This window comes from Paenibacillus sp. JCM 10914, assembly GCF_001315105.1.
Classification (GTDB): domain Bacteria; phylum Bacillota; class Bacilli; order Paenibacillales; family Paenibacillaceae; genus Paenibacillus_AQ.
This window is the reverse complement of sequence record NZ_BAZR01000001.1, coordinates 288,356-403,698: the sequence shown is the minus strand read 5'-3', so window position 1 is coordinate 403,698 and position 115,343 is coordinate 288,356. Positions and strand designations below refer to the sequence as shown.

The window sequence follows — 115,343 nt, the reverse complement described above, 5'->3', positions numbered from 1 at the left end:
ATGAAGTCATATCATAAACCGAACTCGAACCCGGTAAATCGCCGAACTTTGCCGGATCACCGGTCACGGCCAGCACATGGTCGATACCAAGGGCATCAAAGCCCATCATATGCGACTGCGTACCGATAATATTGCGGTCTCGACAGGCGATATGGATCAAAGGCCTCAGCCCCGTGCGCGCCTGAACCAGATGGCCAAGCGCCATGTTGCTCATCCGGGTCACGGCGAGCGAGTTGTCGGCCAATGTCAACGCATCCGCCCCTGCTTTTTTCAGTGCTTCGGCGCCTTTCATGAACTTCCTTATATCCAGATCACGAGGAGGGTCCAGTTCAACGATTACCGTATGGCGCTCCTTGACGGTATCCACCAAAGTAGGTTCGCTCCCTGATGCGGAATGGTGAGGATCGTCATGAACACGTTCTTGAATCACGATCCGACGGGCTTCCTCCGGCTCAATAACTGGAAGCGCGGAGGGGATAAATCCGGCTAGTGCAGCTGATATTTCTGCAATATGCTCTGGAGTTGTTCCGCAGCATCCGCCAATAATTCTCGCCCCACGTTCCGCAAACGCAAGCGCCGTCTCGCCAAAATACTTCGGACTCGCTCCATACCGATACTCCCCATCGACATAATCGGCAATCCCGGCATTCGGATAGACCGAAGCAGGGAGATTCATGACGCCATTTAACGTCTCGAGCGCACGCATAATACCGTTAGGACCTGTCCGACAGTTAAAGCCGATCACGTCAGCACCCTCTTGATCCAATATGCGGTAGGCGTCCGGCATCGTAAATCCGTCCAATGTCCGTGCAACATCCTCTACGGCGAACTGACAAATAACAGGCAGGTCGCTATATTTACGAACTTGCGCCAACGCCAACTGAATCTCTTCAACATCGTAGAAAGTCTCCAGCAGAATGCCGTCAACGCCTTCGGACAGCAGCACCGTTATCTGTTCTTCGAAATACCGCTTCAGTTCATTCGTTGAGATATTACTTCTTCTACCTGCCCGAATGGAACCTACAGCACCTACGATGTATCCTTGTTCTCCGGCAGCTGCGCGTGCAATTCTCACGCCTGCTCGGTTAATCTCCTCTACCTTGCTCTCCAGGCCATACTTCGATAGTTTATCAAAATTAGCAGAGAAGGTGTTGGTCTCTAACAACCGTGCCCCCGCTTCGATATATTGGCGGTGTACGTTACCCACAACTTCCGGTGAGGTCAAATTCAATTCTTCATATGAGATTCCTACGGGAAAGCCTTTCTGATATAGATAAGTACCCATCGCGCCGTCACCGACCAGTACTTCATTCCCCAATATCTGACGCAGATTCGGTTTCATCGCGTTGTCCCTCCACCCGACGTTTATTTTCAATAAATGTATCACAAAACCTTCATAAAGATAAAGGGACAAAGAGGGTGTCCCAAAAGTTCTTAGATCTTGCGAGATGCCCTTCTTGCTGTTTGAAGACGTAAAAAAACCGTTCTTTGGTAAAATGGAGGTGCGACCCAAACCATTTACGAAAAGAACGGTTTAACCTGTACATTTAATATAGCATAGACCAACTTCATCCTGCTTCGAGGTTTGACGAAAGTGAACCTCGAGGTCGGGTGGTTCTCACTCACCCACAATTTGCTCAAGAAGGCTGCTATAGATGACGGCCTCTTTGTCACCGTTTGTGCCCTAGGACGATCTCAGGAATCACAAGCAGAAGTATGTTCCCCGATTTGTGGATTATTACAGATTGCCTTTGTAGACCATTTCGGCTGGTCCTGTCATATACACATGATTGTCATTCTCGTCCCACTCGATAAACAGATCGCCGCCCTTGAGCGAGATCCATGCATTACGATCGGTAGAACCATTCAATACGGAGGACACGAGCGTTGCACATGCGCCCGTTCCGCAAGCGAGCGTTGGACCCGCTCCACGTTCCCACACCCGCATATCCACTTGATCCCTCGTGTTCACTGTAGCGAATTCTACATTAATCTTCCTTGGGAATAGTGGATGAACTTCCAGTTTAGGCCCCCATACGCCAAGATCAAAATTCACAGCATCGTCCACATAGATCACGCAATGTGGATTTCCCATGGACACAGCCGTGAAACGAAACTCGCGTCCGTCCACTTCAATGGGATGGTCTACCACCGGGTTAAGGTCCACCGTCGTCGGAACTTGTAATCCGTTCAGCACCGGTTCCCCCATATCGACGCGAACACTGCTAACTTGACTGTCTTGCACGGTAAGGCCAACCCTCTGCACACCTGCACCGATCGTTTCAATCGTAATCTCCTCACGGTCGATATGACCATGATCGTACACGTATTTCGCGACGCACCGAATCGCGTTACCGCATTGCTCGGCCTCGGAGCCGTCAGAGTTCATAATACGCATCATGAAATCCGCCTGTTCGGAAGGCAGAATATATACAAGACCGTCTGCCCCGATACCGAAGAAGCGATTACACAACTTCACGGCTAATTCGGAAGCATCGTTCGGAAGCTCTTGCTTGCCATACACGACAACAAAGTCGTTGCCAAGGCCGTGCATTTTCGTAAATTCCATAGTAAAAACCCATCTCCTCTACTATTGCTGCAATCGAGCATAGCATATCGTAGAAAAGATGGGCCAGCCATTCATTTTACGCTGAAATATTTGCACTCTTCGTCATCATGCTGCGGCGGTTACGGTTCCGTCTGCCGCCCCACACACTGCCCGCTCCCATCAGGAACGTTGGGATGCCGGCAGCCACAAGCGTAAGCGCCCATTCCTTCAACCCGAGCGGTACAGTCTTAAAGATCGGCTGCAGCGCTTCAATGTACATAACCCCCAGCATCAGAAGCACCGAGGATAATACGGCGAGTACAAGCGCCTTGTTCTGCAGCGGGTTGCGGTGAAAAATCGAACGCGAGCTCCGGCAATCAAACACATGGATCAGCTGTGCCATAACCAAGGTAGCAAATGCAACCGACTGCGCCTTCGCCAGTTGTCCGGGATCATTCGGCGCAATGCGCAGCGTGAGCCAGAACGCACCGAGTGTGCATAAGCCGATCAGAATGCCGCGGCTGATGATTTTCCAGCCTAACCGTCTGGCGAATATATTCTCTTTGGCTCCCCGCGGCTTGTGTTCCATCAAATCCTTCTCTGGCTGATCCACGCCGAGCGCCATGGCCGGCAAGCCATCCGTCACCAGATTGACCCACAGGATCTGGATCGGCACGAGCGGTAACGGCAATCCGAGCATCATCGCGAAGAACATCGTCAGGATCTCGCCCACATTCGAGGCGAGCAAATAGCGAATGAACTTGCGGATATTCTCATAGATGCTCCGCCCCTCTTCAATCGCCGCCACAATCGTGGAGAAATTATCATCACTGAGTATAAGGGATGACGCTTCCTTTGTTACATCCGTACCGGTAATGCCCATGGCTATCCCAATATCCGAAGCTTTAATGGCCGGCGCATCATTGACGCCATCTCCGGTCATCGCCACAACATGGCCCTTACGCTGCCAGGATTTGACGATCCGAAGCTTATGCTCCGGGGATACGCGCGCATATACATAAACCGACTCCACCTTGGCGTCGAGCTCCTTGTCGTCCATCCGGGACAATTCCTGGCCTGACATCGACAGACCGTTTCTTGGCATGATGCCGAGCTGGGAAGCGATCGCTTCCGCGGTTGTCCGGTGGTCCCCGGTGATCATGACTGTCTTGATGCCCGCACGGCGGCACGTGACGATGGCATCCCGCACTTCGCGCCGCGGCGGATCGATCATTCCCGCCAACCCGACAAAGATCAGCTGGCTCTCTGCCTCCTGCTCGGTCTCCGGCTTATCGTACGATCGGAGATCGCGATAGGCAAGTCCGAGAACGCGTAGCGCTTCCTTCGCCATGCCTTCATTGGCGGCCAGCACCTTCTGTCGCAGCGTCCCGGTAAGCGGAACGACATTGCTTCCCACAAAATATACGTACACGCATCCAGCAGCACGTCGGGTGCTCCCTTCGTGCAAAGGAGGCGTCCGCCTTGATGGTTAACAATAACCGACATCAGCTTCCGTTCGGAATCGAAGGGGAATTCTTTATCCCGCTGGTACATTGCATCCAGCTACTTCGATTCAAGCCCATTTTGGAAGATAGCGTGAGCAGGGCACCTTCTGTTGGGTCTCCTTTCAGCTCCCAGCCTGCCGCAGACTGCTCCTCCTTGCCTTTTCGCTTATTACGCATCTCGGCTTGCGTATTCTCATAGATCTCTGCATTGTTACAGAGTCCGCTAATTTGCAGTAGCCTCCGCAGTTCCTGATCCGATCTCAGCTCTATTGGCTTTCCGCGGTGCAGGATTTGTCCGGTCGGCTCATACCCTTGTCCCGTCACCTCGAGCGACCGACCGCCAAGCCACACCTGTGTCACCGTCATTTTATTCTGAGTCAATGTGCCTGTCTTATCGGAACAGATCACCGAGGCGCAACCGAGCGTTTCCACGGAAGGCAGCTTACGTACGATCGCTTTACGCTTGATCATCCGTTGCACCCCTAGAGCGAGCGCAATCGTAACAATGGCCGGCAGCCCCTCCGGAATAGCAGCTACCGCAAGACTGACACCCGCAAGGAACATAGCAGGTGCAGGCTGTCCATGAAGTATGCCTGCTACCACCACCAAGATCGTTAGGCCCAGCGACATGGCGATCAGAATTTTGCCTAACTGCTCCAGCCGATGCTGAAGCGGTGTCTCCTGCGATTCGGTATTTTGAATAAGGTCGGCGATTTTGCCCATTTCCGTGTCCATGCCCGTCTGAATAACGACACCCTTAGCGCTGCCTCGGGCAACCATCGTGCCCATAAATCCGATGTTCTTGCGATCACCTAGCGGTACATCCGCCTCCGCGATCGGTTCAGCATGCTTATTGACAGGCAGAGACTCTCCCGTCAGCGCCGATTCCTCAACGCTGCAGCTATTAATCTCCAACCAGCGTACGTCCGCTGGAATGCGGTCCCCGCTCTCAACCAGTATGACATCGCCTGGAACAAGTTCTTTGGCTGCAATCTGCACAACCTTGCCGTCCCGCAACACTTTGGAAGTAGGCGCTGACAACTGCTTCAAAGCCCGCAAGGAACGTTCCGCCCGGAATTCCTGAACGAAGCCGAGTATACCGTTAATGAGTATGATCGCGATGATGGTCACAGCATCCAAATACTCGCCAAGCAGACCGGATACCAAGGTGGCACCAAGCAGCACCAACACCATAAAATCCTTAAACTGATTCAAGAACAGAACAAATGGAGAAATTTTAACGCCTTCGGAGAGCTCGTTGTAGCCGCTCGTTTTTCGCCTCTCTGCGGCTTCCCCTTCCGTGAGGCCCTGCTCCGGACGAAGATGCAGCACCTGCTGCAATTCATCCGTATCCATCTGGTGCCATTGCTTTTGTTCCATGCTTCCCTTCCCTCCCGGTTGTATTGCAAGATCCGGCGGATGACAGCTTTTCCACCCTTTCTAAAGTAAATGTATTCGGACAGGTTCTGAATTATCACAGAAGGGCGCTTAAGTTTTTGGCGGAAGTATGGCATCATAGAGGAGAACGATAGGAAGGGTAATTGACAGATAGGAGAATGAATCATGGCACTAGACGGCATCGTAACCCGTGCGATCGTGCATGAGCTTCAATCATGCAAGGGTGCACGCATCAATAAAATATATCAGCCCGGGGATCGGGACATTGTCCTGCACATTCGAACCCAGCAAGGGAACGCCAAGCTGCTGCTGTCCGCAAACCCTACATATCCGCGGGTGCATCTTACGCAGGAGACGTTTGTAAACCCGGCCGAGGCCCCGATGTTCTGCATGATCTTGCGCAAGCACTGCGAGAGCGGCATCATTGAGGACATCCAGCAAGTCGGGATGGAGCGGATGATTCAGCTGACGATTAGGCAGCGGGATGAACTCGGCGATATCTCCTCCAAGAAAATCATCATTGAGCTAATGGGCAGGCATAGCAACATCATTCTGCTGGATCCAGAGGCCGGCACCATCCTCGACGGCATCAATCATGTAACGCCAGCCATTAGCAGCTACCGGGTTGTTATGCCCGGTTTCCAATACACCGAGCCGCCTGAACAGCACAAGCTTAATCCGCTGGAGACGACGCAAGAAACGTTTCGGGAAGCCTGCTTGCTCAGCGAGGAATCGGGGGTATCCTGGCTGGTTAGTGCATTTAGCGGACTCAGTCCGTTAATCGCGCAGGAGATCGTGCACCGGGCTCAAGCCGTTCATAATGAAGAGAAGGATTGCGGCAGCCTCTGGACGGCGTTTGACTCTATTATGGCAATGGTTCGCCAGCATCGTTATGAACCGGTCTCGGGCCTTAATAGCAAGGGCAAATCCGTCTTCTCTGTCATTCCCTTAACGATGGTAGAGGAAGAAACCCGAAGCTATGAAACCGTCAGCCAATGCATGGAGGATTACTACGGGGATAAAGCGCAGCGAGATGCAGTTAAGCAGAAGGTGAGCGACCTGCTTCGTTTTCTACAGAATGAGCGCGCCAAGAACATCAAGAAACTCGACAAGCTGCATGAAGATTTGGAAGAAGCCGGCGATGCAGACCGTTACCGGATATCCGGTGAGCTGCTGTTCGCTTCGCTGCACATGATCCAGAAAGGCGACAAGGAAGCGAAGCTCATTAACTTCTACGATGAAGAGCAAGCAGAGGTCGCCATATCGCTTGATCCGCTTCTAACGCCGTCGGATAATGCACAGCGCTATTTCAAAAAATATAACAAATACAAGAACAGTTTAACTATCATTAACGAGCAACTGATCAAGACCCGCGAAGAAATTCAATATTTGGAGAGCCTATTACAGCAGTTAGCACATGCCTCCCTGAATGATATTGATGAAATCCGGGATGAGCTCATTCAACAAGGGTATCTTCGGGATCGCAGCCGCAAGGTGAAGAAGAAGAAAAAGAACGACAAACCGACGCTGCATGTCTACACTTCATCTGAAGGCATCGAACTGTATGTGGGCAAGAACAATCTGCAGAACGAATACGTAACCAACCGACTCGCTGCTAGCAACGATACCTGGCTGCACACGAAGGACATTCCGGGGTCGCATGTGGTAATTCGTAGCAACGAGTATGGGGACAGCACCCTGCAAGAGGCCGCGCAGCTGGCGGCATACTATAGTCAGGCCAAAGAATCCAGCAGCGTGCCTGTGGATTACACCCTGATCCGGCATGTTCGCAAGCCGAATGGCGCGAAACCCGGATTTGTCATCTACGATAATCAGAAGACGTTGTTCGTCACGCCGAACGAACAACAGATTAAATCCATGCCAAACACGGTTAAAAATAACCGCAACAGTTAACTACACAAAGAGGGCGTAAGACAAGAGTGAACTCTTGCCTTACGCCCTCTATTACATGAAGTCACTCCTCAATTGAGGCCGCTCTCGCTGATTTCAGTTGAGCGAGTACATTCATTGGCAACTGCTTGCTGCCAATATCCCCGTGAAAAACTTGTCCTTGTCTGACGCCATGATAATCCGATCCGGCCGTCACGATCAGGTCGTATTCCTCCGCCATGGCTAAATATCGTGCTGCGTCTGTCGTATCATGATCCGAATGGTACACTTCAATCCCCTTCACCGCTGCTTCGGCAATGATCTCCCGCACGAGTGCGTCATCACCATATAAGCCAGGATGAGCGAGCACCGGTACCCCGCCTGCGGCGACAATCCACTCGCACGCTTCCCGGGGATGAATTCGCGGCTGCGGAGCGTAGGCCACCGCTCCTTGTGCCAAATATCGGTCGAATGCATCACGCATCGTGCTCGCATAACCTTTACGGACCAGTGCATCCGCGATATGCGGGCGGCCAATACTCTCATCTGGCTCAAGCGATCGCCCTAAGCCGCCGATCACCTCATCCATCGTCAGCTCTAATCCGAGCGCACGAAGTTTGTCCAGAATTTTCTCATTCCTGACATCTCGTGTAAGGCGGAGTTCAGCAAGCCGTGCGAGAAAGTCAGGGTCCAGGTAATCCACATAATAACCGAGAATATGAATATCCTTGCCGCTTGCCATCGTGCTGATTTCAACCCCCGGCACGACAACCACATTCCAGCGCCTCCCTGCCTCCAGAGCTTCGGCTATTCCAGCTACCGTATCGTGATCCGTAATAGCAATCGCACCCAATCCCCGGGCCTGCGCGAGCTCGACATTCTCTGTTGGAGTGTTCATTCCATCTGAAGCCTGCGTATGGGTATGCAGATCACACCCGCCTTGATCATCTGTCAGACGCATTGCTTTCACCACCTTTAACCATTTGGTCCATTAATCATTATTTCTTTTGTTCACGTAAGTAGGATAAGAACGTGCTTGCCGACATCGGTAACCGCGCGGAGCGTAATTGAATAGAGTAGAAATTCCGTTTGAAAGAAGCATCCGCAATATCAATCATCTTGACCAGGCCAAGCGCGGTTTCATGTTTGACTGTCGAAGTGGAGAGCATCGTGATGCCAAGTCCCTCCTCCACTGCGGATTTGACTGCACCGGTACTTCCTAATTCCATCACGGTTTGTATGCTTGCAGGATCAACCCCCCGTTGTAGCAGAACATCCTCCATTACCTGGCGCGTGCCTGATCCCTTCTCTCGCAGTACGAATGGATACGTGAGGACATCTTCGAGCACAATTGGATCTGTTCGCTCAGCCAGCGGGTGCCCGGCTGGAACGATCAGCTTCAGCTCGTCCTCCATCACAGCGTCCAATACCATATCAGGATGCTCGACCGGAGCCTCAATCAATCCGAAATTAAGCTGATAACTCGCAATTTCTTCAAGAATTTGCGTTGTATTTATCACTTTGAGCATGATAGAGATATCCGGGTATTCCCGCCCGAACGGGCCCAGCAGACGCGGCAGCACATATTCACCGATCGTCAGACTCGCGCCAAGCTGCAATCGGCCCAACAGCATGTTCGAGAACGCGGCCATCGCTGCATCCGTCTCCCGCGAGAGTTCCAGGCTCCGTCTGGCAAAAGGCAACAGCGTTCTTCCCGCTTCAGACAGCTCCATCCGTTTGGTCGAGCGGATGAGCAGTTTGGTCCCGAAATACTCCTCCAGCGCCTGCACCTGCATCGTAACTGCCGGTTGGCTCATATGCAGCGACTGAGCCGCCGAAGAGAAACTCCCCCGCTCCGCAACGGTATAAAAAATATGTAGTTGGTGAAAGTTCATGACGGATCGCTCCTCTCGCTGTCTTCTGCCTCGTATCATTCATTGTAACGGATAACCGGATGAAGTGTACACAAAAAGGACATCCGCGCTTACGCTCGCATGCCGAAACAATCCTAACTGATTAAGGCTCTTATCTATGTTATTTACGTTTACGGCTGTTCTTAATGAGCGTCATTCGCCGTGAATGACGAAGCCACGAGTAATAAGACTTCAGATCACGAAGTTCGATCGTCTCCGACATCCGTCCGAGAAAGGTGACGATAATCATGCGGTGCAGCGGATTGCCAATTAGATCACGCTCATGCTCAAGCTCAGCGAACTCCGCCACGACAACCAGATCATCATCGATTAAATATACGTCCTGCTCATTGCGATAATAGGGTACGATCCGGCTCTGCTTCAGACATTCCCACATCCACGTACCAATCTCCTCGTGGGAGGTGTTGCTGTCCTCAACTCGATCCGTATATCGGCTCTTCGCATGATTGGTTATAACGACGTCGGCTACTTTTTTATCATTCAAGGTAATATAAAACGGCTCATAGGTGCTCCACCGCTCTGTCCCTTTATCGCGCATGGATTATCACTCTCCACCAAACGGGTCTTTGTATCTATGTATATATACCCAACATATTACATCATTCCACTAGGATTCACAAGATTGAAACATCTTTATTTGTGAATAATTACCGAAATATTAGAAGAATCGCTAGTTGTATCCTTGCCGTTCAGGTAGGAAACTGATGAAATGATGCTAATTGTAACATAGACAACACCCACATTTGTTACAGTTTATTAAACCAAATACTTTTTTATTCCAATGCGCGCAGAATCATTCCTTATTTTTTTCATCATCAAAAAAACGGCCCTTAGGCCGCTTTTCCGTGTTGTATTAACAAGTGTACCCGATCTGCTCTGCCATACGGTTATGGCCCGTAAAACTTCGCTTTATCCGGCCCTTTGCTGCTGTACTCCGTCTTAATCTCATTCCGGTAGGAGCGTTCGATTTTGCGAACGTATGATAATCTCCGGATGTTCTTCATGGTCTCTTCTGCCCGATCAGCATTCACGTACATCACAGCGTAGTGCATGCGGCGTGAAATATAATGAAGGCTGCCGTACTTCTCCAAGTTCCTTGCTGCCTTCACGTCGCTGACCCATATAATAAAACCGGTACGTTCAGCTAACATCTTGAGCTCCCCGCCTCACTTTCATCTACTCTCTATATTAGCCAAGAACATATTAACCGCAGCCGCACGCTCCGCCGCTGCCACAGCCCTTCTTCGGCATCGGGTCGTTGCTTGGGACCTTGATCGTCTCAGAGACCGAGAAGGCAATTCTCTCGGACATCGAATGCAACAGATCATCCAGATTCTTCTCAGCCTGCTTAAAGCGGGCGACTGGCTCGAGCAGTTCCAATTCTGCTTCCACCTTGCTCACTTCATCCTGTGCGGAATGATAGTTCGGATGGAAGTGTCCGAATCGCTGAGTCTCCTCGAACAGTTCCTTCTTGGTATCAAGCAGGCGGACCAGACCCTGTACAGCTGCATCCCGCTCAACGGCCTGCTTCCAATATAGATAATCCGCCACTTCGACGGAAGCATTAATCATGTCGCCTATCTCATAGGCATAGGTGAGCACCTCGGCCATATCGACCGTGTTTAATTCCGATACGCTCATGAACTCATCCCGTTTCTCTATTAGATTGGACCACTGTATCTATAGTGGCCTTATCCCATCATAGCATAACCAACGTCTCTTAAGAAGGGGGGAATTCATACGCTTTCAAGAAGGAATAATGAGCCGCATTTCCTTCCACTCCCCATCTTGTAATTGAACAATGACTCCTTCTTTATCCGAATCCTGCTCATAGATCACCCCCGTTATGGCCCATGGATGACGCACAAGCTGATGTGGTACAAATTCCATTCGGTTCCCATCTACACAGATTTCCAGTTTCGCTGAGATGTTCAGAGCCTCCTCCATCATTTGCTTGGCAGTGGAGCTATGATAACTACGCCAATCCCGTACCCACATCAAGGGGAGATGATCGAGTGGAGGCAGTACATCATTTCGTTCTGGCAGCGTTTCGTCCAGCTCATACTGCAGCTCGTGCTGCCCGCGGATGCCATTTATCATAACTCTGTTGATTGAACCACTCGAAGCAGCCGTAAACCCGCCATAAATGCTCTGATTGCCTTCAAACAAGTTAGCTAGCCTACTATCTTCTCTGTTATCTTGGATGGACAAGCTCTCATTCTCGGCGCTCCAGAATCGCAGTGCCGTCATTACATTGTCAGGTATGCCCGATGACGTCTGTTTCTGAAGAAACGGCACGATACATTCCGACTCGATCCCGATCGCTGCTGCCTGCCAGATCGAATCTCTTGTCAGACGATACACGGTCATCCAGTCATCCGTGACCCGTTCGGTGAACAGCGCCGTAGTAAATTTTATTTTCATGGGTACCTCCGGCGGTAACAACAGTTCAAAATCGGGTTGAACATACAAAGTTCCTCCCGCTTCAGTGCAACGTTCTTCATGCGGTTCCGATTGCAGCAAGCGACCAGGTTCCACCCGCCAACGCACGAATAAATTGCCCCCAGCATTCCTCCCGATGTCCATATAACCGCAACCTGCCATGAAACACAGCCAAGGCATAATATCTCCGTTCGATAATAGCGTCGGAGCCGTGACAGCACCCACTCCATCATCATGCCTGCTTCCCATCAACATGAATTCGGCCGCATACCAATGCCCTCGGTTCAAGGAGGCATCACATAAACGCCAGGTAAAGTGCTGGTACGCCGGCAAGCTTGGTACAAAGCGCTCCATCATCATGTTGAAGATTAGACGGTCCGTAGCTTCTCGCGTCAACTCTAACCATGCCTCCACAGAAGCTGAATTCAAGCTGAGTTTAGCTCTACTCACCGATATCAGACCAAAATAGAACAACGCATCCAGAATCACCGCCACTTGTGCCGGATAAGCATCCTGATGCACGTATTGAAGATCAAGTTGTTCGGCATCCACTTGAGATAACGCTATGATTTCCGCCAGCCGCTGAATATGCCTCTTATGCAGTACCCCTTTACTAGTAACAGCTACCTCATGCTTGATAACATATACAAGCACATTGAACATATCTACTGAAATACCGCAGGTTCCTTCCTGACTGAGTTCTACATTCGCGGAAGGGGAAGCCGGGGCTATGTAACCACCGAAAGCTCTATAGAGAGCTTTCCGTTTAGCGAACGGGACAAAATACAAGCGTTCACCCCAGCCCTGCTTCATGGCTTGAATGTAGCCCTGTTCTCGCAATGACAAGAAAGCCAGTTGAATGTCCATGCCGCTCATTCGCTCAACCGTAAGCATTCGCAGCTTACCTTCATCAAAGCTTTGACCAGCGAAGATTTCCCAGATGCGGCGAAGTACACGACGTTCATGAAGTGGAAGCTGATCGATCGCGCAACCCCCATTCGAATCGAGAACCATGTATCAAGGCACCTCCTTAAACAAACCATGGCTCCGGCGTCCAATCCCATGCCCAAACGCATGTACACCTTCCAACAGGCCATGCTGCTCGCTGACCGTTACGGAATGGTATTCATACCCTTGCTCAATCAGAAATAATTGTCTTCGAAGGGCAAACATCTCCTCCCGGCTGTCCGCGGATACCAGAGTGTAGAAAAAGGCTCGATTATGCCCCTGCTTAGGACGGAGGAGACGCCCGAGTCGCTGGGCTTCTTCCTGGCGGGAGCATAGCTCCCCGATAGTTCTATTGCTACGGAAGCATCAGGCAAGTCCACGGCGAAATTCGCAACTTTGGATACGACGAGCCTGCGCACATCGCCTCTGCGGAATGCGGCATACAGCTCTTGTCGCTGCTCCTGCGTTGTCTGTCCGGTAATGAGCGGCGCTTGCAGACGCTCTGCAATCAAATGCAGCTGATCCAGGTATTGCCCGATAATCAGCGTTTGGGCCTCGTGATGATGCTGGATCAACCGACAGGCGGCGTCAAGCTTCAAGGGATTCTCAGCAGCGAGCCGATACTGCTCGCGTTTACTGGCGGCAATGCTCGCATTCTTCACCTGCTCGGGCAACGGAACCTTGATCTCGGCACATGCCACTTCCGCAATCCATCCGGTCTCCTCCAGCCGCTTCCAAGGCATTTCATATCGCTTAGGCCCGATCAGCGAGAATACATCATGCTCCCGCCCGTCCTCCCGGACGAGCGTCGCTGTAAGTCCAAGACGACGCGTCGCCTGGATATCCGCAGTTGCCCGAAACACGGGCGCAGGAAGCAGATGAACTTCGTCGTAAATAATCAGACCCCAGCGCCGCTCGTTGAACAATTTCATATGAAGCTGCTCGTCATCCTTCCCCTTACGATGAGTCAGAATTTGATAGGTGGCTACGGTGACCGGACGCACCATCTTACGCTGGCCGGAATACTCTCCGATGTCATCAGACGTTAATGAAGTCCTGCTCTGCAGTTCCCTTGACCACTGCCGAACGGACGTTGTATTCGAAGTCAGAATCAAGGTCTCACACTTTAATTCAAGCATAGCCGCCAAACCAATGATCGTCTTTCCCGCTCCACAGGGAAGCACCAGCACTCCGTTGCCGCCTTCACCGTCAACGTCTTTGAAAGATTCGACGGCGCTACGCTGGTAATCCCTCAGTTGGAACGACTCATTTTCACGCCAGTGCATGTCCAGATATTGACCATCTTGATAACCGGCACGGTCAAGTACAGGATAACCGAGCCTTGTCAGCTCTTGCTTTATTTCCCCGCGTCGCTCAGCGGGCACTTGTGCGGCTTGCAACGAAATGAACTCCATCCCCAGGCTCCCTAATGCCACAGCATGTCGGGACTTCAACTCCTGAATCAACGTTTCATGATCGCTATACAAGACCAGCCAACGCTCTCGGGTGGGATGGGGTAAGAGTGACAATTGGCCATACCTGCCCATCAGTTGACGAATATCATCCAGAACGGTCGCAGGAACATCAAAGCGAGACAGTGACTGCAGGCTTGTCGCTACCTCTGCCGGGCTCATGCCTGCTGCTGCTGCGTTCCATAACGACAACGGGGTGATACGATATGTATGAAATGACGAAGGACTTTTGATTAGATCGGCATAACCAGCAAGTGCATCGCGCGCGGCTTCATAATCGGCATGACAGGTTTCAAGCAGCACGGTGCGGTCCCGCTGGACGATACACGGTTTGTTATGCATCTGAGCTTCCTCCTGGTGATTAATAGACAAAAGGAAGCCCAGATCCAAGTGTTCCGGATCCGAACTTCCCCTATAATGATTAGAATTGCCCATTCATTCCATTTCCATTCAGTTACTCGCCATTCTGATAGCTGGCGACCATTTCGATCAGCAGCTTCACGCCATGCAGCATCGCATCCTCATCAAAGTCAAACATCGGATGATGATGCGGATAGATCGCCTCTTTCTCAGGATTGCCCGCACCGACAAACATGAAACAGCCGGGGATCTCCCGCAAATAATATGCAAAGTCCTCCGCCGGCATTAATTTGGGAGACAGCACGACCTGGTCAGCGGCAAATACCTTTGGAGCCGTCCGGAAGAAGCGGGCGGTCTCATCCCCGTCATTCACCACAGCTGGGTAACCTGACAGGTAACGTACTGAGGCCTCGGTAGCATACGTCTCCGCCACCGTTCTCGCCATCCGTTCGATCCGCTCGCGAATCAAAACGCGCGTGTGTTCGTCGAAGGTGCGTACCGTTCCCGTGAGGCGGCAGGACGATGCGATAACATTCTGCGCCGTCCCCGCTTGAATCGTTCCCACTGTAACGACGGCGGGCTGGAGCGGATCAACCGTGCGGCTGACGATGGTCTGCAACTGCATCACCAGCGCGGCCCCCGCCACGAGCGCATCTGCCGTTACGTGCGGCATGCCGCCGTGCCCACCGCGGCCGGTAATATCAATAAAGAATTCATCTGTTGCCGCCATCAGCGGACCGGGAGCGCTGGCTGCCGTGCCAAGCGGCAATGGTGTCCACAGATGAAGGCCATAGACCACGTCAGCTCCCGCAAGTGCCCCATCCTTAATCATCTCGATGGCGCCGCCGGGGCATAACTCCTCGGCTGGCTGGAACATAAAACGAATCTCGCCTTGGATCTCCTCTCCGAAGGTGCTGTAATATGCCGCCGCACCCAGCAGGATAGACGCATGACCATCATGACCGCAGGCGTGCATTACGCCTGGAACACTTGATTTGTATTCGCAGCTCTTTCCGTCATCAATCGGTAGAGCATCCATATCCGAACGGAGCACCACCGTTTTTCCAGGTTTCTCCCCTTTCAGAACACCGATAACGCCATAGCCCCCCACGCCGGTCTTCACTTCCATTCCGAGTTCCCGCAATCGCTCGGCTATAAATGCCGAAGTCTCCTTCTCTTGAAAGGATAGCTCCGGATGAGTATGTAAATGACGACGCCACTTTACCATTTGTGGAAACCACTGTTCCCAAAAAACTTCCTTCATCAAGTTGCATCATCCTCCCCGCCTGTTTACGGCTCAATCAATCGCAAGAAAGTTATACAGTCTGCTCAGCAATAACCCGTGTCCAACCATCGCATCTACCGGGTCACCTTCTTTGATCTTGCGATATACGTCCCTCAGCGGAACCCACACGGCAGTTACATCTTCGTCTTGATCTTGCTTGCTGCCGACCGGTTCACCGGATAGCTTGATCTCATCTGTAAAATAAAAGTTCACGCGTCGGTTGGCGAGCGAGGCCATCGGGTAGGCATTTCCCATAAAATGCAGATCCCTGCACAGTAATCCCGTTTCCTCTTCCAGTTCCCGCCGCACAGCCTCCGTACTGCCCTCGCCTGGCTTGATCGTTCCACCAGGAAGCTCCCAAGTAATTTCGTCCACTGCCTCCCTATGCTGATTCACCAGCAGTAAACACCCTTTATGGACGGCGATAACCGCCGCAGATTCCGGGATATGATCGATCACGACGATATCCTTCTGCCGGTTCTCTTCCACAGCGTAATAATCGGTTAGGTAGACAATACGATTCACTGCACACACCTGCTTTCCCATTTGAAATAGAGGCCATATGAATATATAACCACTTGAATGGAAAGCGTACATGTCACAGCGTTTTCATCTGCTTTTATTCTAACAGAAAAGTGGAATGTCTGTCGTTACCAAAATGTCAGCAAGGAAGCGCCGAGCACGCTAGCGGTACAGGCTTGCACAAGTTCCTGAAACATACTATCATATTATAGAACTTTGCTAGGAATATTAAGGGGGTTTAAGACCACATGATTTTTGAAAATACAGGCCTTGATGGATTACACAGTGAGTTAGCTTACCTTGACGAATGTGCGGAGAAAGTCGGTTTCATTCGTTGGCAGTGGGAATATTACCGCGCTACATATGATTTGAAGATCGAAGATAAAAAAAATCAAGAAGAATACTTCCTGCGCTTTAACACACGTGCCGTTGAAGGAAAGCTTGAGAAACCCGACACGATCTTGAAGATCGAAGCGGTATATCTTGGCAAAGCCACCTTCCCGCACGGTCTTGAATACGAGTCCATGGCCCCTCAACCGGTTATGAACATCGCGACCAAGAAGCTGCAAGAGCTTAAAGCTTTGCTGGAAGCGTAAGGGACCGACATTATGAATACGACCAAACCTCAGCCGAAGAGAGGGACGCCAGACTTCCAACTGCTCATCCTTACCTTGCTGCTCGTAGGATTCGGACTGATTATGGTGTTCAGTTCCAGTTCCAGCTTGGCCGTTTTCAGTTACAATGACGCGTTATATTTTACGAAGCGACAGGCCGCCTTTGCCGTATTAGGCACGATCGTGATGTTTGTCGCCATGAACATCAACTACAAGAAATACCGCCAGCTCTTTATACCCGTGTTCTTTCTGACACTGCTGCTGCTCGTACTTGTCGTCGTTGTCGGCAAGACCACCAACGGCGCCGTGAGTTGGTTTCATCTCGGCTCGCTCGGCATCCAGCCCACGGAGCTGGCCAAGATCGCGACCATCGTGTACCTCGCGGCGCTAATTACCAAAAAAGGGGAACGAATCCGGCAATGGAAAGGCGGCTTCTTCCCCGTACTCATTATTGTGGGGATGGTGGCAGGCCTGATCATGCTTCAGCCCGATCTGGCTCATGCTTCATCCTCGTCGCTACCAGCGGCCTGCTGATCTATGCCGGTGGCGCGAACCTGAAGCATATCCTAGCTTCAATCTCGCTGGTAGTGCTAGGATTAGCGCTCACCTTAGGTGTAGGGTCGCTGTTTAATTCAGGTGCAGGCGATAATCCGGAACAAGCTTCCAAGGATTATAAGATGGGACGGATCGAAGCATTCCTGGATCCGTTTCATGACGAGTCCGACACGAGTTACAATCTCATTCAATCACTCATTGCGATCGGACAAGGCGGTGTAACCGGCGCGGGTTACGGCGAGAGCGTGCAGAAGCTGCATTACCTCCCCAACCCGTATAACGATTTCATCTTCTCGGTGATCGGTGAGGAGTTTGGCTTTGTTGGAACCGCCATATTCTTACTCATTTATTTATATTTCATATTACGGGGAATTATCGTATCGCTCCGTTGCTCTGATCCCTTCGGCACTTTGACCGGTGTAGGGATTATGGGGTTAGTCGCTATTCAGGCGTTTATCAACATCGGGGGCGTCACCAACACGATTCCGATTACGGGAGTCACACTGCCCTTCATCAGTTACGGCGGTTCGTCACTGCTGGTCATGATGCTCAGCATGGGAATCGTACTCAGCATTTCGAGGGACAGTACCCGGCCGCTGAAAGAGGAGAAGGTAAAATCCGTAATAAAAAAAGACTACCGGGCGACCGTGTAGTCTTTTTTCTGTAGTTTTTCAACATGTGCGGGGTTATCCCCAATCTCTTTCCTATTTGGCGCGAAGCGGTATATCGTCGAATTCGTCGTCTTTAAACGCTACGCCCTCGACCTTCACGTTGACCTCTACCACACGCAGGCCCGTCATGCTCTCTACAGCCTCGCGTACGTTCTGTTGAAGCATGCGGCACACTTCATGTATCGGGGTCTCATACAGGACGATGATCCGCAGATCCACCGCAGCCTCAAGCTGCCCTACTTCGACTGTAACACCCTTCTGCACGTTCTTACCGCTGAGTCTCTTGGCCCAGCCCTCGGACAGTCCACCGGACATTGCTGCGATACCTGGGGTTTCCAAGGCAGCCAATCCGGCAATTTTCGAGACGACATCATCCGATATTCGAATTAAACCGTTATCCAGTTGAAGTTGTTCCGTCATGCCATTTCCTCCTTCACCTCATTATCCGTTATTGTAAATCCTAACGGGCATAAAAAGCAAATGCTCCCTCTTAAAAAACGGATAATTTTTCAAATTATTTGGGTATATTGTAAAAAGAGTTACGATTATCGTCGTTTTCGCTCGGATGGAAACGAACGAATACATAGACCAAAGGACGGATACACGTTATGAAATGGTTGAACCCCGCGCTGCTTATCCTTACTTTTGCACTAAGTGCTATCGGACATTGGGCAGGCTGGAACTATACACTGCAGTTTATCCTCTCTTCAATTTCAGTCATCTTTGTCGCCGGTTTTCTCGGACGAGCTACCGAAAGCGTTGCGCATTTTGCGGGCCAACGACTCGGCGGATTCCTTAACGCGACCTTCGGCAACGCGGCCGAACTAATCATTGCCATCCTCCTGATTCGAGAAGGACTATATGATATGGTAAAAGCGAGCATCACGGGCTCCATCATCGGCAACCTGCTGCTCGTGCTTGGCTTAAGCTTGTTTGCGGGAGGGCTTAAATTCAAGGTGCAGAAATACAACATGACCCTAGCAGGCCTCAACGGCTCTCTGATGACACTCGCCATCATAGCCTTGTTCATTCCGGCCGTATTCCTGAACACGCATTCGATCACGGAAGGCGAGACCAAAACACTGAGCCTGATCGTAGCCGCTATCCTGATTATCAGCTACATCGCATGGCTTCTCTTCTCCATGATTACGCACAAGGAGTATTTGGCTGACGTCAGCGATGATCATGATCAGGATGCCCTCGCGCACGAACATGGCCCTATCTGGTCTAAGCAGCGCTCGATCCTCTATCTGGTCGTAGCTACGGTCATGGTGGCATTCGTCAGTGAATGGCTGGTTGGGGTGCTTGAGCCGATCAGTCACGAGTACGGTCTGAGCGAATTGTTCATCGGGGCGTTTCTCGTCGCGATCATCGGCAATGCCGCTGAACACAGTGCAGCTATCATGCTTGCTATGAAAAATAAGATCGGCGCCGCTGTCGAAATCGCCGTTGGCAGCAGCCTGCAGATCGCCTTGTTCGTTGCGCCAGTGCTGGTGTTCATCAGCTTCTTTCTCGGCAATACGATGGATCTCGTATTTACGACACTTGAGCTTGTTGCGATCGGGGTAGCCATCTTCATTGCCCGCTCCGTGACGCAGGACGGGGCCTCCAATTGGTATGAAGGGCTGCTGCTCATTGCCGTTTACGTAATACTTGGCGTTTCTTTTTTCCTTGTGTAATCGAAAATTCGATACATCTGCAGACCAAAAAGACGCATGCCGCCGTAGCGACATGCGTCTCTCTATGTATGCGCCTGTATCAAGTACAGGCTACTCGGATTGATTCATGGCTTCGTACAGGACAGCGAGATTGCGCTCAAGCTTACTGACCATCTGCTTTCCCGTACTTTCCGGAAGGAGACCGGCTCGAACCGCGAAATCGACCTCTTTAGAGAAACCGTACATTTGGGTATCCAGCACTTCCTCATAGAGAGGGCAATAACGGGTAGCCAGATTCTCCATCTGTACTTCAATAAGCTTTAGGATTTTATCTGCATCTTCATGTAGAAGACTGATCGCTTTAAGATTCAGCTGTTCCTGTAAATCAGATGAAGTCATGATCTTCCCCCCTATGTCAAAATCACAGCACAGTTTACTATCTCTAATATTAGTCGAAAACGCTTCTCAATACAAGGACCTGCGTTAAATAGACACCTTCTATATGAAAAAACACCCTACCATAAATGGAAGGGTGTTCTCTGGCACCTGTTATTCAGCCACGACGTTAACATTCAAGCCATGTTTGGCGAATACGTCGATCATTGCTTGCTTAGCTTCATCTGCGTCAGGTCCGTGCACATGGAGTTCATAACTTTGACTGCTTACCAGTGTTGTGAACAGACCCAAGATGCTCTTCACATCAATGTACTTATTCTCAGCCTGCAACACGATGGAAGAAGAGAACTGGCCTGCGGTTTGCGAAATTTCTACGATAGCTTGATTGTTACTCGACATACGAATCCCTCCGTCACTTTAGGATCTGAACAAATGCTCATCATTGCTCCTTCATGATACATTGAATCCGTTTTCTTATGCAACAATTTTTCCAATCTATTTAAGATTTTCCGGATTTAAATCCGCCAGTTCAGGAATGACAAAAATCCCGTCCTTGCGAATCAGACGATCGTCGAAGTAAATCTCGCCACCGCCGTACTCCGGACGCTGAATTAGCACCAAATCCCAATGGATGGAAGAACGGTTGCCATTATCTGTTACATCATATGCTTGACCCGGTGTAAAATGCAGGCTTCCCGCGATTTTCTCATCAAAGAGAATATCCTTCATTGGAGTCAAAATATACGGATTGAAGCCGATTGCGAATTCACCGATATATCTGGCCCCTTCATCCGCATCCAGAATTTCGTTCAGACGCTTCGTATCACTTCCCGTAGCTTCTACAATTTTTCCGTTCTCGAAACGGAACTTGATATTTTCAAAGGTTACGCCATTATATAGAGTCGGCGTATTGTATGAAATTGTGCCGTTTACGGAATCACGGACAGGTGCCGTATATACTTCGCCGTCAGGAATGTTTTTCTGACCTGAACATTTCTCTGCCCCAATATTTTTAATGGAGAAGCTTAGGTCCGTTCCCGGCCCAACGATGCGAACTTTATCGGTCTTTCTCATCAACTCAGCCAGCGGGTCTTGCGCGCGGTCCATTTTGGAATAATCGAGGTTACATACATCAAAATAGAAATCCTCAAAAGCCTCCGTGCTCGTATTCGCTAGCTGGGCCATGCTGGCGTTTGGATAACGCAGCACTACCCATTTCGTCCGCTTCACTCGCTCTTCGCTATGTACGGGATGGGAATAGAGGGAGTTGTAGAGCTTCATATTCTCTTCCGGCACGTCGGCCAGATCGTTAACGTTCTCACCCGCGCGAATGCCAATATAGCAATCCATCTGCTTCATGCGGCTAAGATCAAGCTCGGCCCACAACTCAAGCTGCTCTTTATTCGCATTCTTCAACATGGCACGCTGCACCGTGCGGTCGGTCAATTGAACGAAAGGACGTCCGCCTTTGTCGGCTACCTCCTCGATAATAGCATTCAGCAAGTCACGCTCCGATCCGATCATCTCGATCAGGACATTCTCACCTGGCTGCATATCTACGGAATAATTCACGAGATTCTCAGCCAATTTTTGAACCCGGGGATCACGCATTGTGTCTTGTCCTCCTTATGATGACTGTTCCTGAATAGAAATTGAACAGCGGTAAATTTATAGATTATTGTAGCACGCAATGTCGCTGTCGTCAGCGCTACTTTCGAAAAAAACAGGTTCGCACTATAAATCGCCAAACGTCACGTCGGACACCAGCGTCTCCGTTCTAGACTTCCCAGACTCATCGACGTAGGCAAGTTTACGTTCCATGGTAAGCCTCGACGGAAGCTGCGTATGTTTGTCGATCGTTAAATGACAGATTGTAGCAGCTTCTATATCGTCCAGCATTTGTCTCATTTCCTTCTCATCACGTGACCATATACTCTTTAATCGCTCGCGAACCAGCGGATCATCGCTGTATAATGGATCCCCCTTACGATCAATACGTGCTGCAAGCAACTTCATTTGTTCATCCAGTCCCGCATATGTCATCTTGGCCGCTGCCTCTTGGGATAACTCGATTCGAAGCATTGTCGTTCCACGAGCCGCTCCCAGTTCCCGGGTTACGGTCTTCTCTGACTCTCCAATGTATTCCAGCAGTTCGAGTGGATTCAACTTCCTCATCCACATTCCATCGGCGTCTCGATCAGCAGAATGCTCCATCGTCCCTCTTCTCGCTTTAAGGACACCGAAGTTACATCGGCGTTCTCCTGATTTGGCTCATTCTTCGAACCTTGATTCAGCATCGATGGCTTGCTTCGAGATGTTAAGGTCAGGTCGGTATGATGCATCAAGCTGCCCTTGTAAGCAAGACTCTGCAGATACGGACCATTCGGATCGTTTCGGATCGCTGCCTCCCCTTGAAACGTAAAGTTATCAACGCCCGATAGTCCTGCCAACGCCCGGTTAAAAGCCTCTTCGCCGGACAGACCATCCTGCATAGCGCAGCCAGTCATCCACCATATCATCCATAAGATTGCGCTCAGTCGCAGCAATACGCTGCCCCAATTCGTCATCCTGATCATCCCCTTGTTCGTCTTTCCCTTTAGGCTTACAAGCGGCCATCCACATTATGCAGACAACAGAAAAAACTCTGCAGCATCACCAACTGCAGAGCTCTAATCGACACTTATCTCGACTTCTTCTTTCTCTACGACAATTCGATTCCGGCCGCCGTTCTTAGCCTCATACAGAGCCATATCGGCCCGATAGAACAAAGATTCGACGCTGATCTTGTCGTTGGTCCAATTCCATTCGGAAATCCCGCAGGAGACCGTCACCCTCGGATCCGTCTCTTCCGCTACACGGCAGCGAATCCGTTCGGCTACTTGCAACGCCTGCTGAATACCAAGGCTAGGCAGATAAACCGCCAGTTCCTCCCCACCCCAGCGAGCCGGAATATCACTATGCCTAATCGTGGATTTGACGATATTGCTGACCTGCTTCAATATTTTATCGCCACGTTGATGACCAAAGGTATCATTCACCAATTTGAACTCATCGATATCAACTACAATTAATGATCCACAGAAATCACGGCTCTGACATTCATGAATGACTTCATCCAGATAATGTCTGGCGTACAGTTCAGTTAGCATATCCCGATTCGCCATCCGCCTGACCTCAGCGTGGAGAAAGGCGTTGCCTATAGCAAGGCCAATATGGCCGGTTAGCGCCTGGAGCAATCGATAGCTGTCATAAGAGAAATAATGGCGACTGCTATGAGTGAGCAGTATCACTCCTCGAACTTCACCGTTAACCATGAGCGGCGTCGCTATCATCGAGCTCGATCCGGTCGTGTCCATCAACTTGGACTCGGCCGGCCGCTCTTCTTGATAATCCGACAGGATCATAGGTTCCTTCGAATGATAGACAAGTCCACCCAAGCCATAGTCTTTCTCAAACACTTCCTTGGCAAGCCATTCAGCGTTGCACGATACCACTTCCAGTCCACCAAGTTCATCATTGTATATCAAAATACAGCAATAATCCGCTGCCAGGATCTTGAGTAACTCATGATTAGCGAACTGAAAAATCTCGGCCAGATGCAAGCTCTTGTTCAGCCGTTGCGTAAGCTCGTTAATCATCCGAAGCTCATGTATCATTAGATTGGATTGCTCGTACAATTTGGCATTCTCAAAAGCCGTGCCTGCCGCATCCGCCATCATCCCGAGCAGTTCCAGATCCATCTCCGGCAATTCCGACTGATCTACCTGGACATGCAGTACACCGTATACCCCTTGTTTGCCGCCCATCGGGATGCCAATCTCCACAATCGCTGGCGGACCGTCATGCGGCCGGATGGTCAATACCCCTTCCATGAATGTACGGACGTATACGTCCTCCTGCCAATGATGAAGCAAGAGAGGGCGAACCAAAGGATGACTGCTCTCATGATCCTGCGACATGAACAGTTCCACTTTGGCTTTAGGGTACAGGGCCAGAACGCTATCGATCGCTTCGTTCAAGACACTGTCTACATTAATCTGCACATGCATCCGCTTCACGTATTGAAACAGAATAGAGCGCCTGTGAACTTCACGCTCCGCTTGAGCATGAATCTTCTGTAAATCTTCTATGAATATGTATTCGAACCTTTGATAGAAGCAGGCGCGAAACTGCTGGGCGCACGACTCTGTCATGATCAAAGCATGCTCGCCATCCATCTGCCCAATAGAAAGGCTTATTAAGCGGGTAAACATTCCACTGCCTGTACGATTAAAAATCGGGTAAGAGCAGATGGCTCTCCCATCAGGTAGATTCATAGAGGCTTCCCAATCTGCGGGGCTTCCCATATCACCTTCAAGCAAGAGGGCTTCGCGACGGGACGTAAGAAGTTCCTTAATCTCGGAGGATCCTGTCAGCCATTCACCATCATGCGAAAGCAGCGCCCAGACAAATTGCCGGAGTGCGCGGCTTTGATCGCCCCCGTTCAACCACACCGAATAACTCTCTTCTATTAGAGGCTGGAGATAAGGGAAATCATGGGACGTAATGTCCAGGCCCATAAGCCACGTACGAGATCCGTTCCCAGGAACTGGCCCGGCATCTTGGAACATGACGGCAGAACCGGGAGAGCTTTCAAGCACTTTCCGTTGTTCTTCTGACATATCGGGCGCTCCTTTGCACCATAATGGAAGGCCTAACTACAGTCACTGGCGCTGTTTAGGTATGTCTGGATGATCGGTATGTAGATAAATGAGACTAGTTATTTTATATCTTATCTTACTCTGTTCTACCCATTTTTGCATCAGAAATTATGCATTTTTCACAATATTTTTAGGTCCATGGTCCTATCGACAAAATTAGACAAAAAGTACTAAAAAATTTAAGATAACCATATCCAAGGTTAAACTTGACTTTGTATCATTAATTCATATAATATTTATTGTTGAATAAGAATGCAATGCATTCGTTAAATTTGGGCGGAATCGTTGTGTCACCCTCACGTTATTTGTTACTGACAGGACAGCGGCTGAACTTTCCTGACAGAATCTTGCGGGCTATCCGATCAAGAATGCGACAAATACGGCGCAAATAGAGGCCTCCAGAAATTTTAATTAAAAAGGAGTCTATATAACAATGGCACGTTACACCGGTCCTAAATTTAAATTAAGCCGTCGTCTGGGAATCTCCCTGAGCGGTACAGGTAAAGAACTTGCAAAGCGCCCTTTCCCTCCAGGTCAGCATGGTGCTAACCAACGGAGAAAGATCAGCAACTACGGTATGCAGCTTCAAGAGAAGCAAAAGCTGCGTCTGATGTACGGCTTGGGCGAGAAGCAATTCCGCACGCTCTTCAACAAAGCTACGAACATGAAAGGTATCGCTGGTGAAAACTTCATGTTCCTGCTTGAGAGCCGTTTGGACAACCTCGTATATCGTCTTGGTCTGAGCAACTCCCGTGCAGGTGCACGTCAATTGGTTGCACACGGTCATGTGACAGTTAACGGCAAGAAAGTCGACATCGCTTCCTACTCTGTTAGCATCGGTGATGTAATCGGTCTTCGTGAAAGAAGTCGTGGCTTGTCTTCCATCAAGGAAGCTTTGGCTAACCGTGTTCATCTTCCAGCTTACGTTGAGTTTGACGAGACTGCAATGGAAGGTAAGTATATCCGTCTTCCAGAACGTTCCGAGCTTTCTCAAGATATCGACGAGAAGCAAATCGTCGAATTCTACAACCGTTAAGATTGACACCAAACCTCAAAAACCTGAAGGCTACCAGCCTTCAGGTTTTTTTATTACTTAAACATCGTGCGTGTGCCCCGAAGAAAGCCTTAATCGCGCAAACTTACGTTTCCCCATTTGAATGATGTCACCAGTCTGAGGAGTCATGTCGCTATCGATTTCGATTATTTTTTCTCCATTCCACCTTACTGCGTTCTGCTGGATGCTCCGTCTAGCCTCTGCGTTAGAGGCGGCGAAACCCAGCAGCGTCAGGAGCTTGATGATTTGAATCTTGCCGTTCTCCAATTCTTCGCCAGGGAGAATGAAATCCTTGATATCGCCCGGAAGGGTGCGCTGCTGAAATACCGTGACAAAATGCTGCTGCGCTGCATCTGCAGCCTCCAGTCCGTGATACATACGAGTCAAGGTATGAGCCAGTCTCATTTTGGCGTCGCGAGGATGGATGCGTCCTTGGATAAGCCCGTCTTTCAACTCTACGCACTCGTGATCCGCCATATCCGTCGCAAGTTCCAAATATTTCAACATGAGCTCGTCAGGCACTGACATCGCTTTGCCATAAATGTTGTTAGGCTCCTCATCGATCCCGATGTAGTTGCCCAGGCTTTTACTCATCTTTTGTACGCCGTCCAATCCTTCAATCAGCGGCATCGTCATGATCACCTGAGCTGCTTTGCCATATTCCTTTTGCAGCGTCCTCCCCATTAACAAGTTGAATTTCTGATCAGTCCCGCCAAGCTCAACGTCGGTGTTAAGCGCAACCGAATCCATACCCTGCATCAACGGATAGAAGAACTCGTGAATGCTGATCGGAAGCCCCCCATGATAGCGTTTTGTGAAATCATCGCGCTCCAGCATCCGGGCCACCGTCACTTTGGCAGACAGATGAATCACCTCCGCAAATGTCATCGGCGCGAGCATTCCGAGTTAAAATACACTTCGGTCTTCTCAGGATCCAGCAACTTGTAGATTTGTCGCTTATACGTCTGCGCATTATGCTTCACGTCCTCTTCCGACAACTGCTTGCGCGTCTCAGACTTACCTGTCGGGTCTCCAATTCGGCCGGTAAAGTCACCGATGATAAGCTGCACGCGATGTCCCAATTCCTGGAACTGACGCAACTTCTGCAGCACGACGGTATGACCAACATGTAGATCGGGTGCCGTTGGATCCAGCCCAAGCTTCACGCCAAGCGGCTTGCCGGACACGACTGCATTCATGACCTTCTGCTTCAATTCGTCTGCGGGCACCATCTCTACGGCACCGCGTGAAATCACTTCCATCTGATGCTCGACTTCCTGTTGCTGGCTGCTCGTTAAATCTTCCCACCTCATGTTCAGTTCCTCCTCATCGTTTCAGCAATGCAAAAAAAGCCCCTTCTCATCCACAAGGGACGAGAAGGAGCGCTCGCGTTACCACCCTAATTAAAGCCCGCCTTACCAAGAAGCGGACTTTCACTTCATTGCCATAACGGGATCGTCATCCCGGAACCGGACTACTCCAGCAGCTATAAATGGCATAGCTCTAATTTCCTCCAGTCAGCTCAGGACGGTAATTCAAAGGGGATCATTATCGGTTCGCACCACCCACCGACTCTCTGGAAATGAAAGTTCCACCTTCTACTGATATCCTTCAACGCTTTTTGCCGATTTGAAATTTGCATTATTTATAACATACGTTCCCTAAAAAAGTCAATCTTCCTCAAAAAAGGACAACCTATATAAGCGTACATGATTCAAAACCTTCGATTTATGCTATAATAGGTGCGTTAAAAGGAGGAGTAAACATTCATGGTTGAGGAGAAAAAACAGGAGCCTAAGAAGCAGAAAAAACCGCGTCGCAAACGGTCCTTTCTGCGGATTATGGGATCCATCATCGGATGGCTCTTTGTGATAGGTCTAATGGGTGTGTTGTTCGCTGGAGGCGCTGTAGCTGGCTACGTCACCTCAATTGTGGAAGATGAGCCTGTGAGATCCAGAGCACTCATCGAAAACACAATGAATGATAATGCCATTACGGGCTTCGCCTACTTCAGGGATGGCTCGCCGATCGGCCAGCTGCGAACCGAAGAGGACCGACGGCCGGTAGAATCCAAAGAAATCCCTAAACTCATCAGGGATGCTGTTATATCCATAGAAGACAATCGGTTTGAAACACATAAGGGCGTTGACATTAAGGGTACCGCACGTGCCGTTAAGGAACGGGTGTTGAATGAGCCGGTACAGACGGGCGGCAGTACACTGACACAACAACTGGCCAGATTGACCTTTTTGAGTCGCGATAAGACCGACAATCGTAAAGTAAAAGAAATGCTGCTCGCCATGCGGATGGAGCGGTTTCTAAGCAAGGAACAAATATTGACCGCCTACCTGAATAAAGTTCCTTACGGCAACGGCTCCAGCGGATATCAATTATTCGGGATAAAAGCCGCTGCTAAAGGCATATTTAATATTAACAATCTGAATGATCTCAACATCGCTCAAGCGGCATATCTTGCCGGTCTTCCGCAATTGCCTTCATCTTATTCGGCCTTTAACGGGCAAGGACAATTCAATGAGGAGGCGTTCAATCGAGCTATTAATCGCCAGCACCGCGTGCTTACTGCCATGCTCGACGAGGGGAAGATTAGCCAGGCTGAACATGATGAAGCCAAAGCCTTCGATCTTAAATCTTCACTTGCGCCACGTACGCAGAAGGCTTATGTTACTTACCCGTACCTCATGATGGAAGTCGAACGTCAGGCATCGAATATCCTGATGCAATTAAGCGAGGAAGCCGAACAAGGTAAGCAACAAGCAGCATCGGAGCTCACGGAAGATTCTGCCTCGCAGCTAAGCACGGGCGGTTACCGTGTCTATACCACGATAGATCGCACCGTCTACCGCTCGATGCGATCCATCGCAGAGGATGACTCTATTTTCAATCCCGATAGTGAATCCAAGGGCAAAGAACAAACGGCCGCCATGATGATCGACAATAAGACCGGGGCAATCCTCGGCATGATCGAGGGCCGTGATTTTAAATATGAGCAGATGAACTATGCCACACAAATGAAACGACAACCTGGATCCGCCATGAAGCCAATCGCAGCGTACTTACCGGCGATGGATTCCGGTGCGATTCAACCGGCTAGCGTCGTCGATGATGCACCGATTATTCTGAAGGACTATCAGAAAGGCTTCCACATCCCTAAGAACTCTTATTCGGGCTACAAGGGACTGATGACGGCGCGTGAAGCATTGAATCGCTCGACGAACACCGTCGCTTTGAAGCTGTTCAACAACAATGTCGGCATTGAGAGTGCCTGGGAATTCTCCAAGAAGCTGGGCATCACGACACTTGAAGAAGGCGACTATAACGCAGCAACTGGTGTGCTTGGGGGCCTCTCTCACGGAGTTACTGTCGAGGAGCTTACGAATGCCTACAGTGCCATCGGTAACCAGGGTAAGTTCGCAGATGCGTTCATGATCGAGAAGATCGTCGATTCCAAAGGCAACATCGTATACAAGCACGAGATCAAGCCTGAGCAAGTATTCTCGGAGCAAACCGCATATCTCATGACCGACATGCTCCGCACCGTTATTACGAACGGAACGGGCAGCACGGTACGTGATCGATATAACAAGATGGGCGACATTCCAATTGTGGGTAAAACGGGTACAACCCAGAACTACGGGGATGTGTGGTTCATGGGTTATTCTCCAGACGTTACACTTGGCGTATGGGTAGGTTACAAGCAAATGATCCACACACTCGAAGGTGATCAGCGCAAGCATGCGCAGAGCATATGGGCCAGAATCATGAACGAGATCACGGACGTGAAGCCTGAACTGTTCCCGACGAAGACGTTTGAGAAGCCCGAAGGCATTACTTCCAAGACCGTCTCGGCCTACAGTGGCAAAATACCGACTGGCTTGACGGACAAATTCGTCACCGATATATTTAACGCCAAGTTTGTACCGACTGAAAGCGATGACGCATCGCGAAAGCCAAGTATATTACTTATCGAGGCGTCAATTATATCCCACATGAATCAACGCCGCTGGATATGTTAAGGGAACAGATCGTAATCAAGCGTGAGAAACCACTTGATGAACTGATTCTGGAGCTTGAGGAAGCGCTGAAAGTCATGAAGGGCGACAAGATGCCACTGGCTGCATATCTGCCGCAGGATGCCAAGCAAGGAATGCCAAGCAAACTGGATCCAAGAACAGACGATGGCAGAGCACCAACATCACCGAAGAACGTGCATTATTCGATTGGCAGTGGATCGCTCAGCTTTAACGCCAGCGGTTCCCCGGATGTCGTTGGGTACCGACTCTTCAAATCCGTTAATGGCAACCCTTATCAACATCATGGTCAAGTCCTTCTTGTTGACGATAACCTCGTCTTTACCGGACTTGGCGCAGACAGCCTGTTCACCTCCTACTACGTTGTAGCCGTGGATGTTGCGGGTAATACATCTGAACCTAGCGCTATTGTAGGAAGCGGAGCACCAGGCTTTCCAATGCCAGGAGACAATGGAGAGCTGCCAGACGATAGCGGTGAACCTGAAGATGGTCTGGGTGAATTACCTGGAGTCGATACCGATCCCGAAGTCGGTCTTGGACAGGAAGAGGTAACAGCCGTACCAACAGCGCCTAGCCAACCGACACTAGCTGCCACAGCTGAAGGCTTCCGGGCAAGCTGGAACGGCAATTCGCCAGCAGAGGAAGTCATGATCTACAATATCTACATCAGTCCGAATAATGATGGTAACTTCCAGCTCATCGGATCGAGTCGTAGCACCGAATTTTATTACACCACGGGTAACCCCATTAGCGGTACGTTCCGTATTACAGCCGTTAATGCGATAGGCGAATCCCCTGCATCACCAACGACTTACTTCGAGAAGAACTAAATGAAAGCGCCCGTTCCTTGTCACAGATCATGATCTGAGACAGGAACGGGCGCTTTGTTCTACCTTGCATATAAACATAAACAGCTAGTCGATGATGATGGTATCCTACCAACAATCTCGAGTATTCAGTAAATTTAATAAGGTCACAGGCCAAACTCTGATCGAGTCTGTCTGTGACCTTATTAAAGATTATGAGTAAATAACGGACTAATCCTCGATGGTGGATAGATCGCCGGTTGGAAGATCCAGCTCCCACGCTTTCAGCACGCGGCGCATGATTTTACCCGAGCGTGTCTTAGGCAGCTTATCCTTAAACTCAATTTCACGAGGCGCGGCATGTCAGATAACCCTTCCTTCACAAAGCGATAAATTTCATCCTTTAGCTCCTGAGAAGGTGTGTAGCCTTCGCGCAACGATATGAAAGCCTTAATGATCTCGCCTCTCGTTACATCCGGTTTACCGATGACGCCTGCTTCAGCAACAGCTGGGTGCTCCACGAGCTTGCTCTCAACCTCAAACGGTCCGATCCGCTCACCTGATGAGTTAATGACATCATCGATACGGCCCTGGAACCAGAAATAACCTTCCTCGTCCATATATGCAGAGTCACCTGACATGTACCAGCCCGGAATACGGAAGTATTCCTCATACTTCGCTTCGTTATTCCAGATCCCGCGCATCATCGATGGCCAAGGTGTCTTAATCGCCAAGTTGCCCATCGTATATGGAGCGACCTCGCGACCTTGATCGTCCAATATCGCAGCGGTAATGCCTGGCAACGGACGACCCATGGAGCCTGGCTTGATTGCCATGCCCGGATAGTTGCAGATCAACTGCCCACCCGTCTCGGTCATCCACCATGTATCGTGAATACGCTGTTTGTATGCCTTATGTCCCCATCGTACTACCTCAGGGTTAAGTGGCTCGCCCACAGATAACACGTGGCGTACATGGCTCAAATCAAACTGATCAATCAGTTCCGAACCGGCCCCCATCAGCATGCGGAATGCCGTTGGCGCACTGTACCATACGGTAACCTTGTTATTGACAAGCGTGCTGTACCAATCCTGCGGACTGAAACGGCCGCCGCGAATAACGTTCGTTACTCCATTAAGCCATGGTGCAAATATGCCATACGACGTACCCGTCACCCAGCCAGGGTCTGCTGTACACCAATAGATATCGTCTTCCCTTAAATCCAATACAACCTTACCGGTATAATAATGCTGAATCATGGCGTTCTGTACATGATATACACCCTTTGGCTTACCTGTAGAACCCGAAGTATAGTGCATAATCAGACCGTCTTCCCGTTCCAGCCATTCGATCTCTAAATCATTCGAGGCAGTTTCCATTTCTTTGAAATAATCTACCAATTGCGGATCTTCCTGCTCAAGCTCTCCGACAACGAAAATATGCTTGAGTTCAGGCAGTTCGTCACGCTTAACGCGAGGCAGAAGTGCAGGTGTCGTTATCAAAGCGACAGCACCGCTATCCTCCAGACGATCCTTGACCGCAGTTTCCATAAATGCTTCAAACAATGGACCGACAACGGCTCCAACCTTGAGTGTTCCCAGCAGTCCTGCATAAAGCTCAGGCCCCCGAGGCATAAAAATAAAGACTCGATCCCCTTTGCCGACGCCATACTTTCGAAGTACGTTGCCGAATTTATCGGATTGCTCTTTCAACTCGGCATAAGTAAGCGATTCTTCCCGGTTTGCATCACTGTACAAGAGAGCCACTTTATCTCCCCGACCCTCTGCTACGTGCCGGTCGATGGCTTCATAAGCCATGTTCACTTTCCCTGTCTCATACCATGTAAAATGCTTCTCAATATCCTCCCATGAGAACTCGGAGCGTGCCTGCTCGTAATTGCTCAGATTGGAGCGAGAAACTTCACTTGGCAATATTTCGCTATGCGTTTGATTCATGATAACATCCTCCTCATTCTCAAATCGGTCTACTATTTGTGGACAGCGCTTACAAAATGATTGAATGAAACGTACCATTTTACACATTGCGGTGGGTTATCACGAACGTTACAGTCACCGAGTATTTAACCCTATGGATTCGCAAGGAAACATATCGTTTAAGTCACAATTGTGAAGGTTTTATGTCGAAACGATTATATCATAGCTCTGGATTGCCTGTCATTGCTTTTCATTTTTTTATTTTTTTGCTATAAGTAGGGTATGGACTTGAAAGGAGCGTAACGGATGGAACACTGCAAGGTATACCAGTCTCATGTTTTGTTCCCTGAATACCGCCGCCTGAACATCGAAGGACCTGTACCTCCCGAACAACTATCCAAACTCACCATGCATCCAGATCTGAAGGCGTTTCGCAGACCTAGCGAGCAGCATGAAGCCTTGGTGGAAATTGCAGGCCTGCCTGAAGGCAGAATTATTATCGTGCGTGACCGCGAGACGATTGTGGGCTACGTTACATTTCACTACCCTGACGAGCAGGAACGCTGGTCGGAAGGGAATATGGAAGATTTGATTGAGCTCGGTGCGATTGAAGTCGCCACGGATTACCGTTCGCTCGGACTTGGACAACGTATGATCAAGACCGCTTTTGAGTTTGAGCAGATGGAGAATTATATCGTTTTTACAACCGAATACTACTGGCACTGGGACCTGAAAGGCAGCGGCTTGAACGTATGGGATTATCGCAAAATGATGGAGCGGCTGATGAAGGTGGTAGACATGGAATGGTATGCTACCGATGATCCGGAGATCTGCTCACATCCAGCAAACTGTCTCATGGTGCGAATCGGCCGCCAGGTACCGCTCTCCTCCCAGGAGCAGTTCGACCGCCTCCGCTTCCGGCAGCGGTTTATGTATTAATAGATTTCCAGTAATCAATGGGGTTGTCCCAACAGATCTTTAATCTTGCCAGACAGCCCCTTTTTCTCGTGGTTAATCAGACTCTTCGCGTGCGAAGCGTCGGGGTAACCCCGATAGATCACTGTTAAAAGAAATTCCTGCAAATGTGCAGGAATTAGTGAGCCTAAAAGGCGATATTTACTAAAAGCCTGCAAATGTGCTGGCTTTTAGTACAAGTCAAGGCAAGTTGGACGAACGGGTGATTAAAACCTGCATATATGCATCTTTTACCGCTGAAAGGATGGGTTTCGATGAAAAAACCTGCATATACGCATCCTTTTTACGCATCACGGACAAGTTTTGCGGAATGGGTCGAGTAGGAAAGCGTACTGGGAACCGAAAATTACGTTGATTCCTGCTCCGAGCCAGAGTGAAGACGAAAAACAAGAGGGTGTCCCCCAAACCACCAGGGCCAATATGCTATGGTTTAGTTGGGGACACCCTCATTTGTGCACATTTTTAAAGCTTGCTTACCATGTAATTCACGATTTCATACGAGCGTTTAGATGCCTTTACCGTAAATTCCGGAAAGTTCACATGCGCCGATCCGTCCGCTTTATCGGACATCGATCGGATCACCACGTACGGCACCTGATTCATGTAGCAGACCTGAGCGACCGCGGAACCTTCCATCTCCGCACATACACCGTCCAGCTCTTCAAACAACGTCGTAACCGTCTCCCGGCTTGCTATGAATTGATCACCGGATAACACTCTGCCCACAAGGTAGCGTTCCACCGACTGTGCCGTGCACGCCTCTTCAGCAAGCTGAACCAATGAGGGTTGCGCTGGAAAATCCGAGACCGCCTGATAAGGAATCATGCCGCGGGAGAACCCGAGCGGTGTCACATCCATATCGTGCTGCATGCAAGAGGAGGAGATAACGATGTCCCCAATGTTCAGCTCCGGATGCAGCGCACCGGCCACACCAGTAAACAATATTTCGGTAACGCCGTAAGTATCAATCAATACCTGGGTCGTGACGGCAGCATTCACCTTGCCTACTCCGCTCTTGCATACTACGACGGGCTTGCCGTGAATCAATCCCGAAGCATAGGTAACCCCAGCTTTTACCGAAATCTCCTTGTTCTCCAGTTGATCCAGTAACAGCTTGACCTCTTCATCCATTGCCCCAATTAGACCGATCCTCTGTGTTGTCAATTGAATTCCCCCTAGTCCATCATATGCTCCCATATTCTCACCAGAAAAAAAGCCCCTAGAAAACAGGAGCTTTCATCGTCATATGGCGTCACACTCAGAAGCATTTCAATCCATCTTATTCGTTTACATGACTGACGGATAAGCGAAGGATCGTTTCATGTGGCAAAATAACGCGAGGATTGTCCACATTCTCCTTCTTCATCAGCTTGGTCAACAGACGCATAGCTACGGCTCCAAGATCATACATCGGCTGTGCGACCGTCGTCAGCTGAGGACGGACCATCGAAGCCATCCGGATATTATCCACACTGATAATCGAGAAATCATCAGGCACTTTATATCCTTCGTCCTGGATGCTATGAATGGCGCCAATCGCCATCTCATCGGTTGCTGCAAAGATCGCCGTCGGCTTCTTCTTCAGTCCAAGGAAATACTTCATCGCTTCGACACCGGACTCATACCGGTAGTTGCCGATTCGCACCAGATCTTCTTGATACTCGATACCCGCAGCCTCCAACGCCTTCTTGTACCTTGGAATCGGGCATAACCGTTAGCAGGATCCTGCAACGTACCGCTGATCATCGCAATTTCGCGATGTCCATGTCGAACTAGAGTGCTTACAGCGTCGTAAGCCGCTTGTTCATGATCAATGTCTACGGAAGGGTATGACCCCTTCTCATCCCGAGTCGCACACAGAACGATCGGCACTGCGGAAGTCTGGAACGCCTGGATATGCTCGTCCGTTACCGTTCCGCCCATGAACAATAGACCATCCACTTGCTTCTCAAGCAACGTATTGATGACACGGATCTCCTTCTCTTTCCGCTTGTCGGCATTACACAAGATTATATTATAGTGGTACATATTAGCGATATCCTCAATTCCGCGAGCAATCTCCGCAAAGATCGAGTTCGAAATATCAGGGATAACAACGCCGACGGTCGTTGTCTTCTTGCTGGCCAGACCTCTGGCTACCGCATTCGGACGATATCCTAAACGTTCAATCGCTTCGTATACTTTTTTCCGGGTTTGAGCTTAACGTTCGGGTTGTTGTTGACTACCCGGGACACTGTCGCCATGGAAACGCCTGCTTCGCGCGCAACATCGTAAATGGTTACCGTCAAATTCCTTCTCTCCATTGCCAATAGATTTTCATTCGATCAATACCAATTGAATTTATGATACGACAAATTACTGCTTAGTGCAATGACACGGCAAGACGTGCCGTTCACGTAAACATTCAGCACTTCGGTCGCAATATAGGAATGATGAAATCAAGAGAACCTGCAGATGCTCGTGTTAGTAATCAGTTTTGTCAACGCTGGAGCAGGATATACATTCCTATACTGTATTGAAGTCCTTATCTCCTATCCTAACAAAAAGTGCGTGAAAAATCCAACTGCCAAGAAAATTTTCTGAAAATCATCTCGCAAAATTGCTTGAATTTTCAGGAAGGACTGTTTTTAGTGTACTAACCTGCTCCAGCCTTCCTTCGATTTGCTTCATCCAATCCGCATCTTTCATCGTCTGAGCATACCGAAATAAGTCCAAAAGCATGTTGATTCGCTCATCAAAGGCTTCCTTACAGCGTACCTGAAAATCATCTGCTGATTCATCAGCGTATGTACGAAACACTTCCCGAAGCACATGAGCAGGCTCATTGACGTCTGCAAAAGAGACGCGAATCTTGCTCGACTCCTGGTCGCTAAGCGATGTCAGGTAACGAACCAGGTCCGCTTTAATCAGCGGCAACAGTTCATGTCGCTTGCAGTTCTGACAAGCATAGACAGGAACATGGCATATTCGGGTTCTTCTCTCATGAATCAGCTTCCGTAATTCCAACTTCATTCGTTGTCCGCAATTGCAGGTCTTCAACACAACGCCCACCTCAAATCCTGTTTCCATAATCTCGTACCTATCATTTGTCACAAATTTGTCAACTAAAATAGTTCTATTCGACTATCATACCAAAGAATCCTGCTAATTTGTGATGAAGCTTTATTTACCATAATAAATTCCCCTCTCTCCACTGACGTGAAGGTAGACTCTGTTTCTGATACAATAGTTGCAACTTAGTGCAAAGGAGCCGATCCAATTGAGACTTGCAGGAAAAAAGATAATCGCGCTAGTAGACGAGGAATTTGAGGATTTAGAGCTATGGTACCCAGTATATAGAGTACGAGAGGAGGGAGCTGAAGTTCACCTCGCCGGTTATGAGAAAGGAAAAACTTACATCGGCAAATACGGTGTCCCTGCCCAAGCTGAATACGCGTTCGATGAACTCGATAGTCAGGATTATGACGGTATTCTCGTACCCGGGGGTTGGGCGCCGGACAAGCTCCGCCGTTACGACAAGGTACTGCAGCTTATACAAGAAATGCATGCAGACCAGAAGCCGATCGGACAGATCTGTCATGCCGGCTGGGTGCTCATATCTGCCAAAATCCTGAATGGCGTTACCGTCACCTCTACACCAGGCATTCGCGATGACATGGAGAATGCAGGCGCGACCTGGAAAGATGAAGCAGTCGTCACCGATGGCCACATCATATCGGCGCGCCGTCCACCTGATCTGCCGCCGTATGGCCAAGCATTCTGTGATGCGCTCGCCAAGAAGAACTGAAGTTACTGACCACAAACAGCCGCTTATCTGCATGCGATGGATCGCAGGCAGATAAGCGGCTGTTGTCATGAAGAACTAAGACGCCGTGCTATCCGTACCGTTGTTGCCTTTGATATAACTGCTGCGTTCCGCAAAAGCGCTAAGCCGCTCCTCGACTGCAGAACTGGTGCGAAGCGTAAAGCAGGCGGCCGCTTCCTCTTTAGCTTCAACCGCGTTGGTGTTCAAGATCCGGTGCTTCACACGCAGCACCGATTGAGGTGACATGCTCAGATCATGTACGCCAAGCTGCAGCCATAGCGGAATCGCACGTTCATCTCCCGCCATTTCACCACAGACACTGACCGGTATCCCCGCCGCATGCGCGGCTTCGACAGTAGAACGAAGCATGCGCAACACCGCTGGATGAAACGGATGGTACATATGGGCAATTTGTTCATTCATCCGATCCACCGCCAGCACGTACTGCACGAGATCGTTCGTACCGATACTGAAGAAATCCGATTCCTCGGCTAACAGATCGGCAATCGTGACAGCAGCAGGTACCTCGATCATGATGCCTACCTGAATATGGGCGTCATAAGGGAGTCCGCGCTGCTCCATATCAGCCATCGCACGCCGCAATATCACATTAGCCTGCTTCACTTCCTCAACCGAGGAAATCATCGGATACATAATCTTAACGTTTCCATAAGCGCTTGCTCTTAGAATGGCGGTAAGCTGCGTCTGGAACAACTCAGTTCGATCTAGACTAATCCGGATCGCCCGATAGCCCAGGAAGGGGTTCTCCTCTTCCGGTAATGAGAAGTAATCAAGCTGCTTGTCGCCGCCGATATCAAGCGTTCGGATGACCACAGGTGCTTGGTCCGCGTTCTCTGCTACATATCTATATACTTCATACTGTTCATCCTCCGTCGGAAAATCATGACGATCCATATACAGGAATTCAGTACGGAACAACCCGACTCCCTGTGCCCCGTTTCGCAGCGCAATGTCAAGCTCCTTCACGGAGTTCAAATTGGCGGCCAGATTAAAGTACGTTCCGTCCTTCGTTACCGCTTCGACGGCCGCCAGAAGTTGCAGCTGCTCTTTCTTCTTGCGCTGTTGGTCTCGTATGCCTTCATATCGCTCCACAATGAGTGCTTCCGGTTCCAGATACACTAAGCCCTCATCGCCATCTACAATTAATAACTCGCCGGTCTGAATCGGCTTATCCAGTTTATTCTCAATGCCCGTTACGAGGGGGATTCCCAGCGCGCGTGCCATAATCGCCGAGTGAGAAGTCTTGCCTCCAGTCATCGTCAAGATGCCAAGAACGTGAGAAGGATTAAGATGAACAAGTTGCGAAGGCGACAGCTCTTTGGCTACCAGAATATACGGCTGTGTATCTGCTGGTAGCTTGACCTCCGGTGCGCCCAACAGATGCTTAAGCAGCCGGTTGCCGACATCCTTGATATCCAGCGCCCGCTCCTTCATATATTCGTCATCCAACAAGTCGAACATGGACACAAAATGATCGATCGCCTCTTTAACCGCTACCTCGGCGGCCTTATACTGCCGCTCAATGATGCCCTGTATTTCATTCATAAACACAGGATCCTCGAGTATAGCCAGATGGGCGTCGAATATCTGTGACTCTTCCGGCCCAACCATCTCTTTGAATTCGTTCTTGATAAACTCGATTTCGTTCTTGGAGGTTCGTATGCCTTCATATAAACGCTCGAACTCTCTGGCCAAATCGACAGCGTCCATCTGGGAGTCTGGTAAGTCCAGCTCCCAGTGCGGCAGTACGAAAGCCTTCCCGATAGCTATGCCTATTGCTGCGCCAATGCCTTGTATCATGATTCTCTACCCCCAGCATTACTCTCGTTTAATACGACGGACATGACAGATGACTGCCCTCTCTTTACGGACTTGAATGGAGCATAACTCCAGGACCTTACCTTATCAGGATTGGTGATGACCATCGGTGTGGCTAGCGATGCGGCATGTGTCTTTAGATACGCCAGATCAAACCTAACCAACAGTTGCCCCGGTTCAACGGTATCCCCTTCCTTCACGACAGCCGTAAACGGCCCCTTCAGCTGCGAAGTATCAATCCCGATATGGATCAACACCTCAAGCCCTTCCGGTGTCGATATCCCAATGGCGTGCATCGTTGGATAAATATGCATGACCGTGCCATACACCGGTGATACGAGCTCACCTTTTTCCGGAATGAACGCTACGCCGTTGCCTACCAGTTTGGCTGCAAAAATATCATCAGGCACCTCATCGATCGGGAGCATACGCCCCTGCACGGGAGCACTGAACAATACGCGCGGCAAATCCTGCTGCATCAGCTTGTTGATTTCCTCCCGGATCAGCTCGGAGTACGTGCCGAACACAACCTGTACATTACCGCCGCCCAGCTTAATGATCCCTGCCGATCCGAGCAATTTCAATGCATCCGAATCAATCTGGCGGTCTTCCTTGACCGTGAGTCGCAGACGCGTCATGCAAGACTGAACGAGCACGATATTTTCCTTGCCTCCAAGCGCCTCCAGAATAAGCGGAGCCTGATAAGGAATATCTCCCGCGCGCCCTTCCAGCGCCGAGCCTTCCTCGCGCCCGGGTGTCGGTATGCCAAACCTTCGAATGGCCCATCGGAACAGAAAGTAATACACAAGTCCGTATACGATTCCAATCGGTATGATCATCCAGGCATTCTGGGATAAATGATAGTTGAGCACGTAATCAATAAAGCCCGCCGAGTAGGAAAAACCGTGATGAATATTAAATGTATAGGTAAGCACCATGCGAATCCAGCCATGAGCGCGTGAAGAACATACAGATAAGGCGATGCAAACAAAAACGCAAACTCGATCTGCTCGGATACCCCCGTTAAGAAGCAGACGAGCGCAGAGCGCATAAACGTCTTCTTCACCTTCGGCTTCAAATCTTCCCGAGCCTCTTGAATGATGGCAAACGCAATCGCCGGCAAAGCAAACATCATAATCGGGAATAACCCGGCCATGAAGTCACCCGCAGTGGGGTCGCCGGCAAAGAATCGTGGCAAATCTCCCTGGACGATGGTACCGTCCTCGGTTTCATAAGAACCGAGCTGAAACCAATATAGGTTATTCAATAAATGGTGAAGTCCGAACGCAGTAAGTACCCGGTACAGAATACCGTACAAAAACAAACCGAAAGCGCCCATATGTACGGTCAACTCGTAGAACGAGTCCAAGCCACTCTGTACAAAAGGCGCCAGCCTCAGCATCATCCAGGCAAATATGGTGGAAAACAGCCCCATAAACAGCAGAACAAACCGGGAGCCACCAAAAAACTGGATCGCCTCCGGAAGTTTAATATGTTTAAAGCGGTTGTATACATATCCGGACATCACACCAAAAATGATTCCGATCAAGGTGGAAGGATGTATGCTGCCATCACCCACACGGGAAATGACCTGATCGTATATGAACATGCCCGCCAGTGCCGCGAGTCCAGCCGGGCCGCCCTGATTGGACAGCCCCCAGGCCACACCGATCGCGAATAGATAGGGCATATAATAGAATACGCCATGTCCGGCTGCTTGGGCGATCTCTCCTAAAGTACCCATCCCCCACGCCGACCATGGCAAACTGCCCACGCTAAGCAGGAGAGCTGCCGCAGGAAGCGCCATCGTAGGGAGCATAACCGCTCTGCCCAGTTGCTGTAATGATCCCAACCAATTCAAGGCGAGCCTCCTTTCTATCCTTGATGGTATATCTTGAGCCTGATTTTGTCAAAAGGATTAGCGCTGCTTCAACGAAAAACGGCAAGCTTCACGAATGGTGGATGACGAGGACTGGTGTACCAGTTCATCTTTCCTTCATTCACGAAACCTGCCGTATCATAACGCGCCTTATTGCCATCTGCGGGAGAACGGATTAACGTCCGCCTCCCAGGGCGATGGAATCTTCAACCTTGATGCAGCGGTCCATGATGGCGATCATGCCGCTTCGCTCCGCGATTGCAGCCGCCTCTTCGTTGACGATCCCTTGCTGAAGCCAGAGCACCTTCGCCCCGATATCGGCTGCTTCCTGTGCAATCTCTGCACAATGCTCGCTTCGTCTGAACACGTTCACGATCTGCACGGGTTCAGGTATATCCTTCAACGAGGAATAACACTTCTCCCCCAGAATATCCCCGGATACCACAGGGTTTACCGGAATAATCCGGTAGCCTCGCTGCTGCATGGCTGCTGCGACCATGTGCGAGGTACGATCTGGACGATCAGACAGACCGACGACGGCGATATTGCCCGCATTTCGCAAAATTTCCGCGATTTCCTCACGTGCTGGATTTTCAAATGCCATACTGAACCCCGCCTTTCAAACATTATAGTTGGCTAATGCACACGTATGCTTTTATTTTACCCACTCTACATCAGCGCCAAGCGCTGCCAGATGATCAAAGTATTGCGGGTACGACTTGGCTACGTGATGTGCATCTTGAATACGGATCGGTTGCGCAGACCGAAGTCCCACCACCGTCAGTGCCATGATGACACGATGATCATAATGGGCGTTGATCTCGACCCCGCCTTCAACGCCCTCTGGGCGGCCATGCACGATAATCTCAGCCTGTCGTTCCTCGACGTTAGCCCCTGCCTTACGTAGTTCGGTTAAATAATCCGTAATGCGGTCGCATTCCTTATAGCGGAGATTCTCGACATTGTAGAATCGCGACGTTCCGTTGGCAAATACAGCTGCCGCTACCATGGCCAGTACCGCGTCCGTAGCCGCATCGCCATCGAATTCAAGCGCCTTTAGCTTCCGATTCCCCTTCACCCGTACGTTCCCGTTCTCATGGGTGAGCGGAACTTCCATCATCCGAAGCACATCGATAATGGCTCGTTCCCCTTGCTTGCTATCCTCGGAGAGATTACGGATCGTAATATCGGATTCCGATACAGCGGCGGCGGCCAGTACGGCTGCCGAACCCGGATAATCTCCTTGCACGGTATACGTCTTGGCCTGGTAGGCTTGCCCTCCGGGAACACGGAAAAACATATAATCCTCCGCTGCTTCAATCACGATCCCTGCCTGTTCCAGCACCTCCAGCGTCTGTCCGATAACGACCTTTGACTTGAGGTCCCCGGTCACCGTTATTTCGCTGTCTTCAGCCAGTAGGGGCGTCAGGAATAGAAGCGCACTTAAATACTGCGAGCTAACTTCGCCGGAAACAGTCAGCTTTCCGCCCTTGGGACTGCCGCCGCGAATCGTAATCGGCAGCTTGCCTTGATTGTGTTCCACCGTTACGCCTAGCTGCCCCAGCGCCTCAATGAGATCATCGTGCGGGCGCTTGCCTAAAGATTCCGGATAGGTATTCACGAAAGTCACTTCCTCAGACAGCGCCGCTATTCCCATAAGGAAACGGAGCACGGCACCGGCATTCCCTACATTCAGTTCTTTTACATCGCGCGGCGAATTGCCAAAACCGGTAATAACCGCTTTCTCCTCATCTTCTTCGAGAACCGCGCCCAAATCCTGGATACAGCGTCTCATCGCGTCGCTATCTTCGCTATGTGCTGGGTAATAGATGGTGCTAGTGCCTTTCGCAAGCGCGGCCACCAGCAAATAACGAGTCGTATAGTTCTTCGAGGACAGCGCCCCGATCTCTCCATTCAATGTAGGCGTTGGTCTGACGATTACATCCATTGTATGTATCTCTCCTTCATGATATAAGATGCGAAAGTTAGCCCCCATTCATTACTTGCGGGAAATTGACAGGGAAAACTCCGCTTGGTTATCATAGTTGATATGAACTTGAATTATAGAAAAGAGGTCAATCTATGAAACCCGTTCCGCAATTAGAAACTTCTGAGCTTCGAAGCCGTCTTCAAAACGGCGAAAACATCTACATGATTGACGTCCGCGAGGATGATGAAGTAGCTACAGGCATGATTAGCGGTGCCAAGCACATTCCCATGGGTGAAATTCCGAACCGTCTCGATGAAATCCCCCGTAGCGAAGATGTTGTATTCATATGTCGCAGCGGCGGCCGCAGCCAGCACGTATGCGAGTTTCTGAATCACCAGGGATTAAACAATGTAATCAATATGAAGGGCGGCATGCTGCAGTGGCGAGAAGATGAAGCCTAGAAATGCAGCAGGCAAGCAAAAGGTGTGGGAGCAGCGATATCCCCCGCCTTTTTTTTATTATTATAGCCTGCACCTCGCTAGACTTCCCTCTATTCCTTGTTATCTTAGCCGCGGTAATGCGTTAAAATATGAGTCGCCACTTCGTCCGCAGAACGCCCCACCGTGTCTACGGTGACATCTGCGAATACGTACTTGTCCTTCCGCTCAGCCATGATGCGCTTTACCCTCTCTTCGAGATCCCCGGCAAGCAGCGGTCGATTCACATCGCCACGCACCCGCTCGATAATGCACTCCGCATCGGCAGCCAGGGCCACAACGAAGCCCGACTCCTTCATCGCACTGCAATTCTCATGTCGCAGTACCGCTCCACCTCCGGTAGCGATAACTACGCCTTCACGAAGCAATACGCTATGCAGAGTAGCGGTTTCAGCATCCCGGAAATAGGCTTCTCCGTCGGACTCAAACATGTCAGCTATCGTTCTGCTCTCCATTCTCTCAATCTCTGCGTCGAGATCTATCAATTCGAAGCCCAGTTCGTCAGCAACCAACCGGCCAACGGTAGACTTCCCCGTCCCCATCATCCCGATCAGAATGATGTTGCTATTCGTATTCTCCAAGGTCACACCCCTCTTGCTGCTCACTGTAAAGGTTGATCATATCATAACACAGGCCGAAATCACCCGGCAATGACTCTTAATCCGAGATTTAGGGGCTGGGAAGTCTATCTTGCGACATAGAGTCATATACTATGTACAAGAATACAAGATTCGAATAGAAAGGGGTGACTAACAGCCGTGTCATTCCATGATTCCGGATTCTCCTCCGCGCCCAGCCGCATCCGGCGAATAATAGACCCATCCTACCCCATATGCCGGGAGGATGTGATGTGGGTCCTGCATTTTGTGCACAAAAAGTGGCTTTGAATGATCCCGCGCTGCAGGATCTTTCAAAGCCACGTGTGTTGCTTAACTGGAGCAGCTACTGTGAGGCTGCGCTGCTATTGCTTGGCAGCGGCAACCATTTCCATACCAGAAATGACGACATTCGCAATTGTCTGCTGGCCGCCATGCATGGACTACCGGAACTGCAGGAAGCACTTAGGCGCACTCCGTCTTAAATGGCATTACTCCATCCAGTTGTAGTGGAACGTGCCTTCCTTGTCCACGCGTTTGAACGTGTGGGCACCGAAATAGTCGCGCTGTGCTTGCAACAGATTCGCAGGCAGGTTTGCCGTGCGGTAGCTGTCGTAGTATGCCAGGGCGCTGGAGAAGCCAGGAACCGGAATACCAAGCGAAACCGCCGAAGCAATAACCTTGCGCCATGCATCTTGATAAGACTCGATGATATCGGTGAAGAATGGATCCAGCAGCAGGTTCTTCAGCTCTGGGTTGTTCTCATACGCATCGGTAATGTTCTGAAGGAAACGGGAACGGATAATGCAGCCACCGCGCCAGATCTTAGCCAGGTTGCCGTATTGCAGATCCCATCCGTATTCATCGGATGCCACGCGAAGCTGCGCAAATCCTTGAGCATACGATACAATCTTGCTTGCAAACAACGCCTTGCGCACGTTCTCAATGAACTCTGCTTTGTCGCCATCGAATGCAGCTGTCTTTGGTCCGTTCAGAATTTTGCTTGCCGCTACGCGCTCGTCTTTCATCGCGGAGAGGAAACGGGAGAATACGGATTCCGTAATCATGGACAGAGGCACGCCCAGATCCAGGGAGCTCTGGCTTGTCCACTTCCCGGTTCCTTTTTGTCCAGCGGTATCGAGAATAACGTCAACCATCGGTTTGCCTGTCTCTTCATCATACTTGGAGAAGATATCGGCGGTAATCTCGATCAGATAGCTGTCCAGTTCGCCTTGGTTCCACTCCGTGAAGATTCCATGAAGATCCTTTGCATCCAGACCAAGTACGTCTTTCAGCAGTTGATAAGCTTCGCAAATAAGCTGCATATCCCCGTATTCGATTCCGTTATGAACCATCTTTACATAATGGCCGGCACCGTCTGGTCCGATATATGTACAGCAAGGCTCCTCGTTAATTTTAGCGGAAATGGCTGTCAGAATAGGTTCAACCAGTTTGTAGGCACTCTCTTGTCCACCCGGCATGATCGAAGGACCTTTCAGTGCGCCCTCTTCACCACCGGATACACCTGCACCGATGAAGTTAAACCCTTGCTCGGCCAATTCTTTGCTGCGGCGTTGTGTATCAGGGAAATAAGCATTGCCGCCATCAATAATAATATCGCCTTGGTCCAGATGCGGAATCAGTTGCTCAATCGTAGCATCGGTAGCTTGTCCAGCTTGAACCATGATCAGAATTTTACGCGGAGTTTCAAGAGATTCTACGAATTCTTCAATCGAGAAAGTCCCTTTAACTTGCTTGCCAGCAGTTTCCTTCAGCATATCTTCCGTTTTTTGCGGAGAGCGGTTATATACGGACACGGTGAAGCCTTTGCTTTCGATGTTCAGGGCCAGGTTCTTGCCCATTACTGCAAGGCCAATGACACCGATTTGTTGTTTTGACATCTGGTTCTCCATCCTTTGCTCCATTATATTTTTAAACCAGACCATCCCTATCCGAGATTGGTCTGCAATAATCTTATATTAACGGTTTTCATTTGAGAAGTGAACCCCTGCCCGAAAATCCGAACGCGCGCGAAAACACTCCTTCATCATCCGGAGTGTTATTCGTGCTATAAACGTTTATCTCATAGAGTTTAGAATTACCATTCCAGCCTCATCAGCTCCAAGGTGAGTTCCTTTAGTCTTTCCTTGCATGCCATAACTTTATCCTGATTCCCCGCCTGGATGGCTTCATGCAGCTTCTCCAGCTCATCATCGGTCTCCAGTCGGCACAAAAGCAAGCGCTGTTCGCCAACCTCAGACTCAAACAATCGGATCATTTCCTGTTCTGTCATAGGGGTACCCTTCTGGAACAACACCCTCTGGCGATATCCTGAAATTTCCACAAGCCGGATTACCTCACCAAACAATATATTCTCAATTAAGATTTGGCGGTCCTTGAATCTTTTGACAACGGCATGGCCCCGTGTATTCTCGATTAATTTCTCCATCCATTCGGCAAGCTTCGGATCACGGATCATATAATCCCCCACCAGCTTGAATCCACTGCCCGTACGCTGGAACTTCAGTTTGACCAGCTTGCGCCCTGTCCGGATCGAGATGACAAACTGCGTATCATTCTCACTCCAGTACAGTGAATATCCATCTTGGATCAATTCTTTGATTAGGTCCTGGATATGCCGGCGATCAAACCGGAGCTCCAGGTTGCAATACTCCACTTCCTCGCTCTTATTCACGGCACTCCCTCCTCCGGTTTACTACCGAACAGATGACGATGATGAAGCTTCCACCTTTGACAGCTTTGACGTTGTCTTATCTATATCTTATACTCCATCTTATGTAACGGTAACTTGGTTTATTGACTATTTTTAACCCATATGAAATTCACATGAAGCTTTTATGGGCAAAGGATAATGTCCAATCGCCTTATGGTATAATGAGGTATTCTTAGAGCGAAAACTAATGACAGATCTATATACTCAGGGAGGACATCCTATTCATGACGGCAGCAACTGGATTTACAGAACAAGATTTCGACGTATTCTCCGTTAATGGACTTGAAGCTCGCATGGAGGCATTGATTGACCGGGTTAGACCGAAGCTTACGGCACTTGGCGAGGAGATGGCGCCGTTCGTATCCGCGCTAGCGGGTGAAGAAATGTTCGTGCACGTGGCGAAGCATGCCCGGCGTACGGTGAATCCACCTATCGACACTTGGGTGGCATGGGCTGCAAATAAACGGGGTTATAAAGCGCTGCCTCATTTCGAGGTAGGTATGTTCGGGACCCATCTATTCGTGATCTTTGCCATTATATACGAGAGCCCTAATAAAACAGTATTTGCAAATCAATTGGAAGCCAAGCTGAAAAAGACAGCTAAAGCACTGCCGCCTAACTACTATTGGTCTACAGATCATATGAGTCCAGAAGGTACTCTCCACCGCGACATGAGTCATGAGGATTTTGCACAGTTGATCCAAAAGCTTAAGCAGGTAAAGAAGGCAGAAGTCATGTGTGGATTGCGTATTCCGCGCGAGGAAGCAATCCAGCTTAACGGGGAACAATTGGTTCAGAAGGTGGAAGAGACATTCGAGACCTTACTGCCGCTGTACAAGCTCTCATTCTGATTACCCTTTAATTTTAAGTCATGATCACAACCGTTTCATCAATTAGCACAACAAACCAAAGGTATTACCTGATCGCTTTAGAGCGCGCGGGCATGCCTTTGGTTTGTATTGGTTCTACCCCACTTCTGACTTCCCACTTGGGCCGCTGCACCAATAGCACCGGCATCCTCGCCCACCTCGATCAGGTTACGAAAAAAATGCAGGTAAGCCGCTTGCATTCCCCCCCTATTTTGCTATACTCAATTTTGGTTTAAATAAAATAGCATCAGGAAAGGTTGTGACAACATTCATGGACCATAGCCGTACACCGCTCTTCACCGCGCTGAAAGAACACGCGGCCAAAAATCCCGTGCAATTTCACATTCCGGGACATAAGAAGGGCCTCGGTACCGATACCGAATTTCGAGAATTTATCGGGGATAATGCCCTTTCTATAGATTTGATCAACATCGCTCCGCTGGATGACTTGCACCAGCCGACCGGTGTGATCGAAGAAGCACAGAAGCTTGCTGCCGATGCATTCGGGGCAGACCATACGTATTTCAGCGTTCAAGGCACAAGTGGTGCCATCATGACCATGATTATGACGGTATGCGCTCCGGGCGATAAGATTATCGTTCCCCGCAACGTCCATAAATCCATTTTGTCAGCCATTATCTATTCGGGTGCCAAGCCTGTATTTGTATCGCCTGCACAAGATGGAAACATTGGCATCGATCACGGCATTACCATCAGTTCCGTTCGTAAAGCTCTAAAGCGACACCCGGATGCCAAAGCCGTGCTCGTTATCAATCCTACCTATTTCGGTGTAAGTGCCAACTTAAAAGAAATCGTGGACCTGGCCCATAGCTACAACATCCCGGTACTTGTTGATGAAGCGCATGGCGTGTTGACCCATTTTCACGAGGACCTTCCCATGTCTGCGATGGATGCCGGTGCAGATATGGCTGCCACCAGCGTCCATAAACTCGGCGGATCGATGACTCAAAGCTCTGTCCTTAACGTAAACACCAAGAACGGATATATTAATCCGTACCGGGTTCAGACAACGATCAGTATGCTGACTACAACATCAACTTCCTATATACTGCTAGCGTCCTTGGATACATCACGTCGGAATCTGGCCTTGCACGGCCACGCGATGGCGGCAAGAACCATTGAGTTGGCACAATACGCCAGACAAGCAGTGAATGAAATTGAAGGACTATACAGCTTCGGTGAGGAGATTCTTGGCGGAGAGGCGACTTATTCCTATGATCCAACCAAACTGACGATTCATGTACGCCATCTCGGCATTACCGGTTACGAGACGGAGAATTGGCTCCGGGATCATTACAACATCGAAGTTGAGTTGAGCGATATGTACAATATTCTGTGCCTCATAACACCAGGAGATAATCGTGAGACGGTCGATATCCTCCTGACCGCTTTGCGCGAGATGTCCGGACAGTACATGAACAAAAACGAAATTAATGAACTCGTTGTCAAGACGCCAGAAATTCCGCAGCTCTCGCTTATTCCCAGAGATGCGTTCTATGGCGATACGGAAGTCGTTCCATTTAAAGAGTCGGCAGGACGAATTATCGCTGAATTCATTTATGTATACCCGCCGGGCATTCCGATCCTTCTCCCTGGTGAAGTGATTTCCCAGGAGAATATCGACTATATTATTGATCATGTGGAAGTCGGACTACCGGTTAAAGGTCCTGAGGATCGCAGCATTCAGAACGTGAAGGTTATCGTTGAGACCGATCCTATCTTCTAGAACGACAAAAAACCCCGATGCTCATAGGCACCGGGGTTTTCCTTGTTCAAAGACTTAGTCCTGATTCGCTGCAGCAACCATTTCGTTGTAGGCTGCTTCGACTTCATTCCATTCAGCTTCGTCTTCAATATTGTAAAGAACCACTTCCTCGTTCTCTTCTTCCATACGCAGAATGACACCGTCCGCTTCAGGATTACCGCGTTCCAGCAAAAGAGCGTATTGTTTCTCGCCGACATCAAATGACTCGACAAAAACCATTTCCACTTCTTTGCCTTCTTCATCCGTCAAGGTCAGCACAACTTCTTCATGGTCGTGATCATGGTCGTGGTCGTGACCGCAAGCATCTCCATGCTCATGTTTGTGTTCACTCATTGAAAAAACCTCACTTCGGTTAAATTATATCATACTGTCGTATCGTATCACGGAATCGTTTATCAGGTCAATTTATGATCGACCCTTCCTTTAGTTCAATGCCGTAATCACTTTCTCCGCGACTTTCACATAGGGAGAATCCGATTTGACTTGTACATAGAAACCGACGGAGTATTTGCCCGTTGTTTTGAAATCATAGGTAAAATCATACGTCCGGAACCAGAAATTATCCTTGCGGCCCTTCACTTCCTGGGATTGAATGTCCTTGATATTGCCTGATGGATCTTCGATCGCTACCTTAACGGCATGAATGTCATTATTGAGACTATCGATTTGGCTGAATACGTTAAACTTCAACTTGCCCTTGTTCACATTGCCGAACACTGTATCTCCCTTAAACAGAAAAATATGTACATTCGGTCGGATGACTTGGACATGTCCCGTCCTGGAATCCCAATCGACCGCACCGTTAAACTCCCTTACCGGCACGTACGTCTTGCATCAATCAAATATCCGCCATCCTTAAGTTCGCTTCCGTTCATCCAAACTCGAACGCGTTCATTGACAGAATCTGCAAATAAAAGTGTGCTGCCACCCATTAATGAGAGCACGAGCACGCATGCCATCATTTTCTTCCACTTCATATCATGAATTCCCCCCATTGGCTCGTCTTGTTGTTATATGTGTATACTACATGTCAAAAAACAAGTTGCGGACAATTTTGCACTTTGTGGTAAAATTTTTTCCGCTTCGTTAGAATAGGGATAGATATGTCATTCATATTATTCATCAGGAGGTTATTCACTGTGACATTGAAACTGCAAATGCTGGGTACCGGAGGTGCGTTTGCCAAGAACTACTACAACAACAACGCACTGTTCCATGATGAGGATTTCACCCTGCTAGTAGACTGTGGAATAACGGGACCCACCGCCCTTCACAAAGCGGGCCTGAACTTTGGGAACATCGACGCCGTGCTGGTTACTCACATTCACGCGGATCACGTAGGTGGTCTGGAGGAAGCAGCATTCGTATCTACACTGCAGTACAATCGCAAAATGCCGTTATACATTGCCGAATCGCTTGTCGGCCCGATCTGGGAACAGACGCTGAAGGGCGGATTATATCAGGAAGGCCATATTACTTGCCTCGAGGATATCTTTGACGTGCGGCCGCTTACGCCTGGCGTAAAGACAGCGATATCCAAGGGCATTTCCGTTGAACTCATTCAAACTTTGCATATCCCGGGCAAGGACTCTTTTTCTTTCTATTTAAATGATCGTATTTTTTACAGTGGAGATATGGTATTTCATCCGGAGCTCCTGCGTGAGCTCGTCGACAAGCGGAACTGCGAGATGATCCTGCACGAATGCCAATTGGTCGAACCGGGGGCGGTTCATACTACACTAAATGAACTTCTGAGTCTTCCGCTGGATATCCAGGAACGAATCTACCTCATGCATTATAATGACAATGCGGCCGATTTCTTTGGCAAGACAGGCAGCATGGCATTCCTAGAGCAGCAGCGTATCTACGAACTGGCATGAGGTGGTGAATGCATAGATTCCAAGACCTTTGGGGGATACTAATTCTCGGGAGGCGATAACGATGGAAGAGAATGCACAAGGCGTCATCGGCGTTCGTAAAAATGGTGACGGCGATATTATCCAGCTCAAGCTGGAGAACGGCAGCATCGTTGACTACAAGACGGCCCAGCAAATGGCCAAGAACAAGGAAATCAAGAACGTGAACGTGTTTCGCGGGCGTGACGGTGACGAGCACCTGCGCTCGAATGCGGATGGCGACCCAAGCAACAATCTCGATAACTTGCCGACGTTCTAGTACAAAGAGGGTGTCTCAAAAGATCGTTAGATATTGCGAGATGCCCTTTTGCTGCTGGGAGACGCTACGCCGTGCAGATGCTTTGCTTTATAAGATTCAAGATGCAAAGAAACTGTTCTTTGGTAAAATGGAGGTGCTACCCAAACCATTTACGAAAGGAACGGTTTCTTTGTGCATTCCATATGGCATGGACCAACTTCATCCAATCGGGGAGTAAACTAACGGCAGTTTCTTAATAAAGGGTGTACATAAAGCAGGAATTCATTGGGTTTAGGCGAAGACCATCTTGTTTGTAAAATCCATTTTTAGGAGTGTTCACTATGTCAGAGATTATCGTCGATGGCTCTTCTTTCGTCTTGTTAGTCAAAGATTTGAAAAAAACCATTCAGTTTTATTCCGATTTAGGCTTCAATTATGAAGTGATCGGTGACAAGGTACCTCACCACCATGTTTCTAGAGGTAAACTGACTCTCATTATGGTTGAAGCTAAACAAGAAGATGAGGTGAAACCAATCAGTTCCAGATACGAGGAACAATATTTTGATGTTTATTGTTATACGAATGCCGTTGATTTAATAGCTCAAGAAATTATGGGGAAAAATATAACCATCGTTCGAGAACCGAGTTACACAAATCATTGGAGTGAGTTTACATTCCGTGATCTCAACGGCTATCAAATTACCGTCGGTGGAGGCATTATAAATAAAGAACTTATTTCGTGATAATGACTCGGGAGTTTAAACTAACGGGAACGATAGTTGAGAATTGTAAATAGGAGAGCCTCCATTTTCTGAAGTCTCTCCTTATGACTTGCTGGCTCTATTTCGTTAGTCTCTGCCTCACCGAAATACCCCTAATGTATCAATAAGATGATGCGGGTTTACAGTTTTTTGGTCATGCGGACATGCGGAATCCCCGCATCATCAAACGGTTCGTCCGAAACCGTCTCATAACCAAGCCTACGGTAGAATTCCTCCGCTTGCACCTGGGCATCCAATACGGAATATTCCAGTTTCAATTCGCGCGCCTGCGCCTCCAGTGCCAACATGAGCACACGCCCAATCCCTTTTGAGCGAAACGGTTTGCGTACCGCGATCCGCTGCATTTTTGCCGAATCCTTATTGTAATAAATCACCCGTCCAGTAGCAGCATAATGTCCTTCCAATTTGATCAGCACATGATGCGCTTCGGCATCCAGATGATCGTAATCATCGATCTCTAAATCAAGCGGAACCTTCTGTTCCAGTACAAACACATCCTTACGGATATCCAGTGCTTGCTCCAATTGCTCCTCGGTCGTAACATTTATGATCTCCGCAGCCATCTCCAGCACCTCTTTGTATAGAATCTTCATGAATCTGTAACACGACTCAAGTCGAAATATTATACAAAATATTCGTTATCCTGTATAGTATTAGCTAAGTTCACGTCTTCCTGAAAGGAGCATCTCGGTATGAGCATGGGCACCACCTTTATCTTGGCCGCCATCATCGCCGTTATCATCATCTACTGTGTTCTGGGCAATCAAAAAAGGTTATTCCCGCAAATGGGATGAAGAATAGCAGTCGTTGATGTCATTTCTCTAACACCAAACCGCCGACGCATCGTCGGCGGTTTGTAAGGGCCCCATAACCTTATTGAGGGTCCAGCCTGTGCAAGGAATCGATGGAATCTGGTGGAACTGACTCCAGCCCCCCGCTCCCTGGCTTCGAATAGACATCTTGTCCTACGGAACGACTGTACACATCGAGCAGCACCGGCGCTGACGGGGCATGCAGCGGCTTCAGTTCTACCGAAGCCCTCTCCGGCACATTACAGCCGCTGCCCAGTACGCTGCCTGCGACAAGCAGTGTACAGATAAATATGTACTTTGTACTCAGACCTTTCATGATATCCGCGCTCCTTTACTTGGAATAATCATGCTGTCTTTAGTCTGAACCGGAACATGAATTTTTATAACGAGAAAACGATTGACAGTCTTCGTGGCTGCTGGTAATATATGAACTACATTATTTATTTACTTATCATGATCTGTTAGCTCAGCTGGGAGAGCACCATCTTGACAGGGTGGGGGTCAGTGGTTCGAGCCCACTACAGATCATAACCGAGAACCCTTGCGTAGCAAGGGTTCTTTCTTTTCTCTACTTCATCCCGTAACCCCATAAATTGTGATCTGGGGGCAAATTGGGACAAAACTCAATTTGTTAAGATTTCTCATGCCTGAACATGGACTCATTTTGACCTTGTTCCCCTTGCATTGCCCTTCTTTTGCTAAATTTTTTTTAAATAAAATTCTCGATAGCAAATTAAGACCATCCAACCTATACAGCGGGATGGTCTTAATCTCTACATCGTCCAGTAATCCAGTGTCGTTTGCTTGTCTTTTGGCGGCGGATCGTTATCGTCTTTAATAACAACAATGCCAGCGGTCGTGCTCTTGTCGGGTCATGTACTATAAGCATGATCCTCTAAATATTGCAGGCTCGCATGATATCGTTTCGAGCGGCCTGTGTTAATTTCAATTAATTTGAATGTGGGCATGTGACCTTGGCGATGAGCTGGATAGTTAAGTAATATGCGGTGTAGCTTTCTTTCTTGGTCCGGTAAAACACCCTCCTAATAAGAACCCATGTTCTATTATAGCAAAAATAAAATAAAAAAAGACCCCACGCAGGCAGGGTCTTTGTCGCGCGGGGAGGAGTATTAGATCCAGAAAGAACCTAAAATGATGACCAACAAGATAAAGAGAACTAGAACCGCTCCGACTGAGTTTTTACCGCCGTATCCTCCATAACCTTCGTAACCAACTTCACCCATGAGGACTCCTCCTTTCTACGATCTCGATACAAAGTATTCAAAATCTCAAGTATTGCCAGGGCCAATATACATTAACAAAAAAAGAACCTCGCCAGCCTATGCCAGCGAGGTCCTTTTACCGATGCTATCGGATTCCATCACGGTGCTGAAACAAGATGCTCATTCATTAAATCTCGACAATAATTAATACGTAAAATGTAGAAAATTTAGTGAAATTAGGAGAGAGCGGTGGGTGTACATCAAATGTTTTATTACTCTTTAGGTAAATAAAACATATAAGAGAGGGTGCAGTAAATGAGGAAATTTTTCTGTTTGAGGTATTCTAGATAGGTTGTTATGAATGATTTATCGTCATTTTGAAAAGATCATTCATTATTATAAGATCATTAGTATTAGCGTTGGATTTTCCACAACTGGAAAACCCGATTCTGGACGTAATGACGGGCTTTCGTAAATATCGAGTTCATACGATACAATCTTTCCTCCAGTATTACCTTTTTCCGTAAGGCCACCAGTAATCAGATTCGTTTTTCTAGTAACCAACAAAGCGAACAGATATGCGAACAAATAAAAAACCTTATATATCAAGCCTTTCAGCGAATTCACAACATGTGATTATGTAGTCAGTGGTTCGAGCCCACTACAGATCATAACCGAGAGCCCTTGATACCATTGGTGTCAGGGGCTTTCTATGTATTAATATAGGTGACGAATTCTCAGATTTGGGGGTCTAATTGGGGGGCGAACAATTTTCCCCTGAATTCTGAAGACCCCACCAGCTAATAGCCAACAGGGTCTCATTCTGCGTACAATAACATAACTTACGTCAACTAGAGATTATACCCAGCCACAAAAAGCGCTTGTAATGATCACCAACAGAATGAAAAGAACCAATATTGCCCCAACTGAGCCATGGTGACCGTGATGACAATGATGCCCATGATGGCCGTGTCTTACAACTTCGCTCAAAGGTTTTCCTCCTCTTTTTAAGTCATGTCATAAGGTATTCCGTTTCTTGATTATTGGCAGGGCGAATGTCCATATGAATGAAAAAAAAGCCCTGCGGGCTTGTTAGCCAGCAGAGCCTTGCCTAAACGGACAATTATACCCAGAAAGCACTAGTGATGATGACCAACAAGATAAAAAGAACCAACACTGCCCCAACGGAACCAACACCACCGTATCCGCCTCTTTCATAACCAACTTCGCTCATGTGTTTCCCTCCTCACTCGTGGTATATCTTAAAGTATTCAATCTCGTATTTGTTGACAGGGCTCATGTGAACAGAAAAAGAAAAAGGCTCTCCGAGTCCGTATAAAGTCTAGGGTAGGGCCTTATTGAGTGTTCAGTGTCGCAGTCTTGGTCTTATTATCCCAAGTGATGTTAGCCCCAATAGCCTCACCTAGAGCTCGCAGCGGTACGTACACCACACCATCTTCTAATTTACCATCCTTGATGGTCTTGCCGTTAACGATTACATTCGCTTTATTATTCCCCGCCGCTGTCCCCTCCTTCTTGGGCAAACCAAGGTACTTGGCAATGCCTGCGACATGGCCAGTCACTAAAGCCTCCATTACTTCGGTCCGCTTAAGTTTGGCCGCATCCGCTGCCACATCAATAAAGAGGTTTTCTGTCAAAACAGCCGGCATCTTGGATTCACGCACGATATGGAGGTTTCGCGCCTTTTGACCACGGTCTATAATCTGGAATGGCTTGAGCGCTCGATAATCTCGGTATGAAGGACATTTTGAAGCGATCGAGCAGATGCCGTAGCGCTGGTATATCGATACGACTCAAATCCGCCACCGCCACCACCAGCGTTACAGTGGATAGAGACCAGGACATCTGCACCGGCGGTATTAGCCGCATTTGTACGCTGACTTAGTGTAGGGAATACATCCGTGGACCTGGACAGCATTACTTCTGCGTCGTTGTACTCTGTTTCCAGCCGCTTTTTAATCCCTAGGGATATGGCCAGTACAACATCTTTTTCCACCAATCCATTCCCCGTAGCTCCCGGATCTTGACCGCCGTGGCCAGCATCAATCCATATCTTCTTCATGCTCTTTCACCACCTTTACAAACTTACCTTCAGGAAAACAACAAAGACAAGTATAATATATAAGATACTCCAATTCGGTACTGACGGTGTTTGCTTAAGCCCATATCCTGCGGCCCAACATGACGCATTATAAACCCAAAAAAGCCCCGGACAACCCGGCGGCATTTTACAATTAATTTGACTTGAGGTGAAAAGGAATGAATGGAAAAAAGTTCGTGATCGTCATGTTTTTAGTCTTGGCGCTGATTTGCGCGCTTTCCTTGGTTGCCGCGCAAATCATTAACTCGCTTGGTTAACCTAATGATATATAGGAATCAATCGTTTTGGTTTGGTGTTGTATCACAATTTTACATTTTATGGAACCCCTCATTGATGATTCGCGTATTGATCAGTAAGGGGTTGATTTTATGTTTTCACTCATATTCTATGTTCTGATTTTATCGCTTAACGTGCTAATCATCTTGTTAGGTCTATACGTTTACAACGATCCAGACAATGAATGGATTCGCATGTTCAATGGAATTCCGGATCATGTAGAACAGGATGATGTCGAGTTGTCCCAAATCAAATTCAGGGCCGTAATCGCCATTATGGGCGCTACGATCATGGGATTATTCACCGTACTGCAATCTTTCGTTCATCTGTTGGGATAGCCCTAATCTCGACGATCCCGCGTATCCCGTTGGCCCGTATTAATCGCATAGTACAAAAAAATTCCGAACGTCAGACCAAAGAAGATCAGTTGCAGCCACTGACTGTTCAGGTAGAACAGAATGGCAATCAAGCTTAATACAACAACGATCAGCGATATCAGCATAATGTGCTCGAATTTAATGCGCAGCTTCTCGAGGTCATAACGAAATCCGATACGAAACTTGTACATCATCCAGGATATGAACAAGACAGTGACTCCCGTTACGGTTTGCAGAATATAACCGTATGTTAGATTGCCCTGAACCGTGTCCAAAGAGCCGAACAGAGCGGTCATATACCCGAGTTGTACCATCGCATACAACATGAATCCAAGAATGTTACAAATGGCCGACCATAATACGGGAACCTTCATTATGGCTGCAAACAAGAAAATGTAGATCAATACGGAAATAAGCGGAGCCAGAAAGTCCAAATGAAGCTCATTACGCATCACAAAGCTCTGGATATTGGCCAGAACCATAATAACTAGCGCCTGACTCATATAATTTGTCGCCTTCAATTGAAACATCGCCATGACCAGCGCATAAACCGCCACGGTTTCGATCATGGAAAACAGCATAAACCAAATAAACGCCATCCGAGTTGCCTCCTGATATGTTAAGAAAATGATTTGTTACTACGCCGACTTCCCGATGCACTAATCTGCATGCGATCGGGTCGTTCACAATGGGTGTCTAGGTCATGATGTCACTTCCGATGGCGCCGGTCCTTTTCTTAAGTTACGGAAAACATGGATGGTTGCTCATTAACATCTAACGGCGTTGATATGTGCTGACGAAGCTATACTGATTATAAATCGTACCGTTAATAATAACAGGTAATTAAATACAAAGGTGATACATTGCAGTAGAATTGCCACAGATTCCAGCAAAATTAATCAAAGAGGCTGCTCAAAGCTAACCGCTTCGAACAACCTCTGCACAAAGAATTTATCATCTAAAGTCGTAGGAGAATGTTGGACTATGGTTCATTTCCTTTACCCCCGTTTACGATGAGATCTTTGAACTGCTTAATCTGCTTTCTCTCACCCGCCAAAACCAAAGTTGAACCTGCTGTTATGACATCGGTCGGGCCAGGATTGATATTCTGTTCGTTACGTTTCACGATGGCGAGAACGGTAGCGCCCGTTCTTTCGCGAACTTTCAATTCCGCCAATGATTTCTCTACGCTTTTGAAATGGGGTTCGACGCGAAGCCACTCAATAATCAGATCTTCAAGCGTTACTTCAATGGTCTCAAGCGCCTTAGGCTTGTAGGTCATGCCGCCAAGAATGGCTGCAATCTGCCTCGCCTCATCATCTTCCAGCGTGATCTGGGAGATAGCCTCATCCAAATCATCGTCTGCAAAGTGATACATCTCTCTCCGTCCGTCATTATGTATAATGACAACCAACCTATCACCTAATCTCGTATGGATAAGAAACTTCTTGCCTATACCCGGCAATTCCGTCTCATGGATCCTACTCATATGTAGACCTCCGTTCATTTAACTTATTAAGTTCAGCCACAGACCATCGAAAAGATATGAGTTCATTCTCCAACCTAATTTTTTCTAACCTTTTCCACGGTGTCAGTCCATTTAAATATTTTATTTACCCTTTGGTACACCCGCTTGGAGTCTTTCGCTAATAATGGCCCGAGGATAGCCAGGATGAGTACATATAGTGCAGAAAAGGGCTTCAGCATAGCCGATAACCCACCAGCAATCCCCAAATTGGCAACGATGATGGTAAATTCCCCGCGAGCCATGATGGTTAGACCGATATTGAGCGAGGATTTGTGAGAAAGCCCCGCCTTCCGACCGGCAATCATTCCTGCAACCAAATTTCCTATAATCGTAAGAACAACGGCTCCGATCGCCAGCCAGAATGCATTTCCAAGCGTTATCGGATCGATACTTAACCCAAAGCTGAAGAAGAAAATGGCACCGAAAAAATCACGGAATGGAACGACGAGCTGCTCAATTCGCTCACTATGTTCGGTCTCGGATAATGCAAGTCCGAACAGAAGCGCACCAATCGCCTCCGCAACATGCAGCGTCTCTGAAAAACCGGCAACGAAGAACATGGTTGAGAAGACTACAATGATAAAGATTTCACTTGACGTTATTTTTAATAGTTTATTCAGAATGGGAGCGCCTTTCCTTGCAATAACAAAGAATAATAACATGTAGCCGATGGAAATACACACCGAAATAATGGTAGCCCCTACGGACGTAGCCCCTCCTAACAGCAGACCTGACATAACAGATAAAAACACGGCAAGAAAAATATCATCAAACAAAATCATGCCCAGAATGAGTTCCGTTTCCGCATTCCCGGTTCGACGCAGATCAACCAGCACTTTAGCGACAATCGCACTGGAGGAGACCGACAACATCCCGGCGATGATCAAGGTTTCATACAGCGGCATATTAATCAAATAGCCGTAAGCCAAGCCAAGCACGAAATTCAAAATGACGTAAATGGTTCCGCCAACCACGATATTTTTCCCGGCTTTAATCAATTTTTGAACCGAAAACTCCAGTCCCAAATAGAACAGCAAAAATAAAATACCAATACGTCCCAAGAAATCAATAATGCCTTGGCTTTCAATGAATCGAAAATCGAAGATTCCAATCGTTGGTGCATGCGGACCCACCAGCATTCCAAGTACGATCAGGAATGGGATGATGGAAAACTTCAATTTTCCCGCAATAAGGGAGGCGATGGCGATCAGCATCAGCGCAGTACCTACCTCAAACATCATGTGGTCCATAGTAGACCTCCTTTTGCATCGTTTTTTGGCAATCATTTCAATGATAAATGAATATGATGAATTTTACAAAGATTCATTCAAATAATGCAAATAGCTTATGTGTTGGTTACCACTTTTCCAGTTCCTTTCGAGCATAATCAGCGTTCCCAGTGAGCGCTTTGGCCATCGACTGGAACAATCAAAAATGACGGCGCTGAGGGATGCTATCCCTGCGCCGTCATTCTGAGTATTTATTACGCAAAAAGATGCGGATGTGCATGCTTTTTCAGTGGAATCTATCCCTTCAGCAGTAAAAGATGCGGATATGCAGGTTTTTATCCCTCATTCCTCCGATTAGCCCTGAATTATGTTAAATCCCTGCACATTTGCAGGCTTTGGGCAAATATCGCACTCTATGCCTACAAATCCCTGCATATTTGCAGGAATTTCTCCACCGCACATCCACAACGAACTATGAAACGATTCATATACAAAACGAAGCGTCTATGAACTGAAGAGAAGCAAAAAAACGGGGCGGTTGCAAGATCATAGATCTTTTGGGAACAGCCCCCTTCTGTATTTTTCATGCAAATTCAGCTTGTCGGGTCGGTCATGATTGTGTATGTTAGGTTCATATGATCTTCGACCATACTACCCTAAGGAGTTCACCATGCGAACGAAGCTTTTATCCTGCATAATCATAATGTTGTTGGCATTCGGTTCGATTATCTCGCACGCCGACAACGACAGTTCACTCGATCAGGAGACGATCGACCGGCTGCGCGAGACCTATCAACTGGAGGCTGAGGCTCCGCCCTTCACCCTCTCCTCTATCGTGAAGAAGCTGAGTGACGGAGACTGGGGGAGCACTCTTGATTCAACCATCCTGCCAAGCGTCATTCATATAGGCTATCAGCCCGTACTATACTTTATCCGACAAATGATCTATGTATGGACCGTATAAAGCCACTAGCCGAATGAAAACACACTATTTGTACAGCTTGGTCCAGGCCAGCCCATTGATAAACAACAGCAAGAGCAGATAAATCCAAATTCCAAATGGGATGAGACTTATGGCAAAGTGGATGCCGCCAAAGGCACCAATAATAAAAAAGAACAAGAATATAATCCAGCCATCACCAGCCTGCCCGACTGAAAAAGCTTCAGAGAAAGGGGGTCTGCGCAGGAAAGCTTTGGCCGTTAACGGAATGAGCATCGTTCCCGTGAGCAGCATGACGAATAGATCAGGCAAGACCCGTAATCCAAACAGAACTAGAAAAACAACCATTTGAACTGTGAATAACGGAAGGAACATTTTGACGGCAAACGCTTTTAACGCACCATAATACAGCGGAGCCAAACTCTGCATGGGCGCGGACTGGAACAACCAGAACGCCTTCGGTTTGCCGGAGAATCTCAGCATGAGCACCACGGCTACAATCATAAATAGCATGGTATATAACACATAAAATGAATTACTTGCCCGTATGTCCGCGAGCGGCTGCCCTCTTAACGAGAAGAAAAACAGATAAGGCAGGAGCATCGACAAGGCCAATGATGGATAGACCTTCAGCTTGAATTCTCGCTCATTCCTGAGCATGCTGCTCGATAACCGGAAACAGGCCTGTTCGACACTCGATCGGCTAATCCATCGGGATACTACACGGTCCAAGCGATTACGCACTTTGCCGGAACCCGCATCGCTGTGCGTCAGCTTTTCCAGATACAGCTCAAATGATGGGATATAACGTACATAGACCAACATCAGGATCAAGGGAACCAGCACAGCCAACCCAGCAAGGAATAACACCCATCCCCCTTCGCCCCTGTCGCCAAGCAACCATTCGAACGGAGCGGCGTACCATACCGGAGGAAGCAAGACCTGCCACCATGCCGGTGTGAAGACGACTTGAAAACCTAATAGATCAAATGACCGGATGACGAATTGATACCCGATCGCCAACATGGCGGACAAACCGATCTGTACAAAATTAATCAAATCCTTCAACTTCTCGCCGTCTCCATACTTCAGGATAAGCAAATAGACCATCGAGGTACTGACCAGAATCAGCATATTCATTAAAATCAGCTCGACTGCAAAGATAAAAAAGAAACCGATCCCATGCATAATCAATCCCGTAACCAGCGAAGCAGCAGACAACGCCCCCGTTAACAAGATCAAATATATTCCGGCATGAATCGATCTGGCCATGCCCACCGTACGTTCATGCAGCGGTTTGGTCATCAGGATACTGCGATCGCGAACATCCAGCAGTACCGTGGAGAAATCCGATATCATGGACGTCATGATGAAGAACATTAAGACCCCCGCCAAAATGCTCATCGGCATCATATACATCGGATCGCTGATTGCGATAAGTGGTGCCAGAAATACCCCCATCACGCCATACAACCATAACGACCGGACAAACCAATTCTTGTCCTGCTCCTCCCGATTGCGGTTCGAAGCCAGTACGATCGGTATCCGTCTGGAGTCCATGAGCAGCTTCATCTGTAGTATGCGTCGCAGCATATCGTAGTCTGCTCCCGCTTTGACGATCAAGCCGCGAAAACGGTCCAGTATCTTCAATATCCAGCCCGAAGATTCCTGTGCAGACATGGTTATGAACCCTCCCGTACGATCGACACGAACCGCTCCGCGATGCGTTCATGCTCATGGAAGCCGGTCAATTGATTAAATACTTCTTCAAGTGAGCCTTCGTGCGACATCTGCTGCAATTCGCGAAAGGTTCCGTCCGCTACTAAGCGGCTATCGGCAATCAGCACAATCCGGCTGCTGATGCGCTCAACCACCTCCATGATGTGGGAGGAGTAGAAGATGGTTTTTCCCTGAGCTGACAATTTGGCCAAAATATCTTTCACTACCATCACGCTGTTGGCATCCAGTCCGCTCAAGGGTTCATCCAGAAACAACAGGTCAGGGTCATGCAGGAGACTGGAGATCAACATCACCTTCTGCCGCATGCCTTTGGAGAACGTTGCTATTCGTGAATGATACACTTTCCCCATATCAAAGCACTCCATAAGCTGGCTAGCTTTATAATCCGCCTGATCGTATGTAAGTCCGTACAATTCACCCATAAACGTCAAATACTCCGCAGCGGTCAACTGATCATACAACTCGGCAACCTCCGGCACGTACCCGATTCTGCGCTTATATTCGACATTGCCATCCGAAATATCTTGACCGAATATCTTCACGGTTCCCGTGTACCCCTCGATCAACCCGAGCATAATCTTCACCGTCGTGCTCTTGCCTGCTCCGTTAGGACCGATATATCCAATCATCTCACCGCGTCTCACTTCAAGATCAATCCCGTTCAGAACATACCGCTGATCATATTTCATGCGTAAATCTTTAATCGACAGCACTTCATCTAATGACATTTTGTAGTGATCCCTCCTAATTCTAGAATCGCCAACCTCTACACCTCACCTTATTATGGAAGTATTGTGAAATCAACCTTTTTCGTCAACTTTCGTGGTGAACTGCATATATATGGGGAGGTACAAAGCGAGGTGATAACACATTATAAGAGCCATCCATCGCGCACTGATATTGATGCTGATTCTGGTTTCCTGTATACCTGGGCTAACCGTCAATGCGGCAGAGCAGAAGCTGGACAGTCAATATGCGGTTTATGCGCAATTTATCGTCATTCATAAGTCCACGAATCAATTAACGTATTACGAGAAAGGGAAAGCCATCAAAACATTTCCGGTTGCCACTGGAGCCAAGCCCTCCTACACACCCGAAGGTCTGTTCAAAATCCATGAAAAAGTGAAAAACCGACCGTATTACAAGGAAGGCATTAAAGGCGGCGATCCTCGCAATCCCCTTGGCGACCGCTGGCTCGGCATTAACGTCAAGATTAACGGTAAGACCAGTTACGCCTATGCGATTCATGGCAACAACAATGAGAACTCCATTGGCAAATACGTATCGGCCGGCTGCATCCGCATGCATAACAAGGACGTTCGCTGGCTGTATGATAAGGTCAAGATGAATACTCCCGTACTGATCCAAAAATAATACTTCACGAAAAGCAAAGAGCCCCCGAAGAGAAATTTTCGTGGAGGCTCTTTTCACTGTTTTTTTATGAACCGTATTCGGCTCCGAATTCGATGATATTCTTGTCAGGATCGAGCACAAAAATCTGGGCAAAGCCCGCAACGCTATCCGGATTGGCGACATAGTGAAGGCCTGCCTGGTCCAGCCATGCCTTAGTCTGACTATAGCTTGTCACCCAGATTGAGAAGTGACCATCAGTCGTATCGATCCCCCGCTCCCGCAGCGTGTCGCTGATCGGATGCTCCAGCAGATGAAGCTGCTGAGCTCCGACGGCATACCAGACTCCTTTGGAATCAAAGGGCGGGCGCGGCAGTTCCTGAAATCGGAGCACATCCGAGTAAAATTGTTTAGCGATCTGCAAATCACGTACAGCCAAACTGACATGATGCAGTCCTTTGCATGGAATCATCTGCATTACCCCCTAGAGAATATATGATATCGAAGTATGTTTGTTCATTGTACAGGAAAACTTATATAACATTAAATACCTACTTCTGCAAAAAGGAGGCCGTTACAGTTGAAGATCAACACAGATGAATACAAGATCGCTGCCCTGAACGATAATGAAGGCACGTTAAAAGCGATCGAAGATGCAGAAACCAAGATCGCTGAGCTAACCGGGAGAGAAGTTACGCTCATTGCCTACGAGAAAGAACAACCTCCATCATAATCTCACTCACGAACAGAAGAAGCCCTCTGCCAGTCCTTGTAAAGGATTGGTAAGAGGGCTTCTGCTTGTTATGATCTTATTCCAAGTGTGAGTATCTCATATGGCTTAACGGATACTGCGAAACCATCATGGTCATCCAATGGCTGCAGCTCGCCGCTTGTTTCCAGGATGTTGCTCTTGTAGATGCCTTGCACAGGCAGCATGGATTTTAACTGAAGATTAGCAGCTTGACCAGTCATATTGAACCAGCGCAGCATCAGATCGCCCGTCTTCGGATTCACCTTCAAGGATGAGAACGCAAGCTCTTCATGGCTCCATCCGAGCGGCGCTGTGGTTGGGGCAACCCGGCCACCGTGAACGCCGGTCTGGGCAGCCGTCCATGGAATCTGGAATTGATAAGCCTCGGCATATGCGCCGGACTTTATGCCGTCACCCTGATGCGGAATGACTTCCATGCGTACCGTATGAACACCGATACACTGGCTTCCGGCGTTGGGAAGTAACCCCAATCCCCGAGCTCGCCTACGGAACGCAGCAGCGTGATCGCAATCGTATTCCGACCGTCGCGCAGCACCTCATACTCATTCAAACCTTGATTAGCTACCGTCAAACCTGCTGCAGCTGTCGTTACGTCCACGAAAGCCTGCTGATGAGCCGTATAACTCGGGTTCTCCCATTCGGCAGCCGGTTCATTGTCTCGCTTCGCCACCTCAAACATGGAATCCACGTAATGGGACGATGTCTGCAGATCCGTTGGGAACAAAGCACGCACCCGATGATCCTTCGCCTGATTATCCAGTGTGGCTTCGATTTCCACGCCTTTACCGCTGCGGTTCAAACTGATCACGGTACGAATACGCATTGGCGCCATCTCGCTCGATCTTTGCGCCTTACGGTGCGGATAATACACGAGCTCACGCTGCTCTTCATCCAGCTTGCCGTCTGCCATAGCCGGAATGGACCAGTGATGGACGATTTCAACGGATGCCCGGTAAGGCGTGTCTTCCAGAACTCTAATTTCAGCGGTCAGACCTTTGGTGGTCAACGGCACTTCGCCGTCCGGCTGTTTGTACATATATTCGTTACCGATATCCCCGGTATTTTCATAAACACCAAGATCGCGATACACTTGTCCGTTCTTTTTATCCGTCAAGGAGAAGGAACCATCCCCTTCGATCTCGACCTTGATCAGCCCATTCTCCAATACGTTCGCCTGGCTGATTAAGGATTCCGCTTGGACAGGCTGCGCTTCGCTCATCACCCAAGCATAGGCTGTCAAGCCCATTGCAGGAATTTCGCTTGCCTCGAAAGTCAATTTCACGCGGCGGCACATATACGGCTGGCGGAAACGGTCGTCCGGCAGATCGTATCCGAACTGAAGTCCCAGGTCCTCAACGGTGCAAGCCACGGCCTGACCTTGCGCATTCACCAGCACGCGGCCGGACAAATCGGCTTCCTTCATCCTGCGGCTGGTTTCCTCCAACGAGTAACCTTCGCGGAAATAGAGCCGTTTCGCGTCCAGCTCAATGCTGACCGTGCCGCTGCGGCTCCAGCCTGTCGTATTGAATACGACCAGCGGCAGCGGATCGGATCCCCACTGCTCGAACGCAGAAGTATCCACCGCATCAGCAATGGCACGAACGCTGTCGTCCACGATATTTTCGGCCACGTGGGCGCTCTTCTCGAAGCGGGTGACCATCTCGCGGTGTACCTCGTCCACACTGCAGCCGCAGATGCTGTCATGCGGATGATTCTGCATCAGCGTCTTCCAGGCATAAGTGAACAGATGATGCGGATACTCCTTGCCAAGTAGGCTTGCATACGACGCCAGCGGTTCAGCCACTTTCTCCAGCAGAGTCTGGCCGCGCTGATTCATCTGCTTCAGATATACGCGCGCCGAAGCGGTATTCACGAGCGTTCCCCAGCCGTCCGTACGCTGGCTGCGCAGCTCTCCTTTTACGGAGGATAAATCCTGCGGCAGCTTCTCTCGCACAGCTTGAAGGTAATCATCGAAATTGGAATGAATGAACTCCGTATCCGGATACAGCTTCTTCGCTGTACGGATGCCTTCCGGGAGATCCGTCTGTATCGGCTGATGGTCGCATCCGTTCATATAGAGCAGTTCGGGCGTGGAAGCATATTTCTCGGCATCCGCCAATTTGCGATCCCAGAACGCCTTCGCCTCTGCCTCATCCACAGGAACCTCATTGCCGTTGCTGTACCAGTTGGCAAACAGGATGCCCAATACCTTGGAGCCGTCCGGACCTTCCCACATCAGCTCAGAGAATGAAGATTCATAACCGCTGTCGGAGACGGTATTGTTGAAGCCGGTTGGCTTCACGCCGCGGCCGAAGAAGGCATTATCGATACCGGACTGCAGCATCAGCTGCGGGATTTGGCCCGTGAGTCCAAACGTATCCGGGAAATAACCGATTTTGGCAACCGTGCCGTACCGCTCGGCATCCTGGTGTCCAATCTGCATGTTTCTAACGTTGGCTTCGCTGCTCGTCAGATATGCATCCTGCAGAATGTACCAAGGACCGATGATGATGCGTCCGTCCGTGATCAGCTGCTCAAGCTGCTCCTTCTTCTCGGGTCTTACCTGTAAATAATCTTCAATCATAATGGTCTGACCATCAAGGAAAAAACTGCGGTATTCCGTGTTCTTCTCCATCGTCTCAAGCAAGCTGTCCATGAGCTCGATCAGCCGCACATGATGCTTTTCATACGGTAAATACCACTCGCGGTCCCAGTGAGTATGAGAAATAATATGTGCTTTTCTGGATTGATCCATCTCTACGTAGTCCCCCTTATGTTAGCCCTTCGATACAGTGATTTCGACCTCATCCGGACGGTACACCGATAACAGGTCTCCGCTTGCATCCACTGCGAACAAGACCGAGCGATCTGCCTCGAGCACGAATGAATAGATGAGACCCGTTGCAGGATCCTTCACCTCAACGTTCGTATCCCACGACTGCTCTGAGCCGAATACGAAGAGTGCCCCTCCTTCAAACGTTACCTTGCGTCCGTATACGCCGGAATGGTCTCCGCCAAGCGTCCAGATCAGCCCCGTGTCGGCAGCAGATAACTCCAATGCGTGCCGATACAAAGCCGATATAGTGTCGATCCGGTCATTCAGCTCAACGGGAAGCGGACTCCAGAGCAAGCGTCCGGCACCGAGCTTTATCTCTACAACGGCGTCGCCAACCTCATCGGTCGAATTTACGTCGTTATTAGTCACAACTTCCTTACTAAGCTCGGCAATCTTTCGGTGTCCGTATGACGCCGACCATGCGGCATCTCCTATGCGCAGACTTTCTTCCCTGCGTACGTTCACCAGCTTCCGCTGGCCCAGGTGCTCCGTCATTCGCACGACCTGGTGCCAGTAAGCATCCAGACTGATAGGGCCAGTCAGAAGCAGCGTGGCTCCCGTTACTTGTACGATATCCATCAACTCGTTAAACGCCCGGTCGTCCACATTATGAGCACTCGGCAGGACGATGAATTTTACCGGATGACTGCGCAGCGAGCTTAGATCATACTCTCCAACAGCACGGAAAGGCACGTTCAACTCGTAAGCCAGGGCGCGTGTCGCTTTCGTTGTTGCTTCAAAAGCAAGCTTCCGGTTCGAGAAATCGTTCGAGTATGGGAAAATCACCGCTGTTTCCTCCAGCTTCCGTCCCTTAAACAAGTCCCGGATGCCTTCCATGAATGCGCCAAAATCATACGACACATCCGCTTCCGGCTTCTCTGTTCCATCGGCTCGGACAGCGCCGATATGCGATTCATTGGCATTATCCATATAGAAGTTCGTGTTCCAGATCCAATGAATGGCTCCTGCACCACCCGTTGAGAAGGCGTATGCATATTTGCGCTCCAGCAGGTTCCGCAGTTCGGCTTCACTCCGTTTTGCCCGGCCATCCGGCGTCTCCACGTACATGATGCCTGTCTCCTGAATGAGGTTGGGCTTATCCGGCGTCTTGGCAAAGATGCATCCCAGATTAGATAGTCGTTAAACCACCACGAGTGAACGGTTGTATAGTCAACGGCTTCCGCATAGAAGAACGGTGATGGACGCTGTGCTCCTAGTCCCTCATCTTGTCCTACCGTAACCATATGGTCAGGGCATACCGTTTTGATGTCGTCATACAATTCCTTGGTCCAGCGGTTGTGCATGTCCATCGAGAACAATACATAATCAAGCCATTGGCCACCCTTCTTCCCTTGGTGCATATCTTGCACGTCGAAATTGATGGCTTCCGGTCCCGGGGGTACCGCAGATTCGAACGCCGGCAACTGAGCGGACGTCATATTCCAGCGTTCCTGCAAATGCTCAATCGAGCCATGACGCTTCTTCAACCAATCGATATACGCTTGTTGCTCGAACGGGTCTTTGGCTGAACGCGGTCCATCTGAGAATATTTGCGGCGGATCGAACATGGAAGGTTCGTTAATCAAATCCCAGTCGACGTTCTTCGTACCTTGGTGTCTTGCAATAATCGAGCGGATAAACCGCTTCTGCGCTTCCACGCTGCGCGGATCGAGGTAAGGATTCTGACCTTCCCAAGTCTCCGGCGTGAAGGAGAAGAATGTAAACGTGACCTGCAGATCATGCTTCTTCGCCGTTAACAGGAAGGCATCAATCGAACGCAAAACCTCTTCCGATGCATGCCCGTCTACCTGCATGATATTGCGGTAAGCCGTCCATATCCCGGTCCGAATCCAGTTGATCCCGGCATTGCGCATTTGGGCCATGTCCCGATCCCATACGTCCGTGTTCGGCAGAAACAGAAACTTACGTGCCACATCGGATGTCATGTACGTCATGCCGACAACAGGCAGCGGGCGGCCGTCTTTGATAAAGTAATCACGGTCGCAGGTGACTGGCGTTCCAGCTTGCAAAAGCTCATGATCGGCTCCCCAGAAGCCTTGTCTCAGCCTGCGGATTTCTCCATCGGGACCTTCGGCTTCGCACACGACGCGATAAGATCCCGGTTTGATATCAAGCTCAACCGGAATACGCTGTACATGAAATTGTCCTGTAACATCGACGGTAACGGAATGATTCCATTCCGAAGCTTCATCCTGGTCATGCTTAACGGAGATACGCAGCGTCCAGCTCTGCGGCTCGTGGACAGTCAGATTCCGGCCTATCCGCTGCGCTTGAAAGGTCAGGATCGCGCGCTCACCCGACTCATAGGCAGCATAATTCGGCTTGATCCACAGCTCGGTAATTCCTTTGGCTGTAAAGTCAGCCCAGCGGCGTACCTCTTCACCTCCAGCTTGTTCCCAGAATTCTGCAGTGAGCGGTTGATTCACGAACAACCAGCGTCCGCCCAAGAAAGGTCCGCCGACATTTTCCCACAGTACGACAGGGGCCGTAACCTCTCTTCCCTTCGCTGTACATCCCTTAAGGAGCGGATAAATTCGCGTATCCATTGGGCCAGCCGAACCCATCTGGTGCGGCAGGTCGCTGCTCTTGGTAACATGCGGAACTAAATTCCATGTATTCTGAACGGTAAAGCGCTCGCAGCTGCTCTGCATAAGCGGAATATCTTGGCTTACCTTCAGATCATCTACACGCCCACTGTCCACAGGCAGCGCTTCATGAATGTGGAGCTGCTGATGATATGCCGTCTGTTCGTGCTCGATCACCCAGACACCGTCCTCCATACGGACGGGGCGTTTGAATGGGGCACCTCCAACACTGACCAAGCCGCCGCCATTTCTCAGAAAGTCCAGGATTGCTCTCCAAGCGGATTTCGGGAAATACGGGGCGTGTAAATTGACAAAGCTTGCGCCTTGTCCCCCTGCTGCCGCTAACGTTGCAGCCAAATTCTCTGCGCTGCACACTGCATCGAACATATCCAGACCCGCAGATGATACCGGCAGTCCAGCAGCTTCTGCTGCCGGAAAGGACGGATCATAGAATACGATCAGGCGTCCGCTCATAGAATCCCTGCTTTCATTGCCTGATACACCAATTGCGAGAAGAGGCTGTTGGACCAGGCAAACCATGATCTGGTGAAGACTTTAGGATCATCGGCATGGAAACCTTCGTGCATGAAGCCGGTACCTGCATCGGTCGCTTCCAGCATAGCGATCATCTCCAGCTTCTCTTCTGCCGTCTGCGCCGTAATTCCTTGCATGGATAGGGCCATATGCCAAATATAGTCCGGCGGTGTATGCGGACTGCCGATTCCCTTGGCCACAGCGCCTCATAATAGAATGGATTTTCCTTGCTTAGTGCAAACCGTCTGGTGTTCTGGTAGATCGGATCATCGGCTGATACATAGCCCAGATAAGGAATGGACATCAGGCCCGGCGTGCCTGCGTCGTCCATCAGACAGTAATTACCGAATCCATCGGTCTCATAAGCATAGATCGGTCCAAATTCCGGGTGACGGTAAATACCGTACAGTTGAATCCCATGATCACATCGGCTGTTAGGCGCTTCAGCTCATCAAGCAGTTTCATGTCCCGGAATACCCATTCTGCGAATTCCTGCATTTGACGCAGGGCTACAACGGCGAACATATTCCCTGGAATATTGTAGTGGAAATCGCAGGCATCATCACTTGAACGGAAGCCGGACCAGATCATGCCGGTATAATTAACTGGCATGCCGAGTCCATTGTTGCGCAAGAAATCAGTAGGTATTCCGTTATCTCGTGTAAAGCGATAAGGCGATTTCTCGACATGATGCTGTTCCGTTTTAAACAGCTCGATGATTTTGATCATGGCCGACTTAAAGTTCGCATCGAACACATCCGTCAAGCCGGTTTCCTTCCAGTACAGATATGCCAGGCGGACAGAGAAGCAGAGCGAATCGATCTCGAACTTCCGCTCCCAGACCCATGGAGACATTTCGGTTTCGTCGGTTGTATTCCAGTGCCAATCGTTCGCTGACTCATTGAAGGCGTTGGCATAAGGATCGATATGAATGTATTGAAAATGGCGTTTGATCAATCCGCTGAGTATCCGTTGTAGCTGCGGATCGTTCTTCGCAAACGGAATGTAATGAATCACCTGTTCAACCGAATCACGCAGCCACATGGCCGGAATATCACCGGTAATGACAAACGTCGTGCCATCTTCCATCAACTTCGTGGTGGTCTCCAGCGTGTTCGGGAAGCAGTTCTTAAACAACTGCAGCAGTTTGGGACGGTGTGCTAATTGTTCTTCGGCCTCTTGCAGTACCGCCTGAATCGATTGCGGCAGCTCTAGCTCCGGCATGGGTATTTTGGGGAGTTTGAATTGTTCCATAGTTAGTCCTGGCTCCTTCAATTAAGTATGTTGTGTAATCAGTGTGATCGTCTTCATCTCATACGGCGTGAACGAAAGCAACGTATGCGCTGATGGTTGAGGACGTCTCCCATATATCTGTGAATCCAGTAGAACACTTCTCTATCGACGCCGCGTTTCCTGCCCGCTCATATCCTCCGGTGCATGAAGAGTCTATTCTTTAACCGCACCGATGGTCAGACCTTGAATGAAATAGCGCTGGAAGAACGGATAGGCCAGAATGATCGGACCTGTTGCCAAGACGACCATCGCCATCCGCGACGTATCCTGTGGCATCGATTGCAGTGCGGCCAAGCTGAGCGATGAGTTCTGGGAATTCTGCAGAATGAACTGCATGCTTGTCTCGATCCGCATCAGCATCGATTGCAAGGGAACGAGGTTCGGATCATCGATGTAGAGCAGCGCATTGAACCAGTCATTCCAGTACCCCAGCGTACTGAACAAACCGATGGTAGCCAGACCAGGCAGCGACAAAGGCAATACGATTTTATAGAAAATCTTTAATTCGCTGGCCCCGTCGATCTTGCCGGATTCGATAATAGCATCCGGCACGCTCGTACTATAGAACGTACGGAGTATCATAATGTAGAAGGCATTGAGAGCCAGCGGCAAGATCAGTGCCCAGATCGAATCTTTCAAGCCTAGTAACTGAGTTGCCACGATATAGGTAGCACCAAGCCACCGTTAAACAGCATTGTGAAAAATGCAAAGAATGCAAAGAAATTGCGGTATCTAAAGCTTTTTCTTGAGATTGCATACGCATATAACGATATGATAAACAGGCTCAGCAGTGTTCCCACAACCGTTACGAAGATCGTAACACCATAGGAGCGTAGCAAGGCGTCACCTGTCTGGAATACATATTTATAAGCTTCCAGGCTCCATTGTTCCGGCCAGATCTGGTAGCCGTTACGCGCCAACGCGCCTTCGTCTGTGAATGAAATGATCATGACGAACAAGAACGGAAACACACATAGGAATGAGAAAATACCGGCAATCAGATTAAAGACGATGTTCCAGCCCGATGACAGCTGGTGGAAATCCTTCATGTTGCTTTTCGATTTGAACACACCTTATACCCCCTTCTTAAGTTGATAGACCGATTAGAACAGCGCGTTATCCCGGTCGTATTTACGAACGATATAGTTGGATACCATAACCAGAATAAATCCGACTACGGACTGATACAGTCCTGCCGCCGTGCTCATTCCGATCTCGCCCGTCGTCTTCAGACCACGATAAACATAAGTATCAATAACGTTCGTTACAGAGTACAAGGTTCCGGAATCTCTCGGCACTTGATAGAAGAGTCCGAAGTCGGCATAGAAGATTTTCCCGATCGCGAGCAGCGTCAGGATCGTCATGAGCGGCTTCAGCATCGGAAGCGTGATCGCCTTGATCTGCTGCCATTTGTTGGCCCCGTCAATCATAGCCGCTTCATACAAGGATTTATCGATCCCCATGATCGCGGCCAGGTAAACCACGCTGTTATATCCAATAGCTTTCCACAGGCTGATTAATGTCAAGAAGATTGGCCAATATTTGGCCTCCGAGTACCACTGGATCGGATCGACCCCGAACCAGCCGAGAATCTGATTCAGCATCCCCTTGTCAAAACTCAGGAAACTGAAGCAAAATAGCCAACGATAACCCACGACAAGAAGTACGGAAGGAACATGCCTGTCTGATATACTTTTGCCAGACGTTTATTTACGATTTCCGATAATACGATAGCCAGTGCTACCGCACAAATCAGACCGAGTATGATAAACACAAAATTATATAAAACAGTATTCCGCGTAATGATGTAGGCATCATTCGTGCTGAACAGGAACTTGAAATTCTGGAACCCTACCCATTCGCTGTTGACAATGCTTGCCCAGAAGCCGTCCCGGCTTACGCGGTATTCCTTGAATGCAATAATCGTCCCGAACATGGGCAAATACGAGAATAACAGGAACCATATCGTCCCCGGCAACACCATGAAGAGCATCGCTTTATTTGTCATGATATTCTTAAAAAACTGTCCAACCGCTCTCACGCTTACCCCTCCTCGTGAAGTAAAATGAATGAACAAAAGAGAGGCGGTAACTTCCGCCGCCCCATCTTCTGCAATCGCCCGTTAACGCTGTCTATCACCATCTCCAAGACTTCATTAATCGGTTGATCTATGATTATTTGCTTGCTTTCCACTCGTCGATTTGGCTCTGAACTTCAGCCATAATCTTGTCCAGACCGGCAGCTTTCAGTTTCTCGTTCGCTTTAGGAAGGAACTCTTCAGGGTTCACGGTACCTGTCATAAGTGGAGCCCAGAACTCTTCCTTCACGTTGTTGATAGAAGCCAGTTCCGTGGATACCTTGGTTGGATTAAAGTTAAAGCCAAGGAGTGGTGCGGCTTCACCTGATTCGTTAAATGCTTCGAACTCTTCCCATTTGTTCTCAGGATCTTCAGGATTCAAGTAAGTCAGCATGACATTACCTAGAGCAAAAGTAGGCATATCGTAGTTCTTCGACTCTGGCAAGTTCTCGACGACGTTCTCACTCAACTTCTTGTAGTGCACATCTTCGATACCGGAGTCAACCAGATTACGAAGATATACGTCTGTATTCAGCAAATTCAAGAATTCCATTGCCTTTTCAGGATATTTCGAGTTGGCCGAAATCGCTTGCATTGAACCCATAACCGACCAGTTAAAGATCATAGGATCACCGGCAGGGGTCGAAACAATCGGATAACCAGTGCTCTGGCTCCAAGCATTATCCGCGAATGGCTGGGTAGTCGCACGATCTGTAAACCAGTTACCGGACGTGTACAGATCTTGTGTTGAATTGGTTGTCGCCGCTTCAGGAGAAATGTATCCCGCCTTATAGTATTTATTCATTATTTTCAGCATTTCCATCGTCTCAGGCATCTCCAGGAAGTTGACCACTTTCAGCTCTTCCTTATCATCCAAATACACGGCCATTGGCATTTTCTCAATGATGTAGTCGAACGGGAGCAATGGACTGAAGTCTCTGCTAATCGCAAGGGGAACAACATTCGGCTCATTCTCTTTAATCGTTTTGAGCAGCGGCTCCAAACTATCCAGCGATTTTACATTTGAGATATCCAGATTGTGTTTATCCAGCAAGGTTTTATTAAAGCGCCATGCTTCTTGAGCAGGCAGCTCTTTATTTGCCGGAATCGCGTAGTTGTGACCGTCGACTTTGGATCCTTCGAGGAACGCAGGATCGATCGCTTCCTTAATATCTTGTCCATGATTTTCAATCAATTCATCCAGCTCCATGAATGCACCTTTACGTGCATTCTGCACATAATCAAACGCCCATGAGCTTGTGAACAGAATATCCATCGGTTCACCGGAAGCAACCATAACCTGCATCTTCTGATTGTAATCACCGAAATCGATCAACTTCATATCAACAGTGGCGCCGATTTTCTCAGCCGTATATTTGTTAATCTCTTCGACAACCATTGCCGTATCCTTCTGCGGCGTTCCAATGGTATACCAGATCAGTTCTACCGGCTTCTCAGCATTTCCCTCGCCTGCGTTATTGTCTTTGCCGCCCCCGCACGCTGATAAGAGCATGGATGCAGACAATAACAAGGTAAGTGGCAAGAGCCATTTTTTCTTCGATTTACTCATGTTGATCCTCCCTTTGGAATAACTTGTATCTCTACATACTCAAGGTTATCTGATGAAAGCATTTTCATATAGTCGAAAAATTAAAGGTATTATGGTGAAAATAAAGAAAAAATGCTCTGATCGGTTTCATCAGAGCATTCCCCGAAAGTCTCTGGGCGATAAGCCACAAACTTTTTGAATTGTTTATAGAAATATCCAGTTTCCCAGTAACCTACATTTTTGGCGATATCCTGAACTTTCATCGATGTCGTTCGCAGTAATTCTTTGGCTTTATCTATACGGTATTTGTTCACATACTCCGTAAAACTCTCGCCCGTCTCCTTATGAAACAAGTGACCGAGATAGACCGGATGAATATGATACTCCGCTCCCAGCACTTTCAGGGATAAATCTTCGTTGTAATGCTGCTGGGTGTGCAGCAGGATTTGTTGGATGACGGGACTCTTCACGTCCTGGTTCAGAGAATCCACCAAGCGGCCCACACCGCCCTTGACCCCCGTAACCAAATCATCGATTGAGTTCGAGTCCATAATGCGTGTTACCGTATGCTTCACGAAATCCGGAGCTGCCGCATATTGAATTTCATTCAGCTCCAGCTTTAACCGTATGATCATCTCTACGGCCAAGCTTTTTAACATGGTTGGCGTCATGCCTGGCGTATGGCGGAGCTGGTCAAAGTCACGATCGATCTGCAGAAACAATACCTGCCTGTCCCGACCTGCAATCCCTCTCGCATACTCCGGCCATTGCAGAACATGTGCCTGAGCTGACTCCCCTTTCTTTTCCTGCACGTCAAGATAATCCACATAGGCAGGCTGCTGGAGAACCAGATAATATTCTTGGGCCTCTTTGGCGTGGCGGTAGCTGGCCGTATAGTCTCCACCAAGGTTCTGTACACTGCCTAAGGAGATACACAGCCCCGCCTGATCGCAGCGCTCGCGAATTTGCTGCAGTTCTCGAATGGCGCGAGTCTTCTCAATATCAGGATCCTGCATCATACATATCAGCACATGATCGCCATCGTTATCACGGAAATAGTACACCCGCTCCTGCTGCTCCATCAGTTGGTGCAGCAGCATCTCCAGCGATTCATCATCCGATCTGAGGATAGAGACCATAAGAAACGGAAGATCAAGATTCAGGTTCAATAGCGAAGCCCGCTCATCCAGTTCCTCCGCCTCGATTCTACCGGTGATCCAGCGGTACAGAATGTTACTCCGCAAAATGTTGATATCGTACGGATCCAAATGCATTTCCCGCTTGGCATTGGTCATCTTGTCGGTTGTGCTTAGAATCGTCTCTTCCAGTTCCTTCAGATTGATCGGCTTCAGCAGGTAATTCTCGATCCCGAGCCGCAAACCTTCCTTCAGATAGGCAAAGTCATCAAAGCCACTGAGGATAATGACTCTCAGGTTCGGATTCAGTTGGCGCGCGCCCTCAATCAGTTCAAGTCCGGTCATGATAGGCATCGAAATATCGGTAATGAGAATATCCACCGGTATCACGGCCATCTTCTCTAATGCCTGCCGCCCGTTCTGCGCATGTCCAACCACCTCGATGTCGTGCTTGGACCAATCAACGACATCATATAATCCCTCGATGATAAACGGTTCGTCATCCACTATAAACACTTTATACATCGCGCTGCTGTCCCCTCTCTGTTATCGGGAAGCGTATCGTCACACATGTTCCGCCCCCGGGTCTGCTCTTGATGTCCATACCGGCTAGCTGCCCGTAAGACAGCTTCAATCGTTCATGCACGCTACGCAGCCCAAAAGATTCCCCACCGTCTTCAACCCGTTCCAGGCGAGCTTGTATATGGGCTAGGCGCTCCGGCGTCATCCCTTTTCCATTATCGTTCACGGCAATGACGACCTCGTCATGACGCTCGACTGCTTCTATGGTCAGCCAGTTGTCATCTTCCTCACTGCGCAGTCCGTGAACGATGTAATTCTCAATGAGCGGCTGCAGGGACATCTTGATCATCGGTACATCGCGCAACGAATCATCGCAGTGCATTTTATATAAGTATTTATCTTTATATCGTATACGGAACAGCTCCAAATAAAGCCGACATGCTTCCAACTCGTCTTTTAGCGTATAGTTTGATTTATGCTGAACAATATTCTTAAACAGCATCGAGAGGCTGTAGATCATATCGCCTACGTCCTGTGCGCCTTGCGAGAGTGCCCTCATACGAATGACTTCGAGCGTATTATATAAAAAATGGGGGTTGATTCGCGCTTGCAACGCCGACAGCTCGGCATTCTTCTGATTAATCTCCGCCTTATAGACCTTGTCGATATATCGCGTCAGCTCATTTAGCATCTCATTAAAACTGCCTGCAATTTGGCCCAGCTGATCTTCCTTCGTGTCCTGCATCCGGGCCACGAACTCCCCTTTTTCCACCTTGCGCATGAAACGGATAATGTTATCCGTACGTCTGGAATAATTCACGATCAATAGGGCGGGAATGGATACCGCAATGATAATACATAACAACGCAACGATAATAATCGTATTCCGAATGCCTTGGAACGAATCTACGATATCGCGCTTCGGCGTGATGCCAACAACCATGTATCCCGCTTGATTATGGGCCGTAGTAGTGACGTAGGACTCCTCTTCCAGCAGCACTGTTTCTTTCGAGCTTAACAACCGTTCTGCGTAGGGGTACTTCTGGTCATAATAACGGCCGGCTGAATCATACATGACGCTGCCGTCGCCCGATAGCAGCATCACGGATCCTTTCATGCTGTCTTCTTCTCCTGCACTAAGCAAGTCAGCAATCGGCTCCGTCTTGAACAATACGAGCAACTGGCCCAGATTTTTATAGGTCGACATGTCATTGATCGGCGTGCGAATCGAGAACAACGGGATGTCTGCATCCCCTGCCAATTTACGCAACCAGAAGTTCGGTAACGTTACGCTCTGACTCCCCATGGCCATCACGTCCGGGATGTAGGAATGGGTAGCGTTTGCTTGATATAATCTCGTCATGCTCCCCTGCTTGTACACATATACGTATTGCTGCTCTGCACTGTACAGCATAATATTCTCGATATCTGCATCATCGTCCAGCTTCTGCTTGAAATATGCCAAGACGCTGTCTGTAGTGGAATGTCCGCTGCCCACGATGCGATTCATCCGCTTCGCCATATATTCATTAATGGAATTCATCAGAAAATACGACGTATCAATGCCCAGCGAGCTATTGCGATATAAATCGTTCACGTAGAATTGTACATTCTCAAATTTCTGATTGACGTACCGCTCTACCCGCTCCACGGTTCCACGTTGAACATCCAGTTCGCTGCGAACGGCCGATTGGAACAAGAAATAATACATCAAATACGATAAGGTTACGATCGTAACGACTGCAATGGCCGAAATCCAAAGCAGCATTTTAGCAAACATATTATTTTTGATATATTTCCGGTACAACGCTGTAGGAGACATTCGTATTCTCCCTTCCCCTCTGAAGTCGAATGCTCTTAGCAGTAAGAGCCGTCCGCTCGTCTGTCTTATTAATATAACATCCGTCTGCGTTTTCGCTTGAATATAATTTCTACCAATCTGTGAAGATGCCGCGGCTGCCTTAGCCTATTTCGGGGGCAACTTGAAGCGGAACCCCGCCTCTGCTCATAGCATGAATTGTAAGGAAGAGGAGGTAGATGTTTATGCCGAAATACCGTATTATCGTGGATTTGTCCGATTTCCAATTACACCTGCTGGATGGTGATGTTGTCGTTCATACTTATCCCATAGCTGTAGGGAAGCTTGCCACACAGACGCCGCCGGGCAATTATACGATCGTGAACAAGCAGCCGAATCCAGGTGGTCCCTTTGGCGCTTATTGGCTAGGTCTGTCCAAACCGCACTACGGTATACACGGAACGAACGATCCATCATCGATTGGCAGATCGGTCTCTCACGGCTGCATTCGGATGTTTAACGAGGACGTTATAGAGCTTGCATCACTGGTTCCTATTCACACCCAAGTTACGATTCGTTCATGATAACAGGAATTGGTGATTTCAACTCCCTCCAAAGTGGTTAAATACAACTGTTATACAAAGCAGTGTTTGACCGATCACTATTCGTTTCATTTGGAGGGATTGCCATGATGCAGAGCAAATATTTCAGGACGTGTTTAGGCATAATCGCCCTGCTCTTGATCATTTATTTAGGTTCCAAAGTCAGTTTCCTGTTTAACCCAATCGTCTCCATGGTCAAAATGCTGATTGTGCCTGTCGCGATGGCAGGATTCTTCTACTATTTGCTGCGCCCGATCGTGGATTACCTGGAGCGGCAGAAGATCAAGCGGGCCATCGGCGTACTGATGATCTATTTCGTGTTTGCGGGACTCATTGTGATATTCGGTATCGTCGTATGGCCCACCCTGAAGGAGCAGATCGAGAATTTTATTAAGAATGCTCCCTTCCTTGTTGAGGATCTGCAGGAGCAGATTAACCAACTGCAGCAGAATCCGTACTGGTCGCGTTTAATTCCGACAGAGACCGAGCTCTCATCATCTTTGGCGGATTACGTGAATCAGATTATCAGTTGGGTCACAAATTCCATCAACAATCTGATAGCCGTTGTGTCCAACGTGGTCATCATCATCGCCACCATTCCGATTATTCTATATTACATGCTTAAGGAAGGCAGCAAGCTTCCACCCCGTCTGCTTACTTTCTTGCCGCGTCAGTATAAGAAAGATGGGAAAGAAGCACTCAACGATATTGATAAAGCACTCAGTAACTTTATCGTAGGCAAGGTCATCCTGAATTTGCTGCTCTGTGTTCTGATGTACATCGGATTTTTGATTATCGGGTTACCTTACTCCTTGCTGCTCACGGTCATTTCCTTCTTCTTAAACTTCATTCCGTATATCGGTGCCATTGTCGCTACCATCCCGGTGGTGATCGTCGCTTCATCGAGTCTCCGTCGATCGCCATCTGGTCGGTCGTGATCATTATCGTGGCGCAGCAGGTTCAAGATAATATATTGACCCCTGTCATCTTCGGCAAGCAATTGGAGATTCACCCATTAACGGCCGTTATCGTTATTCTGCTCGGTGGGGATTTCTACGGACTGCTCGGGATTCTGCTGGCGATCCCGGCATACATGATCGTCAAGATTCTCGTGGTCAGAATATATGAGGTGTTCCTGGCGGAAAAAGTGGAGGAGGCCTAAATAGGAAAAGGATGTCCTGCCACGATCACGGCTGCAGGGCATCCTTTTGTTCAAGGTCACGATGAATGGCCGCGTAATGAGCGGACAATAAAATCATGTTGATCCTTACGTAATATCAATCCGTTGGACAATGTAACCGTTGCTTCATCATGCGATACAAGAACGGCCGAGGAAATAACCAGCTGATCGTCTCGCCAGATCATGACACTGGATCCAAAGTAGACCGCGTTATCGAACTGAATCGTATGATTCACAACATAACCGATCGGGTTTAACGACGGTTGCGTGGATTTCGGAATGATGGTAAGTATCGAGCGAAATGGAATAACAAGTTCTCCCGGTCCGAGGACCACCTTCTCCTGAATCGGATCCCATTCCTTTAATACACCTTCGATCGTAGTCTTAATTCCGTCTGTACGCTGAATGACAACATGACGACCAATCCAATGCTTCATGAAGGTCACCTCTCGCGGATTATTCATCTCCATCGTCCGGCATGCTCGATATTTCCCAATTCACCGGATCCAAACCCTTCTGCACTAAATAAGCATTTGAAGCTGAAAATGGACGACTTCCAAAAAAACCTTTACGCGCTGCAAACGGACTCGGATGGCTGGATTCCAACACCAGATGTCGATTACGGTCTATAAACAATCCCTTCTTCTGTGCATAAGTACCCCATAATATGAACACGATCGGCTGCTCCCGCTCATTCAGTTGGGCAATGATGGCGTCTGTAAATGTCTCCCAGCCTATTCCGGCGTGAGATCCCGGCTCCCCTTCCCGGACCGTAAGCACCGCATTGAGCAATAATACACCTTGACGAGCCCATAACTGCAAGGAACCATGATCGGGGCTCACCGCCCCTACATCAGATGCCAGCTCCTTGTATATGTTGCGCAGAGACGGAGGGACGGTAACTCCGGGACGCACCGAGAAACTGAGACCTTCCGCTTGTCCCTTCCCGTGATACGGATCTTGCCCGATGATGACAACCTTGACTGAATGGTAAGGCGTCTCCTCCATCGCTCGGAAAATCTGTGAATGAGGAGGATAAACCGTGCTCGACAAGTATTGCTGCTTCACTCGTTCCATCAGATCCTTGAAGTACGGCTGACTCATCTCATGTTCCATCACCGTATCCCAGTCATTATGAAAATTCCGCATGTCTACTCCCTCCTCGCCCAGGGTCAACAATCTATGTAAAGGAATATAAGTTCAGCGGATGAACCAACTATACTTACTCAGTAATATGTTTTTATAAAAATAAGCCGGCACCCAAGAACGGGTACCGGCTTACTTTGCATCATACCAGACGCTGTTATAATGCCGAGGACGGGGGTCGAACCCGTACGGTAGTCACCTACCGCAGGATTTTAAGTCCTGTGCGTCTGCCAATTCCGCCACCCCGGCATATTTACCCTCGTTATGGGCGATTAAAACGCTTCGCTTTATTCAAATCGCTGTATGGCAACTCGTGCCCATTCAGCGGAATTTGGCGCTGTCATAATTGCGTCTCTTAATGTTCTGGCGACAAAGTTGATATTACCATGCTTAACCATATGATGTCAATATATGAAACTCATATTTTTTCGCATCACCCGAATTTAGCCATGATAGCTTAATTATCAACCTTTAATAGTACCTTCTTTATTCATCTCATCGCACCTTTTGTTCAATTTTGCGATAAGATCTAAATCCACGTAAGAAGAATAATTTAACGGTAATCACCAAAAGCTAATGTAGCCTAAGCACTGCCGTATTCACAAAATAGATCAGCCTAAGAAAAGGAACTGGATTCCCATGAAAAAAAAGATAACGTTGATACTGCTTGCTGTCTTCATCTTCTTGTACGGAGGTACCGTAACGGAAGCGCGCAGTGTTCCATCCGCTACAAAAGGAAGGGATTACTATGAGGAACGCGGCGAGATTGTCTGGGAAGTACCGACACAGAGCAAGGTAATTGCCCTTACCTTTGACGATGGGCCCGATGCACATACCACCGTGCAAATTCTTGACCTGCTTAAACAATATGAAGCCAAGGCCACCTTCTTTGTCGTAGGGAACCGCGTAGAGAAGCACCCTGACATTGTCGCACGCGAGCTGAGTGAAGGACACGAGATCGGCAACCACTCGTATACACATCCTCCATTTCAGAACATTAACTCAAGCCGGCTTGTGAACGAATTAAACAAAACCCAGGACGCGATATTTCAGGCGACAGGGATCAGAACGGTGCTTTTTCGCCCTCCCGGCGGGAGCTATAATGAATCGATTGTCCGAACGAGCAAAGATATCGGGATGCTGACCGTGTTATGGTCCTGGCATCAGGACACGCTGGATTGGCGTAAACCCGGCGTGAACCGCATCGTCAAAAAAGTGCTGGACAATGCTCATAACGGGGACATCGTGCTCATGCATGATTTTGTGCCAACCAGCACCCAGACGGTTGAGGCACTCCGTGTCATTTTGCCGGAGCTGCAGAAGCGGGGCTATTCGTTCGTTACCGTATCCGAGCTGTTATCGTACCATGACAAATCGCATAAATTTATTGAGGTGAATCATTAAGCGAGCCTTTCCATTCTTAACCGCAGCCTGCCATCGGCTACGGTTATTTTTTTATCTTGAAAGTTTGAAATGGGTTTGATAAGATACAGAACGAACGTTCAGTTTATGTTTGAGCCGATAACAATATGAACCGATTCTGGAATGAAGGAGGGATTGCCTGATGAACAAGAAGCAGCAGCAAAGCGAGGATACTCGAAAGCGCATTGCGGATGCCGCCAAGCAGCTCTTCATGCAGAAAGGTTACAAATCCACCTCCATCGAGGAAATTGTTGAGGCCACCGGCAGCAGCAAAGGCAATATTTATTATCATTTTAAGAGCAAGGAAGGTCTGTTTCTATTTCTGATTGAAGAATGGGATTTAGAATGGGATCAAAGATGGGACGAACAGGGAAGGAACTATAAGAATTCGGTAGACAAGTTATATGCTTCGCCGAACAATTGGTATCTGTAGATCTCCACCACCCTTTCTCCAAAGCGCTTGATGAATTTCTGAACAATAATGAGGGCATGTCCGAAGAAGTTGAAGCCAGAATAACCAACATCATTCGCAACCGGCTGGAATTCAACCAGAGATTGCTGCAGCAAGGGATGGATCAAGGCGAATTTGAGAATCATAACGTTGAGCATCTGGCCATTATTCTGGAGAGTTTAATTGTCGGATTGAGCCAAATGTTACGGATGTCCAAGCTCGATGATGCATTGTCTCTGTACCAAACTGCGATACGCGTGCTCTTGAACGGTATTTCCACCAAGTAATTTTTATGGATTATAACAAACCGAACGTTCAGTATATAAAATATAGATTACACCATGTATCATGCAATCGTGTAACACTGGAGGAAAATAACCATGGCATTACTGCTGCGTAACAACGGAGCGATTCTGCTCCTTATGTTCAATATATTCTTAGTATTTACCGGGATCGGATTGGTCATTCCGATCATGCCGACCTACATGACCGAGCTGAATATCGACGGAAAGACCGTCGGTATGCTCGTCGCTGCCTTTTCATTAACCCAGCTGATATGCTCGCCCTTTGCCGGCAGACTATCCGACCGCATGGGTCGCAAGAAAATAATCATCGCTGGTATGATCGTATTTGCTCTATCTGAATGGCTGTTCGGGGCAGCGAATTCACCGGTCCTCTTATTCGCTGCAAGAATGTTGGGCGGAATCGGTGCTGCGCTTATTATGCCTGCTGTTATGGCTTATACCGCCGATGTCACGACGAATGAGGAAAGAGCAAGAGGTATGGGCTTCATTAATGCAGCCATCACGACCGGCTTCATTATCGGCCCCGGCATCGGGGGTTTCATCGCCGAATTCGGTATACGGGTGCCCTTCTATTCGGCAGCGATAGCTGGGGGAATTGCGGCCATTGTGACCTTGATCATGCTGCCGGAATCAACGGCTAAACAAGAAGCTCCGACCGTGCTTGGAACGAAGAAACAACAGAATCTGGTTACCCAATTGCTGCGCTCGTTCAGGGAACCTTATTTTCTAAGCCTGATCATCGTGTTCGTTCTTTCTTTCGGTCTGGCCAACTATGAGACCGTATTCGGCTTGTTCGTGGATCACAAGTTCGGTTTCACCCCTAAAGACATTGCCATGATTATCACCTTTGGCTCCATTGCGGGTGCGGTCATTCAAGCAACGATATTCGGCTGGATCTTGAACCGATTCGGTGAGAAGAGGGTCATCACGCTCAGCTTGCTGACGGCTGGCATATGTATCTTGTTAACCTTATTCGTCCATAAATATTGGCTGATCTTTCTGGTAACCTTTCTGGTCTTCCTCTCCATTGATATTCTTCGACCAGCCATTGGCACCCAATTGTCCAAGCTGGCCAAGGATCAACAAGGTTATGTAGCAGGTCTCAACTCTGCCTACACAAGCTTAGGTAATATCGCAGGACCGCTTGTGGCCGGTTATTTATTCGATATCAATATCAATTACCCTTATATCTCCGCTTCCGTCGTCCTCATCCTCTGTTTTGTATTGGCCATGCGTGCCGGCAGAGCTTGGGCCGCAACGGAAGCCGCATCCCGATCATAACCATACAAGCCGCTGCTACGATGCAGCGGGGGCTTGTCTTCAATCTATTCAGGATCGTTCAATATGTAATCAGGATCACCGCAGCTGCTAAAGCGACCAACGCAAACAACAATGACCATCCAAGCTCAAACCGTTTTTTTTCCTTGAAGGCCTTCGCCGCTTTCCTTGCCTCAAATACAAATACAATCACCAGAAACGCGACGAGCACCGGCAGTCCCCATGATTGGTTTAACACCCACTCTGACACCATAATCCCCCATTCTATGTACTCACTCTTATTAAAATTTACCCTATGTGACTGAGGAATTCAAATGAGAGTGGAACCATGAGTAAACATTGACGTATGTATGATTACTTACTCCCTTAGCAACTACTCCAGCCTATGGAGAATATAGAAAAGAGAATGTACAATGAAACATTTAAGAAACTCAATGATTGTCTTGCTGTCGCTAACGATGATGTTAGCTGGTTGCAGTTCACGAACAGAAGATAAGGCAGAGACGCCTGCTCCGCAACCTCCAGTAACAAAAGAATCTGCAGAAGTTGCAACCCCGGTGGTGAAAGAAGCCAAGGAGACAGCGACCAAGGTTTTTGAGAACGAGGAGTTCTCCTTTGCTTATCCCGCTACCTGGAAAGAAGTAAATGTTGATGTGCCTGTCATCCGAATTGCCTTGGTCGATTCCAATTCAACTGGGAGTTTTGCCGAAAATCTAAATGTTACATCTGAACCGTCCTCCGCTACACCAGCTGAAGCCGCAGAAGATACTTCAATTGCATTATCCACCGGACAAGGCGGTGAGGTCATTCAAGATTATCAGCAGCTTGATTACATAGACTACCCCGAGTACAATGCAGGACTACTGAGCGGAACATATACGCATGCCGATCAGAACACGAAGATTCTACTTGCACAATACTTCGTGTCTACAGGCGAAACACTCTATGCACTGAACATCTCCTACTCAGAAGATTCCTACAATCGCGGTGTAGAGCATCTGCAAGCCATCATCGATAGTTTCCAAATCAAGAATCCAGTAAACATAACGAATACAAATTCCGCTGAATCAAGCCCTTTTACAGAACAAAATTTGTTTGCCGAGATGATGAGTCACATTGTGACCGAGGTCGTTGGCGATGAATCGATCCATGAAAAAACGTACAACTATATCCTAGATCATTATGAACTATTCCCCGCCGTCAGCGAAGAAACTTATCTGGCGTCTAAACAAAAGGTCGATTCCAATGTAACTTCACGGCAGCTTCTCAAAAACCTAAATCCTTACCTCAACCAAATGATCGAAGTGAGCGGTGTTGTCATCGATATTACGGAAGAAGAGATTAGGCAGGGAATTATCGTTACTGAAATCCATATCGTTGATGATTATGACAACAGCTATGTTGGATTTTATGCAGGTGCGACAGGAGACATTTATGAGGAAGACTTCGTAACCATACGCGGTGTGCCAACATCGCTGTATTATTTCGATAATATTAGCGGAGGAACGACGATCTCCATCCTGTTGGGCGTGTCAACCATTGAAATTATAGAGTGAGATTGTACCAATGTAAAAAAGCGCGAGGCACAGGATTAAATCGTTCCTGTGCCTCGCGCTTTTACTGGAGGAGTAGTAATGGATTAGTCTTGACGATTACTCTTCTCAGTATAACGGCACTTGGGGAAGCTGCTGCAGCCGTAGAAGCTCCCACTTGGCCCATTTCTCAACAATAATGTGTGACCACATCTTGGGCATTCCCGCTTCTCTACGGCCGTTGCAGACTCCTCAGCCGCAGGGGGCTGCACGCTCCCGCGGTCTATCGAAAGAATCAGATCAATCAATCCCTCGCGATTGATTAACTTCACGCGATTCGACTTGGCCAGCTCATAAGCTGCATCCGTATAATCACTATTTGTAACAACCCACGCTTCAGCCGCCTTATAATGGGCAATCGATGCCTGTGCCTCCTGTACGGCTTGAATACCGACGTTCTTGGAGTATCGTTTGGCCTGCACAACCACTCTTCTTCCGGATTTCAGAAGCAGCAGATCCGCTCCGTAGTCACCAGCAGCCTTTGTCAGTTGGGTCTTGTACCCATGAGTCTGAAACAGGTGATTCAAATATCGCTCAAACTGGATACCTTCCATCTTATCGATCTCCGCAATGCCCGATCGTTTCAAACGCTGCGTTTGTTTGATTCCAATCATGCTGAGGATCGCTATATAGACGGCAACAGTGAGGCCGGTTACGATGATCGTCGTCTGAAACGACTTGGTGAGGCTGTATGTACCCAAAACAGAAGCAAACAACACCAAACCCAGAAGTCCTTGAGCAAACTTCTCTTGCTGTTTCGCTTTGCTTTTCCTTCTTGCCATCAAGTATGATCCTCCAACGTATTTTTCACTATTTTACTATATATCATTCGACAAATGGGACTTTTTTCCTGAGAAAAACCAAAAATTTAGTTTTCGGTAGTTTCCTTACTAAATAAAATGACGAGCCGTAATGATGGCTCGTCAAGTGATCGATATCTTATTCTGATAGCTCTCTATACTCTTTGAGATGATACCTGAGAATAAATATTCCAAGTATCAACGATAGAACAGGAACAATCATGGCCCAGTAATACCCTGTAACGGCAATCCATATGACACCAACCATGCAAACCAGCAAGTAAATGATATCCGATATGATTCGTCTTCTGATTAACCCACTTCTTGATAACTTGGTCATATGAGAAACCTCGCTTTCAACCTACGGTAAAAAAAGGAGTAGCTAATTAACATACAAACTTGTTGATTATTTTAACACTACTCCTTGTTCCTTTTCGATAAATACGGACCATATCCTCTTCCATACTACAGAAATGATATTGGATGATCTGATTTCTTGTAGCCCAATTTATTTAGGTCAAGTGTCACTATTCATTTGTATACATATTATGCACTATCTCATGACGAAAAGGAGAAGATCGATGAATCAACAAAACTATAGCATTCAGGGAACTCAGCAAAGGGAACCACAACCTTATCATCACGGCCATGAGCATGACCATCACCCACATTTACATCCATATAGCCACCCAGGCCATCATATGATCCATCATCATCACCATCACCATCACCACTATCACCACCACTACCAAATGAGAAGTGAAGAGGATTAATTTTAGAAAAAGATAACAATCAGGCGAGAAAGGTACGTCCCGGTCGTATGCCACATTCATGCAGCCGTGCGTGTCATTCTCGCCTTTTTCTAGGCTTACATCCTATCACGGTTGTGGTGTTCAAATAAGAGTCATATTAGATCTCTTTTTTCGCTGATCTCCGCGATTCAACTTATAACTCTGTCCATACCAATATAACCTGCGATACATACACATATATAAGAGATGGTAAAATTCATGGCAACCACAACTGGCATCATACGAACAAGGGGACTACTCCGGCAGACACGGTAATTACGGTATTCGGAACCGATTCGTCAGGAAACGTGATCCCTTATTAAAAAGTGCTGCAATCCGAACTTACTACCATAGCTCAGCTGAACCGGTAAAAAGTATAGTAGTGAATAATTTTCCATGAAAGGAGACCTAGAGTATGGTTAACATACAAATTTCACCGAGCACAAGCTCTCAATTTGAGCCAAACATCGCGGTAAACTGGCTTAACCCCTCGGTTATGGTCGCGGTGGCTGTCGATCTCAGACTAGGACCTCCGAATATCGGCTTATACAAATCGATCGATGCAGGCGCGACTTGGAGCACCACCATACTTCCAATACCGACCGGATTTGCCGGGATCGAGGCACCACATATTGATTATATTTTCCCCAATACGTTCGTAGTGCTGGCTCATGCTTTTGATTCAGACGGCCTTAGTGGATCGATCGTATCCTATACTTCTATCGACAATGCATCTTCGTTTGCGCCACCGGTCATCGTAAACCAAGGGTTCGGACAATTTGTAAATGACGACCAGGTAGTTGTTGTCACCGATAAAGCAGGATCAAGTCCTTTTTTTGGTAACGTATATACCGGTTATACACATGATTACAACACGCAATTCATACCGGGGAATACGATATTTTTTAACCGTTCCCTTGACAGCGGGAATACTTACGAAAGTCCTGTCCTGCTGTCTTCCGTTCAAGAATTTGAAGAATTCCCCGGCATAGCCATTACCTTAACTGGAATTGTGGTTGTAGGTTGGATCAACCAGCCCCCAGGTAATACCGAGCTTAATATTCGCACATCCCCAGATGGAGGGGTCACTTTCACCACTGAAACAATGGTTGACTCCGTCGTAATTCCTCCTGACCCCTTACCAGGGTATCAGTTCCGATGTCTTACGTACCCCTCCCTCGCAGCCGATATTTCCAATGCACCAACATCGCGAGGGAACGTCTACGCTGTGTGGCAAGATTTCCGGGAAGGATATTCAGATATCTTTATGGCAACTTCGACTAATTCCGGCATCGATTGGGGTACGCCCATTTCCATTACGGGCAGTCCAGTCGGTTCACAAAGCTTCTTCCCGGTCATTACCGTTTCTCCAGCGGACGGAGCGATATTCGTTACCTATTACACTAATCGGGTAAACCCCCTTAACATTGACGTTTTTCTTGCTACTTCTAGGGATGGGGGATTAACGTTTACGAATACTCGTATTACTACAACTTCCTTCGACGTTACTGGGTTACTTCTGATCGGAGATTATATCGGGAATGCAATTGTCCCCCAAACAGCCCGTCTAGTGAGCGTGTGGACAGACACGCGGACAGGAACTGAAAATATCTGGTTTGGCGATAACCAATAGAATCTTAGTAAGGATGCTAAACAGCGCGTAACATTAAAGGATGCCGATTATGAATCCGGCATCCTTATTGATTTTCCTTAAAAATTTACATCATCCCTCGCAAAGAATCCTATCAGCATTAACGTGTTCGCCATGTTCTCAGTGCCGTCAGATATCTTTTTGGCGCATAGTGCTGTCACTCAGTCCATGCAGGAAGAACAATGTCTCCATAGTTGTCTTGTTCGACTTATGCGGAACTATATAACCCTGGATGTAAGCAACCATGAGGTAAAATCAGTGTAAAGACGCCTAGGAAGGAACAAGATGATGGAAGAGATTCGTTTCACCACGTTTAACACATATGGAGAATTTTGTTTTTATGTTACCGAGAATCAAATACGAGAATTTTTAGATCATCATCAATTGATTATCAGTCTAGAATTTTTCAAAAATTTCTATACTCCCGAACAATCACGAGCGCTATTCGATTGGATTAAACATCGTAATCAAAATAAAGAAGGCCCTGCCAATAGCCGGTAGGGCCTCGTTCTATAAACAGATTGAGAATCAAAAAATAACCCCCTTGTTGAGTGGGGGTTGCTTCTTTTTGGACATCTAGATCCAATACGGTTTATAATTTCATAGAAAAGATTATAAAGGAGCAAAACTTATAATGAACGTTACAATAAATCCGGTACATACATCAGAAGATATTCACAAATTAGCCCAGTTGGCTGAGGGTATCTGGAATGAATATTTTATCGATATTATTACGCAGGAACAGATTGATTACATGATAGAGGAATTCCAATCGGAAAAAGCGATCAAACAGCAGTTGGGAACAGAGGGATTCGAGTATTTTTTCATTACTGTGGACGGTACACATGTTGGATATACAGGTGTTAAACAAGAAGAGAGAGCGTTATTTCTAAGTAAGCTTTACTTAGCTAACGAGTCACGAGGTAAGGGGATTGCAAGTGTGGCAATTCGTTATTTAGTAAACTTGTGCAATCAAAGAAACCTCTCCTCTATTTGGTTAACCGTCAATCGACATAATCATCATACAATTGCTGTTTATGAGAAAAAAGGCTTTAAAGTCATTCGTGAAGAAGTAAAGGATATCGGCAAAGGCTTTGTCATGGATGACTATATTATGGAGAAGCAAGTTCAGTTCCCCTGAATATTATTTCCTGTTCTCCATCCGCATAATGATAACTGCCATTTCTTCGCGCATAATAGCCGCACCTGGGCACTGATTATCAACATACCCTAGCTTTTCTAGCTGCCTCCGATGCGAACGCTGCCACGTTTGATAAGAGCGATTCCTGTTGGCCAAACCTTACAGCTCATAGATCATCACCTATTTTCATGCCTTGCTTAACAGCCTGATGACCAAAAACCGCAAATACTCCTGCAAGGATGCCCTGAACCTGTGGATATAATTAGGCAGTCGTTATCAAATGCATTAGCAAAGTGAAAATTCTACTTTATTTTCCTTCGTTTTTATCTTAATCAAACAGCGAAAAACCCTTGCAGCGCAAGGGTTTTTCAATAAGTGGGCCCTGAGGGACTCGAACCCCCGACCAATCGGTTATGAGCCGACCGCTCTAACCAACTGAGCTAAGGGCCCTGAACATACATGTACACTATTCATAAGGACGTGATACATACATCAGTTATAAATTGGTTGCGGGGGCAGGATTTGAACCTGCGACCTTCGGGTTATGAGCCCGACGAGCTACCGAACTGCTCCACCCCGCGGCAAAATTCATATAAACAGCGACAAGAATAAATATACACCACGATGATACTTCAAGTCAAGTGCTTTTTTACTGGAAAGTGATCAGGGCATAAATCGCACGCCATATCGTCCTTTTTTGGAACGATATACTTCCACCAGTTGCGGATCGTGATATCCGAACAACCACGCATCTTGCTCCAACCGTTTGGCAAAGCAGCCTGCCTGAAATTTGGTTGTGTACAGCTTCCCATAATAAACCCAGTTCATCATGAAGACGGCTCCTTATGTAAGATCTTCTGTTGCTGTCATATTATGTCCCGTCTTCCTCTAAAAAACACCTCTATATAAAAAAACAACCAGCCCCGACAAGTCTCGGGACTGGCTGGCAGCTCAACGATCATGGGATTATGCTCCGAACGATGCCGGATTCGCTCTCCACGACTGGAGCAGCGCTACGTCCGCTTCTTGAATCCGATTCTCCGACAACGCCACGTCAATCAGCGCGCCGTAATTGGACAAACTCTGCAGCGGAATATTCGCCTCAGCGAAAGCTTGTACCGCCTTATCCAACTGGTAGCTGAATATGGCCAGTACAGCCAAAGGCTCAGCGCCTGCATCCTTCACCGCTTGCGCAGCTTTCAGGGAGCTGCCTCCGGTGGAGATCAGATCTTCGATCACAACGACCTTTTGTCCGGGTTTAATGATGCCTTCGATCAGGTTTTCCTTGCCGTGGCCCTTGGCTTTGTCGCGAATATAAGACATTGGCAGATTCATCTTCTGCGCTACGAAGCTGCATGAGGGATGCCCGCCGTAGCAGTCCCGGCAATTGCCTCAGCTTCCGGATATTGCTCCTTAATAACAGCGGCAAATGATTCAGCGATATAATCACGAATCTCGGGATAGGACATCGTGAGACGATTATCACAATAGATCGGCGATTTGATACCGGACGTCCATGTAAATGGCTGGTGCGGCCGTAAGGATACGGCCTCAATCTGGAGCAAATAAGATGCGATCTGGTGTGGTATGTTCGCGAGTGTGGTCATGCTTGAATCATCTCCTCTATAATTTGTTCTGCAGCTTGTCTCGGATCGGGTGAAGCGGTGATCGGGCGACCGACAACGAGATAGTGACTACCTTTCGCAATCGCCTCTCCAGGCGTCAGCACTCGAGTCTGATCCCCTACATCCGCTCCAGCGGGTCTAATGCCCGGTATCACGGTCTTAAATTCCTGGCCGCATGCCTGTGCGATCGCCTTTACTTCCAGCGAAGAAGCCACAACTCCGTGCAGGCCGGCTTCCTTGGCAAGTGAAGCATAGCGGACAACGGTATCTTCTACCGTCCCGTTAATGCCAATCTCATTATTCATCGTCTTCTGACTGGTCGATGTTAATTGAGTAACTGCAATGATTGTGGGCATGACAAGGCCCGGGGTTTCCGCCAATGCGGCTTCTGCCCCGGCCAATGCAGCTTGCATCATCTGAACCCCGCCTGCGGCGTGGACATTGTACATGTCCACGCCAAGCCGGGTTACGCTGTGCGAGCCGCCCTTTACCGTATTCGGAATATCATGCATCTTAACATCGAGGAAGACAGAATAACCTTTGGCTTTCAGTTCTTTAATGAAGTCAGGACCAGCCGCATAGAAGAGTTGCATGCCTACCTTCATATAACATGGAATGCCTTCCAGCTGCTGAACGAGAGCTCGCGCTCGCTCCGCATCCGGATAATCGAGGGCCACCATCAGGCGGCCCGCCATTTCTGTATAGCTGGCGTTCATCTGTTTCCCCTCCTTTACGGTATTATACCGGCATCGCTTCTGATGAGAAATTGATCGTCTCCAGCATCGTGAGCAGCTCGCGTACCGTATCGAGTGAGGTCATACATACAACACCGTTCTCCACCGCTTCACGGCGAATACGGAATCCGTCACGCTGCGGCGTCTTGCCTTTGGTCAATGTATTAAAGACGAAGTTCGCTTCACCTGTTCGAATCATATCGAGGATATTAGGTGTCCCTTCGGATAGCTTATTGATCGTCGTTACATCAAGTCCGACTTCTTGGAGCGCGGCCGCCGTACCGCCCGTTGCTACAATCTTGTAACCGAGCTTATGGAAGCCTTTAAGCAGCGCTGCTGCTTCTTCTTTATCTTTATCCGCAATGGTGGCGATAATCGCACCCGTTGAAGGAATCTTCATCCCTGCGCCGATCAGACCTTTGTAAAGCGCTTGGCATACTTCACGTCGCGGCCCATAACTTCGCCTGTCGACTTCATCTCAGGCCCAAGCGTAGGCTCCACGCGGCGCAGCTTCGCGAAGGAGAAGACAGGGACTTTAACCGACACATGCTCGCTCTCAGGCCACATACCTTCCTCGTACCCGAGTTCCTTCAGCTTGCCGCCCATGATGGCTTGGGTTGCAAGGTTGGCCATCGGAATGCCCGTTACCTTGCTCAGGAACGGAACCGTCCGCGAAGAGCGCGGGTTCACTTCGATGACATACACTTCATTCTTATAGATAACGAACTGGATGTTCACAAGTCCGCGCGTGTTCAATTCTTTGGCAATCTTGATCGTAATCTCCGTAATTTTGTCCTTCAGGTCTTGCGACAAGTATTGCGGCGGATACACGGCAATCGAGTCACCGGAGTGGACGCCTGCACGCTCCACATGCTCCATGATGCCCGGAATCAGCACGGTCTCGCCGTCGCAGATCGCGTCAACTTCCACTTCCTTGCCAAGCATGTAGCGGTCGATCAATACCGGGTGGTCCGGATTAATCTTAACGGCCTCCGTCATATAGCTGAGCAGTTCACTGTCGGAATATACGATCTCCATCGCACGACCGCCAAGTACGTAAGATGGTCTTACGAGCACGGGGTAGCCCAGCGATTGCGCGGTTTCCACCGCGTCGTCAACCGACGTTACCGTCTTCCCTTTTGGCTGGGCAATATCGAGTCTGGACAGAAGCGCTTCGAATTTCTTGCGGTCTTCTGCTTCATCGATGCTCTCCAGCTTGTGCCGAGGATTTTGACGCCGGCTTTGCTCAGAGGCGCTGCCAGATTGATGGCGGTTTGTCCACCGAACTGGACGATAACGCCAACCGGCTTCTCCTGTTCGATGACATGCATGACATCCTCGAAGAACAGCGGCTCGAAGTACAAGCGGTCCGAGGTATTGAAGTCTGTTGAAACCGTCTCCGGGTTGTTGTTGATAATAACCGCTTCATAACCTGCCTTCTGTATGGCCCATACAGCATGAACCGTTGAATAATCGAATTCGATCCCTTGGCCGATCCGAATCGGTCCGGAGCCAAGAACGATGACCTTCTCTTTGGAAGACTCGATCACTTCGTTCTCTGTCTCGTAAGTAGAGTAGTAGTACGGTGTCGATGCTTCAAACTCGGCTGCGCATGTATCTACCATTTTGTATACCGGGCGCAAGGAATGTTCGTGACGAAGGAAGCGGATCGATTCCTCCGTCGTATGAGAGCTTGCTTTACCTTCGGTCCGAAGCTCCGCAATCGCGCGGTCCGTAAACCCAAGGCGCTTGGCTTCATACAATGTTTCGTAAGTCAGCGCTGCTTCCTGGCGAATATGATCTTCGTATTTGATCAAGCGTTCAATCTTATCCAGGAACCACCAGTCGATATTCGTCAGATCTTGAATCTGCTGCAGTCCATATCCGCGACGGAAAGCTTCTGCGATCAGGAACATGCGCTCATCGTCCGCTTTGATCAGACGCTGCTGCAGCACTTCGTCAGTCAGTTCGTCAGCACCTTTCAAGTACAAGCGATGCACGCCAATCTCGAGCGAGCGGACCGCTTTATGAATAGATTCCTCGAAGGTGCGTCCGATCGCCATGACTTCACCGGTAGCTTTCATCTGCGTTCCGAGTTTCCGGTTCGCGTGGATAAACTTATCGAACGGCCAACGAGGAATCTTGCTTACGATATAATCCAAGGTCGGCTCGAAACAAGCGTAGGTTTGGCCTGTCACCGGGTTCACGATTTCATCGAGTGTGTATCCCATAGCGATCTTCGCCGCCATCTTGGCAATCGGATAACCTGTTGCCTTGGATGCAAGCGCTGAAGAGCGGCTTACGCGCGGATTCACTTCGATGACATAGTATTGATAACTGTTCGGATCTAAGGCGAACTGTACGTTACATCCACCCTCAATGTTCAAGGCACGAATGATCTTCAATGATGCCGATCTCAGCATTTGATATTCGCGATCCGACAAGGTTTGGCTAGGTGCCACAACGATGCTGTCCCCGGTGTGAACGCCAACCGGATCAAAGTTCTCCATGTTACATACCACGATGCAGTTATCGTTCGCATCGCGCATAACCTCGTATTCGACTTCCTTCATGCCGGCAATGCTCTTCTCGACCAAGCACTGAGTGATTGGGCTGTAACGAAGTCCGGAGCTAACGGTCTCGCGCAATTCTTCCTCCGTTGCACAGATACCGCCGCCTGTACCTCCCAATGTATAAGCAGGGCGAACGATTAATGGATAGCCGATTTCATTGGCAAAGCTAAGAGCTTCCTCCAATGTTGTTACGATTGTGCTTTCCGGCACGGGTTGGTCCAGTTCGCGCATCAATTCACGGAATAAGTCGCGGTCTTCTGCTTTCTCGATCGATTCAAGCTGCGTTCCGAGCAGTTTCACGTTCTCTTGCTCGAGAATGCCGGCACGGGCAAGCTCAACCGCCATATTCAGACCGGTCTGGCCACCTAGCGTTGGCAGCAAACCGTCAGGTCTTTCTTGGCGAATAATCTGGGTGACAAACTCCAGTGTAATCGGTTCGATGTATACTTTGTCTGCCATGTTCGTGTCCGTCATGATCGTCGCAGGGTTACTGTTGATAAGTACGACTTCAATGCCTTCCTCTTTCAGAGCTTGGCACGCTTGAGTCCCGGCGTAATCGAATTCCGCTGCTTGACCGATGACGATCGGACCGGAGCCAATGACGAGAATTTTTTTGAGTGTATCGTTTTTAGGCATATTAGTTAGCTCCTTTCACGGCTGCGGCCAGAACCGCCTGGCGCGGTTTGCGAATTTCATTCTGCTTATGATCTCGAATCATCTCAAGGAACTGATCGAACAGATAGCTGCTGTCGTGCGGACCAGGTGCAGCTTCAGGGTGATATTGTACCGAGAAGGCCGGGAATTTCGAATGCTTCAAGCCTTCAATCGTTTTGTCATTATTGTTAATGTGGGTAACTTCAAGCTCCGTTCCTTTAACGGAATCTTCCTTCACGGTAAATCCGTGATTCTGGGAAGTGATGTAGCAGCGGCCGCTGGCGAGATCCTTAACCGGATGGTTACCGCCGCGATGTCCGAATTTCAGTTTCTCGGTGTCTGCTCCGGCAGCCAGAGCGAACAGTTGATGTCCAAGACAGATTCCGAAGATCGGGTACTCACCCAGAAGATTCTTTACCATCTCAACTGCGTACGGAACATCCTTCGGGTCCCCAGGGCCGTTGGACAACTGGATTCCATCCGGATGAAGTCTGCGGATCTCTTCAGCTGTCGTGTCATGCGGAACGACGATAACGTCGCAGCCGCGGGAAGTGAGCTCGCGCAGAATGCCGCTTTTGGCACCGAAATCTACGAGTACGATCCGCTCTTTTTGACCGGGGCTTGTGAACATTTGCGGTGTTGAGGTTCGCGCAACTTGATTGCGCAGCTCAGCGATCGTGGTATCACCCAGCATTTCCTTAAGTTCTTCTACCGGTTTGTTCGAAGTGGTCAGAATCCCTTTCATCGTACCGTAGTGGCGGATAATGCGCGTCAGCATACGTGTATCGATTTCACTGATCCCCGGAATGCCGTATTCCTTAAGCAAGCTATCCACGCTATACTCTGCGCGCCAGTTGCTCGGAACAGGCTCATGACGACGTACCACGAATCCGTGCACAAACGGGCGAATGGACTCGAAGTCATCCCGCGTAATGCCGTAGTTTCCAATCAGCGGGTATGTCATCGTCACGATCTGTCCGCAGTAGGACGGGTCGCTTAGCACCTCTTGATATCCTGTAATCCCCGTATTGAAAACAACCTCTCCGGTCATTTCAGCATCCGCGCCGAAGGATTTTCCGCTGAATAGCGTCCCGTCCTCCAGTAACAATCTTGCCTGCATTCCGATCACTCCTGTCATCTATGTGTAATTTATGATTCGTTTCTCTGTTTAAACATGCATCGGGTTTATTAGAACCCGTCAGCTTCCGACCATTTCAGGTCACCGTCGACCCAAGTCATCACCGGCCAGCCCTTCAACTTCCACCCCGTAAATGGTGTATTGCGTCCCTTCGTGGCGAACTCCGCAGGGTTCACTTCCTTCTCCGCTTCAAGGTCGATCATCGTCAAATCTGCAGCGGCACCGGCTTTCAGCACACCGGAATCCAGACCGAATACTCTTGCCGGGTCACTCGTCATGCGTTGTACCAAGGTAGCCAAGTCCCATTGTCCGGTCGCTACGAACTTGGTATACAGCAGTGGGAACGCCGTTTCGAATCCAACGATCCCGAACGGTGCCAGCTCCATTCCCTTCGCCTTCTCTTCCTCGCTATGCGGAGCATGGTCAGTGACGATCATATCCAGCGTTCCATCCAGCAGACCTTCGATGCAAGCCTCCACATCGCGCGGCGAGCGCAGCGGAGGATTCATCTTCCAATTCGCATCCAGCCCCGGAATGTCTTCGTCTGACAGCACCAGATGATGCGGACATACCTCCGCAGTAACCGATATGCCGATCGCCTTCGCCTGGCGGATTAAACGCACCGATTGCTCCGTGCTTACATGACATACGTGGTAGTGGACACCCGTAGCCTCCGTCAGCAAAATATCCCGGCCGACATGAATCGCTTCCGATTCGTTCGGTATCCCCTTCAATCCATGCCGCTCGGCAAACTTCCCTTCCGTTACGCAAGCGCCTTTCACCAGCGAGTCATCTTCACAGTGAGCGATAACCGGCATGCCAAGCGCTTTCGCTTTGTTCATGGCGTCCTTCATCATTTGCGCATTCTGCACACCGACGCCGTCATCCGTAAATCCGATCGCCCCTGCGGCCTTCAGCGCTTCAAAATCGGTCAACTCACGGCCAAGCTCATTCTTGGTAATCGCCGCATAAGGAAGCACTTTGGCAAGATTGGCTTCACTAGCTTTATTCAACACGACTTTCACCGTTTCCGGTGAGTCGGTAATCGGCCTTGTATTTGGCATGCATGCAATGGTGGTGAATCCGCCCTTGACTGCAGAGCGGCTGCCGCTCTCAATTGTTTCCTTGTGTTCGTAGCCAGGCTCTCTCAAATGCACATGCATATCGATGAATCCAGGTGTAACCAGCTTCCCTTCTGCATCGATGACGTGTACGTTATCCTTCGGTTCAGGCAAATGAGCGGCATTACTCTCAATCGCTTGGATCTGACCGTTCTGAATCACAATATGTCCGTCCTCGAGCTGTCCTTGTTCGTTGATCACTTTGGCATTCTTAATGACTTGCATTTGCATCTTGAATTCCCCTCCGAAAGCAGAAGCAATTGTCGCTGCTCTGTATATTGTATAATAAAAATTCACATTTGTGTATATTTATTAATCGTTTATTCATTTCCAATCATGAGCTACCGTTTCCTAACCCTTCATCGCCCGTTCCATAACTGCCATTCGAATCGGTACTCCATTCGCCATTTGCTTGAAAATCATCGATCTCGGACTTTCAACAACCTGGTCATCAATCTCGACATTTCGGTTCACCGGCGCCGGATGCATTATGATCGTATGCCCGGACAAGCCTGCCGCCCGTTCTTCCGTCAGACCATATTGCTCCCTGTACTCGGCGCTTGACTTAAACACCCCTTCATTATGACGCTCAAGCTGAACGCGCAGCATCATGACCACGTCAGCCTTCAATGCGGTCTCCATCGATACATAAGGGGCGTACTGTGCAAGCTCCGGCGCCTGCATCGATTCAGGTGCGCAGAGCTGCACGTGCGCGCCGAATTTTTGCAGCGCCCACAGATTCGATCGGGCCACCCGGCTATGCTTAATGTCGCCAATGATCGATACCGTCAAGCCTTTAAGCTCACCGAAGCTTTTCTTCATCGTGTACAAATCCAGCAACGCCTGCGTCGGATGTTCATTGTTGCCATCACCGGCGTTTACGAGCGGAATCGATACGCGTTCAGCCAACTCCTGCAGCACTCCCGAAGGCTTCAAGCGGATGACACCGGCATCGATCCCCATCGACTCCAGTGTTCGAACCGTATCATAGATGGACTCGCCTTTCTCTACACTGGAAGCCGCTGCCGCGAAGTTCATGACCTCGGCGCCGAGTCTCTTCTCCGCCATTTCGAAGGAAAATCTCGTCCGCGTGCTATTCTCAAAAAACATGTTGACGGCGAACTTGGATTGAAGCACCGGCACGACTTTGTCAGACTGTGCTTCCCAGTAAGCCGCGCGAGTAAGAATCGAGGTGATTTCATCTCTGCTGATATCCTTAAGCCCCAGGAGGCTTCGTTCCTTCAGTGAAATAGCTGTCGTCATCATGATCGTTCCTCTCTCTGGCTTATGGTCACTTCGTCCTTGCCGTCGCTTTCCAAAAGTGATACCGTAATCTCTTCATGCTTCGAAGTAGGAACGTTCTTGCCGATATAGTCGGGCCGGATTGGCAGTTCACGGTGCCCCCGGTCGGCCAGTACCGCCAGTTGAATCATTCGCGGCCGCCCACAATCCATCAAGGCGTCCATCGCTGCTCGAATTGTCCGTCCCGTGTATAACACGTCATCAAACAGTATGACCTTCTTGTCATGGATGTCCAACTGTCCAAGGCTCAGCTTAGCCTCTTCTGCCCGACTCTCCGCAGCACCCTTGCTGTCTCGATCATCGCGGTAAGACGTAACGTCAATCTCTCCCCACGGAATCGGTGTCCCCTCGATTTCATGCATGCGTTCGGCGATGCGCTGCGCGAGATAAACGCCTCGGGTCCTTATGCCGATCAACACGCAGTCCTCAATGCCCTTATTCTTTTCTAATATTTCATGGGCGATTCTCGTTAGTGCGCGGCGGATGGCCGTCTCGTCCATAATGACATGCTGCTCGATACTCACACGCGTTACCTCCTTGAACATTTGATTAGCCCTTATCCAGTTCCTGACGAATCCGCAGGTTCATCACAACCAAAAAACTCCTTGCCCAATGCGGGCAAGGAGTTGATCTCATAGAGATGTCGTGGAGTCAGCAGCATCTATCCGCAGACAGAGCTATGCCTCCTGTTAATGAACCTCGGTTCACGTTACCTTGCCAGCCTCACGGGACTGATTTAAAGGTGCTATTCGATTGATCTCATTATGACAGACCCTACAGGGGATGTCAACTGATATCGTGTCGAAAGTCGTCGTCTTAAAATTCGAATTCAACGTCACTCAGCCTGCTGCGAATTTCGGCGATGACACGTTTTTCTTCCTCTTCGCCGCTGGCAATAAACGTAACAGAGAAACGAACGAATGAGCCCGCATCATCCCAAGGCACTGTGGAAATCAGTTTTTCGCGAATCAGGAACTGGGAGAAGTCTTCGCCGGACTCGAAACGACGTCCGCCCTTAACGCCTTTTGGAGCTTCCACGTACAAGAAGAAGGAGCCCTTCGGCTTCTCTGCCGTAAATCCAAGTCCGTTCAGCATTTCGACAAGCATATTGTGACGGCGGGAATACTTCTCAGCAATCTTCTCGGTGATTTGCGGATTGTCCAGACCGTAAGCAGCCGCTTTCTGGATCGCGATGAATTGTCCGGAATCGTTATTATCCTTCACATCGCTGAATGCTTTGACAACAAGCGGATTACCCGCCACAAAGCCAATACGCCATCCCGTCATATTATACGACTTGGACAGGGAGTGCAGTTCTACGCCCACATCTTTCGCCCCTGGAACAGAGAGGAAGCTAAGCGGCTTCATGCCATCATAAGTCAGTGCCGCGTATGGCGCATCGTGAACGACAATCACATTGTTTTTGCGTGCCCATTCCACTACTTCAGTGAAAAACGCTACCGTTGCGCTTGCACCTGTTGGATTGTTCGGATAGTTCAAGTACAGCAACTTTGCACGTCGAGCAATATCATCTGGAATTGCGTTTAGATCTGGCAGGAAATCATTCTCTTTCTTCAGTTCGATATGATAGACCTCGCCGCCCAGGTATTTGGTATGAGTACCAAGCACAGGGTAACCAGGAACCGTCATGATCGTTACATCACCGGGATTAATGAAGCAGGAAGGCAGCATTGCCAACGCCGGCTTGGAGCCGATCGAGTGCACAACCTCCGTAGCGGCATCGATTCCTTCCACGCCAAAAACGTTGCGGAGGTAACGAACAGCTGCCTCCTTGAATTCCGGTATGCCATTATCGGCATAACCGCGGTTCTCAGGTTTGGAAGCTTCTTCGGCCAGCTTCGCCACGATGCCGGAATCCGCCATTTCGTCCGGCTCGCCGACTCCCATATCGATCAACTCTACATCAGGATGCTCTTGCTTTGCTGCAACCTTCGCTCTCTTGATTTTCTCGAATTTATAGATAGCCGTGTCTTTACCGTAGTTGGCACCGCCGATGCGATCGGCAAAGTTCTGCTGAATGTATGTCTCTTGATATTTCTCAATACTCATCGTTTGTATTCATCTCCTACTCTAGCATTCTTGGTCAACATTAAATATGCCGTATTATCGCGCGGGGAGCCATGCATTTTATATCAGATGATTTGTACTATTCGGGTTCGATCGTTATTCGCAGATCACTCCGAACATTCCATCCATTCCTGTAGTAATTGATCCCGCTTCGCTTGCAGCGCTTCGAGCTCATCCCATCGTTGTGTCAGAGTCGCCAAGTGATCATCGCTACCTGCAGTGCTATCAGCTTCCAGCCGCTCGTTCATCGCCTGAATAAGTGCCTCGATACGAGTTATCTCTTTCTCAATCTCACTGGATCGTTCCTGAGCCGTGATTACTTCATTATTTGGCTGATGTGGCCGATCTCGGCGCACTACATTTATATTTTCAGTCTTTCCCCTTACATCCATGTTCAAAGACGATTCTAACATAACCTTCTTTTCTCGATAGTCATCATAATTGCCATGATATACCGTTAATCTGCCTTGATGCAGTTCCCACACCTTCTGCGACAAGCGGTTGATAAAATAACGATCATGTGAAATCGCAAGGATGGTTCCCGCATATTCCGCGAGCGCTTCTTCCAGAGCCTCCCGGGATGCGATATCCAGATGATTGGTCGGTTCATCAAGCAGAAGCAAATTGGGTTTGTCGTGAATCAGAAGTGACAGACGCAGCCTCGTCCATTCCCCTCCGGATAGAGCACCTATGGTCTTGAACACCGCCGATCCGAAAAACAAATATTTGGCCAATATCCCGCGTGCCTCTCCTACCTCGACTCCTGCCTGTTCACGAAAATATTCGAGAACGGTCTGTTTCGGATTCTCCGGTTCCTCCTCTTGGGCCAGGTAACCGATGTCCACGCTGGCTCCTATGGAGAAATCGCCTGCCTGAGGCTGAACTTCACCCAGCAATACCTTGAACAGTGTCGTTTTGCCGCTCCCATTCACACCAAGCAACACCGCTTTCTCTCCATATTCCAGAAGTCCGCTGATGTTGTTAAGGAGAGGCTCCGACCATTCAGACTCCTGAAATGCAACCTGGACTTGATCAAATGAGACGACGCGCCGGCCGGAACGGTCCTGTGGATCCAAATCGAATGCTGCTTGTTTACGTTCCAGCACCGGTCGCTTGATGATCTCAATTCGCTCAAGAGCTTTACGCATGGAAGCTGCTCGTTTGAAAAATTTCTCTCCACCGCCAAGCCGTCCGAATTCCTCCAGTTGTTTGATCGATTCTTTCATTTTTTTGATGATTTTCTGCTGCTCCTGAAAGTCAGCGAATTGCTGAAGAAGGCGTTCTTCCTTGCCCTTCATGTATGAAGTATAATCACCACTCGCGGTATAAATCTCCCCATCTTCAAGTTCCACAATCCGGGTAACTACGCGATCCAGAAAATAACGATCGTGAGATATCATGATGCATGTTCCTGAATACTCCCTGATATATCGTTCAAGCCATTCCAAGCGCGTCAAATCCAGATGATTGGTCGGTTCATCGAGCAGCAGCACGTCAGGTTGAACGATGAGCTGAGCAGCCAGCATCACCCGCGTCTTCTCTCCGCCCGATAACGAAGCAAAAGGCTGACCGTAATCATTTTTGTCGATGTCCAGCCCCGATGCAATCTGATCCACGACGGCTTCCATGCTGTACCCGCCCTTAGCTTCAAATCGTTCCTGGACCGCGGCATAACGCTGCAGCACCCGCTCCAGCTCGCCAGCTTGATCTTGAACCGCCGCGTCCCCCATCTTCCTTTCCAACTCGGCCATCTCTTCCCGATCGTCATGCAGCTGGCTCAATCCTTGTGATAACACTTCGAGCACCGTCAAGTTCTCCTTTTCGCTGGGCACCTGTTCCAAGTACCCCACGTTCAGTCCCTTCTTCATCGCGATTTCGCCCTGACTAGGCTGCTCACTTCCGGCGAGGAGTCGCATGAGGGTCGTTTTGCCACTTCCGTTCGGTCCAATAAGGCCCACCTTCTCACCTTGCTTGATCTCAAGCGATATGTTATCAAAGATTTGATTGGCTCCGTGGTAATGGGTTGCGTTTCGTACATTTATAATGTTCATAGTTGGTTTCCTCCTGAGTCCGTGATTCGAACTGTGTAATGATGGAGAAGAACCTTGCAGCTACATGTACAACAACAAAAAAGCCTGCAGAGCAAGCTCCGCAGACCCTATGCAAACATGAAGCCGATCAAACGGCTTAGTCCGTACAGGCAGGCAGGTGACTTCTCGCGATGGTACATACCGTATTTGTGAAATTGGACAGACTTCTCCCGTTGAAAGAAAAAGTGTGAACAATGCCAGTAATTGCCAAAGGCAACTGGCTAATACGGTTGTTGTCCATCTCGTGATTCATCCTGCCTCACCTCCTTTTTAATAACTCACCACACTATAACACAGCAGCCTGGTAAGATCAACGCTTTACCCAGCGTAGGCGATAAGAAAAAAGAGCCGTTACCGGCTCCTTAAATTGTGCAGCAATTCTTCCATGTCGTTCGGCATTACTGCCGAAAATTCTATATACTCCCCTGTGGAGGGATGATCAAAGCCCAATACGGCAGCATGAAGCGCTTGTCCGTTCAACTTGATCCCTTTACTCTTGCCGTATACAGGATCGCCAACCAATGGGTGCCCAATATATTTCATATGAACGCGAATTTGATGGGTTCTGCCGGTCTCCAACTTCAGCTCCAGCAGACTGTAGTCTCCGAAGCGCTCGACCACCGTAAAATGCGTAACGGCGTGCTTGCTGTTCCGATCGGTAACCGTGTACAGCTTCCGGTCGTGTGGATCGCGGCCAAGCGGCGCATCGACCGTTCCCTGATCATGGCTAATGTTACCGTGCACCAAGGCCAGATAACGACGATTGACACTATGTTCTTTCAGTTGTGCTGCAAGCGAAGCATGAGACTTATCATTCTTGGCGGCCATAATGAGTCCCGTTGTATCCTTGTCGATTCGATGGACGATCCCGGGCCGGAGCTCACCATTAATTCCAGACAGATCCTTGCAGTGATACATGAGCGCATTAACGAGTGTACCTGCCTCATGACCAGGTGCAGGATGAACGACCATGCCTCTGGGTTTGTTAACGACGATAACATCCGCATCCTCGTAAGCAATATCCAGGTGAATGTCCTGTGCTTCGATCTCAACGGCAGCTGGCTGTGGCACGCTAAGCTTAATTCGATCGCCAGCGTTCAGCTTATAGTTCGATTTAACGTTCGAATCATTAACCAGGACATGTCCATCCGTGATCCATAACTGAATCTGAGAGCGAGATACCTCATCCTCCAGAGCATCGGTTATGTATTTATCTATACGCAATTTCGCTGCCTCGGCTCCGGCCGTCCACTCATGAATGCCTTGCTCTTGGTCAGCGTCTCCATCCCAGTTCGTCATTTCAGACATACCCAAGCTTATTCATTCCCTTCTGTACCAGACACATCACTTGCTGACTTCAACTTCTCCCGTCTTCCTTCCAGAAGCGTATCCAATATAATCAAGCCTACACCAATCACGATACAGGAATCTGCAATATTAAAAATCGGGAAGGTGTAATTTCCGAAATTAAACATCAGGAAATCCACAACTTCTCCCATCACCAATCGGTCGATAAAATTACCCAAAGCACCGCCGAGCACAAGCGCAAGCGCCGTTGGCAACAATTTACGTCCTTCTTTAATCATTTTGCCAAGATACCAGATCACTCCACCCACGACGATAACCGTGACGATAATGAAGAACCATAATTGATCCTGGAGTATGCCGAAGGCAGCCCCGCGGTTTCGACTGGATGTGATTACAAAGAAATTGCCGATAACAGGGATCTGCTCATAAAGCTCGAGTCTGGACGCAATCAGGTATTTCGTTCCTTGGTCGATGAGAAATAATACAAAAGCAATGAGATAATATACCACTGGTTCATGTCACTCCGTTCTTATCTTCTCCACAGTCGGCTGGAAATCTTCACCGCCTGACTGGACGTAACTCGTCTATTGTAGCACAGCGGTTCTGAAATCGTCCATTCCTCCCCAATGCCGAGAACATTTTCCGTCAGTAAAAGCGCTGCGATGGGTGCACCCTATGGTTATGAACAGATAAACCAATCGAATGACCGTGAAAGGAGCTGTGACATGTCGCATCTGACCCAGGAGCAAATCAAGCAGTTGCAGCAGAAATTGATGGAGCGGAAGGTTGAACTGGAACGCCGCTTTATCTACAACGATCAGCATGGACTTGGTGAATCCGAACGAGATCAGACCGGCGAGTTATCCCATATCGATAATCATCGGTGACTTGGCTACCGAACTGTACGAACGCGAGAAAGATCTGGCATTACAGGATCGGGTCGACTTGGAATTGCAGCGCGTGATCTTCTCCCTTGAGAACATACATCATGGCCGTTATGGGGTCTGTACGATTTGTGGTCAACCGATTCCATACGAACGTCTGGAAGCTGTACCCGATACTCAATATTGCATCAAAGATACACCTCGGGAACATTTATCCTTCCAACGTCCGGTTGAAGAAGAGGTAATGGCTCCGCCGTTTGGCAAGTCCAGCATGGACGAGCATGATTACGCAGCGTTCGACGGGGAAGATGCTTGGCAGATTGTTGAGAGCTGGGGCACGTCCAATACGCCCGCGATGGCGGAAAACAACGATGTGGACAGTTATGACGAGATGGCGATTGAGAACGGCGATGATCTTGGCGGCTTTGTTGAACCTACGAGAATTTCGTGGCAACCAACATCGATGGTTCAGAAGTATTTGTCGTGCGGAGCCCTCAATATCAAGATTATCTCAGCCGCGGCGAAGGCAGCTACCTGCTTGATCCGCATGCGGATCCGGAAGACGACACACAATCATAATCATCATCGGTCGGTAGAAAAACAACCCTTCTGCCGACCCTACATAATCGCTAGCACACGAATCTGACCTGATTATCTCAATTCCAGTTGCCGCTGTACAATCCGGACAATATCCGCGATATAATCACCGATGATGGGCAGGTTCAATGCACCCAGCGCCTGCAACAAGTAAATGATCGTCGCTGCAAAAAAAGTGAACCCGATCGCAATCCCGACGCCTCTGGCAGTACCGGCAAGCAAATTCGTGCCGATAAGCTTCCACGGTCGATTCAGCAGCTGCGTATAATCGGCGATTCGTGACTTCTCAAGTTGCTGTGCAATCTCTGTCGTCATGCGATGAATCGCACTCAACTTGTCCACCTCATCATCGAGCGCTGGATTAACCGCCTCGTTCTGCTCTGTTTTGTTCTCTTTGTGCTCCTTATTCATTTGATCAGCCATATGCCCCCACCCCTTATACACAACATATCCTAATTAATATGCATCGGTTGCAAGAATATCATTCGAACAACACATTTGAGGTAAATCTGATCACAAAAAAAGCTGTACACGAAAGTGAACAGCTACTTTACGCATACAGCTTCTATATTATGTTAAGAGATGTTAATGCCGATGGTTTTGCCGCCGAGTTCCACCCGCTCCATGACATCGGATGAGCCGAACTGCAGCTCATTGACGAGTACATTCTCACGGAGAACAACTTCGAAGGCCACAATCGCCGCCGTCAGTTCCTCATCGGTATCCAGCTTCAAATCTACCGTTTCTCGATCGGGAGATCCAGCTTCTTGCGCGTGTCCTGCACGGCACGTACGACCTCTCGCACCCAACCCTCCTGTTCCAACTCTGGGGTGATGTCGGTATTGAGGGCCACCGTCAGTCCATAACCCGATGCAGAGGCGAAACCTTCCTTCGCCTTCTTCTCCACCAGCAGCTCCTCAGCCGTAATCTGGAGCTCTTCCCCTTCCGGTGACGTGATGTTGAGGCCGCCATTCTGAACAACCGTCCGCGTCTCATCACTGTTCATCCCCTTCAGGAATCCTTGCAAGAAGCCGATATTCTTCCCGTATTTCTTACCGGCAACCTTGAGGTTCATCTTTAAGATGAAGTCAACAAAGCCACTGTCACTCGTCTCTACCTGAATTTGCTTCACGTTAATTTCGTCTTTGATGATCGCCTCATAACCGGAGAGGTCAAATTCACGATCCATCGAGACGATCAGCTCTGCAAGCGGCTGGCGCGTCTTGATCGCCGTCTCATTACGGACGTTACGGGCCAGCTCCACAATCTGTCTTGCCGTTTCCATGTCCTGCTCCAGCGCCTTGTCGATCATCGCCTCATCCGCTTGCGGGAAGTCTGCTAAATGCACGCTTTCTCCTCCACCGAGATTGACATAGATGTCCTCGGACAGCATCGGTGTGAATGGAGCCATCAACTTCGACAACGTCAGCAGTACATGGGTAAGCGTGCCATAGGCAGCTAGCTTATCCTCACTGAGTCCACTTCCCCAGAAACGATCGCGCGAACGCCGGATATACCAGTTGCTAAGCTCATCAACGTAGGCTTCTATTCCTTTGGCTGCATTTAGGAAGTCATTAACGGACAGTCCCTTGTCTACCAACTGGATCAAGCTATTGAGACGAGAGAGAATCCAGCGGTCCAGCTTGTTGTCAGATCCCTTGAACTCGTGTTCGCTCGGGTTATACCCGTCAATTCCGGCATACAGCGTTAAGAACGCATGCGTATTCACCAGCGTATCGACGACCTTGGACTTCGCTTCGCCAACAATGCCTTTGGAGAAGCGCTTGCTGTTCCACGGTGCACTGTCTGCCAGCAAAGCCCAACGGAAAGCGTCTGTGCCATATTCCTCGATGATCTCCCAAGGGTCGATAACATTCCCCTTGGACTTAGACATCTTCTGGCCGTTCTCATCCAAGATATGCCCTGTTGCCATGACGGCTTTATAAGGCGCTTTTCCTGTAAACAGCGTCGATACAGCCAGCAGGCTGTAGAACCAGCCGCGGGTCTGGTCGATTCCCTCACAGATCATATCTGCCGGATATTGCTGTTCGAACCGGTCTTCGCCTGCAAACGGATAGTGATATTGGGCGAATGGCATCGAGCCACTATCAAACCATACATCGATTACCTCAGAAGTACGTTCCATTACGCCGCTCTTACAGTGAGGACACTTCACCTTCACCTCATCCACATAAGGTTTGTGCAGCTCCAAATCCTCCGATACCTCACCAACCGCATGAGCTCGGAGATCCGCTATACTATGGGGCGCATACTGACCATCACACGAATCGCATACCCAGACGTTCAGCGGTGTTCCCCAGTAGCGGTTACGGCTAATATTCCAATCCACCAAATCCTCGAGGAATTTACCGAAGCGACCGTCACGGACATGACCTGGATACCATGTGACTGAGTTATTGTTCGCGATCAACTGCTCCTTAACGGCCGTCGTCTCAATGAACCAGCTCTCCATCGCATAGTAGAGCAGTGGAGACTTACAGCGCCAGCAGAACGGATAACTGTGCTCGTACTTCTCTTTGCTATACAGAAGGCCCTTCTCCGAAAGCATCTTCACGATGTCTATATCGCAATCCTTAACAAAACGTCCAGCAAAATCCGTTACCTCATCGGTATAACGTCCCTGACCATTCACGACGCTCACGAAGCTGATTCCGTTCTCGCGGCATACGCGATAATCGTCTTCACCGTGCGCTGGTGCCAAATGCACGATACCGGTACCACTGGAATCGGTGACAAATGCAGCTCCGACTACAACGTTAGTCTTCTCTGCCTGCACGTATGGGAATGGAGGGTCATACGTCTGAGCGACCAACTCCGCACCTTTCATCGTAGACAATACCGTATATTCGCCCTTCATCACGTCCTCGACGAGATTCTTCGCCACGATATAGATACCGTCCTCCTGCTGTACGCGTGCATAATCCATATCCGGGTTCACGGCGAGCGCCACATGAGAAGGCAAGGTCCACGGTGTAGTCGTCCAAGCCAAGATATACTCACCGCTGTCATGCAGTTTAAATTTCGCTGTCGCGCTCAGATCCTTAACATCTTCATAGCCTTGGGCCACCTCGTGAGACTGAGGGTCGTCTGACAACACGGACAATATGGGCTTACGCGGTGACCGCGATACAGCAGCCCTTTATCATGAATCGTTGCGAGTATGTTCCATACACTCTCAATATACTCATTCTTAAGTGTGATATAAGGATCGTCCAGGTCGGTCCAGTAAGCGATCGCTTCCGTCAATTCCCGCCATTTGTGCTCATACTCGAATACGCTGGCCTTACATTTCTTGATGAACGCTTCGACGCCGTAGTTCTCGATCTCTTGCTTACCGGATATGCCGAGCTGCTTCTCTACGCCAAGCTCCACCGGCAGCCCGTGTGTATCCCAGCCGGCTTTACGAACAACATGATACCCTTTCATCGTCTGATAACGACCGACGAAATCCTTAATGACCCGGCCCAGCACGTGACCGATATGCGGCGCGCCATTCGCAGTCGGTGGTCCTTCATAGAATACGTAATTTGGTTTACCGGCACGCAGCTCAATCGATTTCTTGAATGTATTCTCCTGGCTCCATTTGTTTAGAATACGCAGTTCTCTGGCCCGCGCCTTCTCTTTCACGTCTACTCTGTTCATGCCAATCTTCCTTTCGCCAAATGCGTAAATGTTCATGATTATGTTTGGTGCTGGAATCAAAAAAGGCCCCCGCCCCTAGAAAGGGACGAGAACCTGTTCTCGCGATACCACCCTAATTCTGCTGATCTCCTTATCATAAAGCAGGAGCAAGTTCAGCAGCACCTTAAAGTCCAAGTCCATTACTACAGACATGGTCCGATATAACGTTCGGCTGACGGCTCAGCTTACTCACGTTCTATGACGCTTTAAGCTTCGCTTCTCCGGGATGATCTTCTGCTAAGTCTGAACACCGGCTTTCAGCGGATGCCGGCTCTCTGAGGGACAGAACTTATACATACTATTCCCATCAAGGAATTTACGTTGTGATTCAACAATATGATATTAGTTATAGTCCTTTTCCGTCAAAAAGTCAACCTGGTATCCGCCTAGTATACTTCCTTAGGCTCCAGACTTGGCTCACGGCTCTCGAGCGACTCCCAGCCATCGTGCTTCAGAAGCTCAAGCTGCGCTTCCACGAGCGAGCGGAAACGGGTACGATAGATCGAAGCCTGCTTCTTCAACTCTTCCACTTCCATGGCAACCTTACGGGACTTGCCAAGCGAATCATTGATAATCCGATCTGCATTCTTCTCGGCTTCCTTCACGATCAGTTGCGCTTCTTTCTTCGCGTTATGCTTCAACTCGTCTGCAGCTTCCTGAGCTACGATAATGGTCTTCGACAAGGTCTCTTCGATATTGGAGAAATGATCAAGCTTCTCCTGCATCGTCATCAGTTGATTGCCAAGCTCCTTGTTCTCGCGGATTACGCTCTCATAGTCTTTAATAATCTGATCTAAAAATTCGTTGACCTCGTCTTCGTCATAACCCCGGATTCGACGGTTGAACTCCTTGTTATGTATGTCAAGCGGTGTCAATGGCATTGGTGCGCACCTCCTAAAGATATGGATCTTATCGTTACCGGGATTGCTATACAGCACCCGTCCGTAAGACTAAAGCGGTCATCCTGGTTTATCGGCAAATCGCCAGTATTTATTAACCATTCTTCTATAAATATTAACTTTCGACAAAAAAACGGCAATTCCTTCAAAGGTCAGGCATATTTCCCGACCTTGATACGGTACCGCCCTTTTTTCGTCAGGCCGCCTGTCTCCAATATTTTGAACCGTCCGAAGCCTTGGATAGAAACGACGTCGCCATCTTTTAGATTGGTGGATGGATCCTCTTCAACCTTCCAGTTCACCCTGCATCTTCCCGCCTTTATAGGCACGACAATCTTGGTGCGACTGATCCGATAAGCATCGCTGGCAATGCCGTCCAGTCTCATGGAGGATACCGTAATATCCATTTCTTCAAAATTCGTAACAGCTATCTTCAGTTGGTCCAGTGGCAACAGTTCGGTCATCACATGAACTTTATGAACCTGACTCAGATTGAGGTGCAAATACGAGCTGATATCCTCCGTAACAACCGTATGACAGCCGCCTTCATGCACATGAATATCGCCGATCTTGGAGCGTTTGATGCCAAGCCCCAGAATCGAGCCCATGTAATCGCCATGCTCCAGCTCCAGAAATTTCTGATCCCCGGAAGTTATGCTAAGCACTTTCATCTTGAAATCCTCGTGATGCAGATCGCGATAATCCGGAGCAATCAATGCGCGTACTCGTTCAGCTCGGTCGTGACCGCCTAGATATAAGGCATGAGCGTCCGGGTGACGATTAACGAGCGATTCCAGAATAAAGCGCTGACGAGGATCGAGAAAATCAGTGAGCTTCAGCTCATGGTATTGCCCTGCGTTGACGACCCATTCCCAAGCCCGATCTACGAATTCACGCTCGTCCTTGTGAAAATGATCGTAAATGTCTAGTTTCATGCCCACGTCACCCGCTACAAGATAAACTCAAGGATCGCGAATACCCCGCGCTGGGCCAACTGCAGTACGAACAGTGCCACGATTGGGGAGATATCGATCATCCCCATAATCGGCGGAATAAACCGACGAAACGGGGCTAGGTAAGGCTCTACCAATTTACCAAGAAGCTCACCAATAAAACTCTCTCTTACATTCGGAAGCCAGGACATCAAGACATAAATCAATATCATGTAAAAATAAATCTGGAATAGTGTTGCAACAATACTATAAATTTGCATCGTCAAAGCCTAAATCACCTCATCCTGTTATAATCATGCTCGTCTGCCAAAATCTCTGAGATCGCGCCTTGAATTTCGACGGTATCCGGTGTACACAGAAAAATATTGCCGCCCACCTTCGAAATTCCACCACTAAGGGCATATACCGTTCCGCTTAGAAAGTCGATGATCCGCAGCGCCTGATCGTTACGCACGCGCTGGAGGTTCACGACGACCGTCCGGAAGGAGCGAAGATGGTCCGCAATCTCCTGTGCTTCATCATATGAACGAGGTTCCACTAATACAACCTTCACGTTCTTCTGAGAATGAATACTTACAATGTTGCCGTTCTTCTGGTTCTTGCGTTGATCGAATGGCGTTGCCTCGGTAGGCTCGTCCTGCGCAGCTAGCACCTCGCGCTCCACAACTTCCTCCTCCTCCTGCAATCCCAAGAAATTCATAAACTTGTTCATAACGCCCATCGTCAATCCTCCTCTTTCCCTACTAAAATGGAGCCGAGACGTACCCAAGTCGCCCCTTCCTCAATGGCCACTTCAAAATCATTGGACATGCCCATCGACAATTCAGTCAATGGTTCGGCCGTAAGCGCCTGTTCATTCAGCTCATCTCTTAGTTGTCGTAGACCACGAAACACGGGACGTGTCATCTCCGCTGACGATTCATAGGGAGCCATGGTCATGAGTCCGATCACCTTTACGTGCGAAAGACTGTTTATTTCTTTCAGGAAGCTCGCAGCGGCTTCAGGAGGCATTCCATACTTAGATTCCTCACCCGAAATGTTCACCTGCAAGAAAGCAGACACTTGGAGATTCAGTGCCGCCGCTCTCTTCTCGAGTTCACGGGCCAGCGATATCCGGTCAAGGGAGTGAATATAGCGAAACTTATCAATCACTTCCCTCACCTTGTTGGTCTGAAGATGACCGATGAAATGCCAGTCCCCTTGACTTCCAAGAGCGTCCCACTTCGCCTGTGCATCCTGCCAGCGGTTCTCGCCAATATGGTGCAAACCGTGTTCCAGTACCGAAGCTGTCATATCCAAGGAGACGTATTTTGTGACCGCAATAACATGAACGTCATCGCGGTTCCTGCCGCTCCGGCGGCAAGCCTCCGTAATTCGCTGTTCCACTTGATCGATACGTTCCATCAAACTCAAGGGACGACTCACCTCTCTCTCATCCCAATCCAGCTCGCCATGCGACCTGTTGTGCCTCCATCTTTGCGATAGGAGAAGAACAAATCGTTATTGCAGCTTGTACACCACGATGTACATTCGATATGTTCCGCCAATATTCCTGCTTTAATCATAATGTGTCTGTTTATTTCTTTCAAGTTCAGCATGTATTTTCCGTTTCCTTTGTCGATATACATCGCTTTACTCGACTCAGAATTTTCCATTACGGCAGGCACAGACGCAAGGTTTCGCACATGATTCATTACCCTCTCATCCACCTCGTAGCAACACTCTCCGATAGATGGACCAATAGCAGTCCTGATATTTTGTGGTCGACTACCGAATTCCTGGGCCATACGTTCGACCATTTCGGATGCAATATTGGCTACGGTGCCCTTCCATCCGGCATGTGCCAGACCCACCACGGCAGCAATCGGATCCCAGAACAGCAGTGGTACACAATCGGCGTAAAAAGAAGTCAAGAGCACACCGGGCACTGCCGTCACGAGGCCATCCGCATCTTGAAAAGCACTCGCGCGGTCCAGACTTCCCTTGCCCCTGTCCCCTGCCCGAACAAC

88 protein-coding genes, 4 tRNA genes, 21 pseudogenes and 2 other annotated features (2 of these 115 running past the window's edge) are annotated in these 115,343 nt (G+C 48.8%); of the genes and pseudogenes, 32 read left to right on the top strand and 81 right to left on the bottom strand.

The window, feature by feature from the left end; all coding sequences use genetic code 11:
- The 3 genes and pseudogenes from JCM10914_RS01835 to JCM10914_RS01825 all read right to left on the bottom strand — a co-directional run.
- Positions 1-1,342: the 5' portion of a bifunctional homocysteine S-methyltransferase/methylenetetrahydrofolate reductase gene (locus JCM10914_RS01835; RefSeq protein WP_023956721.1), read on the bottom strand. The gene continues 536 nt to the left of window position 1, outside the view; only the first 1,342 of its 1,878 coding nucleotides appear in the window; it begins with the start codon at positions 1,340-1,342; its stop codon lies off the left edge, out of view.
- Positions 1,343-1,738: 396 nt separating this feature from the next.
- The gene (gene dapF, locus JCM10914_RS01830) at positions 1,739-2,569 is read right to left on the bottom strand and encodes a diaminopimelate epimerase (RefSeq protein ID WP_023956719.1); all 831 of its coding nucleotides are present in this window, start codon (positions 2,567-2,569) and stop codon (positions 1,739-1,741) included.
- Between the two features lie 76 nt (positions 2,570-2,645).
- Positions 2,646-5,433: pseudogene (locus JCM10914_RS01825) on the bottom strand (calcium-translocating P-type ATPase, SERCA-type).
- 183 nt (positions 5,434-5,616) lie between these two features.
- Between JCM10914_RS01825 and JCM10914_RS01820 the strand changes: the two are divergent.
- Entirely contained in the window at positions 5,617-7,365 is a 1,749-nt protein-coding gene (locus tag JCM10914_RS01820; RefSeq protein WP_023956714.1) for an NFACT family protein, read from the top strand.
- A 61-nt stretch (positions 7,366-7,426) separates the two neighbouring features.
- Here JCM10914_RS01820 and JCM10914_RS01815 read toward each other — a convergent pair whose 3' ends face one another.
- From JCM10914_RS01815 to JCM10914_RS01775, 9 genes and pseudogenes are all read right to left on the bottom strand, one after another.
- Positions 7,427-8,302 (bottom strand): PHP domain-containing protein, encoded by an 876-nt coding sequence (locus JCM10914_RS01815; RefSeq protein WP_023956712.1) that lies wholly within the window; start codon positions 8,300-8,302, stop codon positions 7,427-7,429.
- 37 nt (positions 8,303-8,339) lie between these two features.
- On the bottom strand, positions 8,340-9,236 hold the full coding sequence (locus JCM10914_RS01810) for a LysR family transcriptional regulator (protein WP_023956710.1): 897 nt from the start codon (positions 9,234-9,236) through the stop codon (positions 8,340-8,342).
- Between the two features lie 139 nt (positions 9,237-9,375).
- Entirely contained in the window at positions 9,376-9,813 is a 438-nt protein-coding gene (locus JCM10914_RS01805) for a hypothetical protein (protein WP_023956708.1), read from the bottom strand.
- A 349-nt stretch (positions 9,814-10,162) separates the two neighbouring features.
- A complete protein-coding gene (locus JCM10914_RS01800) occupies positions 10,163-10,426 on the bottom strand; it encodes a YlbG family protein (RefSeq protein ID WP_023956706.1) in 264 nt (87 codons plus the stop codon).
- 52 nt (positions 10,427-10,478) lie between these two features.
- Positions 10,479-10,916, bottom strand: a complete 438-nt coding sequence (locus JCM10914_RS01795; RefSeq protein WP_023956704.1) for a YlbF family regulator — start codon at positions 10,914-10,916, stop codon at positions 10,479-10,481.
- 105 nt (positions 10,917-11,021) lie between these two features.
- Positions 11,022-12,731: a helicase-associated domain-containing protein gene (locus tag JCM10914_RS01790; protein ID WP_023956702.1), complete on the bottom strand. Its 1,710-nt coding sequence runs from the start codon at positions 12,729-12,731 to the stop codon at positions 11,022-11,024.
- A 3-nt stretch (positions 12,732-12,734) separates the two neighbouring features.
- Positions 12,735-14,479 (bottom strand): annotated as a pseudogene (locus JCM10914_RS01785) (DNA repair helicase XPB).
- A gap of 112 nt (positions 14,480-14,591) precedes the next feature.
- The gene (locus JCM10914_RS01780; RefSeq protein ID WP_148300171.1) at positions 14,592-15,761 is read right to left on the bottom strand and encodes a M20 family metallopeptidase; all 1,170 of its coding nucleotides are present in this window, start codon (positions 15,759-15,761) and stop codon (positions 14,592-14,594) included.
- A gap of 33 nt (positions 15,762-15,794) precedes the next feature.
- Entirely contained in the window at positions 15,795-16,307 is a 513-nt protein-coding gene (locus tag JCM10914_RS01775) for an NUDIX hydrolase (protein WP_023956694.1), read from the bottom strand.
- A 245-nt stretch (positions 16,308-16,552) separates the two neighbouring features.
- Here JCM10914_RS01775 and JCM10914_RS01770 point away from each other — a divergent pair, with 245 nt between their 5' ends.
- Together JCM10914_RS01770 and ftsW are read left to right on the top strand one after the other, a co-directional pair.
- Positions 16,553-16,900, top strand: a complete 348-nt coding sequence (locus JCM10914_RS01770) for a YugN family protein (RefSeq protein ID WP_023956692.1) — start codon at positions 16,553-16,555, stop codon at positions 16,898-16,900.
- A gap of 12 nt (positions 16,901-16,912) precedes the next feature.
- Positions 16,913-18,126, top strand: a pseudogene (gene ftsW / locus JCM10914_RS01765) (putative lipid II flippase FtsW).
- 51 nt (positions 18,127-18,177) lie between these two features.
- Here ftsW and JCM10914_RS01760 read toward each other — a convergent pair.
- Complete coding sequence (locus JCM10914_RS01760) at positions 18,178-18,564, bottom strand: Asp23/Gls24 family envelope stress response protein (protein ID WP_023956686.1); 387 nt, start codon at positions 18,562-18,564, stop codon at positions 18,178-18,180.
- A 188-nt stretch (positions 18,565-18,752) separates the two neighbouring features.
- Between JCM10914_RS01760 and cax the strand changes: the two genes are divergently transcribed.
- On the top strand, positions 18,753-19,823 hold the full coding sequence (cax, locus tag JCM10914_RS01755; protein ID WP_023956684.1) for a calcium/proton exchanger: 1,071 nt from the start codon (positions 18,753-18,755) through the stop codon (positions 19,821-19,823).
- Positions 19,824-19,913: 90 nt separating this feature from the next.
- Here the strand turns inward: cax and JCM10914_RS01750 are convergent, their stop codons facing one another.
- The 6 genes from JCM10914_RS01750 to JCM10914_RS01730 all read right to left on the bottom strand — a co-directional run bounded on the left by JCM10914_RS01750 (position 19,914) and on the right by JCM10914_RS01730 (position 24,859).
- Complete coding sequence (locus JCM10914_RS01750) at positions 19,914-20,201, bottom strand: YlaN family protein (RefSeq protein ID WP_023956682.1); 288 nt, start codon at positions 20,199-20,201, stop codon at positions 19,914-19,916.
- Positions 20,202-20,351: 150 nt separating this feature from the next.
- Positions 20,352-20,597 (bottom strand): HPr family phosphocarrier protein, encoded by a 246-nt coding sequence (locus JCM10914_RS01745; RefSeq protein ID WP_023956681.1) that lies wholly within the window; start codon positions 20,595-20,597, stop codon positions 20,352-20,354.
- A 96-nt stretch (positions 20,598-20,693) separates the two neighbouring features.
- Complete coding sequence (locus JCM10914_RS01740) at positions 20,694-21,809, bottom strand: aminopeptidase (RefSeq protein ID WP_023956679.1); 1,116 nt, start codon at positions 21,807-21,809, stop codon at positions 20,694-20,696.
- 123 nt (positions 21,810-21,932) lie between these two features.
- On the bottom strand, positions 21,933-22,412 hold the full coding sequence (locus tag JCM10914_RS29580; protein WP_231638448.1) for a hypothetical protein: 480 nt from the start codon (positions 22,410-22,412) through the stop codon (positions 21,933-21,935).
- Positions 22,370-22,765, bottom strand: a complete 396-nt coding sequence (locus JCM10914_RS29575) for a hypothetical protein (protein ID WP_023956675.1) — start codon at positions 22,763-22,765, stop codon at positions 22,370-22,372. Before JCM10914_RS29575 ends, JCM10914_RS29580 begins: the two co-directional genes overlap by 43 nt.
- Positions 22,766-22,867: 102 nt before the next feature.
- The gene (locus JCM10914_RS01730) at positions 22,868-24,859 is read right to left on the bottom strand and encodes a sensor domain-containing diguanylate cyclase (protein WP_023956673.1); all 1,992 of its coding nucleotides are present in this window, start codon (positions 24,857-24,859) and stop codon (positions 22,868-22,870) included.
- A 472-nt stretch (positions 24,860-25,331) separates the two neighbouring features.
- On the opposite strand from JCM10914_RS01730, the gene rpsD reads away from it, so the two are divergent.
- Positions 25,332-25,934 (top strand): 30S ribosomal protein S4, encoded by a 603-nt coding sequence (gene rpsD, locus JCM10914_RS01725; protein WP_023956671.1) that lies wholly within the window; start codon positions 25,332-25,334, stop codon positions 25,932-25,934.
- Between the two features lie 57 nt (positions 25,935-25,991).
- Here the strand turns inward: rpsD and tyrS are convergent.
- Positions 25,992-27,265 (bottom strand): annotated as a pseudogene (gene tyrS, locus JCM10914_RS01720) (tyrosine--tRNA ligase).
- Between the two features lie 52 nt (positions 27,266-27,317).
- Positions 27,318-27,576, bottom strand: a binding site (T-box leader).
- 145 nt (positions 27,577-27,721) lie between these two features.
- On the opposite strand from tyrS, the pseudogene JCM10914_RS01715 reads away from it, so the two are divergent.
- Positions 27,722-30,831: pseudogene (locus JCM10914_RS01715) on the top strand (transglycosylase domain-containing protein).
- 207 nt (positions 30,832-31,038) lie between these two features.
- Here the strand turns inward: JCM10914_RS01715 and acsA are convergent.
- Positions 31,039-32,762, bottom strand: a pseudogene (acsA, locus tag JCM10914_RS01710) (acetate--CoA ligase).
- A 285-nt stretch (positions 32,763-33,047) separates the two neighbouring features.
- Between acsA and JCM10914_RS01705 the strand changes: the two are divergent.
- Positions 33,048-33,680, top strand: a complete 633-nt coding sequence (locus JCM10914_RS01705; protein ID WP_023956659.1) for a GNAT family N-acetyltransferase — start codon at positions 33,048-33,050, stop codon at positions 33,678-33,680.
- 498 nt (positions 33,681-34,178) lie between these two features.
- On the opposite strand, the gene JCM10914_RS01700 is transcribed toward JCM10914_RS01705, so the two are convergent.
- From JCM10914_RS01700 to JCM10914_RS01690, 3 genes and pseudogenes are all read right to left on the bottom strand, one after another.
- The gene (locus JCM10914_RS01700) at positions 34,179-34,913 is read right to left on the bottom strand and encodes a 5'-methylthioadenosine/adenosylhomocysteine nucleosidase (protein ID WP_023956657.1); all 735 of its coding nucleotides are present in this window, start codon (positions 34,911-34,913) and stop codon (positions 34,179-34,181) included.
- A gap of 82 nt (positions 34,914-34,995) precedes the next feature.
- Positions 34,996-36,004, bottom strand: a pseudogene (gene ccpA / locus JCM10914_RS01695) (catabolite control protein A).
- A gap of 298 nt (positions 36,005-36,302) precedes the next feature.
- Positions 36,303-36,758: a hypothetical protein gene (locus tag JCM10914_RS01690; protein ID WP_036716870.1), complete on the bottom strand. Its 456-nt coding sequence runs from the start codon at positions 36,756-36,758 to the stop codon at positions 36,303-36,305.
- A gap of 217 nt (positions 36,759-36,975) precedes the next feature.
- Here JCM10914_RS01690 and JCM10914_RS01685 point away from each other — a divergent pair, with 217 nt between their 5' ends.
- Positions 36,976-37,503 (top strand): type 1 glutamine amidotransferase domain-containing protein, encoded by a 528-nt coding sequence (locus JCM10914_RS01685; protein WP_023956648.1) that lies wholly within the window; start codon positions 36,976-36,978, stop codon positions 37,501-37,503.
- Positions 37,504-37,578: 75 nt separating this feature from the next.
- Here JCM10914_RS01685 and ptsP read toward each other — a convergent pair whose 3' ends face one another.
- From ptsP to aroA, 4 genes and pseudogenes are all read right to left on the bottom strand, one after another.
- The gene (ptsP, locus tag JCM10914_RS01680; protein ID WP_023956646.1) at positions 37,579-39,342 is read right to left on the bottom strand and encodes a phosphoenolpyruvate--protein phosphotransferase; all 1,764 of its coding nucleotides are present in this window, start codon (positions 39,340-39,342) and stop codon (positions 37,579-37,581) included.
- Positions 39,339-41,221: pseudogene (locus tag JCM10914_RS01675) on the bottom strand (glucose PTS transporter subunit IIA). Before JCM10914_RS01675 ends, ptsP begins: the two are co-directional and overlap by 4 nt.
- Before the next feature lie 193 nt (positions 41,222-41,414).
- Positions 41,415-41,843, bottom strand: a complete 429-nt coding sequence (locus tag JCM10914_RS01670; protein WP_023956640.1) for a CoA-binding protein — start codon at positions 41,841-41,843, stop codon at positions 41,415-41,417.
- Between the two features lie 51 nt (positions 41,844-41,894).
- On the bottom strand, positions 41,895-43,187 hold the full coding sequence (gene aroA, locus JCM10914_RS01665; protein ID WP_023956638.1) for a 3-phosphoshikimate 1-carboxyvinyltransferase: 1,293 nt from the start codon (positions 43,185-43,187) through the stop codon (positions 41,895-41,897).
- A gap of 134 nt (positions 43,188-43,321) precedes the next feature.
- On the opposite strand from aroA, the gene JCM10914_RS01660 reads away from it, so the two are divergent.
- Positions 43,322-43,630, top strand: a complete 309-nt coding sequence (locus JCM10914_RS01660; protein WP_023956636.1) for a rhodanese-like domain-containing protein — start codon at positions 43,322-43,324, stop codon at positions 43,628-43,630.
- A gap of 104 nt (positions 43,631-43,734) precedes the next feature.
- Here JCM10914_RS01660 and JCM10914_RS01655 read toward each other — a convergent pair whose 3' ends face one another.
- Positions 43,735-44,247: a shikimate kinase gene (locus tag JCM10914_RS01655; RefSeq protein WP_269433817.1), complete on the bottom strand. Its 513-nt coding sequence runs from the start codon at positions 44,245-44,247 to the stop codon at positions 43,735-43,737.
- Between the two features lie 269 nt (positions 44,248-44,516).
- Between JCM10914_RS01655 and JCM10914_RS01650 the strand changes: the two genes are divergently transcribed.
- On the top strand, positions 44,517-44,747 hold the full coding sequence (locus JCM10914_RS01650; protein WP_023956632.1) for a hypothetical protein: 231 nt from the start codon (positions 44,517-44,519) through the stop codon (positions 44,745-44,747).
- Positions 44,748-44,753: 6 nt separating this feature from the next.
- Here the strand turns inward: JCM10914_RS01650 and gndA are convergent, their stop codons facing one another.
- Positions 44,754-46,163 carry an NADP-dependent phosphogluconate dehydrogenase gene (gndA, locus tag JCM10914_RS01645; protein ID WP_197286818.1) on the bottom strand — a complete coding sequence of 470 codons (1,410 nt, stop codon included), beginning with the start codon at positions 46,161-46,163 and terminating at the stop codon, positions 44,754-44,756.
- A gap of 197 nt (positions 46,164-46,360) precedes the next feature.
- Entirely contained in the window at positions 46,361-46,957 is a 597-nt protein-coding gene (locus JCM10914_RS01640; protein WP_023956629.1) for a hypothetical protein, read from the bottom strand.
- A 263-nt stretch (positions 46,958-47,220) separates the two neighbouring features.
- Here JCM10914_RS01640 and JCM10914_RS01635 point away from each other — a divergent pair, with 263 nt between their 5' ends.
- On the top strand, positions 47,221-47,847 hold the full coding sequence (locus tag JCM10914_RS01635) for a YktB family protein (RefSeq protein WP_023956625.1): 627 nt from the start codon (positions 47,221-47,223) through the stop codon (positions 47,845-47,847).
- A 77-nt stretch (positions 47,848-47,924) separates the two neighbouring features.
- Here JCM10914_RS01635 and JCM10914_RS28730 read toward each other — a convergent pair whose 3' ends face one another.
- Positions 47,925-48,065, bottom strand: coding sequence for a hypothetical protein (locus JCM10914_RS28730; protein ID WP_156332299.1), 141 nt, complete (start codon positions 48,063-48,065; stop codon positions 47,925-47,927).
- 71 nt (positions 48,066-48,136) lie between these two features.
- On the opposite strand from JCM10914_RS28730, the gene JCM10914_RS01630 reads away from it, so the two are divergent.
- Positions 48,137-49,612: an aminotransferase class I/II-fold pyridoxal phosphate-dependent enzyme gene (locus JCM10914_RS01630; protein WP_023956623.1), complete on the top strand. Its 1,476-nt coding sequence runs from the start codon at positions 48,137-48,139 to the stop codon at positions 49,610-49,612.
- Positions 49,613-49,666: 54 nt separating this feature from the next.
- Here JCM10914_RS01630 and JCM10914_RS01625 read toward each other — a convergent pair whose 3' ends face one another.
- A complete protein-coding gene (locus JCM10914_RS01625; RefSeq protein ID WP_023956621.1) occupies positions 49,667-49,984 on the bottom strand; it encodes a DUF1292 domain-containing protein in 318 nt (105 codons plus the stop codon).
- Between the two features lie 90 nt (positions 49,985-50,074).
- Positions 50,075-50,628: pseudogene (locus JCM10914_RS01620) on the bottom strand (copper amine oxidase).
- Positions 50,629-50,790: 162 nt separating this feature from the next.
- Between JCM10914_RS01620 and JCM10914_RS01615 the strand changes: the two are divergent.
- From JCM10914_RS01615 to JCM10914_RS01605, 3 genes are all read left to right on the top strand, one after another.
- Positions 50,791-51,531 carry an MBL fold metallo-hydrolase gene (locus JCM10914_RS01615; RefSeq protein WP_023956615.1) on the top strand — a complete coding sequence of 247 codons (741 nt, stop codon included), beginning with the start codon at positions 50,791-50,793 and terminating at the stop codon, positions 51,529-51,531.
- 61 nt (positions 51,532-51,592) lie between these two features.
- Positions 51,593-51,826 (top strand): DUF3892 domain-containing protein, encoded by a 234-nt coding sequence (locus JCM10914_RS01610; protein WP_023956613.1) that lies wholly within the window; start codon positions 51,593-51,595, stop codon positions 51,824-51,826.
- Between the two features lie 320 nt (positions 51,827-52,146).
- Positions 52,147-52,548 carry a VOC family protein gene (locus JCM10914_RS01605; protein ID WP_023956611.1) on the top strand — a complete coding sequence of 134 codons (402 nt, stop codon included), beginning with the start codon at positions 52,147-52,149 and terminating at the stop codon, positions 52,546-52,548.
- Between the two features lie 158 nt (positions 52,549-52,706).
- Here the strand turns inward: JCM10914_RS01605 and JCM10914_RS01600 are convergent, their stop codons facing one another.
- Together JCM10914_RS01600 and JCM10914_RS01595 are read right to left on the bottom strand one after the other, a co-directional pair.
- Positions 52,707-53,150 carry a GNAT family N-acetyltransferase gene (locus tag JCM10914_RS01600; protein WP_036716751.1) on the bottom strand — a complete coding sequence of 148 codons (444 nt, stop codon included), beginning with the start codon at positions 53,148-53,150 and terminating at the stop codon, positions 52,707-52,709.
- 310 nt (positions 53,151-53,460) lie between these two features.
- Positions 53,461-53,715 (bottom strand): hypothetical protein, encoded by a 255-nt coding sequence (locus tag JCM10914_RS01595; protein ID WP_023956607.1) that lies wholly within the window; start codon positions 53,713-53,715, stop codon positions 53,461-53,463.
- Between the two features lie 139 nt (positions 53,716-53,854).
- On the opposite strand from JCM10914_RS01595, the gene JCM10914_RS01590 reads away from it, so the two are divergent.
- A tRNA-Val gene (locus tag JCM10914_RS01590) sits at positions 53,855-53,927 on the top strand.
- A gap of 602 nt (positions 53,928-54,529) precedes the next feature.
- On the opposite strand, the gene JCM10914_RS28210 is transcribed toward JCM10914_RS01590, so the two are convergent.
- From JCM10914_RS28210 to JCM10914_RS31620, 4 genes are all read right to left on the bottom strand, one after another.
- The gene (locus JCM10914_RS28210; RefSeq protein ID WP_081739725.1) at positions 54,530-54,643 is read right to left on the bottom strand and encodes a sporulation protein YjcZ; all 114 of its coding nucleotides are present in this window, start codon (positions 54,641-54,643) and stop codon (positions 54,530-54,532) included.
- 1,102 nt (positions 54,644-55,745) lie between these two features.
- Positions 55,746-55,856 (bottom strand): sporulation protein YjcZ, encoded by a 111-nt coding sequence (locus JCM10914_RS29155; protein ID WP_197286817.1) that lies wholly within the window; start codon positions 55,854-55,856, stop codon positions 55,746-55,748.
- Between the two features lie 121 nt (positions 55,857-55,977).
- On the bottom strand, positions 55,978-56,292 hold the full coding sequence (locus tag JCM10914_RS31625; protein WP_370570214.1) for a stalk domain-containing protein: 315 nt from the start codon (positions 56,290-56,292) through the stop codon (positions 55,978-55,980).
- A 47-nt stretch (positions 56,293-56,339) separates the two neighbouring features.
- Positions 56,340-56,705 carry an N-acetylmuramoyl-L-alanine amidase gene (locus tag JCM10914_RS31620; RefSeq protein WP_023956605.1) on the bottom strand — a complete coding sequence of 122 codons (366 nt, stop codon included), beginning with the start codon at positions 56,703-56,705 and terminating at the stop codon, positions 56,340-56,342.
- A gap of 407 nt (positions 56,706-57,112) precedes the next feature.
- Between JCM10914_RS31620 and JCM10914_RS01580 the strand changes: the two genes are divergently transcribed.
- A complete protein-coding gene (locus JCM10914_RS01580; RefSeq protein WP_023956604.1) occupies positions 57,113-57,358 on the top strand; it encodes a hypothetical protein in 246 nt (81 codons plus the stop codon).
- A gap of 2 nt (positions 57,359-57,360) precedes the next feature.
- Here JCM10914_RS01580 and JCM10914_RS01575 read toward each other — a convergent pair whose 3' ends face one another.
- The 3 genes from JCM10914_RS01575 to JCM10914_RS01565 all read right to left on the bottom strand — a co-directional run bounded on the left by JCM10914_RS01575 (position 57,361) and on the right by JCM10914_RS01565 (position 60,175).
- Entirely contained in the window at positions 57,361-57,996 is a 636-nt protein-coding gene (locus JCM10914_RS01575) for a hypothetical protein (RefSeq protein ID WP_023956603.1), read from the bottom strand.
- A 383-nt stretch (positions 57,997-58,379) separates the two neighbouring features.
- Positions 58,380-58,886, bottom strand: coding sequence for a cation:proton antiporter regulatory subunit (locus tag JCM10914_RS01570; RefSeq protein ID WP_023956602.1), 507 nt, complete (start codon positions 58,884-58,886; stop codon positions 58,380-58,382).
- Between the two features lie 74 nt (positions 58,887-58,960).
- Positions 58,961-60,175: a cation:proton antiporter gene (locus JCM10914_RS01565; protein ID WP_023956601.1), complete on the bottom strand. Its 1,215-nt coding sequence runs from the start codon at positions 60,173-60,175 to the stop codon at positions 58,961-58,963.
- Between the two features lie 649 nt (positions 60,176-60,824).
- Here JCM10914_RS01565 and JCM10914_RS01560 point away from each other — a divergent pair.
- A complete protein-coding gene (locus JCM10914_RS01560) occupies positions 60,825-61,118 on the top strand; it encodes a hypothetical protein (RefSeq protein WP_023956600.1) in 294 nt (97 codons plus the stop codon).
- 24 nt (positions 61,119-61,142) lie between these two features.
- Here the strand turns inward: JCM10914_RS01560 and JCM10914_RS01555 are convergent, their stop codons facing one another.
- Both JCM10914_RS01555 and JCM10914_RS01550 read right to left on the bottom strand, forming a co-directional pair.
- Entirely contained in the window at positions 61,143-62,774 is a 1,632-nt protein-coding gene (locus JCM10914_RS01555) for a hypothetical protein (protein ID WP_023956599.1), read from the bottom strand.
- 2 nt (positions 62,775-62,776) lie between these two features.
- Positions 62,777-63,562, bottom strand: a complete 786-nt coding sequence (locus JCM10914_RS01550) for an ABC transporter ATP-binding protein (RefSeq protein ID WP_023956598.1) — start codon at positions 63,560-63,562, stop codon at positions 62,777-62,779.
- Positions 63,563-63,737: 175 nt separating this feature from the next.
- Here JCM10914_RS01550 and JCM10914_RS01545 point away from each other — a divergent pair, with 175 nt between their 5' ends.
- Positions 63,738-64,208, top strand: coding sequence for a L,D-transpeptidase (locus tag JCM10914_RS01545; RefSeq protein ID WP_023956597.1), 471 nt, complete (start codon positions 63,738-63,740; stop codon positions 64,206-64,208).
- A 64-nt stretch (positions 64,209-64,272) separates the two neighbouring features.
- Here the strand turns inward: JCM10914_RS01545 and JCM10914_RS01540 are convergent, their stop codons facing one another.
- Positions 64,273-64,656 (bottom strand): VOC family protein, encoded by a 384-nt coding sequence (locus JCM10914_RS01540; protein ID WP_023956596.1) that lies wholly within the window; start codon positions 64,654-64,656, stop codon positions 64,273-64,275.
- A gap of 108 nt (positions 64,657-64,764) precedes the next feature.
- Here JCM10914_RS01540 and JCM10914_RS29150 point away from each other — a divergent pair, with 108 nt between their 5' ends.
- Positions 64,765-64,917 carry a hypothetical protein gene (locus JCM10914_RS29150; protein ID WP_162834826.1) on the top strand — a complete coding sequence of 51 codons (153 nt, stop codon included), beginning with the start codon at positions 64,765-64,767 and terminating at the stop codon, positions 64,915-64,917.
- A gap of 68 nt (positions 64,918-64,985) precedes the next feature.
- On the opposite strand, the pseudogene JCM10914_RS01535 reads toward JCM10914_RS29150, so the two are convergent.
- The 8 genes and pseudogenes from JCM10914_RS01535 to JCM10914_RS01500 form a co-directional block, all read right to left on the bottom strand.
- Positions 64,986-67,711, bottom strand: a pseudogene (locus tag JCM10914_RS01535) (alpha-mannosidase).
- 21 nt (positions 67,712-67,732) lie between these two features.
- Positions 67,733-70,872, bottom strand: a pseudogene (locus JCM10914_RS01530) (beta-galactosidase).
- Positions 70,869-72,186, bottom strand: a pseudogene (locus JCM10914_RS01525) (glycoside hydrolase family 125 protein). Before JCM10914_RS01525 ends, JCM10914_RS01530 begins: the two co-directional pseudogenes overlap by 4 nt.
- Positions 72,187-72,378: 192 nt before the next feature.
- Positions 72,379-73,274 (bottom strand): annotated as a pseudogene (locus tag JCM10914_RS01520) (carbohydrate ABC transporter permease).
- Between the two features lie 54 nt (positions 73,275-73,328).
- Positions 73,329-74,233 (bottom strand): annotated as a pseudogene (locus tag JCM10914_RS01515) (ABC transporter permease).
- Between the two features lie 166 nt (positions 74,234-74,399).
- On the bottom strand, positions 74,400-75,872 hold the full coding sequence (locus tag JCM10914_RS01510; protein WP_023956580.1) for an ABC transporter substrate-binding protein: 1,473 nt from the start codon (positions 75,870-75,872) through the stop codon (positions 74,400-74,402).
- A gap of 89 nt (positions 75,873-75,961) precedes the next feature.
- Positions 75,962-77,512: a response regulator transcription factor gene (locus JCM10914_RS01505; protein WP_023956578.1), complete on the bottom strand. Its 1,551-nt coding sequence runs from the start codon at positions 77,510-77,512 to the stop codon at positions 75,962-75,964.
- Complete coding sequence (locus JCM10914_RS01500; RefSeq protein WP_023956576.1) at positions 77,505-79,331, bottom strand: sensor histidine kinase; 1,827 nt, start codon at positions 79,329-79,331, stop codon at positions 77,505-77,507. The genes JCM10914_RS01505 and JCM10914_RS01500 overlap by 8 nt, the downstream gene beginning before the upstream one ends.
- 221 nt (positions 79,332-79,552) lie before the next feature.
- Here JCM10914_RS01500 and JCM10914_RS01495 point away from each other — a divergent pair, with 221 nt between their 5' ends.
- Positions 79,553-79,891, top strand: a complete 339-nt coding sequence (locus tag JCM10914_RS01495; RefSeq protein WP_023956574.1) for a L,D-transpeptidase — start codon at positions 79,553-79,555, stop codon at positions 79,889-79,891.
- A gap of 104 nt (positions 79,892-79,995) precedes the next feature.
- Positions 79,996-81,071 (top strand): annotated as a pseudogene (locus JCM10914_RS01490) (AI-2E family transporter).
- A 56-nt stretch (positions 81,072-81,127) separates the two neighbouring features.
- Here the strand turns inward: JCM10914_RS01490 and JCM10914_RS01485 are convergent.
- The 3 genes from JCM10914_RS01485 to JCM10914_RS01475 form a co-directional block, all read right to left on the bottom strand.
- Positions 81,128-81,526, bottom strand: coding sequence for a hypothetical protein (locus JCM10914_RS01485; RefSeq protein ID WP_036716745.1), 399 nt, complete (start codon positions 81,524-81,526; stop codon positions 81,128-81,130).
- 19 nt (positions 81,527-81,545) lie between these two features.
- Positions 81,546-82,238, bottom strand: coding sequence for a uracil-DNA glycosylase (gene ung, locus JCM10914_RS01480; protein ID WP_023956566.1), 693 nt, complete (start codon positions 82,236-82,238; stop codon positions 81,546-81,548).
- A gap of 160 nt (positions 82,239-82,398) precedes the next feature.
- Positions 82,399-82,484, bottom strand: a tRNA-Leu gene (locus tag JCM10914_RS01475).
- Between the two features lie 390 nt (positions 82,485-82,874).
- Here JCM10914_RS01475 and JCM10914_RS01470 point away from each other — a divergent pair.
- The 3 genes and pseudogenes from JCM10914_RS01470 to JCM10914_RS01460 all read left to right on the top strand — a co-directional run bounded on the left by JCM10914_RS01470 (position 82,875) and on the right by JCM10914_RS01460 (position 85,694).
- Positions 82,875-83,639, top strand: a complete 765-nt coding sequence (locus tag JCM10914_RS01470; protein ID WP_023956564.1) for a polysaccharide deacetylase family protein — start codon at positions 82,875-82,877, stop codon at positions 83,637-83,639.
- A 160-nt stretch (positions 83,640-83,799) separates the two neighbouring features.
- Positions 83,800-84,395, top strand: a pseudogene (locus JCM10914_RS01465) (TetR/AcrR family transcriptional regulator).
- A 93-nt stretch (positions 84,396-84,488) separates the two neighbouring features.
- Positions 84,489-85,694 (top strand): tetracycline resistance MFS efflux pump, encoded by a 1,206-nt coding sequence (locus tag JCM10914_RS01460; RefSeq protein WP_023956558.1) that lies wholly within the window; start codon positions 84,489-84,491, stop codon positions 85,692-85,694.
- A gap of 58 nt (positions 85,695-85,752) precedes the next feature.
- Here the strand turns inward: JCM10914_RS01460 and JCM10914_RS01455 are convergent, their stop codons facing one another.
- The gene (locus tag JCM10914_RS01455) at positions 85,753-85,929 is read right to left on the bottom strand and encodes a hypothetical protein (protein ID WP_231638446.1); all 177 of its coding nucleotides are present in this window, start codon (positions 85,927-85,929) and stop codon (positions 85,753-85,755) included.
- A gap of 175 nt (positions 85,930-86,104) precedes the next feature.
- Here JCM10914_RS01455 and JCM10914_RS01450 point away from each other — a divergent pair, with 175 nt between their 5' ends.
- Positions 86,105-87,247, top strand: coding sequence for a PsbP-related protein (locus JCM10914_RS01450; protein WP_052019602.1), 1,143 nt, complete (start codon positions 86,105-86,107; stop codon positions 87,245-87,247).
- Between the two features lie 83 nt (positions 87,248-87,330).
- On the opposite strand, the gene JCM10914_RS01445 is transcribed toward JCM10914_RS01450, so the two are convergent.
- Positions 87,331-88,065, bottom strand: a complete 735-nt coding sequence (locus JCM10914_RS01445) for a restriction endonuclease (RefSeq protein WP_023956553.1) — start codon at positions 88,063-88,065, stop codon at positions 87,331-87,333.
- 599 nt (positions 88,066-88,664) lie between these two features.
- Between JCM10914_RS01445 and JCM10914_RS28725 the strand changes: the two genes are divergently transcribed.
- The 4 genes from JCM10914_RS28725 (at position 88,665) to JCM10914_RS01430 (ending at position 91,666) form a co-directional block, all read left to right on the top strand.
- Positions 88,665-88,856, top strand: a complete 192-nt coding sequence (locus JCM10914_RS28725; protein WP_156332297.1) for a hypothetical protein — start codon at positions 88,665-88,667, stop codon at positions 88,854-88,856.
- A 433-nt stretch (positions 88,857-89,289) separates the two neighbouring features.
- Positions 89,290-90,507 (top strand): sialidase family protein, encoded by a 1,218-nt coding sequence (locus tag JCM10914_RS01440; protein WP_023956551.1) that lies wholly within the window; start codon positions 89,290-89,292, stop codon positions 90,505-90,507.
- 303 nt (positions 90,508-90,810) lie between these two features.
- Positions 90,811-91,026, top strand: coding sequence for a hypothetical protein (locus JCM10914_RS01435; RefSeq protein WP_036716740.1), 216 nt, complete (start codon positions 90,811-90,813; stop codon positions 91,024-91,026).
- A gap of 133 nt (positions 91,027-91,159) precedes the next feature.
- Positions 91,160-91,666 (top strand): GNAT family N-acetyltransferase, encoded by a 507-nt coding sequence (locus tag JCM10914_RS01430; RefSeq protein WP_023956549.1) that lies wholly within the window; start codon positions 91,160-91,162, stop codon positions 91,664-91,666.
- A 376-nt stretch (positions 91,667-92,042) separates the two neighbouring features.
- Here JCM10914_RS01430 and JCM10914_RS01425 read toward each other — a convergent pair.
- The 12 genes and pseudogenes from JCM10914_RS01425 to JCM10914_RS01375 all read right to left on the bottom strand — a co-directional run bounded on the left by JCM10914_RS01425 (position 92,043) and on the right by JCM10914_RS01375 (position 104,952).
- Positions 92,043-92,116, bottom strand: a tRNA-Ile gene (locus JCM10914_RS01425).
- A 54-nt stretch (positions 92,117-92,170) separates the two neighbouring features.
- Positions 92,171-92,247 (bottom strand) — tRNA-Met (locus JCM10914_RS01420).
- Positions 92,248-92,329: 82 nt separating this feature from the next.
- Positions 92,330-92,497 carry a hypothetical protein gene (locus JCM10914_RS28720; RefSeq protein ID WP_023956547.1) on the bottom strand — a complete coding sequence of 56 codons (168 nt, stop codon included), beginning with the start codon at positions 92,495-92,497 and terminating at the stop codon, positions 92,330-92,332.
- A gap of 135 nt (positions 92,498-92,632) precedes the next feature.
- Positions 92,633-93,273: pseudogene (pyrE, locus tag JCM10914_RS01415) on the bottom strand (orotate phosphoribosyltransferase).
- The gene (pyrF, locus tag JCM10914_RS01410) at positions 93,270-94,007 is read right to left on the bottom strand and encodes an orotidine-5'-phosphate decarboxylase (protein WP_023956541.1); all 738 of its coding nucleotides are present in this window, start codon (positions 94,005-94,007) and stop codon (positions 93,270-93,272) included. Before pyrF ends, pyrE begins: the two are co-directional and overlap by 4 nt.
- A 22-nt stretch (positions 94,008-94,029) precedes the next feature.
- Positions 94,030-97,234 (bottom strand): annotated as a pseudogene (gene carB, locus JCM10914_RS01405) (carbamoyl-phosphate synthase large subunit).
- A gap of 1 nt (position 97,235) precedes the next feature.
- On the bottom strand, positions 97,236-98,372 hold the full coding sequence (carA, locus tag JCM10914_RS01400) for a glutamine-hydrolyzing carbamoyl-phosphate synthase small subunit (RefSeq protein ID WP_023956533.1): 1,137 nt from the start codon (positions 98,370-98,372) through the stop codon (positions 97,236-97,238).
- A gap of 68 nt (positions 98,373-98,440) precedes the next feature.
- Complete coding sequence (locus tag JCM10914_RS01395; protein WP_023956531.1) at positions 98,441-99,742, bottom strand: dihydroorotase; 1,302 nt, start codon at positions 99,740-99,742, stop codon at positions 98,441-98,443.
- Between the two features lie 120 nt (positions 99,743-99,862).
- Positions 99,863-100,777 (bottom strand): aspartate carbamoyltransferase catalytic subunit, encoded by a 915-nt coding sequence (locus JCM10914_RS01390; RefSeq protein WP_023956529.1) that lies wholly within the window; start codon positions 100,775-100,777, stop codon positions 99,863-99,865.
- Positions 100,774-101,337 (bottom strand): bifunctional pyr operon transcriptional regulator/uracil phosphoribosyltransferase PyrR, encoded by a 564-nt coding sequence (gene pyrR, locus JCM10914_RS01385; RefSeq protein ID WP_023956527.1) that lies wholly within the window; start codon positions 101,335-101,337, stop codon positions 100,774-100,776. The genes JCM10914_RS01390 and pyrR overlap by 4 nt, the downstream gene beginning before the upstream one ends.
- A gap of 292 nt (positions 101,338-101,629) precedes the next feature.
- On the bottom strand, positions 101,630-102,883 hold the full coding sequence (locus JCM10914_RS01380) for an LL-diaminopimelate aminotransferase (RefSeq protein WP_023956525.1): 1,254 nt from the start codon (positions 102,881-102,883) through the stop codon (positions 101,630-101,632).
- Positions 102,884-103,008: 125 nt separating this feature from the next.
- Positions 103,009-104,952 carry an ABC-F family ATP-binding cassette domain-containing protein gene (locus JCM10914_RS01375; RefSeq protein ID WP_023956523.1) on the bottom strand — a complete coding sequence of 648 codons (1,944 nt, stop codon included), beginning with the start codon at positions 104,950-104,952 and terminating at the stop codon, positions 103,009-103,011.
- Positions 104,953-105,006: 54 nt separating this feature from the next.
- On the opposite strand from JCM10914_RS01375, the gene JCM10914_RS29145 reads away from it, so the two are divergent.
- Positions 105,007-105,144 carry a hypothetical protein gene (locus JCM10914_RS29145; protein WP_162472388.1) on the top strand — a complete coding sequence of 46 codons (138 nt, stop codon included), beginning with the start codon at positions 105,007-105,009 and terminating at the stop codon, positions 105,142-105,144.
- Positions 105,145-105,342: 198 nt separating this feature from the next.
- Here the strand turns inward: JCM10914_RS29145 and JCM10914_RS01370 are convergent, their stop codons facing one another.
- A complete protein-coding gene (locus JCM10914_RS01370) occupies positions 105,343-106,299 on the bottom strand; it encodes an RluA family pseudouridine synthase (protein WP_036716866.1) in 957 nt (318 codons plus the stop codon).
- 8 nt (positions 106,300-106,307) lie between these two features.
- The gene (lspA, locus tag JCM10914_RS01365; RefSeq protein WP_023956519.1) at positions 106,308-106,808 is read right to left on the bottom strand and encodes a signal peptidase II; all 501 of its coding nucleotides are present in this window, start codon (positions 106,806-106,808) and stop codon (positions 106,308-106,310) included.
- A 216-nt stretch (positions 106,809-107,024) separates the two neighbouring features.
- Between lspA and JCM10914_RS01360 the strand changes: the two are divergent.
- A pseudogene (locus tag JCM10914_RS01360) lies at positions 107,025-107,762 on the top strand (TraR/DksA C4-type zinc finger protein).
- 72 nt (positions 107,763-107,834) lie between these two features.
- Here JCM10914_RS01360 and JCM10914_RS01355 read toward each other — a convergent pair.
- From JCM10914_RS01355 to pgeF, 8 genes and pseudogenes are all read right to left on the bottom strand, one after another.
- Positions 107,835-108,203 carry a DUF5665 domain-containing protein gene (locus tag JCM10914_RS01355; RefSeq protein ID WP_023956513.1) on the bottom strand — a complete coding sequence of 123 codons (369 nt, stop codon included), beginning with the start codon at positions 108,201-108,203 and terminating at the stop codon, positions 107,835-107,837.
- 152 nt (positions 108,204-108,355) lie between these two features.
- Positions 108,356-111,443, bottom strand: a pseudogene (gene ileS, locus JCM10914_RS01350) (isoleucine--tRNA ligase).
- Positions 111,444-111,521: 78 nt separating this feature from the next.
- Positions 111,522-111,802, bottom strand: a binding site (T-box leader).
- 66 nt (positions 111,803-111,868) lie between these two features.
- Entirely contained in the window at positions 111,869-112,363 is a 495-nt protein-coding gene (locus JCM10914_RS01345; RefSeq protein WP_023956505.1) for a DivIVA domain-containing protein, read from the bottom strand.
- 170 nt (positions 112,364-112,533) lie between these two features.
- A complete protein-coding gene (locus JCM10914_RS01340; protein WP_023956503.1) occupies positions 112,534-113,316 on the bottom strand; it encodes an RNA-binding protein in 783 nt (260 codons plus the stop codon).
- A 14-nt stretch (positions 113,317-113,330) separates the two neighbouring features.
- Complete coding sequence (locus tag JCM10914_RS01335) at positions 113,331-113,594, bottom strand: YggT family protein (protein WP_023956501.1); 264 nt, start codon at positions 113,592-113,594, stop codon at positions 113,331-113,333.
- A 14-nt stretch (positions 113,595-113,608) separates the two neighbouring features.
- Positions 113,609-114,055: a cell division protein SepF gene (locus JCM10914_RS01330; RefSeq protein ID WP_023956499.1), complete on the bottom strand. Its 447-nt coding sequence runs from the start codon at positions 114,053-114,055 to the stop codon at positions 113,609-113,611.
- Positions 114,056-114,057: 2 nt separating this feature from the next.
- Entirely contained in the window at positions 114,058-114,747 is a 690-nt protein-coding gene (locus JCM10914_RS01325; RefSeq protein WP_023956497.1) for a YggS family pyridoxal phosphate-dependent enzyme, read from the bottom strand.
- Positions 114,748-114,755: 8 nt separating this feature from the next.
- Positions 114,756-115,343: pseudogene (pgeF, locus tag JCM10914_RS01320) on the bottom strand (peptidoglycan editing factor PgeF) (it continues 275 nt past the right edge of the window).

What these genes read in the sequence shown, in the direction of transcription:
- JCM10914_RS01380 (WP_023956525.1), bottom strand. Translation starts at nt 102,883, where the DNA reads ATGAGTATTGAGAAATATCAAGAGACATACATTCAGCAGAACTTTGCC.
- JCM10914_RS01460 (WP_023956558.1), top strand. Translation starts at nt 84,489, where the DNA reads ATGGCATTACTGCTGCGTAACAACGGAGCGATTCTGCTCCTTATGTTC.
- JCM10914_RS01815 (WP_023956712.1), bottom strand. Translation starts at nt 8,302, where the DNA reads ATGCGTCTGACAGATGATCAAGGCGGGTGTGATCTGCATACCCATACG.
- JCM10914_RS01635 (WP_023956625.1), top strand. Translation starts at nt 47,221, where the DNA reads ATGACGGCAGCAACTGGATTTACAGAACAAGATTTCGACGTATTCTCC.
- JCM10914_RS01505 (WP_023956578.1), bottom strand. Translation starts at nt 77,512, where the DNA reads ATGTATAAAGTGTTTATAGTGGATGACGAACCGTTTATCATCGAGGGA.
- JCM10914_RS01625 (WP_023956621.1), bottom strand. Translation starts at nt 49,984, where the DNA reads ATGAGTGAACACAAACATGAGCATGGAGATGCTTGCGGTCACGACCAC.
- JCM10914_RS01810 (WP_023956710.1), bottom strand. Translation starts at nt 9,236, where the DNA reads ATGAACTTTCACCAACTACATATTTTTTATACCGTTGCGGAGCGGGGG.
- JCM10914_RS01510 (WP_023956580.1), bottom strand. Translation starts at nt 75,872, where the DNA reads ATGAGTAAATCGAAGAAAAAATGGCTCTTGCCACTTACCTTGTTATTG.
- JCM10914_RS01540 (WP_023956596.1), bottom strand. Translation starts at nt 64,656, where the DNA reads ATGATTCCATGCAAAGGACTGCATCATGTCAGTTTGGCTGTACGTGAT.
- JCM10914_RS01495 (WP_023956574.1), top strand. Translation starts at nt 79,553, where the DNA reads ATGCCGAAATACCGTATTATCGTGGATTTGTCCGATTTCCAATTACAC.
- JCM10914_RS01790 (WP_023956702.1), bottom strand. Translation starts at nt 12,731, where the DNA reads ATGGTTCTCGATTCGAATGGGGGTTGCGCGATCGATCAGCTTCCACTT.
- JCM10914_RS01435 (WP_036716740.1), top strand. Translation starts at nt 90,811, where the DNA reads ATGATGGAAGAGATTCGTTTCACCACGTTTAACACATATGGAGAATTT.
- JCM10914_RS29575 (WP_023956675.1), bottom strand. Translation starts at nt 22,765, where the DNA reads ATGACGAATTGGGGCAGCGTATTGCTGCGACTGAGCGCAATCTTATGG.
- JCM10914_RS01700 (WP_023956657.1), bottom strand. Translation starts at nt 34,913, where the DNA reads ATGGGAGCATATGATGGACTAGGGGGAATTCAATTGACAACACAGAGG.
- JCM10914_RS01345 (WP_023956505.1), bottom strand. Translation starts at nt 112,363, where the DNA reads ATGCCATTGACACCGCTTGACATACATAACAAGGAGTTCAACCGTCGA.
- JCM10914_RS28730 (WP_156332299.1), bottom strand. Translation starts at nt 48,065, where the DNA reads ATGCAAGCGGCTTACCTGCATTTTTTTCGTAACCTGATCGAGGTGGGC.
- JCM10914_RS01740 (WP_023956679.1), bottom strand. Translation starts at nt 21,809, where the DNA reads ATGCGTGATCCCCGGGTTCAAAAATTGGCTGAGAATCTCGTGAATTAT.
- carA (WP_023956533.1), bottom strand. Translation starts at nt 98,372, where the DNA reads ATGCAGGCAAGATTGTTACTGGAGGACGGGACGCTATTCAGCGGAAAA.
- JCM10914_RS01500 (WP_023956576.1), bottom strand. Translation starts at nt 79,331, where the DNA reads ATGTCTCCTACAGCGTTGTACCGGAAATATATCAAAAATAATATGTTT.
- JCM10914_RS01750 (WP_023956682.1), bottom strand. Translation starts at nt 20,201, where the DNA reads ATGACTTCATCTGATTTACAGGAACAGCTGAATCTTAAAGCGATCAGT.
- JCM10914_RS28210 (WP_081739725.1), bottom strand. Translation starts at nt 54,643, where the DNA reads ATGGGTGAAGTTGGTTACGAAGGTTATGGAGGATACGGCGGTAAAAAC.
- JCM10914_RS01335 (WP_023956501.1), bottom strand. Translation starts at nt 113,594, where the DNA reads ATGCAAATTTATAGTATTGTTGCAACACTATTCCAGATTTATTTTTAC.
- JCM10914_RS01355 (WP_023956513.1), bottom strand. Translation starts at nt 108,203, where the DNA reads ATGGCTGATCAAATGAATAAGGAGCACAAAGAGAACAAAACAGAGCAG.
- dapF (WP_023956719.1), bottom strand. Translation starts at nt 2,569, where the DNA reads ATGGAATTTACGAAAATGCACGGCCTTGGCAACGACTTTGTTGTCGTG.
- JCM10914_RS01670 (WP_023956640.1), bottom strand. Translation starts at nt 41,843, where the DNA reads ATGGCATTTGAAAATCCAGCACGTGAGGAAATCGCGGAAATTTTGCGA.
- JCM10914_RS29580 (WP_231638448.1), bottom strand. Translation starts at nt 22,412, where the DNA reads ATGGAGCATTCTGCTGATCGAGACGCCGATGGAATGTGGATGAGGAAG.
- JCM10914_RS01330 (WP_023956499.1), bottom strand. Translation starts at nt 114,055, where the DNA reads ATGGGCGTTATGAACAAGTTTATGAATTTCTTGGGATTGCAGGAGGAG.
- JCM10914_RS01820 (WP_023956714.1), top strand. Translation starts at nt 5,617, where the DNA reads ATGGCACTAGACGGCATCGTAACCCGTGCGATCGTGCATGAGCTTCAA.
- JCM10914_RS01450 (WP_052019602.1), top strand. Translation starts at nt 86,105, where the DNA reads ATGAAACATTTAAGAAACTCAATGATTGTCTTGCTGTCGCTAACGATG.
- JCM10914_RS01570 (WP_023956602.1), bottom strand. Translation starts at nt 58,886, where the DNA reads ATGAGTAGGATCCATGAGACGGAATTGCCGGGTATAGGCAAGAAGTTT.
- JCM10914_RS01660 (WP_023956636.1), top strand. Translation starts at nt 43,322, where the DNA reads ATGAAACCCGTTCCGCAATTAGAAACTTCTGAGCTTCGAAGCCGTCTT.
- JCM10914_RS01445 (WP_023956553.1), bottom strand. Translation starts at nt 88,065, where the DNA reads ATGGCAAGAAGGAAAAGCAAAGCGAAACAGCAAGAGAAGTTTGCTCAA.
- JCM10914_RS01595 (WP_023956607.1), bottom strand. Translation starts at nt 53,715, where the DNA reads ATGAAAGGTCTGAGTACAAAGTACATATTTATCTGTACACTGCTTGTC.
- JCM10914_RS01470 (WP_023956564.1), top strand. Translation starts at nt 82,875, where the DNA reads ATGAAAAAAAAGATAACGTTGATACTGCTTGCTGTCTTCATCTTCTTG.
- JCM10914_RS29155 (WP_197286817.1), bottom strand. Translation starts at nt 55,856, where the DNA reads ATGAGCGAAGTTGGTTATGAAAGAGGCGGATACGGTGGTGTTGGTTCC.
- JCM10914_RS31625 (WP_370570214.1), bottom strand. Translation starts at nt 56,292, where the DNA reads ATGCCGGCTGTTTTGACAGAAAACCTCTTTATTGATGTGGCAGCGGAT.
- JCM10914_RS01600 (WP_036716751.1), bottom strand. Translation starts at nt 53,150, where the DNA reads ATGGCTGCGGAGATCATAAATGTTACGACCGAGGAGCAATTGGAGCAA.
- JCM10914_RS01555 (WP_023956599.1), bottom strand. Translation starts at nt 62,774, where the DNA reads ATGTCTGCACAGGAATCTTCGGGCTGGATATTGAAGATACTGGACCGT.
- JCM10914_RS01745 (WP_023956681.1), bottom strand. Translation starts at nt 20,597, where the DNA reads ATGTCGAGTAACAATCAAGCTATCGTAGAAATTTCGCAAACCGCAGGC.
- JCM10914_RS01575 (WP_023956603.1), bottom strand. Translation starts at nt 57,996, where the DNA reads ATGGCGTTTATTTGGTTTATGCTGTTTTCCATGATCGAAACCGTGGCG.
- JCM10914_RS01770 (WP_023956692.1), top strand. Translation starts at nt 16,553, where the DNA reads ATGATTTTTGAAAATACAGGCCTTGATGGATTACACAGTGAGTTAGCT.
- JCM10914_RS01630 (WP_023956623.1), top strand. Translation starts at nt 48,137, where the DNA reads ATGGACCATAGCCGTACACCGCTCTTCACCGCGCTGAAAGAACACGCG.
- JCM10914_RS01440 (WP_023956551.1), top strand. Translation starts at nt 89,290, where the DNA reads ATGGTTAACATACAAATTTCACCGAGCACAAGCTCTCAATTTGAGCCA.
- JCM10914_RS01485 (WP_036716745.1), bottom strand. Translation starts at nt 81,526, where the DNA reads ATGAAGCATTGGATTGGTCGTCATGTTGTCATTCAGCGTACAGACGGA.
- JCM10914_RS01610 (WP_023956613.1), top strand. Translation starts at nt 51,593, where the DNA reads ATGGAAGAGAATGCACAAGGCGTCATCGGCGTTCGTAAAAATGGTGAC.
- ptsP (WP_023956646.1), bottom strand. Translation starts at nt 39,342, where the DNA reads ATGATACAAGGCATTGGCGCAGCAATAGGCATAGCTATCGGGAAGGCT.
- JCM10914_RS01375 (WP_023956523.1), bottom strand. Translation starts at nt 104,952, where the DNA reads ATGAACATTATAAATGTACGAAACGCAACCCATTACCACGGAGCCAAT.
- gndA (WP_197286818.1), bottom strand. Translation starts at nt 46,163, where the DNA reads ATGTCAAAACAACAAATCGGTGTCATTGGCCTTGCAGTAATGGGCAAG.
- aroA (WP_023956638.1), bottom strand. Translation starts at nt 43,187, where the DNA reads ATGGATGTAATCGTCAGACCAACGCCTACATTGAATGGAGAGATCGGG.
- JCM10914_RS01430 (WP_023956549.1), top strand. Translation starts at nt 91,160, where the DNA reads ATGAACGTTACAATAAATCCGGTACATACATCAGAAGATATTCACAAA.
- JCM10914_RS01605 (WP_023956611.1), top strand. Translation starts at nt 52,147, where the DNA reads ATGTCAGAGATTATCGTCGATGGCTCTTCTTTCGTCTTGTTAGTCAAA.
- cax (WP_023956684.1), top strand. Translation starts at nt 18,753, where the DNA reads ATGAAATGGTTGAACCCCGCGCTGCTTATCCTTACTTTTGCACTAAGT.
- JCM10914_RS01760 (WP_023956686.1), bottom strand. Translation starts at nt 18,564, where the DNA reads ATGACGGAACAACTTCAACTGGATAACGGTTTAATTCGAATATCGGAT.
- pyrF (WP_023956541.1), bottom strand. Translation starts at nt 94,007, where the DNA reads ATGAACGCCAGCTATACAGAAATGGCGGGCCGCCTGATGGTGGCCCTC.
- JCM10914_RS28725 (WP_156332297.1), top strand. Translation starts at nt 88,665, where the DNA reads ATGAATCAACAAAACTATAGCATTCAGGGAACTCAGCAAAGGGAACCA.
- JCM10914_RS01805 (WP_023956708.1), bottom strand. Translation starts at nt 9,813, where the DNA reads ATGCGCGATAAAGGGACAGAGCGGTGGAGCACCTATGAGCCGTTTTAT.
- JCM10914_RS01545 (WP_023956597.1), top strand. Translation starts at nt 63,738, where the DNA reads ATGCTGATTCTGGTTTCCTGTATACCTGGGCTAACCGTCAATGCGGCA.
- JCM10914_RS01395 (WP_023956531.1), bottom strand. Translation starts at nt 99,742, where the DNA reads ATGCAAATGCAAGTCATTAAGAATGCCAAAGTGATCAACGAACAAGGA.
- JCM10914_RS31620 (WP_023956605.1), bottom strand. Translation starts at nt 56,705, where the DNA reads ATGAAGAAGATATGGATTGATGCTGGCCACGGCGGTCAAGATCCGGGA.
- JCM10914_RS28720 (WP_023956547.1), bottom strand. Translation starts at nt 92,497, where the DNA reads ATGATGAACTGGGTTTATTATGGGAAGCTGTACACAACCAAATTTCAG.
- JCM10914_RS01800 (WP_023956706.1), bottom strand. Translation starts at nt 10,426, where the DNA reads ATGTTAGCTGAACGTACCGGTTTTATTATATGGGTCAGCGACGTGAAG.
- JCM10914_RS01560 (WP_023956600.1), top strand. Translation starts at nt 60,825, where the DNA reads ATGCGAACGAAGCTTTTATCCTGCATAATCATAATGTTGTTGGCATTC.
- JCM10914_RS01550 (WP_023956598.1), bottom strand. Translation starts at nt 63,562, where the DNA reads ATGTCATTAGATGAAGTGCTGTCGATTAAAGATTTACGCATGAAATAT.
- JCM10914_RS01730 (WP_023956673.1), bottom strand. Translation starts at nt 24,859, where the DNA reads ATGTCAGAAGAACAACGGAAAGTGCTTGAAAGCTCTCCCGGTTCTGCC.
- JCM10914_RS01565 (WP_023956601.1), bottom strand. Translation starts at nt 60,175, where the DNA reads ATGGACCACATGATGTTTGAGGTAGGTACTGCGCTGATGCTGATCGCC.
- ung (WP_023956566.1), bottom strand. Translation starts at nt 82,238, where the DNA reads ATGCGGAATTTTCATAATGACTGGGATACGGTGATGGAACATGAGATG.
- JCM10914_RS01795 (WP_023956704.1), bottom strand. Translation starts at nt 10,916, where the DNA reads ATGAGCGTATCGGAATTAAACACGGTCGATATGGCCGAGGTGCTCACC.
- JCM10914_RS01390 (WP_023956529.1), bottom strand. Translation starts at nt 100,777, where the DNA reads ATGATGACGACAGCTATTTCACTGAAGGAACGAAGCCTCCTGGGGCTT.
- JCM10914_RS01580 (WP_023956604.1), top strand. Translation starts at nt 57,113, where the DNA reads ATGTTTTCACTCATATTCTATGTTCTGATTTTATCGCTTAACGTGCTA.
- rpsD (WP_023956671.1), top strand. Translation starts at nt 25,332, where the DNA reads ATGGCACGTTACACCGGTCCTAAATTTAAATTAAGCCGTCGTCTGGGA.
- JCM10914_RS01370 (WP_036716866.1), bottom strand. Translation starts at nt 106,299, where the DNA reads ATGTCTGAAATGACGAACTGGGATGGAGACGCTGACCAAGAGCAAGGC.
- JCM10914_RS01780 (WP_148300171.1), bottom strand. Translation starts at nt 15,761, where the DNA reads ATGAAGGAAGTTTTTTGGGAACAGTGGTTTCCACAAATGGTAAAGTGG.
- JCM10914_RS01340 (WP_023956503.1), bottom strand. Translation starts at nt 113,316, where the DNA reads ATGAAACTAGACATTTACGATCATTTTCACAAGGACGAGCGTGAATTC.
- JCM10914_RS01705 (WP_023956659.1), top strand. Translation starts at nt 33,048, where the DNA reads ATGGAACACTGCAAGGTATACCAGTCTCATGTTTTGTTCCCTGAATAC.